This is a genomic window from Streptomyces kaniharaensis, from assembly GCF_009569385.1.
Taxonomy (GTDB): domain Bacteria; phylum Actinomycetota; class Actinomycetes; order Streptomycetales; family Streptomycetaceae; genus Kitasatospora; species Kitasatospora kaniharaensis.
In genome coordinates, this window is the sequence record NZ_WBOF01000007.1 from 1 (window position 1) to 84,721 (window position 84,721).

The window sequence follows — 84,721 nt, forward strand, 5'->3', positions numbered from 1 at the left end:
GCAGCAGCCGCGGACCCGCCGGCACCCTGTCGCACCCACCTGTCGCGCCCCCACCACACACACGGGTTGAGGGGTATCCGCCCACGTCACAACACGCGACAGCCCCCCACACGACAGCAGGACGCGACAGGCAACGCGACAGCACCCACCCACCACCAGCCGACCCCGCAACGGCCTCCCCAAACCACCACCAGAGCCACCAGAACAACCTCCAGGGCGGCCTGACGGCCACCCAGCCACCCAGCCAGGACGACGGCCGGCCAGGACGACCGGGTCAGCCTCGGGAGCTCATAGTGGCCAGTCGCTGGCCTCCTGCCGGGCGATGTCACACCCTGCGGCGTGCCCCCAGTTCCGCCCGCACTCGATGCAGCGCGGGAGCGGCCGGTCGTCGTCGGGGTCCAGGTACTCGTCCCACTCGTCCTCATCCATGCCACGGTCAACGACCAGAACGACGAGAGGTGCCCACCTGGTGCCGAACGGCGGCCCAGCGAGGCGGGCACAGGCACGGCCCAACCACCAGGGACGGCGGTGCAGACCCGAACGGCGGCCGCAACGAGCCGAGGCGGACGACGACCGCAACGGCCGCCCTACAGGCCCCACAGGCCCACAGAACGCCCAGCCACCAGGGAAAACAGCACCTCAATGACACAACCCCACAACCCCCACAGCCCCGAACGACGGCCGGGACGGCGGCGGCGCAGCAGGACCCGCCCCCGAGCGGCGGGCACAGCGCGAGGCCCAGCCCGGACGGGCGCGGCCCGGACGGCAGCTACCCGCCGGCGGGCACGGGCAGCCTGGCCCCACCAAACCGAACACCAACCCCCGCCACCACCCCCGCACCCCACAATTCCAACCCGAATTCAGGCAACCGCCGGAAAACCAATCAACAAAAACAGCTGTGCGGAATTCACGCCCGAATCACCGGCGAAACACCCACCAACCGGCCAAGCGGGCCGACAGCACCCCCGACAGCACCCCGACCCCACCCACCACCACACACAGTCACCAAGCCAGCCACCACCCACCACCCACCGACCGCCCCCAACAGGACCAACCAAAGGTCCAGACAACCCGGCCTGTAGGGCCATTCCACGCCCACCATGGCCAACAGGTCACACCCGGCGACCCCTCACCGGGTAGAGCTTCGCGTGCAGCACCCGGTCCTCCCACCACGGATCCTCCGGAGCGGACACCAGCGCGGCGACCTGCTCGCGCTTGGTCGGGGCGGGCAGCACCAGCGGGCCCAGGTTCTTCTCGGCGCGGTCCCGTGCGCACTGCGGGCACTCCAGCCGGTCGGGGCCGGCCTTCTCCCGCAGCTCCGACTTCGAGCCCTCCTTGCCACCGATCGAGCCCCGGCACGTCCAGCACGGACGCAACGCAGCGTTCGCTGCCCGGGCGGCTTCCAGCTGTTCTTCGGCCTCCCGTTCCAGGCGCTCCGTGTGTTCCTGGTGGCAGGGCCAGCAACGGCCACCCGGGCGCCGGGTCCACTGGCGGCTGCCATGCACCCAGGTGCTCTCCTCCTTGGGGACGTTGCCGCAGTCGGCGCAGGCGAGGGTCTGCATCAGCTCGCGGTGGTCCTGCTTGGCCTTCTTCTCCCGGGCGGCCTGGCGCTGGTCGTAGGCGGCGCGGTTGTTCGGGTTGTCCAGCGCGTCGATCAGACAGTGCCGTCCGTCGCGGCCGTAGCGCCACCAGATGGGTCCGAGTGGTCCGTGCTCGGCCAGGGCCTCCAGGGTGGTGGCGATGATGGGCACCGCGTCGTCGTACTCGCGCCAGCCGTCGTCGTTGTAGTCGCGGACCACCTTGCACCACCGGCCGAGCCAGCAGTCGGCGGACAGGTCCGCGACGGCCTGCTGCCGGTTGGCCAGGGCCACCGGTCCGGCGTCGGTGACGACCAGGGCGACCGGCGGGTACCCGGGCCGGGTGTGGCCGGGCCAGGTTCGGCGCCACCAGTGCACCGTGCGGTCGGCCGGCTCTTGGTCGGCGAGGGCCGGGTCGTTGTCGCGGACCTTGGTGCGGAACAGCTCGCGGTAGGCGGTGAACTTCGCGGCGACCCGCTCCGGCGCCATGGTGGAGCGGTCGACCTCGACCATCAGCACCGGCACCCCGATCTCCGGGGCCTGGAGCACCGCGTCTGGGCGCACCTTGCGCTTCCCGCCCGGCAGCGTGAACTCCACCTCGGTCGCCCAGTCGGTCACGGTGCCCACCCCACCCGGGGTGTCCGGGGCCGTGCCTCCGAGGACGAACGCGGCGATCGTCTCGTTGACCGCCATCGCGTGCTGGGCACCGGAACGCCCGGCACCCCGGGCCGTTCCGCCCATGTCGGAGCGGGGCAGGCCGAGCACCTGCCCGGCCGCCTCCAGTCCGGCCGTGCCCTCCAGCCGCCAGGTCTTGTGCCGCGCCCTGGTGTTGCCGTCGGAGGCGACCAGGCCGTGCAGGGCGAGATCGCGCAACGCCTGCCGGATCACGGTGTTCGACGCCGCCCCCGGGCGCAGCAGTCGCTGGAGCTGGCCGGCGGTGGCGACCTTGAGGACGCCGAGCGCGCCGAGGACGTCGGAGCGCATGGCGTTGGTCGAGCTGTTCGGGTTGGCGGCGCCGCGCCGGTACGCGGTCCGGCCCGGCCGGGACGGCTGCGGTGGTTCGACGGCGTCGGCCTGGTCGTCGTTGTCGTCGGGCAGGGCGGGGCTCTGACGGGTGCTCACGGGCGTCTCCCGGTGGTCGTGTCGGGCTGCTGCCTCTGAGGGATATCCGGCGTTCCTGACAGCCGCCAAGCCCATTCCGGGCCCGCGCGCCGCACCCTCTCCCAGCACCCCGATCCGGCCCCCACCGCCACCCCCCAGCAGCGAGCGGCCGGCACCAGCCGGACGCGAGAAGAAGAAAGGCCCACCGCAGGTGCAACAACCCGAACCGACCAACCGACAACGCCACAACCACAAACCAAAAACCAAAAGCAGAAAGACGGGAGAAGAGGGTTGTCAGAATGCGGCGGCGGCCCGGATTCGGGCACTGACCTGCCCGTTCTCCCGCATCCGGCGCGGGAGGGACGGTAGGGGCAGCGAAGGGGGAAACGGCAGGGGCAACGGAAGCAGTCCAGCAAACTCACCAGGGCCACCAAGGTATTGGTGAGTTTCCTTGATAGGCCACCAAGGAAACTCACCAGGGCACCTTGATGGCCATCCCAGCAGGTCAGAGACGTGCCGATCGAGGCAACGAGGGCTCCGAGGTAGGGACTGGTTGGCGGACGGGATTACGGACCGCATTTCGGACCGGTGAGAACGCGGGATACCTTGATAGCGGGAGTTATCAAATCGTTATGAACAACCAACCTTGATGGTAAGAAATCCGGTGAGTTTCATGGGGTTCCATTCTCCGAGCGCGGGAGATGCCCGCGCCTCGGAATGAGGGAGCACATTCGTGCACGGGGATCTGGAGACCGACCACGACGTCCTGGTGACGCTCCACCGCTTCACCCTGGCGACCGCCGAGCAGCTCCACCAGCTCCACGGCGGCACCGCCGGGATCAAGCAGACCCAGAAGCGCATGGCCCGGCTCCAGGCCGAGGGCCTAGCCGAGTTCGTGACCCTGCCGCAGGCCGGCCGGGCGAAGGCCTGGCACCTCACCGCGGCCGGCTCCGCCGTGACCGCCACCTTCCCCGAGGCCCTGCGCCCGGCCGCGCCGGTGCCGGGCTCGGAGAAGCCGGCGGTGCGGCACGGGCGCGAGCACCTGCTCGACGTCGGCCGGATCCACGCCGCCTTCGTCACCGACGCCCGGGAGCGCGGCGAGGCCTGCGGCCCGCTCGACCTCCTCCCCCACCCGGAGCTGCCCGCTGGCGGCGCCGAGGTGTACCGGCCCGCCGCACACCTCGCCTACACCGCAGGCCAAGGCGACGAGCGGCACCGGCTGCGGGCGTTCGTCGAACGCCACCGCCCCGGCGCCGGCGCCGAGGAGACCGCGGCGCAGCTGGCGGCCTGCGCCCGGGTGTGGGAGCAGGCCGGCCCGGACGACCGGGGCCGGGCGTGGGAGCGGCGCTGGCGCTCCTTCCCGCGGCTGCTGGTGGTCCTGGTCGGCACGGCGGCCGCCCGGGTGCGCGGCGCGGTGGCGGACCTGCGGCTGGCCGCCGAGGAGAACCCGGCCGTCGCCGAGATGCTGGCCGCCGTCCCGGCCGGCGCCGCCCGCCTCGAGGACCTGGTCCAGCGCGGACCGTCCGCACCGGTCTGGCACCCGCTCAGCAGCAGCGGGCGGGCGTGCGGGTGGACGGAGCTGTAGCCAGGTGGAGCCCTTCAGAGCCCACGGTCAGCTGGGGCAGATCTGGCGACTATGCACACCATCGTGCCAGTTCAGAGTGCACAGAGAGCAGCCCTGAGCGCGGACATCGAGTGGAACGTACGTAGGCGGATCTGAATCAATCCCGCCAACATATTGGCGCGGCCGGGCGTCTTCGCGAGAGGGTGGCCTGGCCGCAAGGAGGCACTCGGCGCCCGCCGATCCGAAGGTGGGACGACGTCCCTGGCGGCTCTTCAGATCTCTCTTCCCTCTTCGACAGGAGTTCCTTCCGCATGTCCAAGCCCAGTTCTGTCCGCCTGTCCTGTGTCAACCTCTGGGACCGCGCTCGCGGGATCCTGGCCGGTGCGCCGCGCCGCCTGGTGCTGGTGGTGGTCGTCCTGCTCGCCGCAGCCATCATCGTGGTCCTCGGCATCCCGGTCGAGCGCGTGGTGGCGGTTCTGGCCGTGCCGCCCGCCGCCGTGAAGCTGGTGGACCTCGCCGTCAGCCTGCTGTCGGGCCGTCGGCGCTCTCGTACGGCGGCACCGACGGTGGGCTGAGCACGGCCATGGGACGACCCGAGAAGCCCATCGCGGCCGACGCCTTCGTCGAGCTGCGCCGGCTGGCCCACCACCTTCGGAAGCTGCGCGCCGACGCCCGCCTGAGCTACCGCCAAATCGTCGAGCACCCGGATAGCAACGGCTACTCCGTGGCCACATTCCAACGAGCGGCCGCCGGGGTGACCGTCCCCACGAAGGAGGTCACCATCGCGTTCGCCAAGGCTTGCGGCCACGACGCCAACACAGCTCTGCGGCTGCGCCGCGAGGCCGCCCGCGCCACTGCCTGGGCCGCCGAGCGCAACCTTCCCCGACGCATCACCCCTGGCGCGATCTTCAGCCTCACCGACTTGCGCACCGCAATGCGCTACGTCCACCTGCAGGCTGGCCGCCCCTCCAGCCGTGTCCTGGAGGCCGACGCCCCACCAGGCCACCTCCCGCACACCACCCTCGACCGCCTCCTCGACCCTCGTAAGAGGCCCCGTCTGCCCAGCCGACAGCTCCTCGAAGCGTTCCTCGCCGCCTGCGCCGTACCCCCGCCGCGCAGGAAGGAGTGGATGGCCGCGTACCAACGACTGGCTGACCACCCCAGCCTCAGCGCCCGGGCCCTCGCGCGCATCGCTCGCACTCACGGCGACGGCACTCCCTACCGTCCGTCCTGGCAGTCGTCGCAGCTCCACGACAGGGTCGAGGAGGAAGCCCTGCGCAAGGAGAGGAATCAGCAGTTCCAGTCGTTTCGGAAGACCTGGAAGGCCCCCGACGACCTTGACTGGGCCAACGACTACGGCACCGGCGAGGACGAGTACATCCCCTAGGCCTCACCACCACGCCCAACCGCCAACTGGCCACAGGGGCACAGCCTGATCCGACCCCGGCGAGTCAGCCCGGATCGGCCTGGTCAGCTCCGCCAGGCAATTCGGGCACCGGCCAAACCGGGTCCGGCGTCCACGCGGGCCACGGCCCGGCGAACGGGCCAGCGCGGTCCTGGAGGAGGCCGAGGGCGCGCTCGCGGGCCTGCTCGACAGCTCGGTGATCCGCGTCGGTGATGAAGCCGAGGCGGCGGCCGTGCGCGTACTCGTCCTCGTCCTTCCACGTCGCCGCGGACAGGTCGGGCTCGACCACCAGGTCGACGAGCAGGTCCAAGGTGTCGATCCCGATCCGGGTCCGGACCGCCGGGCGCTCGAAGTTCACGTACAGGCGCAGCGGCTCGCCCGCCGGGGTCTGGAAGTGGTGCAGGGAGAACCACTGGCCCTCCTCGAAGCGGGAGCGTAGGACGGTGTGCTGCCAGGCCCACGGCTCCAGTTCCCAGGTGCCGGCCGCGAGGTTGGCCAGGCCGTTCTTGCGGGAGGTGTCGTCGCCGGTGCGCAGCGCCGTGGTCCAGGTGGTCGGGGCGAGTGCGCTGATCCCCGGCCAGTAGCCGAGTTCGAGCAGGGTGCCGGTGTCGGAGATCGCCCGGTGGGGCTGGGCGGACCACACCTTGCCGAGGTGGATGTCGCGGCGCACCACCGTGGCCCCGGGGGCGAACGGGGCGCCGGTGCCCGGCGCGACGGCGGTCACGGCCGGCACCAGGTCCGGCAGGCGGGCTCGTGCCAGGTGGTCTTCACGACCATCCCGCCCGGGGTGAGGTGCTCGCTCGACCAGGTCCGGCAACACCCGCCGCCGGGCCGGGCCGGGGCCGACGGCCTGGCAGCGCGGACCGGAGCAGCGGGCGCGGGGACGGTGGGCGCGGCCGGACGGCGCGGCCGGCGGGGGCGCTTGGTCGAGGGTGTCGTCATGCCGCAGGCTCTGCCCGCCCCGCCGTCCCGCCGAACCTGGCCGCCACCCGGACGGCCCAGCTGCGACTGTTCTTACCGGCTGCTGACCTGCGCCGACACCCGAAACTCACCGGTCGGCGCCCGGAACTCACCAGCGCCCCGGGGCGAAACTCACCACCGCCCGAGGCGAAACTCACCGGCCCCGGGGCGAAACTCCCCAGCGCAGGTCAGCAGGGGTGCCGAAACTCCCCGGCGCAGGTCAGCAGGGGCGCGCCGGGGTCAGGAGCGGCGCCACCAGGAGCCGCGCCGCTTCGCCTCGGCGGCCGCGGCTTGGGCGGCGGCCCGCTCGCGCTCGGCCTCCTCCCGGGCCTTCCGGTCGGCGGCGGCCTGGCGGCAGCCGGCGCACAGCCCGTCGTCGCCCCAGGCGGCCCGCTCGCGCTCGGCCCACCGCTCGTCCGAGAACGGCGCCTTGCATCGGGTGCAGGCCGGACGGCGGCGCGCGCGCTCCGCCTTCTGCCGTTCCTGCTCCCGTTCCTGGCGGGCCTGGTCGGCGGCGGCCTGCTCCGCGCGCAGCAGCTCGTCGCCGTCCGGGTTGTCGAGCGCGTTGGTGAGGGTGTACCAGCCGTCCCGGCCGAACCGATGCCACGGGGCGCCGGCGCCGAAGCGGCACAGCAGCGGCAGGGTGGTCGCCACGACCGGCAGCGCATGGTGGTAGTTGCGGGCGGTGATGTTGTCGCCGCGGTACGGCGGCGCGTACCAGGCGTCTTCGGAGGCGGCCTCCACGGCCTGGATGCGGCGCAGCAGCCGTAGGTGGTCGGCCTTCTCCTTCTCCTTCTTCTGCTCCGGAGTGAGCGGCTTGGTGCCGGGGCGGGTGCGCTTGCGGCCCGCCTCGAAGACCAGGGCGACGGGCGGCAGGCCCTCGCGGCCGGTCGGCGGGTAGACGGTGGGCCACAGCCGCAGGCCGTGCGTGCGGGTCCCGGCCCGGCGCAGCGAGGCCTCGAAGGCCGCCTTGGCCGCGGCCTTCGCCGGGAGCTCGCACCAGGCCCGGTACGAGGTGAGCTTCTCCACGAGCGTGCCGACGCCCTCGTTCTCGCGGTCGACCTCGACCAAGAGCACCGGCACCTTAGCGCCGGGGTCGCGCAGCACCAGGTCGGTGAACAGCGAGCGGCGGTGCGGGATCGCGTGCTCGACCTCGGTGGAGAACGCCTCCAGATACCCGATGCCCGCGCGGGCGAGAAGGCCGGCGGTGGCGACGACGTCCAGGGCGTGCTCGGAGAACGCCGTGCCCGGGCCGTCCCGCTCGGGGCGCAGCGCGGACAGCTTCGCCCCGGCCGGGAGCAGTCCGGCGGCCTCACGGCGGCCGGCCGCGGTCAGGCACCAGAGCTTGCGGTTGTCCGGCAGGCGCAGCTCCTCGCGCACCCTCCCCGCGGCCTGAAGGTCGCCCAGGGCGTCGCGGGTCGCCCGATCGTTGCGCTGCCTGGGCAGGACCAGATGCCACAGCTCCCGCCCGGTGGCGCGTTGGAACAGGGCGAGCGACACCATGACCCCCTTCCTGACCGGTTCCGTCGATCCGCTCTTCCACCGCACCTCAGCAGCAGGGGGAAGAGGGTTGTCGCCACGACCTCGACCCCTTGACCGGGGCCGCTGGCCTGCGGAAACGGGCCAGGCCACCGACAGGGGCGTGGAGGTGCCGGCGGAGGTGCCGACGGAGGCGGCGCCGGGCCCCTTGCCCCCGTCCGGCGAGGCCTTCGCCGCCCGGTCCACCTGGTGGTGGTCGGCGGCCTGGTCCCCGTCGTCCGGGTCGGGTGCGGCGGGCGAGGTGGTGGTCATCGGTGGCCTTCCGTCAGCAGGAGGCCGGTGCGGGCGCGGTAGCCGGCTCCGGCACCCGGGCGAGCACCCGGATGCCGCCGACCTTGCACGGCACCCCCTTGTCCGCGGTCTGACCGCACCCCTTGACCAACCCCCTTGACCCGCCCGGTTTGCCCCGGTCAAGGGCCTTGTCCTCCCGGTTTGTCCGTGCCCGGGATCACCCCACGGGGCGGGGGAGCACCCAGCCGGGCGGAATGCTGCCGAGGTCCCGTTCCAGGGCCAGGCGCAGCAGGGTGAGGGCGTCGTCGGGGTTGGTGGAGAGCAGGGGGAGGTTGTCGGCGGCGTCGGCGACGGGGTGGCCGTTGATGAGGACGATCCAGGAGCCGTCGTTGTCGTAGACCTCGGTCCAGCCGGCCAGGCGGCCCCGCTGCTCGAGGGCTTGGACGGTTGGGGCGGTCGGCCAGGTGAGGTGGACCAGGCCGTCGCCGAGGGCGTAGGAGCGCTCCGGTGTGCCCAGGCCCCGGTCGGTGGGATTCCTCCGGCCGGTGGCCGGGCCCAGGGTCAGGGTCGGCACCCGGGGTGTGCGCTCGCGCTCGGCGTGGGAGCGCAGCAGGGCGTCCAGGGCTTCGCCGGTGGTGCGGTGGGTGCGGGCCCCGCTGGCGCTGTCGGTCAGGATGCGGGCGGCCTGCTCGCCCTGGTGCTCGGCGGCGATGTGTCCGGCCGCTCCCCACGGGCCGTCCGGCAGCGGTGCGGTCCAGCCGACCGGCCGGCCCCGGTGGAGCAGCTGGTGGACGTCCTTGGCCTGCGGGTCGTCCCAGGAGGCCAGGAGCCAGTCCTCACCGAATGTCAGGTCCAGGTCGTCCAGGCGGTCCGGCTCGCCGAACCGGACGACCGGGTCGGTGCACGCGGCGCGGCGCAGCGCCTCGAAGTCCTCCGCCCGCTCGTTCGCCGGCATGGCCGGAGCGGGCACGGCCGCGCCGGTGCGGATTTCGGCCCGGGCCGCGATGACGGGTGCGCCGGAACCGGGCACGACGTCAACGTTTGCGGCCCGGGCCGTTTCTCCGGGCTTGGTGGCGGCCTCGGCCACGGGCGCATTTGCGGCCCGGGCCGCAGAAGCCAGGACCTGGGGGGAGACGCGGGCCAGGACATCCGAGCGCATCAGGTCCTCCTCGGCCCGGCGCAGCTCTCGCTCATCCCCGTCCAGGCCGGGCCAGCGGACCTCGTCCCGCGCGTCGGCCGCCGCCTCCCGCAGCCGGGCACCCAGCCGAAGGGACTGCTCGTAGAACTTCTCGTACGCGGCCACCGGGTCGGTGTCCACCGCCGCGAGGAACGCGTGAGCGGTGCTCTCCAGATCGGCGACGTGGCCCAGAATCACGGCCCGGGCGCCCTCCGGTGCGGATACCGACTGCCCCGGGACCACCCGGCCCGCCGCCTTGGCGGCGGCCTTGGCTGCGGCCTTGGCGCGAGCCATCTTCGACTTGCAGGAGCGGGAACAGTAGAGGGTGGGCCGGCCCCGGCCGGATTCGGCGACCGGCGCCGGCTCCCCGCAGCCTGGCCGTACGCACACCGGCGCAGCCGGCTTCTCCGGCAGCACGTCGAACAGCACGTCAGCAGCGGTGACCGAATTACGGCCCGGGTCGTCATTCACGGTCGGGATCGTAACCTTGACGGCCACCCACACCCAGCCGATTACAGCCCGCGAGCCGCAAAGCGCGGGCGCCCGGCAGACCGGCCGGAGCCGGGATTTCAGCGCGGGCCGACATTCCGTCGCGCCCAGACGGCTATGTGTGCTCGGGGACCAGGCGCAGCCCGGCGAGGACGTGGTCGCGCCAGGGGCCGGGACGGGTGCGCTCGTCGGCATCGAGGAGGGCTCCGTCGCTGACGGCGTGCCAGCCTCCGGCAGGACTCCGCTCGACCCATCCCACGATGTGGCCGTGGTCGAGGATCCAGTAGGCGCTGGTGTCTGCGGCACGGCCGGAAAGCTGCCATCCCAGGGCCAGGTCGAGGACGGGCTCGCAGCCGCCGAGGGTCAGGGTGAGCGGCGGAGTGAGCGCGGTCGGCCGGGCACGCTGGGCGGGGATGGCAGCTCTCCGGCCGGTGGTGAGAGCGGCCTGGTGCAGTAGGTCCCGGTGCAGGGCGGACAGCGCGGCGGTGAAGTGCTCGGCCGTGACCGCCGGGTCGAGGCCCGCGTCGAGGGCGTCGACGAACTGCACGGCGGTGCCGTGGACGGCGGCGGCCAGCCGCAGGATCTCCCCCAGCGGTCCATCCCGGTCGGCAGCAGGCTGCACCGCCACACGAGCGGCGGCGAGCTGCTGCTCGACGGCAGCGGCGCGACGGCTTCGGTACGCCTTCGACGAGCAGGAGCGCGAGCAGTAGTCCGGCCGCTGCCCCGCTCCTGGCTTCCGCAGCTTCGCCCCACACACCAGACACCAGCCCGCCGAATCAGGCAGGCCGACAGAATGTTCGCCACGGCGGTGTTCGGAGGCCGCTGCGGCGACCTGGGCCTGGTGCGCCTCGGCGCTGCGCTGGCGAGCTGTACGCGACTTGCAGGCCTGACTGCAGTACTCCCTCGGTCTTCCGCGCCCCTTCGTCGTGATTGTCGCCCCACACCCGCCACAGGCCGCGGACTCCGCCCGCCCTTCCCCATCCGTAGTCACCACGAAGCAGAGAGTATCCGGCTCAATAGTCGACGGTCCCGCGTTCTTCGGCTTGCCACCGAAGCAGCGGGACAACCCGCCGCTGCATCCGGTCCAGCAGCCCGCAGCGCTGCACCGCCGGCGCAGCAGCGGCCGGGCGGGCTGCTGCTGCGCCAGTGCTGCATGTTGTCCCGCTGCACGGTGCAGCAGCGCTGCATGTTGTCCCGTCACCGGCCGTAGCCGCTCGCCCCCTTGTCCTGCTACCCGGCGGCCCCTTGTCCCGGGTTGTCCCGCGCAACCGCCGGGTTGTCCCCGTGCGCATGCCCATCCAGCCCGCATGCGCATGCGCATGGTCCTGCGCAACCCCCGGCCACCGCCCTTGCGCATGCGCATCCCCGAGGCCCGGCCGGCCGGGCGGTCGAGGCCTGCGGCGGCCCGCCTGCAACCCCGGTCGCACCGCCTCCCACCTGCGGCGGGGAGTTTCCGTCGCACCCGCTGCACAGCAAACTCACCGACCATGCGCAGCCGCTGCGCGGGTGGCCGCATCGCGCATCGCAGCGTCGCAGCCCGGCGGTCGGTTGCGCAGCCGGCGTTTGCGCTGCCGGTCGCAGTCGCAGCGCCCCCGCTGCGCGGGCCGTCGCAGTCGCAGCCCGGCGGCTGCTCGGCCGGTCGCAGTCGCAGCAGCAGCGTGTAGCAAGGGTCGCCTTGCTACACGAAGAGCAGCAGCACGCCCGGGTGCAGCAAGGGCAGCCTTGCTGCACCCGTGACCGTCCGGACGCTGCGGGGTTGCACCGGTGTGACGACCTCCCCGCTGCCCCGGCTGCCGATCCCCTCCTCGCCCGACGCCGGGCCCAAGCCCGCGCCGCCCGGGGAGGAGCTGACCGAGGAGGAGCGCGCCGGGCTGCAGCTGGCCGCCGCCGCGGGTGAGCGGGCGGCGGCCTGGGTGCGGGAGCTGGCCCGCCGGCAGCCAGTCGAGGTGCACGGGCGGGTGCTGGAGCTGACCGCCGAGGCGATCGAGCAGACCTGCACCCGCGAGATCATCCCCGGTAACGACAACGACCTCACCGCCGAACTGCGCTACCGCCTGGACGGCAGCGTGCTGCTCGGCGCGACCAACCTGGAGACCGTCCCCGAGCTCACCCGCGGGGAGCGGATCGCCCTGGCCGCCGTCGCCGCCCTCGCCCTGGCCATGCCGGGCACCGCACTGACCCGGTACGAGCGCGAGCTGCCCCACCTCGCCCAGGTGATGGACGAAGCGGTCGCCGCCGGCCGCGCCGCCGCACCCGGCCGGTGAACCCCAGCAGCACCGGAGCGCGGCCCGGCCGGGCCCGCCGCGCGCTCGGCCCCGGCGCCGACCGGGTCCTGGCCGACACCGTCCGCGCGCCCCGCACCCCGCCCCCGTGGTCACCGGCCGCCGTCGACGCCACGCTGCGCACCCTGTTGGAGGAGTTCGAGCAGCGGGCCGAGCCGTGGCGGGACGCCTTCGAGGGCCTGGACGAGGACGTCCTCGCCGAGGCCGCCATCGAGGCGCGATCCTTCGGGGCCGACCCGGCCGGCGCCGTCGACGAGCTGGTGCGCGGCCTGCTCGGACAGCTCGACCACTGGCAGCACGCGATCGGCGACCTCGGCCGCCGGCTCACCGCAGCCGCGCAGGACCGGCCGCTGCCCGGGTGGGCCGCCGACGCCGGCCGCACCGAGGACGTCCGCTGGCGCCAGGCCCGCCAGGCGCTGATCGAGGCCGTCGCCCGCCACCACCACGGCACCCTTCCCACCGGACCGCCGGACGACCGGCCGTGGTGATCACCACCGCCCGCCAGGCGGGAGAATGAGCCGGGTGACCAGCACCCAGCCCCTGCCCCGCGGCATCAGCGCCCTGATCCCCGACGCCCGCGCCAAGGCCACGCCCGGCGAGAAAGCGGCCGCCCAGCTCCTGCACCTGCGCACCGCGACCGTCCCGGTGCCGGTCCTCGCCGCGGCCGCCGAGCTGATCGCCCCGCAGCTCGAAGACCCGGACCCGGCCACCCGCGACGCCGCTGGCGCCGTCCACGCCCGCCTGCTCGCCGCCATCGAGGACGCCGCACCCGACCGGTAGCCGCCACGATGTCCCAACCATGTCCCAGCACCCCCGCGAAGCACTCTCACCTGGCGAGACAGGGTAGGACAGTCCTAGGACCGTCCCAGCAAAACGCCCGAAACGGACACCCTGAGACGCGGGTAGGACAGGGCTGGGACAGCCCCGTCCCAGCCCGGCGAACAGTCGGCCAGCTCCTCGAGGATCGAACCGGCCAATCGCGCAACGGTCAGCCGACCGTGGGCTGACCGCAGTCGCGGGATCGCCGCACCGGACGGAGCCTGGATGCATGACCGACTACTCAGGCGGAGAACGGTCCGATCCTCACGACGAGCCGATCGGCCCGACTGTGACGGCCGTGCTGGAGGACTCCTATCCAGCGGTGTTAGCCCGCTTGGCGCAGGTCGAAGCCAAGGTGCCGCGTCACGCGGAAATCCACGGTCGGTCGGTGCTCGCGCTGACGCTCACCAACACCGGCACGGGGGTAGTACCGGCGGTGGTTGTGTGTATCGATCAACCGGTCATGAGGATCAGGAACGGCTCGGTACTGGGGAACCCCGAACCGAATGACGCCGTCGATGGGCTACTTGAACTCATCTACGCTGACATCGCCAGCACCACGGGCGTATGGGATCTGTCCGTGATCGCCGTACCCGCGCCGGTGCCGCAGGTCGCCCCCAGCGACGAGGCACGCTGCGGTGTAGGGCCAGGGACTTTCGGCGTACGCGTCCAAACCCTCCAGATCCCTCGGGCCCTCCTGACCGCCGGGCATGCGGCTCCTACCGTGGGCGCCTCCGCCTACGACACCAGCGCCCAGAAGCTGGGCAGCGTCGCCTCAACGAAGCACTACGGGATCACCCCCGCCGGCCAAGTAACCGCCGACGTCGCCTTGATCGAGCTAGACCCCATGACACCGGACACCTTGAGGGGGACACCCCACCCTTCCGTGCTCGGAACCGGTCATCGGTGGGACCAGGTCACCGCATACGGCGCGGTAACAACAGGGCAGTGGGCAGCCATCCTCACCGCGGGAAAACCCTTCGCAAACCCCCTCGGGCCAGGATATGGCGACTGGGACAACGCGATGATGACCGCATACGCCATCTCGGCGCCGGGCGACTCTGGGGCCCCTGTCTACAACAAGCAGGGCGAACTGATTGGCCACATCGTGGGCGGGAATCCGGGTATTTATAGCGTTATTCAAGACATCAACTACCAACTGCAGCAGGTGGGTGCAAGACTGCGGTGATGGGTTCCCGAGAGCAGATCGATGCCTTCGCCCGTGAGCGCATGAGCGTAGGTGCCCTGCTGACCTGGGACTTCGACGAGGACCTGGACGAAGTGACGTTCTTCGTACCACCCGAGGTAGACGAGTCCACCTACCCTCTAGAGATCGACGGCACCCGCGTCTTCATCCGCAAGATCCCCAGGCCCGTGGCCTACGACAGGCTGGACCCGAGATGATCACCGCAGCCGCCTCCACACCCGCCTCGGCCGTCGTCGTCGTCGTCGTGGTGTTCTGCCTGGTCGCGTCAGGCTCCTGTCTCCTGCTCGCCATCATCTGGGCCAACCGTGAGCAGAAACTCGCGCAGGCCGTGGAGACGGCGAAGGACCAGTTGAAGAACATGCAGACCCCAGCAGTGGGCGCGGACGGCCGTCCACTAACCCCGGTACAGGCGCAATCGGGACAAGCGATCGACTTCAGCAGCCTGGCCAAGCTGGCGGACGCGCTCGAAAAACTACCTGTATCCGGACGGCTCCTCATCGTGAGCCTCGGGTTCGCAACGATCGCCGCGGTCGCCGCAGGCACCGGCTCCATCGCGTCCGCCGTCTCCTGAGACCCTGGCAGGACGGACGACGCACCGTGAAGACATGCCCGGGCGAGTGCGCCAGTGCGCGTTCTGCTTCAAGCCGCTACGGATGACCGCCCGCCCGCAGCGACGCCCGGTTCTGCTGTCGTCCGCGCAAGGCGGCCAGCTGCCGCCGCAGGTCAGAAGCCTGCGGCGGGACGGCCAGGGCCGCTCAGATCTGCCGATCCGGGTCCGAGAATGTCAGGCCGCCGGCCGCGAGCGGGCGGCGGGCCGGGACAGGCACGGCCACGGTCTCGCCGGGCGGCCGGCGGAAGTCGGCGCCCTGCTCGACCGGCAGCCGGCGCACACCGGACTGGGCGGGTAGGGGCGCGTCGGCGGCGGGGTCGGAGAAGGCGGGCAGCGAGAGGCTGCGTCGGTCGGTCATGTTCACCAGTCTCGCAGCCCGGACGGTGCGGGGTGGGCCAAAGTGCTATCACCGGTGGTAGCGCTTTGGCCCCGTGGTAACAGCCCCCCAGACGGGCGCCGCTTACTCCTGGTCGGGCACGGCCTTAATTGTGCGCCGGCGTCGTGCGTCGACGTTGCCGACCTTTCGAGGGCCTTCGGCCCGGGCGTCGAGAGCGATCTCGGGGGCCTCCAGCGCCTCGGCGACAAGGCGGCGGATCTCGGGGTTGGAGGCGAAGAAGTAGCGCGGGTTGACCCGGTAGCTGCCGGGGTCCGGATGATCGACCAGGCGGAGCGTCTCCAACCGAGACAGCGCCTCGTACACGGTGGAGGTGGAGGTACCGCAGTCGTGGGCGATCTCCTCGACGTCGGCGGTGATCGGGTCGAGCACGGCGCCGTGGCTGGTGAGCCATTCAAGGACGCTGCGCTGGCTGGCGGAGAGGTTGAGCGTGTAGACGGGCGGCATGCCGAGGCTGTCCGGGTCGAATCCGCCATGGTGGCTGTGGGTGGCGGCGCTCATCGGGTGCCTCCGTTCGTCGTGCTCTTGGCGGTGCGGCGCGGTCCGGGCGCCTTGGCGGCGGCCTTCTCGGCGGCCTTCGTCGCCGCGGCGATCGCCTTGGCATCCGGCGTGATGGGCGGCGGATCCAGTCTCCTGCACGCCTGCACCTGGGCGTCGCCGCTGCCTTCCCAGAACCGGCGCGGGTTGAGCTGGTAGGTCTGGCTGCGCGGGCTCGTCTTGAGCAGGATGTTCAGCTTCACAAGGCGGGCAAGCGCAGTCTTGGCAGTCGTCTCCGTCGCGTGGATGTCCTGCGCGACGGCCACCGCGGTCACCTTCACCGCCGCCCCGGCGCCACCGTTGGAGCGCACCCAGTCGATCGTCGCCCACTCCGCCCCGGACAGCGCCAGCGAGTACAGCGGCGCATCGTCGGTGTAGGCGTTGAGGGTGTAGGAGCCGTCCATGGTGTGCGGCGTCCGCGCCTTCGGCGCGGGCAGTACCGCTCCCGTGTCCAGGTTCACCAGGGCGATGTTGCCCCTGCGAGCCATCGCAGCTCCTCACCATGCCGTTGCGGTCCGGCGACCGGTCCAACGACCGGTCCGCCATCAGGTTCCTAAGGGCTGCTTTTTCAGACGTTAGCTCCGAAAAACCCGACCTTAGCGGCAAGAACCTACAGGACATGGCGGAGAAAACGCAGTCTTCTTGCGATGTGTCGGACCGCATTCGCCCGCTGGCCCCTGTCGTAACGTCTGGTTTTCTGGCCCTAACGGCTGGAAAACCAGACGTTAGCAACGACAAAACCGCAGGTCAGGGCATGTGTCCTCTTCTGTAGTAAAAGGCGCGCCTCTGTACCTGGCTCCGCCCACGCATGCCACGGTCACCTGGCGCCGCTCGGGCCGTAGGCCCCAGCTCGGCACAGGTGAGCTGGCGGTGGTCTCCGGCGGGCTGGCTACCTGTGCCGCTACCTCCGCCCGTGCCAAGCACCGAGGCAGGCCTGCTGGCCTCGGTCGGCGGAGGTCACAACGCAGCTCGCGCTGCTGCTGTTGCCAGTACTTCGGTACTGGTCACAGGTGGCTCCGGTCCTCGTTTCGTTCGAGGGGGTGAGGGTGGGCAGCACGGTGTTCGTCAGGTGGGTGGTGACGTGGTCTACCGCTCGGAGGCGGGCAGGTCGTAGCAGGTGTCGGGCAGGCTGGGCGGCAGGTTGCCCCGACAGGGGACGGACACCAGCCACGTAATCCGGGGCAACTGCCCAGGGAGGGCCGTCAAGGCCCGAGCGGTAAACGCGCGAGCATGCGAGCGCGTTTAGGGCAGGCGGCAGCGCATGTCCAGCCCGCGCAGGGCTGGTGGGGGGTGTGGGGGGAGGAGCCCCCCACAAGTTCGGCGGGTCCAGCGCCGCCCGGGCGCTGGCCAGGGTGCGGTAGCGGAGCGCGCCGCGCCCAACCACCTGTCTGCTGCCGTCCGCAACGTCGTTGTGGTTGCAGCCCCGTCCCGGCGAGGCGGGAGGGCAACCGGGTCACCAACAACATGGGCAGAGCGAGGGGCTGGCTACTGGGTCGGCGGCTGGTTGAGCGCGTTGGTCATGTCGGCTGCCAGGGCTTGGGCGTCGTAGTGAGCGCCGGGGTGGGTGCGGTCGAACCACTGGATGAACTCGTGGACCGTGCCGATCCGGGCGACCCGTTCGTGGAGGGCCTTCTGGTCGTGGCCGGGGACGAACCAGCCGGTGGTGGTGGTTTCGCCGCAGCCGCACGCGCAGACCTTCACGTCGTGGGCGGAGTCGATGTAAGTGACGGGGTTGCGCACGGACGCCGGGATGGGAGAGGGCTTACCAACGTAGGCGTCGTGGACAGGGTGGCCAGCGGGAAGGACGGTGCCTTCCACAGCCCGCCGGCTGCCGGTGACCTGGACGAGCCGGTCGATCTCGACAGCCTGGCGGACGACGCCGTCGGCGGCGAGCAGCAGGTAGCGCTCCCGGTCGGCCTTGGCCCCGAGGACCCAGGCGCCGCGGCCGGCCTCGTAGGTCTGCTCGTCGCTCAGCCCCGGTTCCCAGCCGATGTGGCTGCGCCCAAGGGGGTCGTCGGTCTTCGCTGCGGCGCGGGGGCCCAGCTTGATGTGGATCATCCATCCTCCCAGTACCTGGCTCGGCTTAGCGACAAGGGTATTCGACGTTATGCTTCCCCTCAGAGGGCGGATAGTTGCTACTCCTTACCGCCTCATCTATCAACTATTAGGGGTGGAGTGGAGCGGTGGTGCGCGAGCAGCGGAAGGCTGTCCCGGCGGTCCTGTCAGAGGCCGAGATCAGCCGGGTCCTGAGCGGGGTGATCCTTCCGACCTGGGCCGGTGGTGCGGTGCCGCAGGAGGAGCCGGTGGTACTGCTGGTGGCCGGCCCACCCGGCAGCGGCAAGACCTCCCTTGGCGACCTGCTGATGCCGGTCCTCGGTCGGCGCGGCGGCGCGGTGCGCGTCGGCGCCGACCTCTACAAGAACGCGCACCAGCACTACGAGGCGCTGTTGGCGAAGGACGTGCGCACCGCAGGCATCGGCGTACGGTCGGACACCCGCCGCTGGCAGGCCGCCGTGGAGGAGCACGTGCGCGCCCACCGGTTGGACGCGGTGGTGGAGACCGCGCTCGCCGACGCGCACGAGGCCCGGGCCCAGGCGCTGGCCTACCGGGCGGCCGGGCACCGGATCGAGGTGATCGCCGTGGCATGCGCCCTGGCCTGGAGCCAGCTCGGTGTGCTGGAGCGCTACCTCGGCAACGCCGAGGGGGCCGGGCGGTGGGTGTCGTGGGCCAACCACGACGAGTGCGCCCGCCAGCTGGCCCGGACCCTGGACGTGCTGGAGGCCGAGCACCTGGTCGACCGCGTCACCGTCGTGCGGCGCGGCCTGGAGTTCCTGTACGGCAACGAGCTCGTCGACGGAACGTGGGCACGGCCGCGCGGCGCGGCCCGGGCGCTGGAGGCCGAGCGGGCCAGGTGGTGGGACGCGGTTGAGACCGCGTCCTTCCGCCGGACACTGGCCCACGCCGAGCGCGCCCTTGCGCGGGCGGAGACCCGGCTGCCGGCCGACCGGGTGCTGGCCGTGGCGCGCGACGCGGAGCGGGCCGCCGCGCTGGCCGAGCCGGTGCGGCGCACCGCCCAGCCGATCGCCGAGCCGCCCGGCGTCGACTACCACCGGCTGTCCGCCGACGAACACGAGTGGACCTTCCAGAACCTGATCGTCCCGGACCTCGGGGAGATCGTCCCGCAGGAGCGACCCTTCGTCGTGTACGTGATGGGAGCACCGGGTGCTGGCAAGACCCGGGCGACCGCGATGGTGCGCCGGGCCCTGCGGGAACGGCGGCCGGTGTGGATCTCCGGCGGAATGTTCAAGGCGGCCCACCCGGACTACTTCCGGCTGCTGCGCGAGCACCCGCGCACCGCCTCCGCCCGGATCCGCACGGACTACAAGGCATGGCAGGCGAGGGCCGAGGCGCTGGTGCGCGAACGGTGCGCAGACGCCGTGATCGAGATCTCCCCCGGCAGCACGAACGCCTTCCTGGACGACGCCGCCGCGTGGCGCCGAGCCGGGTACCGCGTCGAGTTGCTGGTGCTGGACGTCCGCGCGGCCGACAGCCTGCAGGGCACCGCCCTGCGCTACGCCGAGGTCAGCCGGGGCGGCACCCGGCCGGGCCGGTTCACCACCACCTCCGGACACGACCGGTGCCTCGCGGCGGTGCTGGAGTGCGTCCAGGCCGTCGAGGAGCAGCGCCTGGTGGACCACCTCAGCGTGGTGCGGCGCGACGGCACCGCCGTCTTCCGCAACACGCTCGGCGTCGACGGCCGGTGGACTGGTCCGGCCGGTGCCGCACTCGTCGCCCGGGCGGGGCAGGTGCGGCCCTACACGGAGCAGGAGGCCCGCCAGTTCCTCGCCCACCAGCGCGAGCTGCGTATGGCCCTGCCGCAGTACCGGCGGGACATCGACGCAATCACCCGCCTCGCCTGGCCGCTGCTGCCGCCCGCGCTTCAGCCCGGTCGGCTCGCCTTCATCCCGCCCGTGGCGCTCCCGGCGCCGTGCTCCTACGCGCCGGTGATCTCGCTGAGCTTGGCGTCGTAGAGGGCCTCGATCCGCTGCAGTTCCTCCCCGGTCATCTCCGGCAGGTCGCGCAGCGCCTTGGTGCTGGCGGCGCGCTCGGCCAGCAGCTGTTCGACGCGGTCGGGGTCGGGCGCTGGCCGTCGACGTTCGGTGTGGATCTGCTCGGTGTACCAGGCCGCGGCCTGCTCGATCTTCTCTCCGATCCGGTGGAGGGCGCCAGCGTCCCGGGCGTTGTCCGGGGTGCCGGGACCATCACCGCCAGCGGTGTGGTCGGGGAGTTCAGGGTCGTGCACGGGGAACCGCCTCGTTTCTCGAAAGTGCGCAGGCCAGGGTGTCCTGATAGCTCGGAGCCTAAGGTCCCAAACGGACCCGTCGGCCCCGGTCCCCCGAGGCTCGTGAAGGCGTAGGTTGATGCCTGGTCAGATCTGTGCGGAGGGGGAGACGTCGATGGCGGGGCGGGATCTGCGGGCGCTGTTCGGGTCGAACGACCGGAGTCTGGGGACCGAGGAGGCGTTCACCAACCGGGAAGGGCAGTGGGCGCAGGTCGCGGCCGCGCTCGCCGAGCACCTGGCCCACGTGGTCGCTGACGGCTTCGACGTCCAGGACTTGGAGACGGCGCGGCGCAATGTGCTCGTCTTCCACGGCATCGGCGGCGTCGGCAAGACCACCTTGTCGCGGAAGTTGGAGGCCGCGCTCACCGCATCCGAGCACCGGCCCACGCAGTGGGGCGAGCCCTCCTGGCCGCAGGCACCGCGGCTGCTGCCGGTGCGCATCGACCTCGCCCGCTCCGCCGGGACGGACTTCGAACGCCTCGTCCTCACCCTGCGCCTGGCGCTCGCCGGTTTGGACCGTGCCCTGCCGGCGTTCGACCTCGCGCTCGGCCGGTACTGGGAGCACAACCACCCCGGCGAGAGCCTGGAGGAGTACTTGCGCCGCGCCGGGCTGGTGAGCCGCTTCGCCAAGGCACTGCCCGGCCAGGTGCAGGCGGCGCTGTCCAAGGCCGCCGAGGAGCTCGCGCTGCCCGGCGCGGTCGGCTCCGCGGTCGGGCAGGTCGCTACGGCCGTCGTCCGGGCGGTGCGCGAGCGCCGTACCACCGCCCGGGCACTGGCCGGCTGTCCGCGGCTCGCGGACCTGCTGGAAGCGGAACCGGACCTCGAGGCGCTCTCCTTCTACCCGCATCTGCTCGCCTACGAGATCGACCGGCTGCCGGCGAAGAAGGCCGTCGTGCCGGTGGTGCTGCTGGACACCTTCGAGGACACCGGGGACCGCACCAACCGCGACCTGGAGCGCCTGATCCAGCGCGTGGTGTGGCTGATGCCGAACGCCCTGTTCATCGTCACCGGCCGAAGCCGCCTCCAGTGGGCCGACGACGCGCTGCAGGGCCAGCTCGACTACACCGGGCCCGCCGCCTGGCCGCAGCTGGCCTCCCACATCCCCGCCGCCCGCGAGGCCGTCCCCATTGCCCCGGCCGGCATGGAACCGGCGACCGACCGGCAGGTCCTGATCGGCGACTTCAGCCCCGAGGACTGCGACGACTACCTCGCCCGCCGCCTCACCGCAGACGGCCGGCCCCTCATCGGCGACGACCTGCGCCGAGTCATCACTGCCCGCTCCCACGGCCTGCCGCTGTACCTGGACCTCGCCGTGATGCGCTTCCTGGAGATCCGCCGCACCCGCGAACCCGAGGCGGCCGACTTCGACCACGACTTCCCCGCCCTCGTCTCCCGCACCCTGCAGGACCTCACCCCCGACGAGCGGCACGTCCTGCGCGCGGTGAGCCTGCTGGACGCCTTCGACATCCCGCTCGCTGCCAAGGCCTCGGGCATGACCCACCAGGCCGCCGCCCTGCGCCTGGTCGAGCGGCCCTTCGTCCGCGAGAACCAGCTCGCCCTGTGGCCCTACCACCTGCACGCCGTGGTGCGCTCGACCATCCGCCGGGCCGACGACCACACCGACGACCGTTGGTCCGACCAGGACTGGGCGAGCGCCGCCGTCCGGGCCTTCGACACGCTCGGCGACCAGTGGGCTGGCAGCACCAGCCGCAGCCGGATGCTGCTGGTCGCCTGCCTGCGCCAGGGCCTGACCCTCGCCCGCGACCACCGCCTCGACCTCGGCTGGCTCGGTGGCGCGGCCTGGGCGTACGTCTCCGACTCGGTGTGGGAGCCCCTCGCCCCGCCCGCGCCTGCCGGGCAGGCCTCCACGGACAGGCCGCCAGGTGCCACTGTCCTGCAGACCCCGGCCGACGCCCTGGTGGAGACCCTCAGCACGCTTGCCGCCCGCCAGCGCGAGCACCGCACCCGCACCGCCGACCGACTCACCCGCGTCATCGACAGCCGCCTGCTGCCCGAAGACCTCACCGACATGGCCCTCTACTACCGGGCCAAGGCCCACCGCGACCTCGGCCGCACCGGCGCGTCCCGCCAGGGCATGCAACAGGTCGCGTCCGGCACCACCCGCCTCGCCCCCGCCGCCCGGCGGGGCCTCGCCCACCTCGCCCGCCTCGACGGCGACTTCCCCACCGCCCACGCGGCCGCCCAGACCCTGGGCTGGGCCGGACGCCAGAACCGCGTCCTCGGCGACCTCGCCTGGGTCCACGCCCAGATGGACCAGGCCGCCACCGCCTACCAGGCCGCCCGCACCGACGCCGAACGGCACGGCGTCGCCGGCGAGACCGCCACCAGCCAGGCCCAGCTCGGCTTCGTCCGCGCCTTCACCGATCCCGACACCGCCGACGACGACCTCGACCTCGCCGCCCAGCTCCTCATCGGCCTCGACCTGCGCGCCACCGCCCTCACCACCCGCATCGCTGCGCTCGTCCGCGACGCTGGCAGCGGCGGCGACGACTTCCCCGACCGCGCGAACGTCCTTGACGCCGAAGTCAGGGCCTCCGGTGTACGCGCCGCCCGCACCACCCTCGCCCTCGCCGTGTGCTTCCACCACGCCGTCCTCAACAACGACGACGAACTGGACACCGCGATCCACGACCTGGACCAGCTCACCCGCGGCCGCGACTACGCCTACTACACCGACATCGCCCACTTCATGGCCGACCGCCCCCTCCAGCACCCCTCCCCCGCACACTGGCTCGACGGCAACCAGGCCGTCCGAGACCGGTGGCGCGCCCTCGTTACCGCCCGCCAGAATCGCCTGCGCCCCACCAGCCACAGCTAACCGATCCGAGCGAGGGACACATGACGCCACCCCGCACACGCAAGATCGCCTACACCGCGCCCGTCGGCTCGATCGACCTGCCGGCCTTCGACGACAACGGCACTCCGTACGAGGTCTGGCCCTGCCACGACTGCTACCCATGGCACTTCGAGGTCGTCCGCGACGGCTCCGAAATCATGGTCCGCGAATGGCACGCCGTGGACTGCACGCTCTTCCAGCAGCTTCTCGCCAGCGAATAACCCAGGCCACGGGGCGCAGCGGCATGGCGGACCGGGCGTGTCCCGATGGCTCGTCCGAAGCCGGTTGGTCCCTGTTCCTTGCAGTTCCTCGCTGTTGTTTGCCGTAGCTTGCCATTGCTTGCCGTATCCGCGACCATGGACGGGCAAGGTCCTATGCGTTCGATCGAGAGCGCCCACGGGATCTTGCACCTCGTAGGCCCCCGGTTCTCCCGGGGGTTTCTGCGTTTCCGGGGCGGTTCAGGAGCCGCCGAGGGCGTCTTTCCACACGATGCCTTCGTCTGCGGGGTCGCCGGCCCATCGTGGCGCGAGGCGGCGGTAGGAGCGCGACATTGCGCCGATGGGTGTCAGCTTCGGCCACAGGCCTGGGTCACCGCAGGCCAGGTGGTGGTAGGCGGCGTACGCGACCATGTCGGCGGCCTGGATGAGCTGGCTGTGGGCGCTGTCCTGCATGATCGGGTCTTCCAGGACCCGGCGGGACGCCAGCGGCAGTCCACGGTGCACGCCCCGGTAGGGGGCGGCGTTGCGTACTGCGTGCCGCCACGCCTCGCTCGCCTCCTGCGCGGAGAGCCCGTCCGTGTCGGCCGGGCCCGGATTGCCGTCCAGGACCACCATCACGTGGGTGTACCGGGCAGCCGCCCACTCCTCCAGGTGCTCGACGAAGCAGGTGTAGACGTCCGGGAGCACGCTGGTGCGGCACGCCACCGTGGTGACGGTCAGGTTCTCGCACCGTGCCAGGCGCTTGAGCAGCATCTCGTGCGCGGCGATCCGGCTCCGCTTGTGGAACCTGGCCTCTTGCTCCGGGGTCGAGCAGAACTGGCCCCGGCCCTTGACTAGCTTTACCGCGTGCAGCTCGGTGTTCTTGGGCACGCCCCACTCCGACTCGACCTCTCGGCGGCCTTCCAGCCAGCAGTGCAGCAGGTCTCCCCAGCTGGAGGCCGGCACCAGCAGTCCGGTCAGCGTGCGGATCCTGTCCGAGCCCGAATCATCGACGTAGCACAAGTACACCGTCGGACTATAAGGCCCGATCCTGTTGCCCTATCAAGTCGCTTCGACTGCTGACGGATCGCCTCGCGTGCTCGTCGGTGGCAGCCGGCCGGGACCGCGGGGACGGGGGGGAGAGAAACCCGGGGTCCCGGCCGTGGGAGGCACCGGCCATCGCGGGGGCATGGCCGGACTGATCAGCAGCCCGGCAAGGGGGGTGTGGTGGGGCTGCTGTGACCCGGAATGCTAGACCCGCGCGACGCTCGCGAACAGGTCTGTGACCTGCAAACTTTCGGCCGCGGACATGCCAGGAGGTCAGAAATTTCTTACCCGCGGCCAGAGCGCCTGACCGGATTCGGGACCAGGATGCCTCGGGCTACGGCCGCTACTGTCACACCGTCGGCTCGGTCTCGAGGTCTCGCGTGCACAGGTGGGCGGTCGGGCAGGCCGGGCATCCGCGGGCGTCGATGAGGTGGGCGACGGCGTCGAACAACTGCTGGGCACGCTCCTCAGTGCCGACACCGTCGAACGACGCGTACTCCTGAGCGGTACCGGTTGTGCCCTCGGCGAGGTGGGCGCGCAGGTAGCCCAGCGCGGCGAACTCATCCGGCGGCAGGCTCCCCGGTGCAACCGGGATACAGACCTTGGGCACCAGCGCACTGGCCAGGTCCCCACCGAACAGCCACGGGTCGCCCGGCTTGGTCGGCTTGCCGACGACCACCCGCAGCACGACCTCCTCCTGATTGCTGGGCTCTACCAGGACGCCGCCGGCGGCATGGAGCTCGTGGACAGTGCTGCGCACGTCCGTGGCCGCGCGTTGGTCGCCGATCATTGCGGCGAGTTCGGCGACTGGCAGGTGACCGACGCTGCCATCGGGGCGGCGCAGCTGGAGTACGCCTTGATCGACGGCGAGGTCGAGCCACAAGGCCTGGACGGGGATCTTCGTCCCGTACAGCGGGGCCAGGCGGCTCAGACGCCGGGTCATGGCGACGGTCTCCGGGCTGAGCCGCATGTCCTGCATGGCCCGGTCGTAGGCGTCGGGGGCCAGAGCCATCCACTGGTCGTAGCCCGGCGGCTGCAGCTGCTGCAGCGTGTACTCGACCGTCCCCCTGGACCGGCGCGGCTTGCCCGCCTTCTTGCGTCCCATCCCCGTCTCCTGACTCGCGATCACGCTGATCGGCCCATTGAACACCCGGGCTGCGGCGTTGCGGGCGCTCTCACGCAGCGCCCCGCACAGATGCCGACCGAGGCAACTGCTGGGCGGTGCGCAGCGGGATAGCTTGGCCGCGGGCGACGGCGAGGGCGGCGCGGTGGCTCTCGCGGAGCCTGCGGTCGCGAACGGACTCAGCCGCGACGGCATCGTCCTCGACCTGGTGCTGGTGGGCGCCTTCGGGTTCACGCAGCTTGTTGTAGTGCCGCTTCAGAATCTCCTCTCGCTGGGCGGCGGCCTCTTCGCGCTTGGCCAGGCGGGCCTGGGCCTGCTCGCGCAACTGCTGGCGCAGTTCCTGGTAGGCGGTGTGGTCGGCGAGTGGGGGCCGGGCCGGCCGCGCGGTGGGCCGGTTGTCGCGGCGCGCGGGCCGGTTGTCCTGGTCCTGGTCGTGCTGCACCACGGGGGCGGGGCCGACGCGGACGTCGATGGCCTGGACGGTGCCGGGGCGCAGTTGCTCGAGGTCGGTGAGGATGCGGCGGGTCTGGTAGCGGAGCTGGGCGGCCCAGGCCGGGGAGTCGGCGACCACGCGCAGGCGGCGGGTGGTCGGGTTGTAGCCGGCGAGGTGCCAGTGGGCGGCCGCCTCGGCGCCGACGATCGCGGGCCAGTGGTCGCGCAGGCCTCCGCCGGCGGTGCCGAGGGTCCAGCCGTGCGCGGCGACCAGGGCGAGGAACACGTCCGCGATCGGCTCGGGTTCGCGCGGGCCGCGCCGCACGACCGTGGCCTGCCGGGTGGTGCGCTGGACGGGGACGTTGCCGCTGGTGCGGGCGGCCTGGCGGGCGGCGCGCAGAGCGGTGCGGGCGAGGTCGGCCCCGGTGGCGGCGGTCATCAGCGGCTCCCGACGAGTTCGCGCTCACGGCGGCGGGCGGCCAGCTGCTCGCGGAAGGCCACGCCCTCGGAGTTGTCCACGGTCATCCAGGCCGGGACCGTGACCGGAGGCAGCTCGGCACCGTCGATCGCCCGAGGCACCTCGGACAGGGCGGACTGGTCCAGCAGCGGCGCGCACAGGCCGCACGGCAGCACGGTCCGCACGTGCCGGTCGCAGTACGCCAGTTGCTGCTCCTCGACCTGCTCGGTCTGGCCGTCGATGTCCGCCGGCACCAGGGCCGGGGCGGTGCGGGCCTCGGCCAGGACCTGGTCCCGCTCGGCCTGGCGGCGCTTCGCGTGCCGGTGCTGGGCGCCCTCGACGTGGTACGCGCAGGTCTGGCACTCGCCGCCGAGCTCCACGTCGGTGCCGGACTCGCAGGTGGGCAGGTGGCAGCCGCGCCGAACCAGGCCGCGGTTGCGGCCCGGGGCGGCGAGCCAGGCGTACGGGTCACGGATCTCGTCGCGCTCCAGGACGTACCGGCGCTCCAGGCGCTGGGCGACGCGCTCGACGTCGCCGCCGACCTCGCGGATCGCCTGGCCAACCGCCCGGGCCACCTCCCGCTGCTGCCAGTGGTTCATCCGGTCCACCAGGTCGGGCACCAGGCGCAGGACCTGGTGGACCTCGGCGCTGACCGTCATCGACGGTACGGCGGAGGCCTCGGTCTTCGAGTTCGTGGTCGCGCCGGGGGTCTTCGGCGGTTCCGGCGAAGCCGCGACCAGACGGGCCACGACGGCGGCCTGCTCGGCGACGGCGGACACCGGATCGACCAGCGCGGAGTCGCTCGCGTACACGCGGGTGTCGCGCGGTACGGACGTCGCGGCTACGCCGGAACCGCAACCACCAACGGCGCGCAGGGGCTTGTTCAGAGAAGCTTGATCAAGAGAGCTTGATTGTGGAGCCGAAACGAGGGGGGAGGGTGGAGCCAGATTGAGGGGGGAGGGTGGAGTCAGATTGAGGGGGGAGGGTGGAGTCGAAACGAGGGGGGTCTCCACCGCCTCCACCAGGGAGAAGAGGTCGAGCTGACCCGGGCAGCCGGACACCTCCTCGACGTCCTCGGCATTGGCCGGCTCCGCCTGCGGGCGGGCCTGCTGGGGCTGCGCGAACAGCGCCTCCTGCGTCACCACGCCGACCAGCGGGACCGGGTGCACGGTGTACTGGTACGCCCCGCCGACCTCCCCGTCCCGGGAGACCCAGCCCTCCGCCACCAGCTGCGCTGCGACCACGCGGGCGGTCTCGGCCCGCAGCCCGCACAGCACAGCCAGCTGCCGCGCCGAGGTCGTCGTCTCCAGGTGCTCCCGGTAGGACAGCGCGCAGTACACCTTGAACTTGGTGCCGGCCAGCAGGTTTCGTGCGACCGCCGAGATCCACACCGCCCGCACGTCCCGGCCAGCTTGCTTGACCCGCCGCGCGATGGTGCCGCCTGTGCGGTGCTCGCACTCCATCAGGACGCCCTCGACCTTGCGCAGCAGCGCGGCCACGGTCCGCTCGTGCAAGCTCAGCTGGTCGGCGATCGTCCCGTTCGAGGCCCAGCAGTACCCGGCCTTGCTCCGGCAGTAGTCGCCCACCACGGTCACGGCACGGATCTGGTCCCCGGTGAACCGGGCGAGCCAGGCGACCGGGAAGCGGGTGCCGAACGTGTCCTCCATAGCGTCGGCTCCGGTACGCGCGGGAGCCGAGGGGTCCGTCGACCCGCCGACCCGCTGGCCGGGAACCAGCGGAGCGGCCGGAATTACACCCGAGAGGCCGTCCACGGCACCCCCGACACCGTCACCCGAACGTGTGATGTCCGTCACAGGCCCAGGTCTGGCGGCGGCCGTTCCAACAACCGGTCCCTGAACCGGTCCCTGGACGAATGCCAAGGCAGCACGGGGGGAGGAGAGATCTCCCCCCTCCCCCCCGGCATCGTCCGAGCTCAAACCGGGGACACCACCCGCCGCGACGGGGACACGGCGGGACTGGAACGGGCTCCTGACCTGCTGCAAAATGACAAAGCTCCCTCAGCTACATGGGGACGCAAGGGCGGCCCCTTCGGGGGTGCCGACAAGAAGCACCCCTCGTGGGTGTGGACAAAGCCCCCTCCGGGGGGTGCCGAACTGCCTCCTCTCGCTCGCGTTCGTCTCGTGCGGGTCGTGGTGGTGCGGGTGCAGCCGAGGCCCCTGGAAAGGCCCCGACTGCGGAACTGCGAAGGCCCTGGGAAGGGCCCAAGCGACGGCCCCTTGCAGGGGGCCGGGTATTACAGGTGGCCCTTGGAAAGGGGCCAGTTGAGGTAGTGCCGCTGGTGGCCGGTTGGAAGCCGATCTCCAGCAAGCCCCGCTCGACGGTTTGGAAGCCCGAGAGCGAGGTGGAGCAGGAAGGCCGCGTTGACCCGGGTGGAAAGTCCGGAGAGCGGCCAGCGGAGTCAGACCTGGAAAGTGGGTCAGGCCCCGCAGACGAGGGCTAGGTCACGGAACACCCCCACCCAGGGGGCCGCCGTGGCCGGCCACACATACAGAGACGGCACCCCGCCGGAGCGAGACCCGGGACCTCCCGGTCGACTCCACGGCGGGGTGCCGCGCGTATGAGGGGGTGCCACTGCGGGTACCCTTCAACACGTCACCACCCCTTGCGTGGTCGACCGGGACGGACCGCCCCCGGCCAGGGGCGCCGACCCACTTGAACGCCGTCCGGACCCTCGGGTCCGGGCGGCGAAGTTCATTTTGGATCACTGACGATGACAGCCTACCCCTGTGGACAACGCGGAGAGTAGGCGCAAGATCCCCGTGTCGATCTGACGTCCTAACGATCGGACGGACCGACAAATCCCTTGTCACTCGGGCCCCCGCAGCAGTTCCAGGGCGCTCTCCATCGACAGGTCGTCGCTGTCCTTCGTGTCCGTCCAACGCCTGAGCGTGCTGGCCACCGTACGCAGGACCTCGTCCGGCAGCCTCGCCGTGCGCAGCGTGTCGGCAGCCTCCTCCATCTCCGGTGCCCACCGCCACGCCCGTGCTGCCGTCTTGGCGATGTAGTCGGTTTCGACCAGGTAGCTGCCGGCCCGCTTGCCAGCCACGTCCAGCAGCGCCTGGTCAACGCCGTGGTGACGCGCCAGGGCGTAGGAGAGCGCAGCGAGCACCCGGCTGGCCTTCTGGTACGCCGTGTAGGACACCTTCAACGCGGAGGCCTGACCGATCTCCTCGCCCAGAACCGGCGTCGACACCGCGGTCCCGGAGAACAACGCAGTCACCAGCTCGGTGGCACCGGAAGGGCCGGAGAGGAACAGTCGCGTCTGCTTTCCGCCGACCGGCGGGGAGCCGATCACCGAGCCGTCGACCACTGCTCGGGCGCTGCGGCCCACCAGGTCGGTAATGCGCTGCACCCGGTCCGGGCTGATCGCGTTGCCTTCCACGTAGACCCCGGTGAACCCATGCCCGGCGACCTCGTGGGCGACGTCCTCGGCCGCAGCCGGCGGACACAGGCTCAGCACGACCTCGGCCTGTTGGAACAGCTCGCCGAGCTCGGCCACCGGCTCCAGTCCGGCCTGCTCGGCACGCCGCCCAGTTGCGGCGCTCCGTCCGGCCGGGCACCACAGCACCCTGGTCCCGGCCGACATCGCGCAGGCCGCGACGGCCGCACCCATGCTCCCCGGGTGCAGCACTCCGAGAACCCGCTGATCAGGCGTCACCGGCCACCGCCCCGGACGAAAGCGAACGCCTCTGCGGCGGTGGGTGCGACGTGATCCGGCTTCACGCCGCCAGGCCAGGGGTGACCATGCGAGATCCACACGGTGCGCAGCCCGGCCTTCCGGCCGCCGGCGACGTCCAGGTCGGCGTTGTCGCCGATCATCCACCCGCCCTGGGAGAGGTCCCGGCCGACGCTGGCGGCCGCGGCCTCGAAGATCTGGCGGTCCGGCTTCCGGGCGCCGACTTCCTCGGAGATGCACACGGCGCCGACCGCGTCGGCGATGCCGGACGCCGTCAGCTTGGCGCGCTGGATCTTCCCGCCGCCGTTGGTGACGACGACGACCTGGTGGCCAGCCTCCCGAACGGCGGTCAGTGCCTCGATCACGCCGGGGAACGGCTTCACCGACGCGGCGAGCTCCGGCTCGTACCGCGCCCAGAGTGCGCCAGCCGACTCGGGGAGGCCAAGCTCCGCGCACAAGCCCTCGACCAGGTTCACGTCCGCTCGGATCCGCATGGCTTCGAGCATCCGCTGCTCAACGACAGGGTCCAGACCGTGTTCCGTGCAGTACCCGGCCACCCAGGCCGCCACCGCGGAGAGCCGGTCGATCAGCGTGTCGTCGAAGTCGACCATCACCAGGTCGCCGCGTGGTGCGGTGAGCGCCTGGCGGATCTGCGCGGCGGCAGCCTCGGGCCCAACCTCATCGGTGCGGATGGTCAGGTCGAAGCGGAAGCGCGGGTTGGCGTCGAGGTCGGCCCGGGTCGCATCCCACGCCGCCAGTCGCGCCGGAGTGTCCGCGTCGCCCCGGCCGATCGACCGCGCCTCGGTCACCTCCCGCGGGCACCACAGCAGAACGGTCAACCAGTCGCCTGCGTAGCCGGAGAGCACCGCCTGGACTCCGTCGACCTGGCCCAGGTGCATCACCGGGACCCCCGCCGCGAAGGCGTCGTCCAGGCCCGGCCGGTCCGTCACGTACGTGCTGTCGTACCTGGCGTTCTCGTACACCACTGCGCCCGCCCGTCGCAGTTCCTCCAACTGCTCCTGCGTGGCCATCCGGTAGCCAGCGGATCGGCCGGGCCCGGCCTTCAGCCGTGAGAACAACTGGAAGTTGGGGTCGAGGCGACTCAGGGCCTGGGTGATGGTGTCCTTTCCCGTGGCCGGCGGACCGTAGAGCAGCACTCCCCGCTGTGTCCTGGTCATGCGCGCACCTCGGCGAGCGCGAGGCGAGCTTGGTCCGCCAGGGAGATCGCCGCGCCCATGCGGTTGTCCACCACCAGGTGCGGGACCACAGGCCGGGTTTCGACATCGATGGTGGCGATGTACTCCCCCCAGTTGGCAAGCTTCCACGTGTCGCGGGCTGCGGAGCGAAAGGTGATGTAGTCGCGCATGCTCTCGGCATCGCACTGCACCCAGATCGGCGAGACGTCGACGCCCTGGGAGCGGCAGCGGTTGGCGAAGCGGGTCATCCAGCTCTCGTCCGTCATCTCAGCGATGAACGGGGCGGTCAGTACAGTGGAAATACCACAGGCGATGTTGGCGTAGGCGGCCTGCATCAGGCAGTCGTACTCCAGCGCCCGCACCCGCGTCCGGTACATCTCGGAGTGCCGGTCATTCGGATCCGAGCCGAGAGAGACCAGGAGCTGTTCGACCAGCGGCCTGGTGAGCGGGTCCTTGTCCAGGAGCGGCCACCCGGTCAGCTGCGTCAGAAACCTGGCGAATTCAGACTTCCCGGAGCCCGCGAACCCGCCGACCAGCACGATCGTGGGACGGTGCGGGTCTCCACCGGTGTGCCGTCGGCGCCACGCGTCCATGATCCGCTGCTGCAGCATCATGTTGTCGGATTCCGCGGTGCCCGGTGCGATGCGATGAAGCGCCCGCTCGACTGCCAGTACGTGAGCGCCGTTACGCGTTTCTGAAGTCGGCGTCAAAGCGAATGCCGCAGCATCCTCTCCAGGCAGAGGATTCCTGAAGCCGAGCTGGGGCTCGGTCGCGCGGTAGAGGGCGCAGTACGCGCGCCGATAGTCCGGGCCAGGGTAGATCTCACCCTGTTCATGCCCCCAGATCGTCTGGGCGTGAGCAGCGGGAACGCTCTTCAGCCCGGCCTGCTCAGCCACGATCCGCAGGCGCTCGCCGGCCTGCTCGAGTGTGAGGCCATGAGCTTCCCGTTGATCGCGCAGCTTGTCCGGCCGCCATCCGGGCCGAGCCCTCACCATGGCCTGTACCTCCGCTGTCTTCATACTCGGGAGCGTAGGACTCGAGTTCGGAAACTCATGTATACGCGGACATTGAAAACGTATTGATGGAGCTGGTTATGGATCTCACCACGGGGATGTGATGGTCACTCACCTGGGAGTCGGATTTGATCGAAGCATCAAGAACCGGCCCAAGGGAGTGCCTGTTGATCACGTTCTATGGAAGAGCGCCTGCTCGACTCGCTCAAGGCGGGCAGTCAGGTCGGCAACCTGTCGCTGCAGGTCCTGGACCTCGGAGGACGGTTGGCCTTCGTCAGGCGACTGCCGCACGAAGCTCCCCTTCCCCTGGTGCGAGTAGATCAGCTCAGCCGAGCGGAGCTCCGCGAGCGCCCGCTGCACCGTCCCGTGGGCAACCCCGTAGTGAGTAGCCAGCTCGCGGGTGCTGGGCAGCTTGTGGCCCGGCCGAAGTTTGCCTAGACGGATCTGATCGCGCACGTCCTCCACGATCCGCTGGTAGGGCTGGGCGAACTGATCAGTCATGAGCCACATCGTAGAGGCACCTCCCCGTCATAGATAGCTTCACCGACTTAGTTGACACAGTCGGAACTGTATCAGCTAAGCTGGCTAAGCCAACACGGAAGTGCTCGTGAAAACGGCAAGGCCCCGGTGCGCCTGGACAGCTTCCACCGGGGCCTCCACGGACCAGCTCGTCAAGGAGAGATCCGCAATGACCAGCATGACCGACTCGCACGAGGGCCAGAACACCGCCCCCACGATCAACCACCAGCTGATCACGGGCCTCGAGGGCCAGTACGAGGCCAAGGTCCTCGCGCTCGTGATCCGGGACCTGTCGACCGTCGCCCCGGCCGCCGGCGAGAGCGTCGTGATGAAGCTCGTCGCCGAGGTCTGGAAGCAGGCCGCGGACCACATCGAGAAGGCCGCCACGACCTGGACCCACATCAGCTGGTTCATCCAGGACGCCATCAGCCGCTTCGTCCAGCCGGCGGCCCAGCCGCAGACGGCGGGGTGCTGACCATGGCGCAGCAGACGCCGCCGCAGACGGCGGAGCAGGCCAAAGCCGTCGCGGAGCGCGCCGGAGCGTTTCACGCCGCGATCCACTCGGCCCGGACGCCGGACCAGATCCGAGAGGTCTGCGTCGCCGCGGCCGCCGACTTCACCGCCCGCCACGGCCAGCCGGCCGGGCCGGGGGTGTCGCAGTGAGGATCACCGACACGACCGCCGCCGCCCCGACGCCCATTCCGCCCATCGACTCCAAGCAGATCGCCGACGCCGCCAAGGCCGCCGGCCGCCTGCTCGCCGGCCTGCTCAGCCGCAAGGGGGGTGGAAAGTGACCAGCGAGCAGCTGCACTCCGCCGTTGCGAACCTCAGCAGTGAGATCGCCGCGCACACCACCACCCACGGCATGACCGGCCAGTTCCCGGCCGACGCCCAGATCCCCAGCCCGCAGCCGGTCCCGCAGCCGGCCGACGGCCGGGGCGCGGCGGGAGGTGCGTCCTGATGGCGGGACGAATCGCCGCGTTCTTCGGCCTCGGCTCCAGCAACTCGGGCTCCGGCACCTCCGGCGGTACGAGTGCTCGGAGCGGCAGGAGCTCGTCGAGGGGCTGGCGCCCGGCGGTGCCGCTGCCCGGCGGGCGCGAGGTCCACCCGGCGCCGGCGGCGACCGACCGGTCCGGCCGCCGGGTGTACTCGCCGGACCCGTACACCGGGCCGAACGCCTCCGCCACGCGCCGCAACTTCGGGCGTCCGGGGCCGTGGCCCGAGCCGCCCGCCGGTAGCCCCCGCGAGTAAGTCCGGACCGTCCTCCCCTTTCCCCTTCTCCTGCAGTTCGGCTCCCGCCGCCTGCCACCGGAACCGTCCTGGCATGCCCATGCCGTGACGGGGCCGGGAGTGGTGCGGCGGGCCCTCCCGGGCCCAGCACCTGACGCACGACCAGCAGCACCCGGAAGTCCGGCCCGAGGGGGCCAGGCCAAGGAAGTGCCCGTTGCTTCACAACTCCACAGCGCGACATCAGAGAACAACTCAGAGAACGGCCCCGAGGCCCGCGAGCGTGACGCCGCCCTGGGGTGCACCACCCGACTGCTTCCGCAGCACCTTCGGCACGGGGACACCGCCGCCCCGCTCAATCCAGGCGCGATCGACCCGGCACCCGGCCGGGCGGTGAGCGGCCGATCCGCCCTCCTTCGGCACGAGGGCCCGGCCGTCACGCACCCCGCACCACCGTGAACCCACTGCTCCACCCCGGCGCTCCGGACGGCCAGCCAGGCCGCGAGCGCCCCCGCGCCCCGGGCCCGGCCGGTGCCACCGCATCAACGGTGCGCACCGGCCGCCGGGCTTCCGGCCACCCGAACCAAATCTCCCGGCGCCGAACCGGCCCGGGAACCCCTCGACATCCGTCAGGAGAAGCTCATGGTCACCAACCACATCGGGCCCGACGCCGTCATCCACGGCACCGTCATCCAGACGTCGGGCGGCACCACCGTCCCCGGCGCCCGGCGCACCGTCGTCAACAGCATCTCCGGCGCCCGGATCGCTGGCCTGGTCATCCAAGCCGGCGCCGTGAACGGCCTGGACCTCGGCGACGAGGACACCGCTGAGAGCACCGCGCCCGGCACCGGCCAGGACCCGCAGACGCGCTGAACCGCCTCTCACCCCGGCCCGGCCGCCGACCCGCACCAGCGAGGCCGGCGGCCGGGCGGCACCCCGTCCCGCCCGCACCCGTAGCTGCCCTGGACCGCCGACACCGCGACCCGGCCCTCGCCGGACCGCCGGCCGCCCAGGGGAGCCACGGGCCCGCCCCGAACTCCACCACTTGTCGCTCCTCCGAAAGGCGCGCACATGACGTTCGACCAGGTCTTCTTCGCCTTCTTCGCCACCTGCACCGTCACGAGCCTGTGCTTGCTGCTGGCGCGGTACGCGGAAGCCCACCTCATCCCGCCCTACCTCGACCGACTGGAGGCCGACGATGCATGACCCCGCCCCGGACGGCGGACCGGAGGTGACGACGTGACCGTCACACCCGAGGTCCCGCCGCGCCCCGCGTACGACCCCGCCGTCCCGGAGCACACCGAGCCCGCGGACCTGGCCAAGCACCACCCCGGCTACGACGGGGACGGCCTGGCGGAGCTGGCGCAGGAACTGCGCCAATCCCGCCTGGACGCCGCGATCCCGCTCAAGGCCGACGACGCGGGCCACTTGATCGACTGGGCCCGCGTCAAGCGCGCCGCCTCCGCCATCAGGCGGGCGGCGCAGGCCTGGCCCAACCTCGCGGCTGCCGCCGTCGCGGCCGTCGGCCCGGCCTGGCTGTGGCGCGGCGTGGTGGAGGACTGCTCGCACTCCTTCCGCCCCGCCGCCGACGTCGCCGACCCGGGCCTCGGCCTCGGGCTGATGACGCTCGTCGGTGTCCTGGTCCTGCGCTCCCGGCTGCGCGGCGTCGTGCTGCGCACCGCGCTGCGGATGACGGCCTGGGCGGTGGTGTTCGGCACCCTCGCCTACGGACCGGCCCGCGCCTGGGCCGGTGCCCTCCTGGGCTCCGTCTTCACCGGGGCCCTCCGGTGAGCGGGGCCGACACCGCCGACAGGATCCCGCTGCTGCCCGAGCTCATCCTGCCGGTGACCGAGTTCGGCTACGCGTGGGCGGCGGCGCTGGCCGTCGCCTGCTTCGTGCTGGCCGTGGTGCTCGTGTGGGTGCCCGTCAAGCACGTGGTCCTGCGCGGACTCCGGGACCTCGTCGCCCAGACCGCTCTCATCTCCTTCTGCTGGGCGGCTCTGTCCATCGCATTCGCCTACGCCTGGGAGATCAGCCAGTGAAGCTCGACATCACGCACATCGTCACCCTCGCCGGATCCGGCTTCGGCTTCCTGCTGTGCGTCAGCACCCTCGGCTTCTACTTCTTCAAGAACGGCCGCAAGTTCAAGTTCGTCACCAAGAAGAAGTTCTGGATGCCGTACGTGCTGGGCCTCGGCGTGATGGTGCTGGCGTCCTCGTGCGCCGGCGGCCTGCTCGCCCTGGTCTCCGGATTCTTCACCGGCGCCGGCAACCAGGGCGGCACCCTGGTCAGCCGCGGCCTGGTCGGCGGCGACGGCGCCGCGCCGGTGGCCCAGCACACCCAGCTCACCTACTCCGGCTCCTGGATCGCCCTGGCGGTCCTGGTGTTCGCCGGGCTCTTCCTCTGGTTCGCCAAGAAGTGGGAGGAGCGCCTGCTCATGCTCTCCGGCGCTCTGACCGGCTCCACCTGGGGCCTGTCCATCTCCCTCGGCGGCCTGGCTGCCTGGTCGGGCATCCCGCTCGCCAACTGGCTCGGCCACCTGATCATCGGCTGACCCCGGCCCGTGATGGGCGCCCCGGACCCGCCCGCCCGCACCACGCGGCGCGGCGGCGCCGGGGCGTCCACCCTAGACCGGACCAACCCCGCCCAACCCCAACCCCTTGGAGCCTGGAGGCCCCGTTGCGTACCGAGACCGACCCCGGCACGGCACCCGCCGAGGCCGACCCGCCGCCGGCTTCCGGCCCCGACACGCCGCCGGAGGGCGACAACGCCGACGGCGAGAAGAAGCCGAACCGGATCACCGCCTTCGCGTCCGGCACCACCCGGCGCACCGGCGAGGGCGCCCGGCTGATCGGGCAGTGGCTGGCCCACTGGGCCTCCACCGCCGACCAGTCGAACGACGAGATCCGCCGCCGCCTGGTGGCCGCCCAGCTCGAGGCCTACACCGAGCGCCGCACCGAGGTGGAGGCCGCGTTCGGCAAGGAGACCAAGAAGGTCGTCCGCCTGGAGGAAGAGGCCGCGGACGGCGGCCTCACCCAGGCCCAGCGGGGCCAGCTCACGTTCAGCCGTGAGACGGCGCGCAGGCTGGAGAAGACTCTCAAGGAGATGCGCAAGGCCGACTTCCGTCCGGTGCAGCCGACCGAGCGTCAGATCGCCAGGGCCCGCTCGTTCGGCCGGCTGCGCCGGGGCGGGGCGCTGATCGGCGCGGCCGGCGGCGCGGCGGCCGGTGCGGTGAACGCCCCGCCGGCCGGGCTGCTCGCTCTGCTCGCCGCGACCGGCCTGGCCTGGTGGACCGCCGCGCACCCGCCGCGCCTGACCCACCGCCCGGTCCCCGCCGAGCTGTTGCTGGCCGAGCTCGACCCGCCGGCCAAGCCGGACACCGAGATCGCCGAGGACGGCACCGTCCTGGAGCAGGCCGTGGTCGAGGATCCGGCGCTGTTCTGCGCGGAGACCGACCGGCTCACCATGGCGATGCTCTCCGCCGGGGCGATCAGCGAAGGCCGTGTCCGGCTGGCGGCCCCGGACGCACTCACCCGCCTGGCCAACGGCTGGATGGCCAAGGTCGTCCTGCCTAAGGGCGACGGGGCGAACGTCGAGACCGTCCTGCCCAAGCTCGGCAAGATCGCGGGCGAGATGGACTCCGATCGAGACCGCTTCTTCATGGAGGCGATCCACGCCAGCGCCGGAGGCAACGCCAAGACGATCGCCGTCGCGATGTTCGACACCGACCCGTTCCTCAACGGCGTCCCCTCGCCGCTGGTCGGCGCGACCACCGTAGACGTGTGGAACCGGGGCATCCCGGTCGCCGTCGACGCCTTCGGCCAGATCGTCTACCTGGTGCTGCGCAACACCAGCCTGTCCCTGGGCGGGGCCTCCCGCTCCGGCAAGGGCGCGGCGCTGCGCGGCATCATCGGCGGCGCGCTGCTGGACATGAGGGTCAACGTCCGCCTGATCGACGGCAAGGCCCCCGGCCAGGACCGGTGGCGCAACCTCGCCGCCACGTTCATCGACGAGGAGGGCAACCGGGGCGCCGAACGGGCGCTGCACCTGCTGGAGGCCGAGGTACGGGAGATGTCCCGCCGAGCGGCGATCCTCAAGAAGTACGGCGTCGAGGACATCAACGACCCCAAGCTGATCGACGAACTCGGCGGCCTGGAGCTCGTGGTGATGGACGAGGTGCTGCCGTTCACGGAGAACAAGAAGTTCGGCAACCAGATCAAGCAGGGCCTGGCCGCGCTGAGCGCGCGGGGCCTGGCCTTCGGCATCATCCTGATCCTCGCCACCCAGGTCATCACCAAGGGCGAGAACGGCGTCATCCCGCGCCTGGTCTCCGGCAACATCAGCTGGAAGTGGGCCATGCGCACCACCGACACCACCGAGTCGAACATGGCTCTGGCCCCCGGCGCGGCCTCGTCCGGCTGGGACGCCTCCAAGCTCGACCCCGACATCAAGGGCATGGGCATCCTGTTCGCCGAAGCCGGCTACAAGCGGCTGCGCTCGCTGTGGATCGACGGCGACGACATGCTCAAGCTGATCGCCAACGTCACCACCGCCCGCGCGCGGGCCGGACGACTGCGCGGCCAGTGGGACGACCCGATCGAAGCCGCCCTGCACGCCAAGAAGTGCGGCACCCCGGCGCCGGAACTACCCACCCAGGACGGCACCACGGTGCCCGCGGTCGACCTCACCAAGCCCGGCCCCGCCGACACCGCCGAGGCGCTCACCGAGAACGACTGGCAGATCCTCACCGCTACTGCGGACACCTTCGGCGGGCAGCTCAACGTGCTGTGCCGCCAGGTCGCCGAAGCCCTCCAGGCCCAGGACGGAACACGCTGGGCCGACACCAGCGCCGCTACGGTGGGTGACACATTCCGGCGTGCGGGCGTGTTCCGCAAGACCGTCCGCGTGGCCGGCCAGCAGTCCTCCACGGGCGCCGCCCTGGATGACATCCGCGCCCTGATCAAGGAACGGACGGTCGGCCCCGGGCCGACTACCTGACCGACTACGGGGTAGCTACCGGCAACTTCTCCCGCCGGTAGTCACCCCGTAGTTCCCCCCGTAGTCGGCGCTGTAGTCGGTCGCTGACCTGCGATGTTGTCACGTAGTCGGCGAATGGGGCCAACACCTTGCCCCCCAGGCCTGAACCCGGTCCAGAGCCGCAACCGGCCCCCTGGGCCGCTGGCGCGACTACACCCCGTCTACACCGCCGCACCGGCCCGCCGCAGCCAATGCCCACAGCCGGCCGCCACGCTCCAAGCCCAAGTCGCGGACACCCCGCCGATCACGCGGCTACAGCCCTTCCCTATCCCAGCGAATGTGACACACAGTCACCCCTCTTGTAGAGGAGAACCCGCTCAGATGAGCCCGACCAGGACCACCAACCGGCGCTCGCGCAAGGCCTCCCCCGCCAAGCCGGCACCCCGCCGCCAGGCCCCGGCCGCCACCCCGGAGACGACCGCGCCGAGCCCTCCCGAGGCCTGCCAGACCGACCAGCCCGCCCTCCCCGAACCCGTCGCGGCCCGGCCCGCCGCCGACCCCGTCCTCGCCGACGCGGCGGACCGCGCCGCCGACGTCCTGGCACTCGCCGAGGACCAGGCGCTCGCCTTCCTCAAGCGCGCCACCGCCACCGCCGGCCGCGACCTGGCGACCGCCGAGCAGTGGGCGGCCGAGGCCGAGCAGCTGCGCGCGGACGCCGCCGCCGAGGCTGAGTCGGTCATGCAGCGTGCCGACCTGGCGGTCCGGCAGATCCTCGACATGGCCAACGACCAGGCCGACCTGATCCTCCAGTACGCCCGGGAACAGCGCGAGGAGGCCGACGCCGACGCCCACGCGGCCACCGACCGGCTGCTCGAGGAGGCCACCCAGCGGGCCGCGGAGCTGCAGGCCGAGGCCGAACAGCGCGCCGCCGCCGTCCGCGCCCAGGCCGAGCAGGACGCCGAACGGATCATCGCCGACGCCGAGGAGCAGGCCCGCCTGCTGGCGGCCGGCATCACCGCCGACGCCGAGGAGAAGGCCGACAAGCTGCTCGGCGAGGCCGAGCAGCGCGCCCAGACGATCCTCGCCGACGCGCAGGCGCAGACCACCACCCTGCTCGCCGACACCGAGCAGGCCGCGGCCGCCCTCACCCAGGCCGCCGAGGAGCAGGCCGAGGCGGTGCGCAGCGAGGCGGCCGAGCAGGCCCGCCAGTGCGGCGTCCAGGCCGAGGAACTGCTCGCCGACGCCGAGGAGAAGGCCGGCGCCCTCACCCGCGCAGCCGAGGAAGCGGCCGAGCAGGTCCGCGCCCAGGCGCAGCGCGACGTCACCGACCTGCGTGCTCAGGCGGAGCGGCACGCGGGGAAGATCCGCGAGGACGCCGCCCAGCAGGCCGACACCGTGCTCGCCAACGCCCGTACCCGGGCCGATGGGCTGCTCGCGCAGGCCCGCGAGCAGGCTGAGGAACTGCGGCGCAGCGCGCAGGCCGATGCCGACCGGGTGCGCGGCGAGGTCCGCCGCCTGCGGGAGGAAGCGGACCGGGAGGTCGACCAGGCCACCGACGCCGCGCGGGAGGTGCGGACCAGGGCGACGGCTGAGGCCGACCAGCAGCGCGCTCAGGCCGTCGCCGAGGCGGCGCGGCTGCGGGGCGAGGCCGAGCAGGAGGCCAGCCGGATCCGCCGGGAGGCGGAGAAGGCAGCGGCCGCGGACAAGGCCCAGGCAGCCAAGGCACTGGAGAAGGCGCAGCAGCTGGAGGCCGAGGCCGAGGACACGCAGGCGCTGGCCCTCCAGGAGCTCGCCTCGGCACGCGAGGTGCTGCGGCAGGCCACCAGCCGTACCGCCCGCAAGCTGGAGCGCCGCCGTCTCAAGCGGGAGGCCAAGACCGCCGAGCGGGCCGGGCGCATCACGCTCGCTGGCCGGATGAAGGCGTTCCTCAAGGCCAACGCACGCAGGTTGCTGGCCATCGTGCCGATCACCGCGCCGATGGCTGTCGCCTGGACCGGTCAGGCCGGCTTCGCCCACGACGTCCTCGGCTGGATCTTCCCCGCGACGATCCTGTTCGCCGCCGCATGGGAGCTGTCCACCGCGTTCGTCGCGTGGATGTACCACGAGGCCCGCCAGAGCGGCGACAGCGGCACCCTGTACCGGGTCGGGACGTGGGTGTTCGCGATCGGCGCGGCCGTCATGAACTACTGGCACGCCTCGGCCACCGTCATCGGCCAGCAGTGGGACCCGGTCGCGCGGAAGATGGTGGACCAGGTCACCTACTGGGAGCCCACGCCGAAGGCCGTGGCGTTCTCGGTGATGAGCATCACTGGCATGGTGCTGTGGGAGTTCTACGCCCGGCTGATCCACCGCAAGAAGCTCCGTGCGGACGGCAAGGTCGCCAAGTCGCGGCCGACCATCGGAGCGATCCGCTGGATCCGCTACCCGGCGCACTCCTTCACCGCGTGGTCGCTGGCGATCACGGACGAGTCGCTGTCGACGGTGGAGCTTGCCTGGACGGCGGCGGCGAACCACCGCGCGGTGGTTCGCCGAACTGGCTTCGGACCGGTTCGCCGGTTCGTCGCCGGGATGATCGGCGTCGGCGACTGGGTGCCGGTTCGCGGACTGCCCCGCATCCCAAACTCCAGCCTCGCCATCGCCCTCGACGGTTCGGCGAACCCGGCCGCCATCCCGCAGTTCGCGGTTCGCCTCACCCGCGCCAGTTCGCCGAACTACAACCCGAACCGCTCCGGCGGTTCGGCGAACCACGCCCTGCCCGCAGCACGAACCGGCGAACCGACCGCGCGCCGCGAACTGGAAGCCGCGGACCACAGCACAGCCAACCGCGAACGGGCCCCGGCGGACCCCGAACCGCGAACCGCCACTGAGCAGGCACAACCTGCCACCGTCCAGGCCGGTTCGAACCGGCGCAGCGCCGCGCAGCTCCTCGCGGAGCAGCAGGTTCAGCAGGTTCTCGAACTGATCGAGACCCACGGCTACGACACGGTCGACCTCGACTACGTCATGACGAACCTCGACATGAAGAAGACCACCGCGCACCACCGCCTCGCCGACGCCCGCAAGGAGTTCGCGAACCGCGTCACGGCCTGACCGTGAACCGCGAACTCGATCCGGCGAACCGCGAACCGGATCAGGCGAACCGCGAACCGGTTCACCACCCCGTACCGCGAACCACATGAGACGGCCCCGGGATGAACGAACCATCCCGGGGCCGGTTCGGGCACCACGTGCCCGGCGGGCCGGTCTCGTCCCCGGCCCGCCCCCCATCGTCCCGCACCGCGAACCACCCCTCCGAACCCGTTCCCGAAAGGAAGTACTGCCCTTGTTCGCCATAGAGCGTGACGCCCGGATCGCCGTCCTGCGCAAGACCCACTACGAGCGCAGCCAGACCCTGGTCAACGTCCCCGTCGGCACCCGCTCCCACGGCAGGCTCCTCGTCGAATGCGAGGACATCAGCGACGAGATCGACCGCCTCAAGCGCTGCATCAACATCCCTCGCTCCGTTGCCATGACCGTGCCCGTGCTGCTCGCCGTCCTGGTCCTCGCCCTCGTCAGCTGACCGGCCGACCGGCCTCGCCCCCGGCCCGCACCGCCCGCCCGGCACCCAGCCCGGCGGGCGGCGCGCCCCCGGGCACGGGGCCGGCCGCCCGGCCACCACCCGACCCCGCCACCACGAGGAGCCCCCGTGAACTTCACCTACGACCCCGGCACTGCCGTCGTCCTGGTCGGCCTGTCCGGCGCCGGCAAGTCCTTCTTCGCGCAGCGCCGGTGGCCCGCCACCTGGCGGCTCAACCTCGACACCTACCGCGCCATGGCCACCGACAGCGAGGCCGATCAGTCCGCCACCCCGGTCGCCGCCCAGATCCAGGACCTGCTCCTGGACGCCCGCCTCTCCCGCGGCCTCACCACGATCGTGGACTCGACCGGACTGCTCCCCCACGTGCGCGCCCACCTGCTCGCTCGCGCCCGCTACTGGCAGCGCCCTGCGGCCGCCGTGCTGTTTGACGTGTCCCTTGACCTGTGCAGGCGCCAGAACACGGGCCGCACCCGCGTCGTACCGGACCACGTCCTGGCCGAACAGCACCGCCACCTGCCTACCGCTGACCAACTCCTCGTCGAAGGCTTCCGCTTCGTAGACCGCATCACCACCGCCTCCCCCGCCTACCTCGAACCGGCCCACGCTCGCTGACCACCGGACCCCGGCCTCCCGGGCTGTCCTCCCACCTCACCCGACCACCCAGGTCAGCACGGTGGCCGGCCGTCACCCGGACCGGTCGAAAGTCACCAACTCCCGGACCGAGCCCCGCACCACTGCCGAAAATCACCCGCACCACTCACGAAGGGAACCTGATGCACCACTTCGTCACTCTGTCCGGCGTCGCCGCCGTCCTCCTGGCCGTGTGGGCCGTCCAGCTGACCGTGCTGGCCCTCCACCTCCGCTACGCCATCCACCACGGCGTCCGCACCAGCTTTACCAACAGCTCCGAAGAGGCCCTGCAGATCGCCTGCTTCGTCGCCACGCTGGTCAGTGCCATCGGTGGGGGAGTCGCCTTCGGCGCCGGCCTCCATGCCACCGCCTGGGGATGGGCCCAGGTGATCCTCGCCATCGGCACGTCGGTGTCCTACCAGCTCCTGGTCTACGCCACCGGCTGGGACATGAAGACCTGGTGGCACAAGCGGAAGACGGGCAAGGCCGGCGGCACCGAAGGAGTCGTCGAAACGGCCTGACGCCCCAGCCTGACGCCCTTCACCCGGGCCTCCTGCTCCACCCCGGAGCGGGAGGCCCTTTCCCTGCCCGCACTGAGCGAAGGCCGATCCCGGCGGCCCCGAGCACGAGGCCTCGCCCCACCGCCGCAGCCTGACCCGCGCACCGAGCGGACCGCCGTCGCCGGCCCCGGGCCCCGACCGCACCCAGCGGCCGGCACCGCCGGGACTGGCGCGGCTGCCCGGTCACCCGACCCGCAGACCCCATCCCAGTAAGGAGAGATCGCCGGTATGACCGACAACCTGCCCCGTCTCACCGCCGCCCCCGACCTCGCCCTGGTCACCGTGGACGGCGTCATCACCGAGATGAGCGGCTACAACCCCCGCCAGCTCGTCCTCACCGACGACACCGGCAGCATCGACATCACCGTCCCCGCCGGCTGCCTCGGCGGACCCGCCGTCAACGACGCCGCCAGGCTCGTCGGCACTTACGCCGTCGTCGCCGGCCGCCGGGAGGACACCGGCCACGTCCTGGCCGCCGTCGTCCAGCTCGCCGAGCGCACCGCCGCCCGAGACCTGCTCATCCCCGCCACGCTCTCCGGCCTGTCCGAGAACGTCGTCCAGCTGCTGGCCACCACCACCGCCATCACGCCCCGCGCCCTGCCGCCCGGGCCCCGCACCGCCAACTGATCCAACCGAATAGCCCCGCCGCCACCCGCCGCCCGACCACTGGGCCGCGGGTGGCGGCGCACCCAGCCCTTCCCACACCACTTCGAAAGACACCGACCCAACCGATGCAGATCAACGACACCCGGATCCTGGCCGCCGCCGACACCGTCGCCAAGCTGATCGTCGACCTGACCCCGGACCCCTTCGACAACCTGCTGCGCCGCGACGACGCCTACACCGTCCTCCTGGCGGCACTCGGCCACCTGGAGGCGTCCGGCCGTCGCCAGACCAGCGTTGGCGAGCTGTACGCGATGACGCGCCTGGTCCCCAGCGGGCAGGTCCTCGGCAGCCACGACCGCCTGATGGTCCTTCTGGAGCAGGCCGCCGACCACGGCCGCATCCGCCTCGACCACGGCCAGGTCCACATCGGCGACGCGCCGACCGGCGGCGGCCCCGGCCACGTCTGGATGCGCCAGCTCACCCAGGGCGGCGCCCACGTCGAGCTGATCGGCGCCGAGCCCTGGGCGGTCGGCACCCACTGCCACGACGAGACGAAGGCGTGGTGGTACTGCACCGGCTGCCGCCACGGCCTCGGACAGGCCGGCGCGATGTACGTCTACGCGGTTCGCCAGCAGGTCAGCGACCACGCCGACCAGTGCCCTTTCCTGCCCCCGCTGCCCGAGGTCTTCCCGGCGCCGGTGCGCGCGCTCGACTGACCCGGCAGCGGTCCCGGGCACCGGATCGCCGGTGCCCGGGACCCGTGCCGCCCGCTGACCGCCACCAACCACTCGAGGAGCCTGCCGCCTTGAACGAAGCCGCCCGCCACGGCCTCCAGGCCCGCGACCCGGACCCGGAGATCGACCGCGAGTTCCAGGCCCACGCCCTGGACGCCGCCCAGCTCGCCGACGCCGCCCGCCACTACGCCGCCCGCCTCATCTACGGCGTGCGGCCCGAGGACGCCGACCACCTGGCCGCGCTCGCCGCGCGCCTGTCCCGCCAGGCCCGCCGCATCGATGGCATGCGCGCCATCGCCCGCCGCCCCCAACAGCCCACCACCTGAACCCCAACCCGGAAGGACACACACGCCCATGGCCACCACCATCGCCGCCCACCAGCTCGCCGAGGCCCTCACCCAGGTCATGCCGCACATGGCCCACCCGACCAGCAGCACGCCGACCCTGGCCGGCGTCCACTTCGCCAACGACGGCGCCCACCTGCACACCGTCGCCACCGACCGCCACACCCTCGCCGTCGCCCGCCGCCGGCTGCACGACTGCGAGGACGAGTGGAACACCACCGTCGGCGCCGTGCACATCGCCTACCTGCACGCCTGGGCCGAAGCCCACCCCACCCACAGCGACACCGTCGACCTGGACCTCCAGGCCGGCCAGCTGACCGCGACCAGCACCGCCGGGCGCATCGCCGTGCCGACCATGGACGGCGTCCACGCCCCCTGGCGGGCCCTGCTCGCCAAGCACCTCGACCACCCCTGCGAGCCGGTCGACGTCTCCATGCTGGACACCCAGTACCTGGCCCGCTGGGCGCAGGCCGGCCGCCACCTGCAGATCACCCAGGCCTCGCCCGAGGCGCCGTACATCCTGGCCGGGCCCGACTTCATCGGCCTGCAGATGCCCGTACGCCCGATCCTCCAGGAGGCGCCGACCCGGGCCGGGCTCGCCGCCGACTGGGCCACCTCGATCGGCGGCGCGACCGGTACGGACGTCGACCTGCCGCTGCCGGCCGACGGCGACGCGGCCCCGGCCATGACCGAGGACCTCCTCAAGCAGGTCCTCATCTCCGCCCAGGACCTGTACGACGTCGTCGGCGGCGAGGACCGCGCCGCGATCGCCGCCCACGCCCGCGCCGGAGCGCACGCCTGGACGGCGCACCGCCTGCTCCAGGTCCTGCGGGTGATCGACCCGCGCACCACCGAACTCGCGCTCGCCGACATCAACGGCGAACTCGAGGCCGGTGACTTCCCGGAGCTCGCTTTCGACGACGCCGAGACCCTCGGCCACCAGCCGCAGGCGTGGGTCGACTCCTACCTCGCCGCCCGCGACGCCAAGCGCGACACCCCGACCCCGGCGACGGTCTGACCCCCGCTGGCCCCGGCCATCCCGGCCGGGGCCAGCGCTGTCACCCAACCGCCCGCACCGCTCCACCGCCGCGACTCGGACGACCGCCGCATCCCGACCACCATCCGCCCCTACACCAAGGAGACCCCGTTGACCGTCATCCCCCGCACCTCCGACTCCCCCGCCTCGCACGCCGTGGGCGTGGACTTCGACCTCACCGTCGTCGCGCACCGCGACGGCTGGCAGGACGGGCGCATCTACGGCGACCCGATCCCCGGCGCCCTCGAAGCCGTCCGGCGGCTGATGGCGTGCCGCTCCGTTTTTTGCGTCACAGCCCGCCACCGTCGTTACCACCCCGCCGTGGCCGCCTGGTTCGTCCGCCACGGCATCCCCGCGGTCGTCGACGAGGACCCCGACCGCGCCTACTGGCACGGCGACAAGCTGCTCGTCACCAACAAGAAGCTGGGCGCGGCCCTCTACATCGACGACCGCGCCCTCGCCTTCACCGGCGACTGGGCCGCCGCCCTCCCCGAGGCCATGCGCCGGATCGGCGAACGGCCCAGCCAGGCTCCGCAGTCTGCCGCGAGTCTGCCGGCGCTGACGATCCGCCAGCCGTGGCTGGCCGCAATCCTCGCCGGCGACAAGACGGTCGAGAACCGAAGCTGGCCGACCCGCCACCGAGGCCCGGTCGTCCTGCACGCCGCCCGCGCCCTCGCCCGCGACGGCCAGGCCGACCCGCTCGTCCGGGCCGTCCTCGCCCGCCCCGGTGCCCCTGCGCTGACGACCGGCGCCCTCGTCGCCACCGCCAACGTCACCGACTGCCACCGCGACACCGGATGCTGCCGCCCCTGGGGCCTTCCCGGCCTGTGGCACTGGCAGCTGGACGACGTCCAGGCCCTCCCCGACCCCATCCCCGCCACCGGCCGCCTCGGCCTCTGGCGCCTCGACCCCGGCCAGCACACCCTGCTCCACCGCCACCAGGGCGCCGCAAGCCCCGCCCGCTGAGCGGACCGCTGGCGACAAGAGGCAACAGGAAACATCACAAATCCCCTTACACCACCTCAATTCGCAAGGGAGCATGGAGGCACGAGGAAGCGCAGAACGCGCTCCCGTACTCCCTGCAAGTCCGATCAGCCATCCAGCACGCTCTTTGACTGAGGAGTCATCACCATGGGTTTCTTCCGCCGCAGCTCCAACTCGTCCGGCTCGTCTGACTCGACTGCGGTCTACCAGGCCGAGGTGGACGTCACCACCGCGTCCGGGGAGTCTGTCACCTACAGGGGGTCCGGTCTCGGCCCGGCCAAGGCCTCTGGCGCGCACCTGCTGGACACCGTGGAAGCCGCCGCCCGCGACGCCGAGCCGGGCGGCACGGTCACCGGCTCGCGAGTCCGCAGGGCCCGGTAGCAGGCCAGAGGCATCCTGGCGCCCACACGGCGCCCAACACACAGACGGCGGGCCGTCCCCAGTGCAGATGGGGGCGGCCCGCCGCCGTCATCATCCCACCACCCGTAGCCCCGCCCCCATTCACGAACGAGGAGAACCCGCCCATGCACCCGATACGCCTGATCTCGTTCGGCTACCTGCACCTCAAGGGCGGTCCGCCGCCGACCGCCGACCGCGTCGAGGACGTCCGCGACCGACTCCGTGACCCGGCCGCCGCCCGCGACATTCTCGACCTCGACGGTCTCGACCCCCGCGTCCAGCGAATCGTCCTCAACACCCCCGGGGCCCGTGAGCTGATCGACAACCTCGCCGACTACGCGGGCCTTCCGGCCGGCCCCCGGCGCATCGCCATCGGATGTGCCGGGGGCCGGCACAGGGCATCTGGTCTTACCGAAATCCTCGCCCGCGAACTCCGCGACCGCGGCCACCAGGTCGAGGTCGAACACCTCCACGTCCATCTGCCCCGCGTCCTGAAGAACAGCGATCGGTGACCGCTCTCGGCCCAGGCCGCTGGCGCGCTCCCTTCGCTGACGTCCTGGCACCGACGATCCGCACCCGCCGCCCGCCCAGCCCATCACCGCAACAACGAGAGGGAAGACCGTGATCCTGACCATCGCCATCCAGAACCTGCAACGCGGCGGCCTGCTCGACGCAGACGGCGGCCACGAGGACCGATGGCCTCTCCTGGCCAAGCGGCTCGCCGCCGTCGAACCGGACCTGGTGCTGCTGCAGGAAGCCGAAGGCTGGGAGACCGCCGGCCACCGCCAGCTCGTCCGTGCCGAGCGCGACCTCGGCATGGACGGCCTCATCGCCCCGTCCCGCTCCGGCCGCGGCACCGCGTTGCTCTACAGGCGCGAGACCCTCGGCCGACGCATCGCCTGGAACACCGACTACACGGCCGACGAGATGCACCACGGCTTCGGCGTCGCCGGCTTCGACATCGGCCTGCCCGCCCCGCTCGCCGTAGCCAGCATCCACCTCACCCCGTACAGCGCGGACAAGGCCGTCACCGAGGCGGACTTCGCCGCCAGCCGCGCCTACCGGCACGGCCCCTACTGCATCCTCGGCGGCGACATCAACTACCCGCCCGCCGCCGGACCCGACCCGGCCTGGGACCGCATGCGCCCCTACAACCGCGGCACCCGCACCCTGCTCACCGACCCGGCACTCGGTCGGCAGAGCGGCCCGGTCCCGGACCGGCGCGTCGCCTGGAAACTTGCCGCCAACGGTCTCAACGACGCGGCCTGGCACCTGTACCAACAGACCGGTAACGAAGCCCTGCTGCACCGCACCGGCGCCGACGACCGGATCGACCAGCTCTGGGTCTCCGCCCCGCTCGCCCCGGCCATCGTCTCGTACGCCCTGCTCGACACCCCGGCCGATGCGAGCGACCACCACGGCCTGGTCGTCGTCCTCGATACCGACCTCATCGACACCAGCCAGCCGTGGGCGTACCGATAACCGGCCACTCCGCCACCATGCGCGCCGTCCACCCCACCGCCGCCCTGCCGGAGCACCAGCTCGATCAGGACCCGCGACTTCCTGACCTATCGCCGCCTAGGCGCTGACGCTGCCCACCATGACGCCCCGCTGACCGAGCCACCCAGGCCAGGACGGCGGGACGCCACGGTGCGCGGCGCGGCCACCCGGCCGGCACCCCAACCAGAGGCACCCCTCATACACACCGCCCGCACTGCCCGCTTCGCCGCCGCTTGCGCCCTGCTGCGCGTCGGGGCGGATGTCGGTGATCACTGGATTAACGCTGCAAAGGTCGTTCCTCGGCGTCTCACTTTCGAGGGGCAGTCGTCAACCATTGTCGGTGCGAGGAGCCGGACGCCAGGCCCGTCCACCAAGGACGCCGCGAGCAGCCGGACGCCACGCAGAAGGTCGGCCTGTCTGCGTGGCATCGGTGCCACGCAGACAGGCCGACCTTCTGCGTTTCCCGATGGATTGACGCCCGCCGCTGGAGTCAGCCGACGATCTCCGCGTCCACTGGAGCAGCCGCCACTGCCGCCGCAGCCGTCTTCTTGGCAGCCGCCAAGCGCTTACCGAGACGCTGTAGCTCGATGTCCAGGTCTTCCAGGTGTCGATGGGCTGCGGCGGGGTCGGCCTCCACCGCGGACTTCAACGCGCGAGGGGCAAGCAGTGAGGCCACCCGGTCCCGCAGCACGGCTGCCGAGCGACTCAAGTCGCGCAGCTGCGCCACACCCGGCTGCTCCTCGGCTCCGAGGTCAGAAATTTCTGACCTCTGCTCGCTGGGGACGGGGTCAGAAATTTCTGACCCCGCCTTTTGCTCGGGGATGGCCGGCGTCGTTAGCTCGGCGGCGAGCTCGACCAGCCTGGCTGCGGTGGGGCGCTTCTTGCCTTGCTCGGTCGCTTCGGTCACGCCGAGCTCGACGACCGTGCGGGCGGTCTTCAGGTCATGGGAGGCGATGACCGCCGCCACTGCCTTGCGGGCTGAGGCGCGGCTCAGGTACTGGGTGAGTTCGGGCCCCAGCTCTGCGACAGCCCGTGCCCGAGCCGCGTCCTGCATCAGCTCGAAGATGTATTTCTCGTCCACGTCCAGGACCCCGGACGCCCACACGGCGAAATTCGTATGGCCGGCGACCACATGCAGCTCTCGCTGCTGCGCGGTCTCCAACAGGACGCCCTTGTTGAGCACCACGAAGTCCTCGGCCCGCCGCCCGAGGCCGTCGATCTCGATCAGCCGCTCGGTGACATAGGCGAGCTGCTCCTCGGGGGTGCCCGTGATGTCCTCGGCGGTGAGCACCCGGCCGCCCGCGAAGACGCTCGGCGCGCCCTGAGTATCCACAATCGCCGGCAGCGCGGAAGTGGCAGCCTTCTGTGCTGCGGCCTGCTGCAGCTCGGCGGGCACCGCCGGATCGACCGCGGAGTCCGGCGACTTCTTCAGCCGGCTGGTCCCGGCCTGGATCAGCTTGTTGGCCATTACAGGGACACTCCTGCCGCAGTGAGGATTCGGTCGTAGGCATCCGTGAGCGCCTGGGCCTCCTTGCCGGTGGCCGCGGTGATCGGCACGCAGGCAAACCGCGTCTGCTGGCGCAGCGAGTGCCGGGGAATCGCAAGATCGTCGAGGTACAACTCCCCGTAGGTCTCCGCCAGGTAGCCCCCTATGGCGTCCTTCAGGGTGCTGCGCCCGCCGGGGACGATGGAGGGGACGATGCCCACCACCCGCAGGTCCGGGTTCATGCCGAGGTCCTTGACCAGCTTGATGGTCGCGAGGGCCTCCTTGGCGCCGATGCGCCCGTCCTCGTCGAGGGTCGCCGGGATGATCACGTCGGTCGCTGCGACGAGGGCCGACGTGACCAGCTTGCCGCCAGCGCGCGGCGGCAAATCAAGGATGCCGACCGAACCAGGCTTTATGGCGCCTTTCAGAGCAAGCCGCAGGCGGAACTCCAGCCCGACCGCGACATTGTCGGTCTCTCGGTTGGCAAGGGCCCGTTCCGCTGCGATCACCTGGACTCCTGGCCACGCGTCGGACGCCGGGGCGAAGGCTTCGGCGGCCAGCCCGGTCTCGCCCTGGGGGTCGAGGGCGAGCAGGTCGTTCATGGTGAAGGCCGGGGCCTGGTCTTCGGAGATGCCGAGTTCGGCGGTGAACGTGCCGCGAGGGTCGAGATCTCCGGCTACGACGTCCAGACGTCGCTTGCGGGCAGCGGCTGTCAGGCCGGCCGCCAGGGCGCTTTTGCCGACGCCGCCCTTCTCGCTGTAGACCGCGATCACTCTGCTCATGCCCGGCCCCTCTGACCGTTGAATGCCCAATACACGGAAGGCAGGCTATCTGGGGCGCAGTGGCGCGAAGAACACCGCGGGCGTGTCATCACATTTCCGCCCACCGCTAAAGCGGCGACCGGGCCCCGGCACCAGGCTTTCCACGGCGCCGACCTCGGTGAGGGAGCGGGTGGTCTTTACGCCGTAAAGATCGCCCGCCGTGCCACGCGAGGCCGGGAAGTCGCTGTCACAGATCATGGGTTTCGGCGCCGTCCAGGGGCCCGGCTCCACCAGGGTCGGAGCCATGACGGGCTTCGAGGAGCGGTCTCTCTACTGGCGCCCCGGCGAGGCGGTGTCGGCCCTGTTCGAGCGACTGTGGCCCTACGGGAACTGACCGTAGCCCAGGACTCACCCGGACAGCGTGATCATGTCGCCCGCTGGGCATGGAACCCGCACAGCGAAGGGCCGCCTCCCCCTGCTTCGAACGGGGGGAAACGGCCCTTCGCTGATCAGACGCCGAAGTTCCGGGCGAACGCTACGAGACCGGCGAAGGCCTCCGGTGTGACGAGCAGGGCCGGCCCGGCGGGGTCCTTCGAGTCGCGGATGGCCACCGCTTCGAAGCGGGTGGCAGTCAGGTCGGCGACCTCGACGCAGTTGTTGCCGGATCCACCGCTGTAGGACGACTTGAACCAGTCGGCCACGCCGGCGAGTTCGGGAGCAGTGATGTGGTGGGTCATGAGGTGATCTCTCGGGTGAGTTGTTGCAGGAACTCCGGTGTCGCCTCGGAGGGGAGGGCCGAGCGGGACAGCGCCTCGAACATCCGAGTGAACCGGCCGACTTCGCGGGACTTGTCTGTGAGGGACATACCGGCCCCTGTGTCGAGCTGGACCGTCATGGGCAGCTTGTCGCCGAGGTCCAGGAGCGTGAAATCGGAGAGCGACAGGTAGCCGCGAACTGACTGGGGCAGGATCTGCACGGTCACGTGGTCGAGCTTCGCAATCCGGGTGATCTCCTCGTACTGCTCGCGCATGATGTCCACGTCCCCGGCCACGTACCGTAGCGCCGGCTCGTACAGGATCGCCCACAGCTTGACAGGATCGTCGGAGGTCACCACCCGGTCCTTGCGCTTCATCCGCAGGGCCACGCTCTTCTGGATGAACTCCGTCGTGGATTCCTCGATCGGCTTGGCGATCTCGTGTTGCGCCTTTGCGTACCGCTCGGTCTGCAGCAGTCCGAGTACGCACGTGGGGTGGTAGGCGCGTATGGCCTGAGCCGCGGACTCGACGCCGAGGAAGCGCGGCATCGAGGGCGACATCGTCGCCACCGTGTACGGCGTCCACCAGTCCTGGCGCGAGGCGGTCCGCTGGAGCTCCACCAGGCGTTCGGTTTCGTCCTCGTCGTCAACGCCGTACCGGGTGAGGAGCTTGCGCAGGTCCCCGGCGTTGCGGAGGTCCTGGAAGCCGGTCTCGACGCGCTGGAGTTTCGTCTCGCTGAACGACAGCCCCTTGACGGCGTCCTCGAGCGTGATGCCGGCCTGCTGACGCAGCTCCCGAAGCTCGTGCCCGAGTTCGATCCGCCGTGCTGTCGGCCTCGGCCGTGCTGCCACGTGCTCACCTCCGGAGTGCATGCGTCTACCGTCCGTACCGATCCGCGCAGTGTTGCACGTCACATGCACGCCGTGCCAGGCCATGCGTTTGCGATGGCATGTGCCACTTCTCCTTCGTCGGGGGATTCAGCGCCGATGCCGTTGCAGATTCAGCGTAGACGCGCCACCGTGGTGGCACGCCCTGGTTGACGGGGCATCAGAGACGGTCAGTCGAGGCCCGCGAGACGCCGACGACCGCCACCTCCACCATCGGACTGCGGAGGTCTTCGTGCGTCGATCTGCTGATGACCAGCTTCGCCGCCGGGTGTCGGTCGACATCGCGGCGGGCCCTGCCAGGCCGGCTGGCACGTGCGGACCTGGACGAGCTCCTGAAGCGGGTGTATCCCGCCGGCGCCCCTCGGGGCGCGTGGTGTCGACAGCCGGACGGCACCGAGGTCTTCGTCGAAGGCTTCGAACGCGCCTTGCGCCGCGCCACGGTCCTGCGGCGGCTGGAAGATGGACGGTGGCTCAGGAAGTACCGGGGGCCGGCGTGACGACCACCGAACTCGCTCCCACCGGGCCGGCTCCCCGGCCCCGCCCGGCCACGGCATCCCTGCACTACCGCCCAGAGTCGGCACGGGCCGCCCGCCTGCTCGTCCGGGGCAAGCTCACGGAATGGGGCCTGACCGAGCTGGTCGACCCGGCCGAGCTGATCGTCACGGAGCTGGTCTCCAATGCCTGCAAGACCGGCTGCCTGACGTTCATGCAGGTGGCCGTCCGACGCCCCGCCCCGGGATTCGTCCGAGTCTGCGTGCGGGACGGCTCCCTGGAGCTGCCGGTGCTGCTGGAGGCCGGCGACGACGAGGAGTGCCACCGCGGGCTCGCCCTGGTCCACGAACTGACCAGCGGCCGGTGGGGGACCACCCTCGAGCCCCGGGGCAAGAGCGTGCACGCCGACCTCCCGATCCCCTGACCGCACGTCATCCCGTCAACCGGCCGAAGTCGGCCACGACACAAGCCATCGCTGTCCGTTACTGCGTGACTACGATTCATCGCTTCGGCTCACCCATCAAGGAGTACCGCGTGGAAGGAACCACCACCGCCATGAGCCCGCCCGAAACGCTGAGGCCCGCGAGCGTGCGGGACAGCTGGCAGGCGCTCGCTGACGGCCTGCACGTGCAGCGGGTGCACCTGCACCAGGACCAGTGGCGCCGGGCTGCGACGCTTCCGCCCGATCAGCTCGGGCTGCCCGCCGAGTTGGACCCGATCGACCTGGTGTCGAAGCCGGTGCTCGTGGTGCCGTGCGACGACGACCTGATCGGCGCCGCCGGCCTCACGCCGTGGATCGAGGTGCCGTACCGGCTCGGCCACGACCGCACCGCGAGCGGCCCGCTCACCCTCGCGGTGGACGAGGTGGCCCGGATGCTGGCCAAGGATCTGGACGGCGGCCTTGAGGCGGCCGTGCACGGCGCGACCCGTTCCAGTGCCTGGTGGGTGGGGGTGTTCGCCGTCATCCACCACGAGAGCGGCCGAAGCGCTTCCCTGGAGATGCTCCAGTCCGCCGCGCGGGCCGTCGCACTCGGCACGGGGATGCGCGTCCTTCGCGCGGCGCTTCGGACCCGGGGCGAGGACAGCGCGGTTCTGCGGGCCGCGTACTGCCGGGCCGTCGCCGAGACCGTCGTGCTGGAGGCATCGCTGCCGCAGCTGCTCGGCGAGATCGGCGGAATGCGGCTCACCGACCTGGTCACCACCTCGGTGCCGTGGCGCGGGCAGTTCACCAAGTACCAGTCGGGCACCGGAGCGGGGCAGGTGGAGTAGGGATGGACCAGTTTCCGTTCGTCGTGATCGAGGGCCTGGACGGCAGCGGCAAGACCACGTTGCGCAAAGGGCTGTTCAGGCTGTTCGACAACCTCTACGGGGTGACGCCGCTGTCGGTGCTCACCACGAACTTCCTCGCCCCCGAGGTGGCCGCGGACCTGGTGGACGGCAAGTACGCGCCCACCGAGGCCAACCGCGGGCGCTACTTGCAGGCCCTGCGCGCCGACAAACAGGCCACCATCGAGCGCCTGATCGCGCCGGCGCTGTCGCAGCGGCCGGTGATCGCGGACCGGTGGCTGCTGTCGGAGCTTGCCTTTTTCCAGGTCAAGCATGGCCAGACGCCGCAGGCCACCTACGGCGGGCTCGCCGACGCGATCGACCTGGTGCCGGATCTGACGCTCATCCTGGACGCGCCCACCAGCACCACGATGCAGCGAGCCGCCTCTCGCAGCGCGGGGGACTCGGTGCGCGACGACTGGGACGTGGACCACGTGCAGACGATCGTGCGGGTCACCTACCGGGCGATCACCGCCAGCCCGGCCGCGTTCCCGAAGATCGGGCCGACCGTGACGATCGACGCCAACCAGCTCCGGGCCGACGTGCTCGCGAACGCCTGGACCGCGCTGCTGGAACGCGGCCTGACCCCCGACCTGGAAGGAAGCCTCCAGTGAGCGCCGCCATGTCCGAGATATCCGCGGCCGGCCGCCTGCGGGCCGCCCTGCGTGACGCCGCCGCCTCCCGGCGGCCCGTGCAGGCGATCGGCGCGGTCAACGCCATGGCCGCGCGGGTCGCCGTCGAGGCCGGGTTCGACGCGCTGTGGGTGTCAGGCCTGGAGGTGTCGGCCGCCTACGGGCTGGCGGATGAGAACCTGCTCGGCTCCCGGGACCTGGCCGACGTCGTCACCTCGCTCCGTCGCGTCACCGACCTGCCGGTGATCGTCGACGTGGACAATGCCGCCGGCACCGGGGCGTCGGCGGCGCGATTCGGGTTCGACCTCCAGGCAGCCGGAGCGGCGGCCGTCTGCCTGGAGGACAGCCGTTACCCCAAGTGCAACTCGTTCTCCGAACACCGCGCCCAGGCGATGGCGGAGACGGAGGCGGTGTGCGGGCAGATCAAGGAACTCAAGGCTGCCGCCCCCGGCCTGCTGCTGATCGCCCGCACGGAAACGTTGATCTGCGGCGGCAGCATGGACGACGCGCTGGCCCGCGCCGCCTCCTACGAGGCGGCCGGAGCGGACGCCGTGCTCGTGCACTCCAAGGACACCGCCGGCAATCAGGCGCTGGAGGTGGGCCGCCGCTGGTCCGGCGTGCCGCTGGTCACCGTCCCCACCGCCTTCCCGCACCTGGACCGCCGGCTCCTCGGGGAGGCCGGGTTCGTCCTGGCGATCTACGCCAACCAGCTGACGCGCGCCGCACTGGCCGCGATGCACCGAGCCGCTGTCGGCTTCCGTGCCACGGGCGTCTTCGAGGCCTGCCAGCTCGCCGACGTCCAGGACCTCATGCGCGTCGGCGACCCCGACGCCCGCGCCTGCCTGTGACACCCCTGCTCCGACAACCAGTACGGAGGCACCCTTGAGCGATCTGCCCAGCATCAGCGTGTCGGTGAAGGCCGCGATCATCCACCAGGACCGGATCCTGCTCCTGTCCTACGACGACAGCGCGGACGGCGGCTGCTTCCACTACAACCTTCCCGGCGGTAAGGCGATCGAGGGCGAGCCGCTGCGCGAAGCGGTCGTGCGCAAGGTCCACCAGGAGACCGGCCTCGCGGTGCGGGCTGTGCGGGAGATGTTCGTCGTGGAGTACGTCCCCGGCCAGTTCGGCAAGGACCTCGGCCCGCAGCACAAGACCCAGCACAACTTCCTCGCCGAGATCACGGACGGCCGCACCACGCCCCGGTTCTCCGACCCGCGCGATCCCATCCAGGTCGGCTTCGCATGGCTGCCGCTGGCCGAGCTCACCACGGTGACCCTGATCCCGCAGGTCGCCCCCGCGATCTTCGCCGCTCTCACGGACACCCGTGACGTCCTCGTGGACCGCGCCCAGACGGAGACGACGCGATGAGGGCGCCCACGATCCTCGTCGCCAAGGGGGCGGGCGATGCGAACGCCCTGGTCCGCTCCCTGAGCCGGTACGACGTCTACGAGTTCACCAGCCTCGACGAGCTCGGCGGCGCCGTGCGCCGCGCGGAGCTGATCGTCATCCGCTCCGGCGTGCGGCTCGACGCGGACCGGCTGGCCGCCATGCCGAAGCTGCGGCACGTCATCCGGGCCGGCTCCGGGCTCGACGGCATCGACACCGCCGTCCTGGCCGCGCGGGGGATCGGCCTGCACCGATACCCCGAGGCGTCGGCTCCGGCCGTCGCCGAGTGGTGCCTTGCGGCGCTGCTGGCCCTGGCCCGGCGCATCCCGCTCGGCGCCAATGGCCTGGCCCACGGCGACCATCTCAAGACGGCCTGCCTGGGGACGCCGGTGGTGTCGATGCGCGTGGCCGTCTGGGGCGCCGGGCCCATCGGCCGAGCCGCGGCCGCCGTGACCGAGCGATTCGGCGCGGAGGTCGCCTTCGCCGCCCGGCCCAGCATCACCGACGGGCTGCGGCAGCTGCCCGCGGCCGAGCTACCCGGCTGGGCAGACGCCCACATCGTCGCGCTGCCCGCCACCGCGGAGAACACCGGGGCGTTCGGCACGGACTTCCTCCGCTCGGCGGCCGGGCGCCGGCCCCTGCTTGTCGTCGCTGGGCGCCTGGCCACCATCGACACGGGCGCGTGCCTGGAGGCCCTGGCCGACGGCGGCCTGACCGGCCTGGCCGTCGATCCGATCGAGGCGAGCGACGCGCACCTGTTCAAGTCCGGCCCCGCCCCGCAGAACCTGCTCGCCACCCCGCACATCGGAGCCCAGCGCGCAGACGTCCGCGTTCTCCTGGACGCCTGGGTCACCCAGACCGCCAGCGCCGTCCTGGGCGGGGAGGCGGCCCGGTGAACACGTGGGTGGAACACAGGCGTGCGGTGGCCCGCACGGTCACCGGGCAGCTCGCCCAGGAGTACCCCGGCTCGCCAGTGTGGATGACGGGGCCCGTGGCCTGCGGGATCGCCCACGCCCGCAGCGACGTCGATCTGCGGGTGCTGATCACCGAAGGACCGGTGCCGGTGCTGCAGTCCCGTATCGTCGACGGCGTCCGCGTCGACCTGGAGGCCCAGGCCGCCTCCGAGGCTGACGAACTGCGCGGCTACCTGAGGCAGTTCCACATCCTGGGCGACGACGTCGACCTGTTTCGTACAGTGAGGCGCCGCCTTCCGGCGCTGACCGTGCTGCGGACCGCCCTCGCGATGCACGACGGACAGCAGCCGGTGCTCGACCAGGCCGAGCGGGACGTCTACCGCCGGTGGGCGCTGGCCGACCGCGTCCAGCACGCGATCAGCCTGGTCGAGGACCTCGACGGCCTGTTCCAGGCCGGACTGAGTGACGCCGTGGACCTGGTCACCGGGCAACTGCACCTCGCCGTTCAGCAGGCGGAGAACGTCGCCGCCGGCCACCCGCTCCTCGGCGACAAGTGGACCCCCGTCCTCGCCGGGGCCCCGACGCCAGCCGCGGCGTCCGTGCACCAGGCCCTGCGCCAGGCCCGCGCCCGGCTGCTGGCCGCGCTGCTGACGGTGTGGCCCGAGACCGCCGCCCCGGACGGCCAGGTGCCGGACGACTGGCTTGAGGCCGGGTGGCTGCCCCAGCGCTACAGCGACGGCTGGCGACTGAAGTTCGCCGACGCCACCATCCGCCTCACGCCCGGCCAGCTGGCCGCGTGGCACCAGGCGCTTCGCTTCTGACCGGGCCCGCGCCCGTTCCTCTCCCCTGGGAGGCACCCGATGCACCCCACCGAGCTGATCGGCCACCTGTACCGGTCGCTGGACGCGTCCGACGAAGACGCCGTCTCGGTCATCCTCAAGGTCCGCGGCGAGACCTGCGACATCGACTGCCTGCACTGCTACGAGAAGCGCAAGGAAGGCCCCGGCGGCGCGCGGATCAGCGACGACCAGGTCCAGCTCCTCCCGAACCTCTTCGCAGGCCGTCCGCTCGCCATCGAACTGCACGGCGGCGAACCGCTAACCGCCGGGAAGGACCACATCGCCCAACTGCTGCGGACCCTCGCCGGCATGCCGCAGGTCAAGCGCCTGTCCCTGCAGACCAACGGCGTCCAGCTCGACGCCGAGTGGCTCGACCTGTTCGACGCCCACTACCCCGGCCTGGAGCTGGGGATCTCCCTGGACGGCGACCCGGAAGGCAACCGGTGGCGCGTCGGCTACGACGGCGACCCCACCTACCCGCGCGTGGTCAGGGCCCTGGAACTGCTGGCCGAACGCGGCCGGACCTGCGGCATCATCACCACCGTCACCCCCGCCGTCCTCGGCCGCCCCGCCGAAGTCCTCGACCACCTGGCCGCGTTCACCGCCGTCACCTCGGTCAGCGTCGTGCCGTGCTTCGACACCGCCGTCACCCGGCCCACCACGTACACCGGCAGCCGCCGCCCGCCCAGCCGGGCCCTGCAGCAAGCCGCCCTCGACCGGCCCGGCGGCCCGGCCTGGGCGATCACCCCCGACCAGTACACCGACTTCGTACTCGGCCTCACCCAGCACTGGATCACCACCGGCCTGTTCCGCCGCCTCAAGCTCTCCCCGGCCGTGCCCACCATCCGCCGGCTGCGAGGCCTGGGGGTGTCGTTCTGCCACTTCTCCGACATGAAGTGCGACCACGTGTTCACCCTCTACCCGGACGGCCGGCTCGGCAGCTGTGACGAACTCCCCTGGCCCCAGGCCCAGCTCACACACCTGACGCCCACCACCGGCCCGGCCGACATCACCACGGCCCAGCGCGACTCCAACCTCCTGCGCCAGGGCAAGGGCCTCATGACCGCCTGCGTGACCTGCGACTACCGCAGCACCTGCGGCGGCGGCTGCATCGCCACCCGCTGGCGCATGAACCTCGCCGGCCAGCACGACGCCTACTGCGACCACCGCATACGCCTGATCGACGGAACCGCGGCCCTCCTCGCCGACCCCGCCCACCCGGACGGCGCTTGGTGCCGTACGGCCCGCTGGCGCCCCACGCCCGTCAACCGGATGCGCGACGTCCACGCCTTCCTGGCCACCTGGGACGACCCCCAGGCCGCCCGCCACCTGGCCCAGCTGGTCACCAGCGCCTTCGGCAACATCAACACCACCGGCCTGCCCGGCCCCACCGCCCAGAGCGCCGACGACCTCGACCCCGCCCACCCGCAGTGGAACGACGCGATCGAGCCCGGCATCAAACCGCTCGTCGACCACCTCACCGGCCGCTGGCACCTCGTCACCTACGACAGCTGCGAAGGCCACCACTACGACGGCACCCGCAGAAGCCAGACCCGCGAGGTCGGCCTCCTCCCACGCGACGGCGCCGAGTACGCCGCCACCGCCGCCGCCCTGTGCCGGGCCGCCACCCGATGCGCTCCCGCCCTGCCGCCCGCCGTACGCCTCCTGGTCGCCCGCAACAACCTGACCTGCGAGACCACCGGCCGCACCCACCCGGTCCTCGACCTGCGTCTGCTGCCCACCTCCGAGATGCCCGGCGCCGCTTACTTCGCCGCCCTGGACGACGCCACCGCCCAGCTCCTGGCCGCCCTCGACGCCGAAACCCCCGTCGACCAGCGCCCGTGCGCCTGCCCCCTCCCGGTCGCGTGACCCCCACGCCACGGGGGCGCGCACCCCCGACCAGCCCGTACGGCCCCAGCCCAACCCCAAGAAGCCCACGCAGAGAAGGAACCGGCGATGAAGAACGACACCTGGGCCAAGGACTTCCTCGACGCCGTCGAGGAGCTCCGCGACGACGACGGGTCCGTCCGCTTCACCATGCACTCCTCCCGGGAGGGCGCCGACGACTGGCCGACCGAGCCGACCGTCCACGCCTGATCCGACGCGCTAGACCCAGCCGGGGCCAGGGCCGAGGGCCCTGGCCCCACCCCTTCCACGCCAAGGAGACCGCGATGGACCTCAGCACCGTCTTCCGCATGCCCGCGATCCACGACCTCCACCAGGCCAAGACCCGGCGCATCCACCACGCCCTCGTACGCGGCGCCGGCCGCGACATCCCCATCCCTGAGCCCACCGCCGCGGCCTACGCGCTCGCGCACCACGTCCTCGAAGGCGCCGAACACGCCGCCCACACCAACGACCCCGACACCTTCGCCTGGTACACCGAGCACCCCGACGCCGGCGCCGCCGACCTCGCCCCGGCCGGTCCACTCACCGTCGCCCCCGACGAGGCGAACCTGATCACCTCGTCCATCTCCGACACCCCGTACTACGTGCTCGGCCCCACCACCCAGGCCGCCGCGGAGCACCTGCACAAGCTCACCTTGGAGTCGGCCAGCCTCGCCGCCGAGCACGGCTTCGGCGAACTCGTCGACGCCCACGCCCCCCTCGTGTGCCTGCTCACCGGCAAGCCGCTCGGCAGCCCCCTGCGCTCCTGGACCATCAGCCGCATGCCCGGCACCGTCTTCCTCGACTACGTCCCGGACAACCCCGTCATGGTCGCCCGCGACCTCGTCCACGAGGCCGGCCACAACTGGCTCAACGACGCCCTCACCGCCACCGGCTGCGAGATCGACAACACCCAGACCTTCTACTCCCCCTGGAAGAAGACCCACCGGCCCGCCTACGGATTCCTCCACGGCTGCTGGTCGTTCTCCCTGGTCGCCCTCTACGTCGCCGCCGTCCTGCCCACCACCGGCGACGAGACCCACACCTTCCTCACCGCCTACCTCGACCGCCAGCGCACCCAGCTCCGCATCGTCACCGGCGACCACGAGACCGCCCTGCAGACCATCACCGACGCCACCCTCCGCGCCAGGCTGCGGACCGTCTACCGGCACGCCCTCGCGCTGTGACAGGACGGCTCCAGCCGCTGCTGCGCTCCGGTGATCAACCTTGGTCGCCGGGGCGCAGTTGTTCCGGGACTTCGCCGTAGCCGGGCAGGTGGACTGTCGGCGGGTGCGGCGGAGGCGGAGGGGCATTGGCCGGCCAGGGCGCCGCAGGGGCGGCGGCTGCCGGTGGAGCGAGAAGGTAGTCGTCGGGCTCCGGGGCGGGGCGCTGGACCGGCACGCGCCCGGAATCTTCCGCAAGGGCCGATTCTGCAGGTGCGGTCAGCGGGGCCATGGACGACGCCTCGCGGTTCTCCTGCTCGGCGTCGGGGAGCGGCGTACCGGCCTGCAGTTCCATGGCCGGGGTGCGAGCGGCGAGGTCCATGCCGGTGGACGAGGCGGGCTCTGCGGAGGCGGGCGGGGCAACGGGGAACTGCTGGCTCGTCGCGACGCCGTCGTTTGGCAGCGGAGCGGGTCGGGACTGGCGAACCAGGTGCGGGCGAACTGGTGCAGTCGTGTGGGCTGTCCCAGGGCGGCGGTTGGGCGCAGAGGTGCGGCGCAGGGGAGGAGGAACGGTTCGGGTGCCGGGTGGGAGTGGCCGGGGGCAGGAGATGCCTCGGGGCGCGCCAGTGTCTGGGTCAATCTCCCAGTGGGCGAGTTGCCAGTGGGCCTCCAGCCAGAGGCGGACCTCGTTCGCCTCCGGCCAGAGCTTCCAGGTGCCGATCGCCAGGATGTGCCGGTCGGGGCGCAGTTGGTCGAGCAGGGCGGGGTGCTGGGTGCGCAGGCGGACACTGAACCGCTGGCCGCCGTTGTGCGGGCGTTGCCCGGTTGCGAGGGTGGCGTACGCCTTGCCGTTCTTGCTGTCGATGCGTGCGACGGTGCCGTAGAAGGCGACGGGATGCCGTGGGGGCCGGCCGCCCGCGAGGACATGGTGAAGGTCGGCAGCGGTGGCGGGGTGATAGCAGAACCGGTGCCAGGGGATCGGCTTGGTGGTGTCGCCGTAGATGACGGAGAACATCTCGACGGCTTCGACGTTGAAGCCGTGCAGCTGCAGGAAGTGCACGATCTTCGCCGCGGAGTTAAGCGCCGGCGGGATCAGGGGCCGCGTGGTGGTGAAGGTGAGCGATCGGGTGCCCGCAGCAGCCTCGCCGTCGGCCGGCTGCGGCGCCTTCACCATAGAAAAGCCGAGGTCGCCGGGCACGACCAGGCGCAGCCGGCTGCCGTCCTCAGCCTGGGCAAGGCCCTGGGAGCCGCGGGCAATGGCCTTGACCACCTCGGTGGGGTTGTACCCGCAGTCGGCCGCGTGGTGCTGCTTGGGGTAGAGGGCGAAGTGGGCGCCGACCTTGGTGGGGTTGGGCCCGTCCTCGCCCTTGAAGTAGGCGGGCACCAGCTTCACGTTGGCCTCGCAGTAGCGACACAGCAGGGGTTTCGCTTCCGGGGGCAGCGGGTCGGTCCGGGAAGCCCGGATCTTCGCCCCCTGCTGGGTGCGTGCCTGGAGCATCGTGTATACGGTCTTGGCCACGCTCCCGCCCCCTTCGGATCCTGTGTGTGTCCGATCATGCCCAATTCGGAGGGAGTTCCGGCTGCGAACCGGCAATCGGACCGCTGGCCCGGCCCGTCTGCCGGTGCGACGGCTGCTGGCTCTGACGGGCGATGGCTGCGCATCAAGGTCGACGACCGGGCTGCCGCTCTCCCTTGTCTGGTGACCGCCCCCGGTGACGATCAGGCAGTCACCAGCCGACCCGTCCGGCCCGCAGGCCCATCAGCTCGCGGATGCCACCCTCAACATGTACCGCCTCGTCCGGGCGAGCGTCGGTACCGTCCAGCTCCTGCGCGGCCTGCGCCCCGACGCCGCTCCAGCTGTCCCGGCCTGCCCGGCCGAGCCCGGTGGCCGCGAGCTCGATGGGGTAGCAGGAGCCGAGCGACGGATGCGCTGCTGAGAGGCGGGTCAGTTGTCTTTGCCCTGCTGCTGCTCCCGTTGCCGACGCCGGGCCTCCATGTCCTGTAGCTGGCTCTTGAAACGCGCGGCCGACTCTCGTGCGATCTCGCTCTGCGGTGGAACGGCACCGGAGAACACTCGGCGTTCCAGGTCCCGGCCGAGTTGCTGGCTGAGACCGCCGAGGGGACCGGTGGCGCTCATCTCGTGGAGTTTGAGCAGGTCCATGACGGTGCGCAGTTCACCCATCCGCATGGGCACCTGGACCGTCTCGTCGTCGGCCGACAGTTGGTTCAGGGCCCGGTTCAGGTAGAACCAGTCGCGGCTGTGGGCGAGGTGGGACAGCCACGGTCGGCTCCCGCGTCCGATGTGGTCGGGCAGGTGAGGGGAGAGGCGGTTGATGAGCTCCGCCACGTTCTGCCCGGCTTCCCGGTAGAAGGGGCGCTCCCCGCTGCCGGCGGTGCTGCTGTCCAGCAGGAGTGCCGAGACGAACGCCACCACGCGGGCAGGGGCGGGCACTAGGCCGTCGCTCAGCCAGCGCGCGCCGACGACCGACTCCGAGGGCAGCGTGTCGTCGCTGTCCACGAAGTAGTACCAGCCGGACTGCCCGTCCCAGCCCAGAGCCGGCTGTTGCTGGCATCCCACCCGCCGCGCGAATTCGCGGCCGAGGTACAGGACGGCCTTGGCCTCCTCGAAGACCTCGATCAGCGAGGTCTCGTCGTCCGGATCCTCATCCTCGGTGAACCGGTGTCCCTCCACCTCGGCGATCTCGACGGACACCTCGTCGCGGATGAGTGCCTGCGCGACTGCGGCCGCGTAGTAGCCCAGGGTCCGCTGGAGCGACTGCTCCTCCACCTCGTCCACCGCGTGGTCCATCCTGCTCCTCCCCTTCTCGGGCGCCTTTCCTGTCGCCCCGTCAGTCTGCCCGAGCGGGTGACGGGGGCGGCCCCGGAACGCCGGCACCCGTCCAAGCCCGTGCCCGAGACCACGTCGCCGGGAACACCAGCTGCGCCAACGCCCCGCCGGATCCCGCACGCTGCAGCGGCGGCGCTCTCCTCACCCGCGATTGGCCGGCCTCTTGCGGTGAGCGTCTCCTCCAGCGGGCAAGGCCGTGCTGGTGCTCCTGCGGGCTGGGGCCTTCTTGCCGGCCTGCTGGGTGGTGCCGGTGGTCTTCACCGCGCCGCTGGTCTTCGGATGCTGCTCCCTGGCGTCAGCGAGGGCGCGCTCCAGGACGGCCATGAGGTCCATGACGGTTCCGCCGGGCGGAAGGACGCGCGACTCGGAGGCGTGCGGGGGCTCAAGACCGGCGAGGCGGGCTTCGACGACCTGCTCGAGGGCGTGCGCGTACTCGTCGTGTTCGGCCTCGATGTGGAAGTCCGAGGTGATGGCGTCCATCAGGGTCCTGGCGAGCTGCACCTCCTTGGGGCGCAGCTGGATCCCCTCGGGGGCGATGCCCGCGGCGGAGCGGATCTCGTCCGGCCAGAGCAGGGTCTGCAGCACGATAACGTCCTGGCGTACCCGCAGGACGGCCAGGCACTCGCGAGTCCTGATCGCGACGCGGGCGACGGCGACCTGGTCGGCCTCCAGCATCGCCTGGCGCAGCAGCGCGTACGGGCGGGCGCCGGCCGGGCTGGACGGTCCCAGGTAGTAGGCCTTGTCGTAGTTGACCGGGTCCACCCGGTCGGCGCCGAGGAAGCCCAGGACCCTGATCTCCTTCGTGGTCGTGAGCGGCAGGTCGGCGAGGTCGTCCTGAGTCAGGACGACCATGCGTCCGTCCGGGGCCTCGTAGCCGTGGGCGACGTCCTCGAACGGGACCTCCGTTCCGTCCAGCTCGCAGACACGCTTCTGCCGGATCCGGCCGCCGTCTTGGGCGTGTACGAGGTGCAGGGGCACGACGTGCCGTTCGGTCGCGGCGTACAGGCTCACCGGGATCGACACCAGGCTGAACGAGATCGTCATCTTGGCGATCGCCTTCGGCATCGCCGCCTCCAGGTCCGGTTCTGCTGCACCCCCTCTACTCCATCCTGGCCCGCGGCACCCCGGCTGGGGCGAGATGGCTGTGACCTGGGGTGATCCGGCCCAACGACTTGAATCGAAAATTCGTTCGACCTACCTTGATGTCGTGACCGCCGATGTTCCGTTCTCCCTCGCCGTCCGTCCCGGGGCGCTGCCGGGTGATGCCGAACGGGCACCCAGGGAGCTGATGACGCTGCCCGGGTACTACCGGGACACGCGGCGCTGGCGCCTGGTGGAGATCCGTGTGGGCGGTGGCTGGCGGCCGGCGATGCTGACCGTGTGGCGGCGCCCGCCGGGCAGTGCGGTGTGGGTGGTCCACGTGGCCTGGGGCGGCGGCGACTCTTGGGGCTGGTTCTGCTTCGACGAGAGCAGCGTCAGGCCGCTGCCCGAGCCCCAGGACGATCCCCCGGCCGGTGCGCCGTTCTTCGGGCGGTGGCAGGACGCCGTCGTCGTGCCCACCGAACTCGCCGGGCAGCCCGCGGGGGACGGGACGGACAACTGCTGGCGCCTGGCCTGGGTCCGCACGGGCGGGCGGTGGCGCTCGGCCGTGGTGACCGCCCGGCGCCGTCCCGGGCCCGGGCTGCCGTGGATCGCGCACGCGAGGTGGGGTGAGGACAAGGAGGCGGCCTGGCTGGTCGCCGACCCCGTCACTGTGCGCCCGGTCGCCGCGCTGCCGAACGCGGCCCCCGGACCAGATACCTCCGCAAGCGCGGGCGGCTCGTCCGGGACGGCGGAGGCTGCCGGCACCGGGGAAGAGCGGTGAGCGCGCGGATCGCCCCCGTGCCGGACGGGGCGGCGCCCGACCGCGGCGAGCGGCTGGCGGTTCTGCTGGATGAGACCAGCCTCACCGCCCGCCTCGCCCGTGTCGAAGCCGCTTCCCGGCCGGTCCTGCCCGCGCTGGAACCGTTGTTGCCGGACGGTCGGCTGCCGAAGGGCGTCGTCGTCGAGGTCATGGACGCGAACCTGTTGCTCGCGGTGGCGGCGGGGCCGGCCGCCGCATCGGACATTCTCTGGACCGCGATCATCGGCTGGCCCGACGCCGGCCTCGCAGCCGCTCGCGCCTACGGCCTGCCCTGGGAGCGCACTTTGCTGGCGGACACCCCAGGCGACCATTGGGCCGAGATCGCGTCCGTCCTCGCGGACGCCTGCGACACGATCATCCTGCTCCCCGCCGGATCACCGGCCCCGCGCCAGCTCGCCCGTCTCGAACAACGCCTTCGCATCACCGGCGCCACCCTTCTGACCCCGCTGCCCTGGCCCGGCACTGCCGAGCTGCGCCTGACCGTGAGCGGCTCCGCTTGGAGCGGGCTCGGCGACGGGTACGGCGCTCTTGAGTCCCGGACGGTTGCCGCCCGCTGCGTCGGCCGGGGCCGTGCCGCCCGGCCACGCGAGGCGCTCCTGCGGCTGCCCGACGAGTGCGGTGGCGTGAGCGCCGCAGTCCCGGTGCCGGCTGTGGCGCGTCCCGGCGGTGTGGAAGCCGTTGCCGCGGTGGTCGCTGCGGGCTGACGGAGTGTTGGCCTGGCCGGATGGGCTGTCAGCCCGTACACGGAGCGGGTGGGCGGGTTCGGACAGGAGATCCGCATACGGAAACAGTGACGCTGGTCACATTTATTACCGACGGTGACCCGTCAGGTACTCGAAAGTAACTGGCGTGGGGCCGAGTTGGAGCGGGTGTACCGGGCTCGCGACATGTGCCGCTGTCACGCTGCGTTGCCGTTAGCGATCTTTCCGTGAAATCCCTCTAGGCCATATGCGTGAACCGGGGTGCTCGTTTGCAAGTCTGAAGGTGGGCCACAAGGTGGCTTCGGCGTGCAGAACCTGACGCCGTACCTGACCGAAAGAGTGAGATGGACACCCTCTGCGAAACGGCTGCAGCCCTCCAGCCGGTCCGCACCAACGCCCGCCCGCAGCTGGTGCTCAGCTCGGTGGCGGCCGCCGCGCACTCGAGTTCGGGAGCGCCCCGGTGAACGACGACACCTTCGCGAGCAGTGAGAGCGGTTCCGCCGTGCACGAGCCCGTCGACCTCTCGCTGGACTTCGAGGCCTACTTCCTGGCCAAGCAGCGGACGTTCCGTCGCTACGCCGCCGAGATGATCGGGGACACGTCGGTCGGCGACGAGGTCGCGCACGAGGTGTTCACCTACCTCGCCCACAACTGGGCCCAGGCCCTCGCCGCCCCGGACTTCGAACAGCACACCTGGGGGATCCTCGCCGGCGCCGTCATGTACCGGGTCCACTGGCTCCAGCGGGAGAAGGACCTGGCCGCCCGTCTCCGGGCAGCGCGCCAGAAGCTGAAGCAGATGCACGAGACCCTCTCCCGGATCGAGGGCGGCGCCGGCCTCTACACCGCCCTCGCCGAACTGCCGACCCGCCAGTGCGAAGCGTTCGTTCTGCACACCAGCATGGGCTACACCGCCGAGTACAGCGCCGAGATCCTGGGCATCCACCCCCGGACCGTCGACTACCACCACCGCCGCGCGATCGCGGCCCTCGAACGACTGCTCACCGCCCGACATGTCCTGCGCCGCACCGCCGTCGTACCCGGGCCCCGCCGCGAAGGAGCCGACCGATGAAGCCCGAGAAGAACCTCGACAACCTCCTCGACACCCCCAGCGGCGGCGAGCCCGACGACTTCGACGTGCCCGCCGCACTGCGCCGCATCTCGGCCGACGTCGCACGGATCCGCCGAGGCCAGCAGCCTCCCCCCGGCTGGTGGGCCGAGCAGGACCGCGCGCGGACCTGCCTGGAGACGGTGGTCTCGGCGGAGATCAACACCAGCCGCCTCGCCCGGATCATCGACCTCGCCGACCTCCTCGACGGCCACCGAGACCCGAGCGACCAGCGTGTGGAGGACCTGGTCCAGGAGATCGAGGGATTCCGGCTCTTCGGCTGCCTGCTCCACTACACCGGGCACCCCGTCAGCGCCGAGTTCTGGTGGAAGATCGGGGCCGGAGCCGGCGACCACACCTCGGCCTGGTGCCTGTACCTGCACCACCTCGGTCGCGGGGAGATCCGCGAGGCCCGGCTGTGGTTCGAGCAGGCCGTGAGCGTCGACGGGGACCTGGGGCCCGGCGTGCCCCGGCCCACCGTGCCGGAGATGCCCGACTACTTCCGCGCTGCTCCGATCGCCATGGACACCCGCGTGGCCGAGCCCTCCGCACCCTCCGACGTCCTGGCCGACGAGGTCGACCGCCTGGTGATGCACACCGGCGACGACACCGACGGCCTCGTCCCCTACCCCGACCGCCGCCTGGCCGCCCGCGTGGAGGAATTCGCGGGTCTGCGCTGACCCGGTCGGCCCGCCAGCACCGGGCGGTCACACACCGGCTCCATCTGCGGTTCCCGGGACCGGGAACCGCCTTCTTCCCCAGCCCGACGAGAGGCCCCCGATGTCAACCGTGCTCCAGCACGCCGCCCTCATCACCGCGGCCAGCACCGCCTGGTACGCCGTCGCCGTCACGACCGCCGCGGTGACCGCCGTCGCCGCGCGCAGCGACGCCCGCCGCCACGACGCCCGGGAGGTCCTCAAGGTCCTGGTCCGCCGCAACCACTGACCCACCGTACGCTCGGCCCCGGCCACCGATGCGGGCCGGGGCCGAACAACGCCGCGGCACGGGCGGTGCGCGGGCAGACGGGCGAGTCCGTCGGCCAGCGCCTGATGGGCATCGTCACCGTCGACGAGGACACTGGCGCCTCGATCGGCCCGGCCCGCTCCGTCATCCGCAGCCTCGCCCACGTCCTCGACATCCTGCCGACGTTCGCCGCTACGCCCGTCCCGTTACCTACCCGCGCCGTCAGACCTGGGCGGACACCATCAGCCGGACCGTTGTGGTGGAGAGGTCGCTGATCAACGCGATCGCCGAGCAGCCTGCCAAGCAGGTGCTCTGCGGCTCGAGGCCGGGTCGAGGCCGGGTCGAGGTCAGTCTGCCGGCCGGCGCGGCCCGGAGGGGGTGCACCTCATCGGTACGGCCCGACCCGGCCGTGTCCGACGCAGGGGAAGGTCGTTGAACGCTGCGGCATTTGAGGTGGTCGCCGAAAGCGGCGACGGCCGACGGAGCCGTCGCCGACTACGGCGACAGAGGGCATAGACCGCCGCCGTCGATGTGCGGTGTGGGAGGGGAACGACGACGTGTTGAGTGAGCGCGAGAGCGTGACCGGGGCGGAACCTGGAAAGGAGGCGACGCCTGCCCGCGCGGCCGCCTTGGCGCTAATCGCCGCGCACCGGCTGCTGGGCCGGGAGGCCCAAGCGCTGGCCGACGGCGAGAAAAGCACCCCCTCGTCGAAGGACCGGGCGGCCACGCTGCGAAGGAAGCAGGCCCTGCTGGGGGACACCTGCCGGTACTTGTCCGGAGCGGTCAGCTTTCTCGCCTCGGTCGTCGGGTTGCAGGAGCTGGGCGTCGACGGGCAGAGCCCGCAGGATGCGGCCGGTGAGCCATACACCGCGCTGCCTGCCCTTGAGGATCTAGACAGCGACCTGTTCTCCACGGTCTTCGAGGAACTACACAAGGCCATCGGCGCACTGCGCAAGGTCTACGTCCCCACGTGCAAGCACCCCGATCTCGCGTTTCCCGAGGATCGGGCGGCGATGGCCGAGGTGGTCGCACACCTGCGGACCGGCTTCGCGCTGCTGGAGGCCGCGCACGGTGACGAGGACGCGGAGGAGGAGAGCACCGGCACTGAGGCCCTGCTGGACGAGCTGGAGCAGATCTGCGCGCCGTTGCCCTCTCAACACGGGGAGATGAGCGACGAAGCCGTCATCGCTCGGGTGCTCAACGACCCGCGGCTGGCCGCGAAGACCGCCAAGGCGTTGCGCTTGCGGAGGCAGGGAGCAGCGCCGGCGTAGCCGCGGCTCCCGGTTCGTGCCCGCGGTGTCGGTGGCGGCTGGGATGCTGGGCGGCATGGACGACGATGCGCTGATGCGAGGTCGGGTCTACGGAGCCGACCACGACGATCCCGACCCGGGGCCGCGTCCTGGGCATCAGTACCGCGAACTCGTGGGCGGCCCGCTCGACGGTCTCCTCCTCGACGTCACCGGCTGGGATGCTGAGCAGCTCGCCGACGGCGCCGCGCTGGCCACGGAGATCGGCCGGTACGGTGCCGGCGGTCGCGCCCACTACGAGCCGCGCCTGGCGGATCCGTCCCGCTGGGACTGGTCGGGCGACACTCCCTGACCCTGTCGGGACCAACCCCGGCGGCAGTGCGGCGCGGGCCCGCACAGACTGGAAGAAGGCCGGTTCGCGCCCGGACCCCCGAGCGGGCGGCGGACCGGCCGTGCCGCTTCCCCCGGCCGTCCGGCTGGCATGTTCGCGGCCGAAAGTCTGCAGGTCAAAGCCCTGTTCAGCGGATGATCGGTGGGTCTAGCATTCCCGGCACGGCGGCCCCACCACAGCACCACCGGGCCGCCGGCCAGAGCAGCCGCGCCGCGGCTCGGCGCTGCTTGCCTCCCACCGGCCGGGCCCGTGGAACGTACCCCCCGCCGTTCCCGGGCCCGGCCGGGCTGCGTCTCCCCGCGAATCAGGTCGTCGGATCAGCGACGGTGTCCGGGCGGGCGGCCTGCTTGAGCTTCATCTCGGCTTCGTGCCGGTTCCCTACCGTGGCCCAGTGCGGGTGGGCGTACAGCTCGGCGCCGACCGCGGCGAACGCGGTCCGCTTCTCCTCGGTCGGATCGGCGGCCCAGTCGGCCTCGGCGGTGTACCAGCGGCGCTGGAGTTCGAGCAGGTCAGCGGGGAAATCAGCTTCGGTCACCGGTTCATCGTAGGTCGCACACCCGTACGGTCGGTGCGCGCCGTCCCGGACGGGACAGCTGGCGGTCGAGGCTCACTGGAACGGCCCCCAGCCCGAAGCGCGCGCGGCCGTCGCGGTTGTTGCCGCCGTCGTTGGCCTTCGGCTGGCGAGGAGTCATCTTCTTCACCCTCTTTCCGGGGTTGGTAAGCCGACCGCAGCCTCACCCGGCGCCGACAGCGGAGGGCGGACCACACCTTCGGGCATGCTTGTACGACTTACTAAAAAGGCGTGGACAGTGTCGGAGGGGAGGCGTAGAGTCGCCCTAGCGTTTCAAGTTAGGTGAATAGGCGTGGAGGTCTGGGTGTGTTCGTGACGACCGGTCAAGCCGGGACGGCGCTGGGGTGCTCGATCCCGACGGTGAAGAAGCTGATGGCCACCGGCGTGGTCCCGGGCGTGCGCGACGTCGGTCGGCAGGTGTTCCCGCTGGCCGCGCTCCAGCAGTTGCAGGCCCGGCCTGCCGCCGACCTGACCGTGCTTGGCACGGCCGAGGTCGCGGTGCTGCGCTCGGACGCCCCGTCCCGGGTGGACGAGTCGGACCGCGACTGGATCGGCTTCGGTACCGCGCTGGACCAGGCGCAGCTGCTGGCCTCGCTGTCCGGCTGGTGGCGGTGCGACCCGGCCCGCGTCGCGGTCGGCGGGGTACTGCCGGTGACGGTCGCCGGGTTCGTGGTCGCGGTGCTGACCGGCCTCACCGAGTGGGAGTCCGACGGCACGGTCGGCACCACCGGCCGGTTCCGCTTCCCGAAGGCGCGCATGGCCGGCTACCTGACTGACCTCACCGCCCCCGCCAACGCCGCCGACCCGGCCGACCCGGAAGACGCCCGCCTGGCGGGCCTGCTGCTCGGCACCCGCCTGGCGTCCGTGTCCGGCGGCCCGATCGCCTACGTCACCACCAACCCGACCACCGACACCACCACCGACGAGGGGGAGTAAGCCTGATGGACCGCAAGACGTACACCGCGAAGGTCGCCGAGCTGCGCCCGCTGCGCGAGGAGATCGGCAAGGCCGAGAAGACGGTCGCGGCCGCGCAGGCCGCGCTCGACAAGCTCAACCAGCAGCGCGCCCGCCGGATCACCGAACTCGCGGGGTACGAGGGCGCGAAGGCCGACGCCATCGCGAAGGCCTCGGGTCTGTCGGTCGGCGACGTCGTGCGGATCGCCCCCCTGCTGGACCCGACCCCGGCCGCCGTCCGCGCCGCCAAGAACGACGACCAGGCCGCCGCCGCCGCTGCGCCCGCCCCGGCCCCGGAGGCCGAGCCGGTCGCCGAGCCCGCCACCGCGGTCGCCCCGGTGCTGGCCCGCCCGGCTCCCGTACTCGAGCAGCCGGCCCCGGCCGCCCCGGTCACCGAGGTGCCGACCGAAGTCGAGGACCAGGCCGTCGCCGAGCAGCCCGCCCCCGCCGCTGCGCCGGTCGTCCCGGCCGCTTCGGTCGCTCCGGTCGCTGCCTCGCCGCGTCCGGTGGTCGAGGCCGGTCCGCGCGAGCTGCCCACCCTCCCGGAGGGCCCGGCCGGTGCCCGGTACGAGGCCGTCACCACGGGCTTGGTCTCCAAGCGCCCGAACTTCACCCAGCAGGCGCGCAGCACGGTGTTCCTGGACGCGGCGGCCGGTGTGCTGGCCGTGCGCGACCAGACGGTGCGGCTCGACCTCGGCGCCCGCACTCCCGGGGAGATCCTGGACGCGGTCCTGGCCACCGCGCCCGGCACCGAGCGGATCTACATCACCGCCGGCGCCCCCTGGCACGACGGCGCCGAGCGCTACTCCACGCTCAAGGACGCCGTCGCGGCCTGGCTCAACACCCCGAGCGAGCGGTGGACCACCGCCGTCGGGAGCGGCCGGGACAAGCTCGCCGGGCACTTCGTCCACCAGCGCCAGCCCGTCGGCCGCTACGCCCCCGCGAGCGCGCCGGACAGCGGCACCACCGAGATCCGCTCCATGGGGGAGTGGTTCGACCCGGACGGCGCCGACGTCGTCACCTGCCGCCAGGCGTTCACGCTGCTGTGGCAGGCGCTGCGCCGGCACTGGGACGACGCGGTCCTGATGGGCTCGCCGTCGCAGACCGGCCGGGACCTGTGGTCGCGCACCATCCCCACCACCGGCAAGTGGGCCGGCGGCTACCCGGTCCTCAGCGAGGAGCTGCGGGGTCTGCTCCACGCGACCGGCGGCCAGGGCCGTACCGAGCTGCTCCTGCCCCCGCGCGTCCCGGAGCAACTGCCCGCCCTGGTGGAGTACGACCGCACCTTCGCCTACGCCAAGCACTTGTGGAAGTCTCCGGTCGGCACTCCGCGCCGGATCACCGCGGCCGCGTTCGCGGCGATGACCGAGGCGGAGCAGGTCAAGGCGCTGATGTCCTGCTCGCACTGGAACATCAGGGTGACGGTCCCGGCCGGCTGGAACCACGTCGGCCTGCTGCCGGCCCCCGTCACCGGTGACCGCGCCTGGATCTACCCCTCGGAGCCCGGCGCCACCTTCACCACCTGGGCGGGCGGCGCCGAGGTCCACCTCGCCTTCGCCAACCACCTGATGCCGTGGCGGATCGAGATCCTCGGCGGCCTCCTGTGGGAGGACGGCAAGCCCTTGGACGAGTGGGGCAAGCGCCTCAAGGCCGCCTGGGCGGACCTGACCAACCTCTCCAAGCTGCACGGCGACGAGCGCCAGCGCACCGCCGCCTACCTCGCCAGCCGTGCCGTCCGGTCGGTGCTGCTGTTCGGCCTGGGCGGCTTCGCCCAGCGCCCGCGCCTGGTCTCCGGCACCACCCCGGTCGGCGAGACCCTCCCCGCCGGGGTCGAGATCCTCGGCCTGGACGGCGCGGTGGTCACCTGGCAGCGGCAGGCCGGCTTCTCCCGCGACCCGTACGCCCACCCCGAGTGGGCCGCCTACGTCTGGTCCGGCGCCCGGGCGGCACTGCTGGACATGAAGTACCGGCAGGGCAAGGAGATCATCGGCCACGCCGGGGCCCTCCACGCCAAGCCCGGCACGGTCGTGTACTTCGGCACGGACGGCATCGCCCTGACCGAGCGCCAGCCCTGGCCCTACCGGGGCGAGCCCGGCGACTACCTCCTCAAGGGCCACCTGACCGGCCCGGTGGAGCACCCGACCAGCCAGGAGCAGTACCTCAAGCTGCGCGGCCTGGGCCGCGCCGAACTCGCCGAGAAGGGAGCTGACCAGTGAGCCCGGCCGACCCGAACAACCCGAACGAGGCCGCGCGCCTGACCCAGGAGCTCATCGACCAGGGCTACACCAAGCGCCAGGTCGCCAAGATGCTCGGCCGCGACGCCTCGCTCGTCTCCCAGTTCTTCACCAAGGGCAAGGGAAAGGCGTTCGTCGGCGCGCTGCGCCAGGTGGTGCGGGCGGTGCGCGGCGGCGAGCGCGACACCGAGGCGCTGTCCGGGATCGCCGAGGCGAACACCAAGCGGCGCACCACCAAGACCGGGCAGAAGGCCCGGGTCCGGGGCAAGGACACCGTCGGTGAGGCGGGCGGCTCGATGGCCGGCCGGGCCGGGAAGCAGGCCATCAAGTCCGGCGCCGCCCACCTCGCGCCCGTGGTCCACGAGACCGGCCAGGCCGGCGGCCGCCTCGCCTTCACCGTCCGGATGAAGGCCAACCAGTACACGATGTCAGCCGGGTCGGCGGACGACTCGCCAGGCCTGCGCCGAGGGTTCATCCCCCGAGCCGACGGCACCGAGGAGCGCACCTACGGCTCCAGCTCGACCGGCGGGTTCGACGCCGCCGAGTGGAGCCAGCGCGTCGCCGATCACCACGGCGACGTCACCGAGGCGATGCGGGCCTGGCTGGTGGAGACCGGCCGCGCCGTCGAGGACGCTGACATCGCCTACCTCGAGGTCCGCGGCTGGATCCCCGAGTAGGACCGACGCGGCCTCTCCCCATCCATGACCTGGCCCCGGGGAGAGGCCGCCCGCCCCGACCCTTCCACAGCCCCGCCAGCACCGGCCCAGCCGTCTCAGCATCCGAAGGAGAAGCACCGCCGTGGAGACCACCACCGCCACCGCCGAGCAGGACGTGCCGGTCGGGCTGCGAGCCCAGGCCGTACCGCCGCTCCCGGCGCAGCCGTCCGGCACCGCCGTGAACCCGCTGCCGCTGCACTGGTTCCAGAAGGACGCCGTCGCGGCCGCGGTGCGCGAGGTGAAGGACGGCGGCCGGGCGACGGTCGTCGCGGCGACCGGCTCCGGCAAGACCCTCATCGCGGCCGGCTGCGCCCGGCGTCTGGCGGCGCGGGGGCGGGTGCTGGTGCTGGTGCCGACGATCGAGCTGTTGGAGCAGACCGCCGAGGCGTGGTCGCTGCGGGGCGGTCGCCGTGGGCTGGCGGTGGCGGCGTGTTCGCGGGAGGAGGCGCTGGAGAGCGCGGAGGCCGGCGGCCGCGTGCACGCCCAGGTGTCGACGCAGGCGGCCCGGATCACCGACCTGGTCAACGGCGCCCCCGACAACCAGCCGGTCACCGTGTACGCCACCTATGCCTCGCTGGAGCGGATCGTCCAGGCTCACCGCGACTTCGGCCTGTCGGCCTGGGACCTGGTGGTCATCGACGAGGCGCACCGCACGGCCGGTTCGGAGGGGAAGGCGTGGGCCGCGATCCACGACGACGCCCAGGTTCCGGCGAAGCGCCGGCTGTACTTCACCGCGACCCCGCGGATCGCCGACGACCGGCGCGCGAAGGACGGCTTGGCCGACCTCGCCGACGCCGACAGCGAGGGCGCGGAGAAGCTGCCCGCGCTCTGCTCCATGGACTCGGAGGAGATCTACGGCAAGACCTGTTTCACCTGGACCCTCGGGCAGGGGATCGAGCACGGCTACCTCGCCGACTACCGCGTCCTAGTGCCCGTCGTCACGGACGAGGACCTGCGCGAGCTGCTCAAACTCCCCGCCGTCGCCGACCTGCGCTCCCAGCGCAGCAACGAGGAACTGCTGCGCCTCGCGTTGCAGATCGCGGTGCTGCGCGCGGTCGCCGACCTCGGCCTGCGCCGCGTGATCACGTTCCACTCCCGGGTCAGTGCGGCGCGGGAGTTCGCCGGCAGCCTGCTGGAGGCCTCGGAGCTGCTGGAGGACGCGGAGCGCCCGGAGCGGATCTGGGCCAAGGCGGTGGCCGGCACCGACCGCCTCAAGGACCGCCGGGCCGCGTTCGCGGACTTCAAGGCCCACACCGGCGAGGACGGCGAGGAGTGCGGCATCCTCTGCAACAGCCGACTCCTGACCGAGGGCATCGACGTCGCCGCCGTGGACGCCATCTGCTTCGCGGACCCCAAGTCGAGCGTCATCGACATCGTCCAGGCCGTCGGCCGCGCGCTGCGCCAGTCCTACCGCGAGGGCAAGGTCTCCTGGGTCATCATCCCGGTGTACCTGCCCACCCCGGAGGTCGGCGACGACACCGCCACCGCGCACCCGGCCGAGGTCCACGACGCCGGCGAGGCCGTGAAGGCCGAGGCCGACGCCGAGATCGAGGCCAGCTCGTTCCGCACCATCTGGCGGGTCCTGCGCGCCCTGGCGGCCCACGACGCCCGGGTCGTCGGCCGGATCACCGAGTTGCGCGCCTCCCGCTCGCAGGGCACCGCGCACACCACCGCGGCCAAGCCGGCCGAGGGCGAGGCCACCGAGGCCGGTGAGGGCAAGCAACAGCCGGTCCCGGCCGAGTCGCCGATCGAGTGGCTGCGGATCAACGCAAAGCAGCACGCGGCGCAGATTCTGCAGACCGTGAAGCTGCGGGCGTTCAACCCGCGGGCGGTCGAGTGGCAGCGGATGCACGCCGTTGCCGCGGTGTTCCATCTCCAGCACGGCCACCTCGACCCCACCGACAAGACCAAGCAGGCCGAGCTGATCTCCTGGCTCACCCGCCAGCGCCACCTCCACGGACAGGGCCTGCTCGATGCCGCCCGGGTCAATGAGCTGGACGCGCTCGGCATGATCTGGTCGAAGAACGCCAACGCCTGGGAACGCGGAGCCGCCTACGCCGCGGCCTTCCACCACCAGCACGGCCACCTGGCGATCCCGGCGACCGCGAAGCTTGACGACTACGCGGTGGGCGCGTGGATGCGCCGCCAGCGCAAGGCCGACAACCTCACCGACGACCAGGTGGCCAAGCTTGACGCGCTGGACGAGCTGTGGCGCCTGGAGCCGGACTGGAACAGGTCGTACCGCCGCCTGCTCGCCTACCGCGCCGCCGGCGGAACCCTCGACGGCCCCGCCAACCGCACCGGCGGCGAGGCGGACCCGGCCTTCCGCCCCGGCACCTGGCTGCGCAAGCAGGCGACGGCTCGTGCCGCCGGGAAGCTGTCCGACCAGCAGACCGCGCTCTTGGACGCGCTCACCCGGCACGCCGAGACCGTCACCGGCTGACCCACTGACCCCCCCCGCACCGATTCCTACCGCCCCGGCCCACTCTGTTCGCCGTATAACTCGAGACCCGTGCTGACATGCTGATCCTGGACACGGAAATGCCGCCGACCAGGAGCGCCGGCGGTTTCCGCAGCACCGTTAAGCGGCAAGGTTGATTCGGAGGTAGGGGCCGTAACCAACCACGCGGCGCAGGTAGAGACCGCGCAGAGCCTGGACCGCTGAGCCGTCCGCGTGCTCGTCCAGGGCAGGGACCTCGCCGACGAGCCGGTAGGTGAGGCCGATATGCGCTTCGAGATCGTTGAGGTCGGCGTGCAGGACCTGTTCGAGGGCAAGGGCGAGGTCGGGCGAGTGGCTTTTGCCTTCGGCATACGGTGTGTCGTAGTTGGCCAGGAAGGTGCTCAGCGCGTTGCGGTAGCTGCCGTGGTCGACGTTCATCGCCCCGGTCAGCTCGATGGACAGGGCCGGCGGGGCCATGGTGGGGCGCACCGAGGCCTGGTAGGCATCGGCGGACATCGCAGCGGCCAGGTGCATCGCGGCAGTGAGGGCCCGGACGTGCTCTACCGCTTGGCGGAGCTGAGCGACCGTCCCGGAGCGGTTCTGGCGGTTCAGCAGAGTGTCGGCGGCGGCAAGGGCGGCGGCCGCGGACCGGTTTGCCAGGGCGTACACGCGATGGCCGAGCCGCCACCGCGCCTGCGGGGTATGTGCGGGCAGGGCCTGGTCTTCCCCGACGTCCTCTCGGATCACCAGCGGCGCGTGCGGCACCTCGGCCCTGCAGGTCGTGAGGAAGCGGGCGGCGAACTCGGTCAGCCAGGCTGCATCGTCGGGCGTCAGAGGCGCGTGGAGAAGATCCGCGGCAAGCGCTCGCAGGGTCGGGGCCGCGCTGGCCACGGCCAGCTTGGCGGACAGCTGCGGGGCACGGGCTACCCCGAAGTACGCATCGTAGATCTGCACGTCGTCGGACAGGCCGCTGGAGTCGGCTGCCGCGGCGGCTTGGCCGGCGAGCTCGCTGCTGCCGTCCACGAGTTGGCCCAGGAGGTCGTACGCCGCGCGCAGAGCTGCCCTCGCGTCGTCCCGAACGGTACCGCCACGCAGAGCCGCAGCAGCCTCCCGGAAGGCGGACGCGGCACAGTCGGCAAGCTCCGCCAGATGCCCGTCCAGCAGTGAACTCTGGTCGATCGGGGCCGAGGAGATGACGAGGATCGGCTCATCCGCTTGCGCCTCCGGGCGGTCCTCCGATCCGAAGTCCGCCCACCATGCGCCGGACTCGTCGCGATAGGCCCGGGCGAAGACGAGCCCGCCGACGGCCCGGCCGTCCGGGGTGGGCTCGCCCGTGGATCGCCGCCACCGGTATCCCTTGTGGAGGCACTCGAAGTGGCCATCCGGGCTGATCTTGCCGTGCACGGCGAGGTCGTGCCCGCGGTGCGGGCACTGCCGCGCCATTGCCCGCGGGTGGGAGCTGTCCGCGTCCACCAGCACGATGTCCGGGTGTTCCGTTGCGGTGAAGGGACGTCCGGCCTGCGGCTGAGCGGCGTAGCCGAGCCGTACCTTCTTCGACCTACCTGCGGAGTCGCTCGTGGTGTCGGTCATGTCCGCCTCCCTGCGTGGCGGTAGCTCGGCTCATCGGCCGGGCGGTGATCGTTCTTCACAAGTCTCTCACATTGAAACCGGCGAGTCTAGGCCAATCGGGTAATCCGGACATTCTTGGATATTGGTAACTTTGGGAACGTGAAACCCGTGGGTTCGTGTCCGCTGGTGCACACGGGGGGCCCGGAGGAAGCTTGAGCCCTGGGGGACTGGCAGATGAGAGGAGAGGGTCTCCCGTGCGATTCTTCGCTGCAGAAGACAGGCGCGTGGCGCTCCACATGAAGCTCGCCGAGCAGGTCGAACCCGATCTGCTCGCGGCGGTGATCTGCGCCGGCGATAGCCCGATGTCCCGGCTGCGATATGTCACCGAGAGCGGACTGTCCGCGCCCACTGTGGGTCGGGCGGCCCGCGCCCTGATCAAGGATGGACTCCTCGCAGAAGGCGAGCAGTTCCCGATTGACCGCCGGGGTCGGCCTGAGATCACCTTGAAGGTCGACCCGAAGCACGTACATCTCGGGCTCGTTGTGGAAGACGAGGCCGAGCCAACGGGGAGAAGCGCTGGGGTCAGGGTCGTCGCGATGCCCGTCACCCTTGATGGGAAGCCGTTCGAAGGGATGCCGCCCATCGCGGTGCCCATCGCGGAGAGGAAGATTCCTGACCTAATCACGTCTGTGGTCGACGCTGTTCGCCAGCTGCGCCAGAAGGTCGAAGAGAGAGGAGCCCGCGTCGAGGGCGTAGGGCTGTCGCTCGGAGGACACATCTCGGCGGATAATTGGGTGCAGTACTCGTCGAACATCGGGAGCGAGCAAGACCAGCCTTCCCCGTTGGGAAGCCACCTAGAAGAGGCCATCCACCTTCCGGTCATGCTTGAGAACGACGCCAATGCGCTTGCCCGGCGACACCTGTGGTTCACGCAGGAGCCGAGTTCGGCCTACGCGATCGTCCTGCTCAAGTCGGACGGCATCGGCTGTGGAATCGTCGCGGATGGGTCCGTCTTTACGGGCGCTCGCGGCATGGCCGGGGAGTTTGGCCATCTGCCTATGGACCCAGATGGTCCTACGTGCCGCTGCGAGAACCATGGCTGCCTGGAGGCAATCGCGACTCCTCGTGCCATCTCTCGGTCCCTGAAGTTCGAAGGCTTCGAACAGGTGAGCAAGGCTGTAGCGGCCAACGATGAGGACGCGGCGCGGGTCCTTGGTGAAGCTGGGAGCTGTCTGGGGCGAGCACTCGCAACGCTGATCAACATCATTGATCCTGGGAGGATTTTCCTCTTGGGAGTTGATGAGTTGACCGACCGTGAGGCGAACTCAACGGCGGCGGTCTACCTGGACGCCATGGCGGAGGCCGTACAGAAGCACGTGTTCCGCAGTGCCCGGGATCGCTACGACCTCGAGCACATCTGGGCGAACCTCATTGTGTCGGGCCTTCCTACTGAGACCGAGACCACGGTCGCAGCCGCTGCCCAGTGCATTCAGGAAGTCGTCAAATCCCGTTCCGGCAGCAACGGCTGAATCGAGTCCCGCCCAGACATCGACGGCCTGGAGGCACTCGCACGGCGCGTCACCGAGCTCGCCCGGCCTGTCGTGCGTTGCAGGTTCTGACGGACCGCCGCGGCCCAGGCCCTGCTACCGCTGAACGCGGCTTGGCCGGAGGTCACCGGCTGGGCCGCGTTGCTGTGTCGACAGGCGCGCGGCTGTCCACAGCCGCCCCGGGCCAGGGTGGCGCCATGACGACGAAGAAGACCTCCGTGCCCTGCCACGCCCACGCCGCCGGCAGCTGGGGCTGCCCGGTGGCGGAGCTGTGCACCGTCCAGACCCGGCTTCTGGCGTTGCTGGAGCGGTACGCCGACGGCCCGCTGAGCATGGACTACCGGTTCAGCCCGGACGAGACCACCCAGCGGGCAATCCGCCTGCTCGCGGCCCTCCTGAACGTGCCTCCCAGAGCCGTACGCCGCCACGCCCGCAGCTCCCGCTGGCCCGCCGGCCGCAAGCTGCGCCAGGCGGTGCACCACCAGACGGAGGAGGAGTTCTGCCCCGCGCGCCTGGCCGAGCGGGCAGCGAAGCAGGCCCGTGCGGAAGCAGCGGATGCCCGGCGTCGGGCCGCGCGTGCGAGCCACGGAGGCGAGTAGCGGCGAACAGCTCCGCGAGGACTCCTGCACAGGCCGATCCAGCGCGAAATGGCGGTCTGCGAGCCGCTGTCCACCCGGGGACGATCAGCTGCGGGCCGCTGACTTCCCTACGTCGTCGGTGGCGGGGGCGGTGCGGACGCTCTGCGGCTCGATTCGTTGGGCGCTGTCCCAGAGCTTCTCGTACTTCTGCCGGTAGGCGTGGGCGATGTCCTCGGGCGGGCTGATGACGGCCGTGAGGTGTTTGCCGACGCCGTTCACGGAGGACCCGAGAAGTTGAACTCGCTGGTCGGCGCCGATGATGCAGCGGTCGTGCAAAGAGCTGTCGCCGGAGGCCCGGACCTCGATGTCCGATGCGTTCGGGACGGAAGCCAGCGCGACCGCGATGGCGGCGTGCTCCTTCTCCGCAGTCTTGGCATTCGGCTTGCTGGCGGTGATCAGGATGCGCGCGAGCGTCGTTGTGGCAATGAGGGCAAGGGACTCGGCCTTGAAGTAGGGGTCGACCAACAAGCCGGCTCCAGCCAAGGCCAGGCGCCGCGTCAGTGTCACGTAGACCAGCGAGTCCTTCGGGTCTAGGGCGACGTCGGTGATGTCCGAGTCGGTGCCCGCGTCGGCCTCCGTGTCGCATGCGGCGAGCACCTGGCGGCCCAGGGAGGTAAGCGTCACCTCCGAGTCCTTCACCGTGGCCCAGCCGACCTTCTTCAGATAGTCCAAGGTGGGGCCGGGGCGTCGCATTGGCCCGCTTCCGAACAAGTCGGGGAGCAGCTCGAAGGTCGACCACGCGGTGTCCCGTGGGGGTGTCGTACGTGCGAACGCCTCGACCTCCGCCTCGGTCAGGATGCGTCCTCGCCGGGCGAGGGCGTCGATGTACCAGAGCGTTCGGACGACGTGGTCCGGGACATGGCCCATACCCGGATTGTCCCCCGCTCGCATTGGCCCGCTCTACCCGGCGAAGGGTCGCGGGGTGTGACCTGTTGGTTGGTGTGGGCGTGTTTTGGCCTCGCACGGCGGGTTGTCTGGACCTTTGGTTGTGCCTGTTGGGGCTCCGGTGGGGTTGGTGCCGTCCGGGATTTGGTGACTGTGTGTGGTGGTTGGTGGTTGGTGGTTGGTGGGGGATGTGGGGTGGCCGGGGCCGCTCGGGGGTGGTTCGGCGGTGCGGGTATTTTTTCGGGCTGTGAATTTCGCCGGTAATTCGGTCGGGTTGTTTTGGTGGATTGGCCGCTGGGTGGTGGTGTGAATTCGGGTGGAATTGCTGGGTGGGGGTGGTGGCGGGGGTTGGTGTTTGGTTTCGTCCGGGCCGGGCCCGTCGTCCCGGGTGGCCGTGCCCGCCTCGCTGCGCCGCCGTCCCGGGCCTGCTGCTGAGCCTGCTCGGCCGCCGTCGTCCGGGGTCCGCCGTCCAGGCCGCGCCCCGTCCGGGTGCGTGCTGCCGCCGTCCCGCCGTGCTGGCCGCCGTGCTGCGCCGCCGTCCGGGCCTCGCTGTGCCGCCGTCCGGGGCCGTCCGGGGCTGTCCGTCGTCCCGCTGCGCCGCTGTCCCGGTTGGACGGCTGGGTGGCCGTCAGGCCGCCCCGGGGGCTGTTCTGGTGGTGGTCCGGGAGACCGTCCTGGCGCTGTCCTGGTGGTGGGTGGGGGTTGTCGCGCTTGCTGTCGCGCCCCCCTGTCGCGTGGGGTGCTGTCGCGTGTTGTGACGTGGGCGGATGCCCCTGTTTCCCTGTGTGTGGTGGGGGCGCGACAGGTGGGTGCGACAGGTGCCGGGGTGGGGCCGCGGCTGCTGCTCGGGTGGTGGTTGCTGCCGGTGCCGGCGACTGCCAGGTGCCGGTTGTCCTGGCCGCCGTCCGGGGTCGCCGACGCCGTCCCGGGTCCGCCGTCCGGGGTGGCCGGGACGGCGGCCGCTGTCGGGGCCGGCCTGGTCCTGGTGGTGGTGTTCCGTGGCCGGGTGGCCGGGTGGCCGGGTGGCTGGCGGGCTGGTGGTGGGTGCGGGGTGCAACGCGGTGTTGCGCGGGGGTGCAACACGGGGCCGTGTTGCGGGTCTGACCAGGCGTTATGTGGTCGGGAGCGGGGGCGGGTGGGCGTGTTGCACCCCGTGTTGCGCCGGGCTGCGCCGGTTGGCCGGCCTCGGCGGCTCCCCGCCTCCCGGTGCTGCGCCCCGCCCCTGGCCGCCGTCCTGGTCGGCCGCCAGGCCGTCCCGCCGCGCCCGTCTTGGCCGTCCGGCCGCTGTGCCCGTGCCCGTCCTGGCCGCCCGGTGCCGCGCCCCGCTGCGCCCCGTCCTGGTCCGGTGTTCGGTTTGGTGTCGCCACTCCGGGAATTGTCCGGGTGACGCTGGGCGGGATTTCCTGAGCGGTCGGGAAGGGCGGTCGCCGTGTCGGCCTGGGAGGGCCGTAGGCCCCTTTCCGAGGTGCCCGAATTCGATTCCCCACCGCTGCGCCCCGAAATGGTTCCGGATTTCCCCCAGAAAGGGAGCGGAAGGGAATTCGGATTCCCGCGGGGAGTGCGATCGGATAGAGCCGTGGTGGATGGTCGCCGCGAGGTTGCCTGTTCTCCTCCGACACCCATCAGGGAACCGGTAGGATAGGGCTGTACGGAAGTCAGGGAAACGCCGCCGGATTCGCTGCGGATTCCGGTCGGGAGTCTGCGGTTGAGGGCCCGTCAGCCACCGCTATGCGGGGCGCCCGTGAGGGCCCGCCACCCGGGGCCGGGGAGGCCGAGCCGGACCGGCGGCCCGGAGGTTGCTCCCGAGGGCCGCAGGCCCCGCCCCAGGGGCGCCGGATGGGCCGCCAGCCCAGCAACCAGACGGCGGACCGGCCATCGGCCGGGACCGGGGGAGGGGGCCCGGGGGTGGGGTTGTGACTGATACCCGAAGTCCGCGACACATCGTCAACGCCGAGGGCCGCAGGCCCCGGCCGGCACCCCCGGCCCGATCGGAGGGATGGCCTACTACCCGAATTTCGCGTCACATCGTCAACGCTCACCCCCGGGCGCAGCCCGGAAACCCTGCCAGCAAACCGGCCCGTAGGGCCGTGAAAACACCGGCCCAACAAGCCGGGATGCCGACCGATTGACGG

At 71.7% G+C, this 84,721-nt stretch carries 92 protein-coding genes; 62 read left to right on the forward strand and 30 right to left on the reverse strand.

Going from position 1 to position 84,721, the window contains the following annotated elements:
- Nucleotides 1–288 precede the first annotated feature (288 nt).
- Together F7Q99_RS38135 and F7Q99_RS38140 are read right to left on the reverse strand one after the other, a co-directional pair.
- Nucleotides 289–429, reverse strand: a complete 141-nt coding sequence (locus F7Q99_RS38135; protein WP_153471551.1) for a hypothetical protein — start codon at nucleotides 427–429, stop codon at nucleotides 289–291.
- A 683-nt stretch (nucleotides 430–1,112) separates the two neighbouring features.
- The gene (locus F7Q99_RS38140; RefSeq protein WP_195911421.1) at nucleotides 1,113–2,699 is read right to left on the reverse strand and encodes a replication-relaxation family protein; all 1,587 of its coding nucleotides are present in this window, start codon (nucleotides 2,697–2,699) and stop codon (nucleotides 1,113–1,115) included.
- A 712-nt stretch (nucleotides 2,700–3,411) separates the two neighbouring features.
- Between F7Q99_RS38140 and F7Q99_RS38145 the strand changes: the two genes are divergently transcribed.
- The 3 genes from F7Q99_RS38145 (at nucleotide 3,412) to F7Q99_RS38155 (ending at nucleotide 5,629) form a co-directional block, all read left to right on the forward strand.
- Entirely contained in the window at nucleotides 3,412–4,263 is an 852-nt protein-coding gene (locus tag F7Q99_RS38145) for a replication-relaxation family protein (RefSeq protein ID WP_153471557.1), read from the forward strand.
- 290 nt (nucleotides 4,264–4,553) lie between these two features.
- Complete coding sequence (locus F7Q99_RS38150; protein ID WP_153471560.1) at nucleotides 4,554–4,817, forward strand: hypothetical protein; 264 nt, start codon at nucleotides 4,554–4,556, stop codon at nucleotides 4,815–4,817.
- A gap of 8 nt (nucleotides 4,818–4,825) precedes the next feature.
- Nucleotides 4,826–5,629: a helix-turn-helix domain-containing protein gene (locus F7Q99_RS38155; protein WP_153471563.1), complete on the forward strand. Its 804-nt coding sequence runs from the start codon at nucleotides 4,826–4,828 to the stop codon at nucleotides 5,627–5,629.
- A 64-nt stretch (nucleotides 5,630–5,693) separates the two neighbouring features.
- On the opposite strand, the gene F7Q99_RS38160 is transcribed toward F7Q99_RS38155, so the two are convergent.
- The 5 genes from F7Q99_RS38160 to F7Q99_RS38175 all read right to left on the reverse strand — a co-directional run bounded on the left by F7Q99_RS38160 (nucleotide 5,694) and on the right by F7Q99_RS38175 (nucleotide 10,800).
- A complete protein-coding gene (locus F7Q99_RS38160) occupies nucleotides 5,694–6,371 on the reverse strand; it encodes a DUF402 domain-containing protein (protein WP_326847569.1) in 678 nt (225 codons plus the stop codon).
- On the reverse strand, nucleotides 6,368–6,589 hold the full coding sequence (locus tag F7Q99_RS40675; protein ID WP_195911427.1) for a hypothetical protein: 222 nt from the start codon (nucleotides 6,587–6,589) through the stop codon (nucleotides 6,368–6,370). The genes F7Q99_RS38160 and F7Q99_RS40675 overlap by 4 nt, the downstream gene beginning before the upstream one ends.
- Before the next feature lie 258 nt (nucleotides 6,590–6,847).
- Nucleotides 6,848–8,398 carry a replication-relaxation family protein gene (locus F7Q99_RS40680; protein WP_195911422.1) on the reverse strand — a complete coding sequence of 517 codons (1,551 nt, stop codon included), beginning with the start codon at nucleotides 8,396–8,398 and terminating at the stop codon, nucleotides 6,848–6,850.
- Between the two features lie 196 nt (nucleotides 8,399–8,594).
- Nucleotides 8,595–10,025: a hypothetical protein gene (locus F7Q99_RS38170; RefSeq protein ID WP_153471566.1), complete on the reverse strand. Its 1,431-nt coding sequence runs from the start codon at nucleotides 10,023–10,025 to the stop codon at nucleotides 8,595–8,597.
- Nucleotides 10,026–10,158: 133 nt separating this feature from the next.
- The gene (locus tag F7Q99_RS38175) at nucleotides 10,159–10,800 is read right to left on the reverse strand and encodes a hypothetical protein (protein ID WP_153471569.1); all 642 of its coding nucleotides are present in this window, start codon (nucleotides 10,798–10,800) and stop codon (nucleotides 10,159–10,161) included.
- A 1,009-nt stretch (nucleotides 10,801–11,809) separates the two neighbouring features.
- On the opposite strand from F7Q99_RS38175, the gene F7Q99_RS38180 reads away from it, so the two are divergent.
- From F7Q99_RS38180 to F7Q99_RS38205, 6 genes are all read left to right on the forward strand, one after another.
- Nucleotides 11,810–12,307, forward strand: coding sequence for a hypothetical protein (locus F7Q99_RS38180; protein WP_153471572.1), 498 nt, complete (start codon nucleotides 11,810–11,812; stop codon nucleotides 12,305–12,307).
- Nucleotides 12,304–12,813, forward strand: a complete 510-nt coding sequence (locus F7Q99_RS38185) for a hypothetical protein (protein WP_153471575.1) — start codon at nucleotides 12,304–12,306, stop codon at nucleotides 12,811–12,813. The genes F7Q99_RS38180 and F7Q99_RS38185 overlap by 4 nt, the downstream gene beginning before the upstream one ends.
- A 34-nt stretch (nucleotides 12,814–12,847) precedes the next feature.
- Nucleotides 12,848–13,105 (forward strand): hypothetical protein, encoded by a 258-nt coding sequence (locus F7Q99_RS38190; protein ID WP_153471578.1) that lies wholly within the window; start codon nucleotides 12,848–12,850, stop codon nucleotides 13,103–13,105.
- Nucleotides 13,106–13,373: 268 nt separating this feature from the next.
- Nucleotides 13,374–14,333 carry a trypsin-like peptidase domain-containing protein gene (locus F7Q99_RS38195; protein WP_153471581.1) on the forward strand — a complete coding sequence of 320 codons (960 nt, stop codon included), beginning with the start codon at nucleotides 13,374–13,376 and terminating at the stop codon, nucleotides 14,331–14,333.
- Between the two features lie 41 nt (nucleotides 14,334–14,374).
- Complete coding sequence (locus F7Q99_RS38200; protein WP_153471584.1) at nucleotides 14,375–14,548, forward strand: hypothetical protein; 174 nt, start codon at nucleotides 14,375–14,377, stop codon at nucleotides 14,546–14,548.
- A complete protein-coding gene (locus F7Q99_RS38205) occupies nucleotides 14,545–14,922 on the forward strand; it encodes a hypothetical protein (protein WP_153471587.1) in 378 nt (125 codons plus the stop codon). Before F7Q99_RS38200 ends, F7Q99_RS38205 begins: the two co-directional genes overlap by 4 nt.
- Nucleotides 14,923–15,106: 184 nt before the next feature.
- Here F7Q99_RS38205 and F7Q99_RS38210 read toward each other — a convergent pair whose 3' ends face one another.
- The 4 genes from F7Q99_RS38210 to F7Q99_RS38225 all read right to left on the reverse strand — a co-directional run bounded on the left by F7Q99_RS38210 (nucleotide 15,107) and on the right by F7Q99_RS38225 (nucleotide 17,950).
- Nucleotides 15,107–15,319, reverse strand: a complete 213-nt coding sequence (locus tag F7Q99_RS38210; protein ID WP_153471590.1) for a hypothetical protein — start codon at nucleotides 15,317–15,319, stop codon at nucleotides 15,107–15,109.
- A 102-nt stretch (nucleotides 15,320–15,421) separates the two neighbouring features.
- Entirely contained in the window at nucleotides 15,422–15,856 is a 435-nt protein-coding gene (locus F7Q99_RS38215; protein ID WP_153471593.1) for a helix-turn-helix domain-containing protein, read from the reverse strand.
- Nucleotides 15,853–16,380, reverse strand: a complete 528-nt coding sequence (locus F7Q99_RS38220; protein ID WP_195911423.1) for a MarR family transcriptional regulator — start codon at nucleotides 16,378–16,380, stop codon at nucleotides 15,853–15,855. Before F7Q99_RS38220 ends, F7Q99_RS38215 begins: the two co-directional genes overlap by 4 nt.
- Before the next feature lie 997 nt (nucleotides 16,381–17,377).
- Nucleotides 17,378–17,950, reverse strand: coding sequence for a hypothetical protein (locus tag F7Q99_RS38225; protein ID WP_195911424.1), 573 nt, complete (start codon nucleotides 17,948–17,950; stop codon nucleotides 17,378–17,380).
- A gap of 128 nt (nucleotides 17,951–18,078) precedes the next feature.
- On the opposite strand from F7Q99_RS38225, the gene F7Q99_RS38230 reads away from it, so the two are divergent.
- Nucleotides 18,079–19,923, forward strand: a complete 1,845-nt coding sequence (locus tag F7Q99_RS38230) for a zeta toxin family protein (protein WP_326847570.1) — start codon at nucleotides 18,079–18,081, stop codon at nucleotides 19,921–19,923.
- Here F7Q99_RS38230 and F7Q99_RS38235 read toward each other — a convergent pair.
- A complete protein-coding gene (locus F7Q99_RS38235; RefSeq protein WP_153471597.1) occupies nucleotides 19,887–20,195 on the reverse strand; it encodes a hypothetical protein in 309 nt (102 codons plus the stop codon). The two genes, F7Q99_RS38230 and F7Q99_RS38235, sit on opposite strands and share 37 nt — an antisense overlap.
- A gap of 154 nt (nucleotides 20,196–20,349) precedes the next feature.
- Between F7Q99_RS38235 and F7Q99_RS38240 the strand changes: the two genes are divergently transcribed.
- Together F7Q99_RS38240 and F7Q99_RS38245 are read left to right on the forward strand one after the other, a co-directional pair.
- Nucleotides 20,350–23,073: an ATP/GTP-binding protein gene (locus tag F7Q99_RS38240; RefSeq protein ID WP_153471600.1), complete on the forward strand. Its 2,724-nt coding sequence runs from the start codon at nucleotides 20,350–20,352 to the stop codon at nucleotides 23,071–23,073.
- A 20-nt stretch (nucleotides 23,074–23,093) separates the two neighbouring features.
- Nucleotides 23,094–23,312, forward strand: coding sequence for a hypothetical protein (locus F7Q99_RS38245; RefSeq protein ID WP_153471603.1), 219 nt, complete (start codon nucleotides 23,094–23,096; stop codon nucleotides 23,310–23,312).
- 237 nt (nucleotides 23,313–23,549) lie between these two features.
- Here F7Q99_RS38245 and F7Q99_RS38250 read toward each other — a convergent pair whose 3' ends face one another.
- The 8 genes from F7Q99_RS38250 to F7Q99_RS38285 form a co-directional block, all read right to left on the reverse strand.
- The gene (locus F7Q99_RS38250) at nucleotides 23,550–24,317 is read right to left on the reverse strand and encodes a DUF3800 domain-containing protein (RefSeq protein ID WP_326847571.1); all 768 of its coding nucleotides are present in this window, start codon (nucleotides 24,315–24,317) and stop codon (nucleotides 23,550–23,552) included.
- Between the two features lie 367 nt (nucleotides 24,318–24,684).
- On the reverse strand, nucleotides 24,685–25,440 hold the full coding sequence (locus tag F7Q99_RS38255; RefSeq protein ID WP_153471606.1) for a hypothetical protein: 756 nt from the start codon (nucleotides 25,438–25,440) through the stop codon (nucleotides 24,685–24,687).
- Between the two features lie 70 nt (nucleotides 25,441–25,510).
- Nucleotides 25,511–26,329 (reverse strand): DciA family protein, encoded by an 819-nt coding sequence (locus tag F7Q99_RS38260; RefSeq protein WP_153471609.1) that lies wholly within the window; start codon nucleotides 26,327–26,329, stop codon nucleotides 25,511–25,513.
- Nucleotides 26,329–28,014: a helix-turn-helix domain-containing protein gene (locus tag F7Q99_RS38265; protein WP_153471612.1), complete on the reverse strand. Its 1,686-nt coding sequence runs from the start codon at nucleotides 28,012–28,014 to the stop codon at nucleotides 26,329–26,331. Before F7Q99_RS38265 ends, F7Q99_RS38260 begins: the two co-directional genes overlap by 1 nt.
- Nucleotides 28,015–29,174: 1,160 nt before the next feature.
- Nucleotides 29,175–29,981: an NAD(P)-dependent oxidoreductase gene (locus F7Q99_RS38270; protein WP_153471615.1), complete on the reverse strand. Its 807-nt coding sequence runs from the start codon at nucleotides 29,979–29,981 to the stop codon at nucleotides 29,175–29,177.
- A 41-nt stretch (nucleotides 29,982–30,022) separates the two neighbouring features.
- On the reverse strand, nucleotides 30,023–31,222 hold the full coding sequence (locus F7Q99_RS38275; RefSeq protein ID WP_153471618.1) for an HAD-IA family hydrolase: 1,200 nt from the start codon (nucleotides 31,220–31,222) through the stop codon (nucleotides 30,023–30,025).
- Nucleotides 31,219–32,259, reverse strand: coding sequence for an AAA family ATPase (locus tag F7Q99_RS38280; RefSeq protein WP_230211333.1), 1,041 nt, complete (start codon nucleotides 32,257–32,259; stop codon nucleotides 31,219–31,221). Before F7Q99_RS38280 ends, F7Q99_RS38275 begins: the two co-directional genes overlap by 4 nt.
- Before the next feature lie 165 nt (nucleotides 32,260–32,424).
- Nucleotides 32,425–32,754, reverse strand: a complete 330-nt coding sequence (locus F7Q99_RS38285) for a GntR family transcriptional regulator (RefSeq protein ID WP_195911425.1) — start codon at nucleotides 32,752–32,754, stop codon at nucleotides 32,425–32,427.
- A 187-nt stretch (nucleotides 32,755–32,941) separates the two neighbouring features.
- Here F7Q99_RS38285 and F7Q99_RS38290 point away from each other — a divergent pair, with 187 nt between their 5' ends.
- The 23 genes from F7Q99_RS38290 (at nucleotide 32,942) to F7Q99_RS38390 (ending at nucleotide 49,328) form a co-directional block, all read left to right on the forward strand.
- Nucleotides 32,942–33,247 carry a hypothetical protein gene (locus F7Q99_RS38290; RefSeq protein WP_153471624.1) on the forward strand — a complete coding sequence of 102 codons (306 nt, stop codon included), beginning with the start codon at nucleotides 32,942–32,944 and terminating at the stop codon, nucleotides 33,245–33,247.
- A gap of 2 nt (nucleotides 33,248–33,249) precedes the next feature.
- Nucleotides 33,250–33,435 carry a hypothetical protein gene (locus tag F7Q99_RS38295; RefSeq protein ID WP_153471627.1) on the forward strand — a complete coding sequence of 62 codons (186 nt, stop codon included), beginning with the start codon at nucleotides 33,250–33,252 and terminating at the stop codon, nucleotides 33,433–33,435.
- Complete coding sequence (locus tag F7Q99_RS42940) at nucleotides 33,432–33,566, forward strand: hypothetical protein (RefSeq protein ID WP_268267728.1); 135 nt, start codon at nucleotides 33,432–33,434, stop codon at nucleotides 33,564–33,566. Before F7Q99_RS38295 ends, F7Q99_RS42940 begins: the two co-directional genes overlap by 4 nt.
- Nucleotides 33,563–33,733, forward strand: coding sequence for a hypothetical protein (locus F7Q99_RS38300; RefSeq protein ID WP_153471630.1), 171 nt, complete (start codon nucleotides 33,563–33,565; stop codon nucleotides 33,731–33,733). Before F7Q99_RS42940 ends, F7Q99_RS38300 begins: the two co-directional genes overlap by 4 nt.
- Complete coding sequence (locus F7Q99_RS38305) at nucleotides 33,733–34,023, forward strand: hypothetical protein (RefSeq protein WP_153471633.1); 291 nt, start codon at nucleotides 33,733–33,735, stop codon at nucleotides 34,021–34,023. The genes F7Q99_RS38300 and F7Q99_RS38305 overlap by 1 nt, the downstream gene beginning before the upstream one ends.
- A gap of 618 nt (nucleotides 34,024–34,641) precedes the next feature.
- Complete coding sequence (locus F7Q99_RS38310) at nucleotides 34,642–34,872, forward strand: hypothetical protein (protein ID WP_153471636.1); 231 nt, start codon at nucleotides 34,642–34,644, stop codon at nucleotides 34,870–34,872.
- Nucleotides 34,873–35,070: 198 nt separating this feature from the next.
- Nucleotides 35,071–35,205 (forward strand): hypothetical protein, encoded by a 135-nt coding sequence (locus F7Q99_RS42945; RefSeq protein WP_268267729.1) that lies wholly within the window; start codon nucleotides 35,071–35,073, stop codon nucleotides 35,203–35,205.
- Between the two features lie 33 nt (nucleotides 35,206–35,238).
- Nucleotides 35,239–35,790, forward strand: coding sequence for a hypothetical protein (locus F7Q99_RS38315; protein ID WP_153471638.1), 552 nt, complete (start codon nucleotides 35,239–35,241; stop codon nucleotides 35,788–35,790).
- Entirely contained in the window at nucleotides 35,787–36,041 is a 255-nt protein-coding gene (locus F7Q99_RS38320) for a hypothetical protein (protein ID WP_153471640.1), read from the forward strand. The genes F7Q99_RS38315 and F7Q99_RS38320 overlap by 4 nt, the downstream gene beginning before the upstream one ends.
- The gene (locus F7Q99_RS38325) at nucleotides 36,038–36,553 is read left to right on the forward strand and encodes a hypothetical protein (protein ID WP_153471642.1); all 516 of its coding nucleotides are present in this window, start codon (nucleotides 36,038–36,040) and stop codon (nucleotides 36,551–36,553) included. The genes F7Q99_RS38320 and F7Q99_RS38325 overlap by 4 nt, the downstream gene beginning before the upstream one ends.
- Before the next feature lie 125 nt (nucleotides 36,554–36,678).
- Nucleotides 36,679–38,997 carry an FtsK/SpoIIIE domain-containing protein gene (locus tag F7Q99_RS38330; RefSeq protein ID WP_153471644.1) on the forward strand — a complete coding sequence of 773 codons (2,319 nt, stop codon included), beginning with the start codon at nucleotides 36,679–36,681 and terminating at the stop codon, nucleotides 38,995–38,997.
- A gap of 360 nt (nucleotides 38,998–39,357) precedes the next feature.
- Entirely contained in the window at nucleotides 39,358–42,066 is a 2,709-nt protein-coding gene (locus F7Q99_RS38335; RefSeq protein ID WP_153471646.1) for a hypothetical protein, read from the forward strand.
- A 232-nt stretch (nucleotides 42,067–42,298) separates the two neighbouring features.
- On the forward strand, nucleotides 42,299–42,535 hold the full coding sequence (locus tag F7Q99_RS38340) for a hypothetical protein (protein ID WP_153471648.1): 237 nt from the start codon (nucleotides 42,299–42,301) through the stop codon (nucleotides 42,533–42,535).
- Between the two features lie 126 nt (nucleotides 42,536–42,661).
- Complete coding sequence (locus tag F7Q99_RS38345) at nucleotides 42,662–43,165, forward strand: AAA family ATPase (RefSeq protein WP_153471651.1); 504 nt, start codon at nucleotides 42,662–42,664, stop codon at nucleotides 43,163–43,165.
- A 161-nt stretch (nucleotides 43,166–43,326) separates the two neighbouring features.
- Nucleotides 43,327–43,704: a hypothetical protein gene (locus F7Q99_RS38350; RefSeq protein WP_153471654.1), complete on the forward strand. Its 378-nt coding sequence runs from the start codon at nucleotides 43,327–43,329 to the stop codon at nucleotides 43,702–43,704.
- Between the two features lie 267 nt (nucleotides 43,705–43,971).
- Nucleotides 43,972–44,370 carry a hypothetical protein gene (locus F7Q99_RS38355; RefSeq protein WP_153471657.1) on the forward strand — a complete coding sequence of 133 codons (399 nt, stop codon included), beginning with the start codon at nucleotides 43,972–43,974 and terminating at the stop codon, nucleotides 44,368–44,370.
- Nucleotides 44,371–44,474: 104 nt separating this feature from the next.
- Nucleotides 44,475–45,065 (forward strand): hypothetical protein, encoded by a 591-nt coding sequence (locus F7Q99_RS38360; protein WP_153471660.1) that lies wholly within the window; start codon nucleotides 44,475–44,477, stop codon nucleotides 45,063–45,065.
- Nucleotides 45,066–45,154: 89 nt separating this feature from the next.
- Nucleotides 45,155–45,409 (forward strand): hypothetical protein, encoded by a 255-nt coding sequence (locus F7Q99_RS38365; RefSeq protein WP_153471663.1) that lies wholly within the window; start codon nucleotides 45,155–45,157, stop codon nucleotides 45,407–45,409.
- A gap of 28 nt (nucleotides 45,410–45,437) precedes the next feature.
- Complete coding sequence (locus F7Q99_RS38370; protein ID WP_195911426.1) at nucleotides 45,438–46,445, forward strand: beta clamp domain-containing protein; 1,008 nt, start codon at nucleotides 45,438–45,440, stop codon at nucleotides 46,443–46,445.
- Nucleotides 46,446–46,574: 129 nt separating this feature from the next.
- Nucleotides 46,575–47,429, forward strand: coding sequence for an ASCH domain-containing protein (locus F7Q99_RS38375; RefSeq protein WP_153471669.1), 855 nt, complete (start codon nucleotides 46,575–46,577; stop codon nucleotides 47,427–47,429).
- Nucleotides 47,430–47,594: 165 nt separating this feature from the next.
- A complete protein-coding gene (locus F7Q99_RS38380; protein ID WP_153471672.1) occupies nucleotides 47,595–47,828 on the forward strand; it encodes a hypothetical protein in 234 nt (77 codons plus the stop codon).
- Nucleotides 47,829–47,971: 143 nt separating this feature from the next.
- Entirely contained in the window at nucleotides 47,972–48,358 is a 387-nt protein-coding gene (locus tag F7Q99_RS38385; RefSeq protein ID WP_153471675.1) for a RapZ C-terminal domain-containing protein, read from the forward strand.
- Between the two features lie 109 nt (nucleotides 48,359–48,467).
- A complete protein-coding gene (locus F7Q99_RS38390) occupies nucleotides 48,468–49,328 on the forward strand; it encodes an endonuclease/exonuclease/phosphatase family protein (protein ID WP_153471678.1) in 861 nt (286 codons plus the stop codon).
- 508 nt (nucleotides 49,329–49,836) lie between these two features.
- Here the strand turns inward: F7Q99_RS38390 and F7Q99_RS38395 are convergent.
- Entirely contained in the window at nucleotides 49,837–50,814 is a 978-nt protein-coding gene (locus tag F7Q99_RS38395) for a hypothetical protein (RefSeq protein WP_153471681.1), read from the reverse strand.
- Nucleotides 50,814–51,614: a ParA family protein gene (locus tag F7Q99_RS38400; RefSeq protein WP_153471684.1), complete on the reverse strand. Its 801-nt coding sequence runs from the start codon at nucleotides 51,612–51,614 to the stop codon at nucleotides 50,814–50,816. Before F7Q99_RS38400 ends, F7Q99_RS38395 begins: the two co-directional genes overlap by 1 nt.
- A 199-nt stretch (nucleotides 51,615–51,813) precedes the next feature.
- On the opposite strand from F7Q99_RS38400, the gene F7Q99_RS38405 reads away from it, so the two are divergent.
- Nucleotides 51,814–51,987, forward strand: a complete 174-nt coding sequence (locus tag F7Q99_RS38405; protein ID WP_153471686.1) for a hypothetical protein — start codon at nucleotides 51,814–51,816, stop codon at nucleotides 51,985–51,987.
- Between the two features lie 115 nt (nucleotides 51,988–52,102).
- Here F7Q99_RS38405 and F7Q99_RS38410 read toward each other — a convergent pair whose 3' ends face one another.
- Nucleotides 52,103–52,330 (reverse strand): DUF397 domain-containing protein, encoded by a 228-nt coding sequence (locus tag F7Q99_RS38410; RefSeq protein WP_153471689.1) that lies wholly within the window; start codon nucleotides 52,328–52,330, stop codon nucleotides 52,103–52,105.
- Nucleotides 52,327–53,199: a helix-turn-helix domain-containing protein gene (locus F7Q99_RS38415; RefSeq protein ID WP_326847572.1), complete on the reverse strand. Its 873-nt coding sequence runs from the start codon at nucleotides 53,197–53,199 to the stop codon at nucleotides 52,327–52,329. The genes F7Q99_RS38410 and F7Q99_RS38415 overlap by 4 nt, the downstream gene beginning before the upstream one ends.
- Nucleotides 53,200–53,483: 284 nt before the next feature.
- Here F7Q99_RS38415 and F7Q99_RS38420 point away from each other — a divergent pair, with 284 nt between their 5' ends.
- The 11 genes from F7Q99_RS38420 (at nucleotide 53,484) to F7Q99_RS38470 (ending at nucleotide 61,901) form a co-directional block, all read left to right on the forward strand.
- Nucleotides 53,484–53,732, forward strand: coding sequence for a hypothetical protein (locus F7Q99_RS38420; protein ID WP_153471695.1), 249 nt, complete (start codon nucleotides 53,484–53,486; stop codon nucleotides 53,730–53,732).
- Complete coding sequence (locus F7Q99_RS38425) at nucleotides 53,729–54,151, forward strand: ATP-binding protein (protein ID WP_153471698.1); 423 nt, start codon at nucleotides 53,729–53,731, stop codon at nucleotides 54,149–54,151. Before F7Q99_RS38420 ends, F7Q99_RS38425 begins: the two co-directional genes overlap by 4 nt.
- 110 nt (nucleotides 54,152–54,261) lie before the next feature.
- On the forward strand, nucleotides 54,262–54,996 hold the full coding sequence (locus F7Q99_RS42295; protein ID WP_230211334.1) for a hypothetical protein: 735 nt from the start codon (nucleotides 54,262–54,264) through the stop codon (nucleotides 54,994–54,996).
- Nucleotides 54,997–54,998: 2 nt separating this feature from the next.
- Nucleotides 54,999–55,667, forward strand: coding sequence for a dTMP kinase (locus F7Q99_RS38435; RefSeq protein ID WP_153471701.1), 669 nt, complete (start codon nucleotides 54,999–55,001; stop codon nucleotides 55,665–55,667).
- Between the two features lie 8 nt (nucleotides 55,668–55,675).
- Complete coding sequence (locus tag F7Q99_RS38440) at nucleotides 55,676–56,533, forward strand: isocitrate lyase/phosphoenolpyruvate mutase family protein (RefSeq protein ID WP_153471704.1); 858 nt, start codon at nucleotides 55,676–55,678, stop codon at nucleotides 56,531–56,533.
- 34 nt (nucleotides 56,534–56,567) lie between these two features.
- Nucleotides 56,568–57,056, forward strand: coding sequence for an NUDIX domain-containing protein (locus tag F7Q99_RS38445; RefSeq protein WP_153471707.1), 489 nt, complete (start codon nucleotides 56,568–56,570; stop codon nucleotides 57,054–57,056).
- Complete coding sequence (locus F7Q99_RS38450) at nucleotides 57,053–57,970, forward strand: NAD(P)-dependent oxidoreductase (RefSeq protein ID WP_153471710.1); 918 nt, start codon at nucleotides 57,053–57,055, stop codon at nucleotides 57,968–57,970. Before F7Q99_RS38445 ends, F7Q99_RS38450 begins: the two co-directional genes overlap by 4 nt.
- The gene (locus tag F7Q99_RS38455; RefSeq protein WP_153471713.1) at nucleotides 57,967–58,809 is read left to right on the forward strand and encodes a hypothetical protein; all 843 of its coding nucleotides are present in this window, start codon (nucleotides 57,967–57,969) and stop codon (nucleotides 58,807–58,809) included. The genes F7Q99_RS38450 and F7Q99_RS38455 overlap by 4 nt, the downstream gene beginning before the upstream one ends.
- Nucleotides 58,810–58,848: 39 nt before the next feature.
- Nucleotides 58,849–60,696 (forward strand): radical SAM/SPASM domain-containing protein, encoded by a 1,848-nt coding sequence (locus tag F7Q99_RS38460; protein ID WP_153471716.1) that lies wholly within the window; start codon nucleotides 58,849–58,851, stop codon nucleotides 60,694–60,696.
- 87 nt (nucleotides 60,697–60,783) lie between these two features.
- Nucleotides 60,784–60,924, forward strand: a complete 141-nt coding sequence (locus F7Q99_RS38465) for a hypothetical protein (RefSeq protein WP_153471719.1) — start codon at nucleotides 60,784–60,786, stop codon at nucleotides 60,922–60,924.
- Nucleotides 60,925–60,998: 74 nt separating this feature from the next.
- Nucleotides 60,999–61,901 (forward strand): aKG-HExxH-type peptide beta-hydroxylase, encoded by a 903-nt coding sequence (locus F7Q99_RS38470; RefSeq protein ID WP_153471722.1) that lies wholly within the window; start codon nucleotides 60,999–61,001, stop codon nucleotides 61,899–61,901.
- Between the two features lie 34 nt (nucleotides 61,902–61,935).
- On the opposite strand, the gene F7Q99_RS38475 is transcribed toward F7Q99_RS38470, so the two are convergent.
- Nucleotides 61,936–63,396: a hypothetical protein gene (locus F7Q99_RS38475; protein ID WP_153471725.1), complete on the reverse strand. Its 1,461-nt coding sequence runs from the start codon at nucleotides 63,394–63,396 to the stop codon at nucleotides 61,936–61,938.
- 193 nt (nucleotides 63,397–63,589) lie between these two features.
- Here F7Q99_RS38475 and F7Q99_RS38480 point away from each other — a divergent pair, with 193 nt between their 5' ends.
- The gene (locus F7Q99_RS38480) at nucleotides 63,590–63,814 is read left to right on the forward strand and encodes a hypothetical protein (RefSeq protein WP_153471728.1); all 225 of its coding nucleotides are present in this window, start codon (nucleotides 63,590–63,592) and stop codon (nucleotides 63,812–63,814) included.
- An 8-nt stretch (nucleotides 63,815–63,822) separates the two neighbouring features.
- Here the strand turns inward: F7Q99_RS38480 and F7Q99_RS38485 are convergent, their stop codons facing one another.
- Entirely contained in the window at nucleotides 63,823–64,686 is an 864-nt protein-coding gene (locus F7Q99_RS38485; RefSeq protein ID WP_153471731.1) for a DUF6292 family protein, read from the reverse strand.
- Between the two features lie 180 nt (nucleotides 64,687–64,866).
- A complete protein-coding gene (gene ku, locus F7Q99_RS38490; protein ID WP_153471734.1) occupies nucleotides 64,867–65,790 on the reverse strand; it encodes a non-homologous end joining protein Ku in 924 nt (307 codons plus the stop codon).
- Nucleotides 65,791–65,932: 142 nt separating this feature from the next.
- Here ku and F7Q99_RS38495 point away from each other — a divergent pair, with 142 nt between their 5' ends.
- From F7Q99_RS38495 to F7Q99_RS38530, 8 genes are all read left to right on the forward strand, one after another.
- Nucleotides 65,933–66,589, forward strand: coding sequence for a hypothetical protein (locus tag F7Q99_RS38495; RefSeq protein ID WP_153471737.1), 657 nt, complete (start codon nucleotides 65,933–65,935; stop codon nucleotides 66,587–66,589).
- Nucleotides 66,586–67,332, forward strand: a complete 747-nt coding sequence (locus F7Q99_RS38500; RefSeq protein ID WP_153471740.1) for a hypothetical protein — start codon at nucleotides 66,586–66,588, stop codon at nucleotides 67,330–67,332. The genes F7Q99_RS38495 and F7Q99_RS38500 overlap by 4 nt, the downstream gene beginning before the upstream one ends.
- Nucleotides 67,333–67,789: 457 nt before the next feature.
- Entirely contained in the window at nucleotides 67,790–68,398 is a 609-nt protein-coding gene (locus tag F7Q99_RS43550) for an RNA polymerase sigma factor (RefSeq protein WP_153471743.1), read from the forward strand.
- The gene (locus tag F7Q99_RS38510; RefSeq protein ID WP_153471746.1) at nucleotides 68,395–69,114 is read left to right on the forward strand and encodes a hypothetical protein; all 720 of its coding nucleotides are present in this window, start codon (nucleotides 68,395–68,397) and stop codon (nucleotides 69,112–69,114) included. The genes F7Q99_RS43550 and F7Q99_RS38510 overlap by 4 nt, the downstream gene beginning before the upstream one ends.
- Before the next feature lie 100 nt (nucleotides 69,115–69,214).
- The gene (locus tag F7Q99_RS38515) at nucleotides 69,215–69,379 is read left to right on the forward strand and encodes a hypothetical protein (RefSeq protein WP_153471749.1); all 165 of its coding nucleotides are present in this window, start codon (nucleotides 69,215–69,217) and stop codon (nucleotides 69,377–69,379) included.
- Between the two features lie 65 nt (nucleotides 69,380–69,444).
- Entirely contained in the window at nucleotides 69,445–69,672 is a 228-nt protein-coding gene (locus F7Q99_RS38520) for an RDD family protein (protein ID WP_153471752.1), read from the forward strand.
- Nucleotides 69,673–69,957: 285 nt separating this feature from the next.
- Nucleotides 69,958–70,668 carry a hypothetical protein gene (locus F7Q99_RS38525; protein ID WP_153471755.1) on the forward strand — a complete coding sequence of 237 codons (711 nt, stop codon included), beginning with the start codon at nucleotides 69,958–69,960 and terminating at the stop codon, nucleotides 70,666–70,668.
- A 55-nt stretch (nucleotides 70,669–70,723) separates the two neighbouring features.
- Nucleotides 70,724–70,996 (forward strand): hypothetical protein, encoded by a 273-nt coding sequence (locus F7Q99_RS38530; RefSeq protein ID WP_153471757.1) that lies wholly within the window; start codon nucleotides 70,724–70,726, stop codon nucleotides 70,994–70,996.
- 343 nt (nucleotides 70,997–71,339) lie between these two features.
- Here the strand turns inward: F7Q99_RS38530 and F7Q99_RS38535 are convergent, their stop codons facing one another.
- A complete protein-coding gene (locus tag F7Q99_RS38535) occupies nucleotides 71,340–71,570 on the reverse strand; it encodes a hypothetical protein (protein WP_153471760.1) in 231 nt (76 codons plus the stop codon).
- 348 nt (nucleotides 71,571–71,918) lie between these two features.
- On the opposite strand from F7Q99_RS38535, the gene F7Q99_RS42305 reads away from it, so the two are divergent.
- The 4 genes from F7Q99_RS42305 (at nucleotide 71,919) to F7Q99_RS38555 (ending at nucleotide 77,953) form a co-directional block, all read left to right on the forward strand.
- Entirely contained in the window at nucleotides 71,919–72,542 is a 624-nt protein-coding gene (locus F7Q99_RS42305; protein ID WP_326847573.1) for a DNA-binding protein, read from the forward strand.
- Between the two features lie 5 nt (nucleotides 72,543–72,547).
- Entirely contained in the window at nucleotides 72,548–74,776 is a 2,229-nt protein-coding gene (locus F7Q99_RS38545; RefSeq protein WP_153471763.1) for a hypothetical protein, read from the forward strand.
- On the forward strand, nucleotides 74,773–75,471 hold the full coding sequence (locus tag F7Q99_RS38550) for a helix-turn-helix domain containing protein (protein ID WP_326847574.1): 699 nt from the start codon (nucleotides 74,773–74,775) through the stop codon (nucleotides 75,469–75,471). Before F7Q99_RS38545 ends, F7Q99_RS38550 begins: the two co-directional genes overlap by 4 nt.
- A gap of 121 nt (nucleotides 75,472–75,592) precedes the next feature.
- Nucleotides 75,593–77,953: a DEAD/DEAH box helicase gene (locus F7Q99_RS38555; RefSeq protein WP_153471766.1), complete on the forward strand. Its 2,361-nt coding sequence runs from the start codon at nucleotides 75,593–75,595 to the stop codon at nucleotides 77,951–77,953.
- Between the two features lie 138 nt (nucleotides 77,954–78,091).
- Here the strand turns inward: F7Q99_RS38555 and F7Q99_RS38560 are convergent, their stop codons facing one another.
- The gene (locus F7Q99_RS38560) at nucleotides 78,092–79,540 is read right to left on the reverse strand and encodes a Rieske 2Fe-2S domain-containing protein (RefSeq protein ID WP_153471769.1); all 1,449 of its coding nucleotides are present in this window, start codon (nucleotides 79,538–79,540) and stop codon (nucleotides 78,092–78,094) included.
- 233 nt (nucleotides 79,541–79,773) lie between these two features.
- Between F7Q99_RS38560 and F7Q99_RS38565 the strand changes: the two genes are divergently transcribed.
- Nucleotides 79,774–81,048, forward strand: coding sequence for an ROK family protein (locus F7Q99_RS38565; protein WP_153471772.1), 1,275 nt, complete (start codon nucleotides 79,774–79,776; stop codon nucleotides 81,046–81,048).
- Nucleotides 81,049–81,263: 215 nt separating this feature from the next.
- Nucleotides 81,264–81,665 (forward strand): hypothetical protein, encoded by a 402-nt coding sequence (locus F7Q99_RS38570; RefSeq protein WP_153471775.1) that lies wholly within the window; start codon nucleotides 81,264–81,266, stop codon nucleotides 81,663–81,665.
- 84 nt (nucleotides 81,666–81,749) lie between these two features.
- On the opposite strand, the gene F7Q99_RS38575 is transcribed toward F7Q99_RS38570, so the two are convergent.
- The gene (locus F7Q99_RS38575; RefSeq protein WP_153471778.1) at nucleotides 81,750–82,595 is read right to left on the reverse strand and encodes a hypothetical protein; all 846 of its coding nucleotides are present in this window, start codon (nucleotides 82,593–82,595) and stop codon (nucleotides 81,750–81,752) included.
- Between the last annotated feature and the right edge of the window lie 2,126 nt (nucleotides 82,596–84,721).

Bases quoted from the DNA above. Each gene is read 5' to 3' on its own strand.
- F7Q99_RS38205 (WP_153471587.1), top strand. From the start codon at position 14,545: ATGATCACCGCAGCCGCCTCCACACCCGCCTCGGCCGTCGTCGTCGTC.
- F7Q99_RS38270 (WP_153471615.1), bottom strand. From the start codon at position 29,981: ATGGGTGCGGCCGTCGCGGCCTGCGCGATGTCGGCCGGGACCAGGGTG.
- F7Q99_RS38530 (WP_153471757.1), top strand. From the start codon at position 70,724: ATGGACGACGATGCGCTGATGCGAGGTCGGGTCTACGGAGCCGACCAC.
- F7Q99_RS38195 (WP_153471581.1), top strand. From the start codon at position 13,374: ATGACCGACTACTCAGGCGGAGAACGGTCCGATCCTCACGACGAGCCG.
- F7Q99_RS38395 (WP_153471681.1), bottom strand. From the start codon at position 50,814: ATGGCCAACAAGCTGATCCAGGCCGGGACCAGCCGGCTGAAGAAGTCG.
- F7Q99_RS38515 (WP_153471749.1), top strand. From the start codon at position 69,215: ATGTCAACCGTGCTCCAGCACGCCGCCCTCATCACCGCGGCCAGCACC.
- F7Q99_RS38485 (WP_153471731.1), bottom strand. From the start codon at position 64,686: ATGGACCACGCGGTGGACGAGGTGGAGGAGCAGTCGCTCCAGCGGACC.
- ku (WP_153471734.1), bottom strand. From the start codon at position 65,790: ATGCCGAAGGCGATCGCCAAGATGACGATCTCGTTCAGCCTGGTGTCG.
- F7Q99_RS38240 (WP_153471600.1), top strand. From the start codon at position 20,350: ATGGCGGGGCGGGATCTGCGGGCGCTGTTCGGGTCGAACGACCGGAGT.
- F7Q99_RS38350 (WP_153471654.1), top strand. From the start codon at position 43,327: ATGCACCACTTCGTCACTCTGTCCGGCGTCGCCGCCGTCCTCCTGGCC.
- F7Q99_RS38385 (WP_153471675.1), top strand. From the start codon at position 47,972: ATGCACCCGATACGCCTGATCTCGTTCGGCTACCTGCACCTCAAGGGC.
- F7Q99_RS38260 (WP_153471609.1), bottom strand. From the start codon at position 26,329: ATGACCGCCGCCACCGGGGCCGACCTCGCCCGCACCGCTCTGCGCGCC.
- F7Q99_RS38400 (WP_153471684.1), bottom strand. From the start codon at position 51,614: ATGAGCAGAGTGATCGCGGTCTACAGCGAGAAGGGCGGCGTCGGCAAA.
- F7Q99_RS38200 (WP_153471584.1), top strand. From the start codon at position 14,375: ATGAGCGTAGGTGCCCTGCTGACCTGGGACTTCGACGAGGACCTGGAC.
- F7Q99_RS38295 (WP_153471627.1), top strand. From the start codon at position 33,250: ATGGCGCAGCAGACGCCGCCGCAGACGGCGGAGCAGGCCAAAGCCGTC.
- F7Q99_RS38570 (WP_153471775.1), top strand. From the start codon at position 81,264: ATGACGACGAAGAAGACCTCCGTGCCCTGCCACGCCCACGCCGCCGGC.
- F7Q99_RS38290 (WP_153471624.1), top strand. From the start codon at position 32,942: ATGACCAGCATGACCGACTCGCACGAGGGCCAGAACACCGCCCCCACG.
- F7Q99_RS38420 (WP_153471695.1), top strand. From the start codon at position 53,484: ATGACCAGCTTCGCCGCCGGGTGTCGGTCGACATCGCGGCGGGCCCTG.
- F7Q99_RS38370 (WP_195911426.1), top strand. From the start codon at position 45,438: ATGGCCACCACCATCGCCGCCCACCAGCTCGCCGAGGCCCTCACCCAG.
- F7Q99_RS38440 (WP_153471704.1), top strand. From the start codon at position 55,676: ATGTCCGAGATATCCGCGGCCGGCCGCCTGCGGGCCGCCCTGCGTGAC.
- F7Q99_RS38435 (WP_153471701.1), top strand. From the start codon at position 54,999: ATGGACCAGTTTCCGTTCGTCGTGATCGAGGGCCTGGACGGCAGCGGC.
- F7Q99_RS38335 (WP_153471646.1), top strand. From the start codon at position 39,358: ATGAGCCCGACCAGGACCACCAACCGGCGCTCGCGCAAGGCCTCCCCC.
- F7Q99_RS38215 (WP_153471593.1), bottom strand. From the start codon at position 15,856: ATGAGCGCCGCCACCCACAGCCACCATGGCGGATTCGACCCGGACAGC.
- F7Q99_RS38470 (WP_153471722.1), top strand. From the start codon at position 60,999: ATGGACCTCAGCACCGTCTTCCGCATGCCCGCGATCCACGACCTCCAC.
- F7Q99_RS38155 (WP_153471563.1), top strand. From the start codon at position 4,826: ATGGGACGACCCGAGAAGCCCATCGCGGCCGACGCCTTCGTCGAGCTG.
- F7Q99_RS38360 (WP_153471660.1), top strand. From the start codon at position 44,475: ATGCAGATCAACGACACCCGGATCCTGGCCGCCGCCGACACCGTCGCC.
- F7Q99_RS42945 (WP_268267729.1), top strand. From the start codon at position 35,071: ATGACGTTCGACCAGGTCTTCTTCGCCTTCTTCGCCACCTGCACCGTC.
- F7Q99_RS40675 (WP_195911427.1), bottom strand. From the start codon at position 6,589: ATGACGACACCCTCGACCAAGCGCCCCCGCCGGCCGCGCCGTCCGGCC.
- F7Q99_RS38150 (WP_153471560.1), top strand. From the start codon at position 4,554: ATGTCCAAGCCCAGTTCTGTCCGCCTGTCCTGTGTCAACCTCTGGGAC.
- F7Q99_RS38275 (WP_153471618.1), bottom strand. From the start codon at position 31,222: ATGACCAGGACACAGCGGGGAGTGCTGCTCTACGGTCCGCCGGCCACG.
- F7Q99_RS38575 (WP_153471778.1), bottom strand. From the start codon at position 82,595: ATGCGAGCGGGGGACAATCCGGGTATGGGCCATGTCCCGGACCACGTC.
- F7Q99_RS38280 (WP_230211333.1), bottom strand. From the start codon at position 32,259: ATGAAGACAGCGGAGGTACAGGCCATGGTGAGGGCTCGGCCCGGATGG.
- F7Q99_RS38135 (WP_153471551.1), bottom strand. From the start codon at position 429: ATGGATGAGGACGAGTGGGACGAGTACCTGGACCCCGACGACGACCGG.
- F7Q99_RS38410 (WP_153471689.1), bottom strand. From the start codon at position 52,330: ATGACCCACCACATCACTGCTCCCGAACTCGCCGGCGTGGCCGACTGG.
- F7Q99_RS38220 (WP_195911423.1), bottom strand. From the start codon at position 16,380: ATGGCTCGCAGGGGCAACATCGCCCTGGTGAACCTGGACACGGGAGCG.
- F7Q99_RS38255 (WP_153471606.1), bottom strand. From the start codon at position 25,440: ATGGGACGCAAGAAGGCGGGCAAGCCGCGCCGGTCCAGGGGGACGGTC.
- F7Q99_RS38560 (WP_153471769.1), bottom strand. From the start codon at position 79,540: ATGACCGACACCACGAGCGACTCCGCAGGTAGGTCGAAGAAGGTACGG.
- F7Q99_RS38245 (WP_153471603.1), top strand. From the start codon at position 23,094: ATGACGCCACCCCGCACACGCAAGATCGCCTACACCGCGCCCGTCGGC.
- F7Q99_RS38225 (WP_195911424.1), bottom strand. From the start codon at position 17,950: ATGATCCACATCAAGCTGGGCCCCCGCGCCGCAGCGAAGACCGACGAC.
- F7Q99_RS38310 (WP_153471636.1), top strand. From the start codon at position 34,642: ATGGTCACCAACCACATCGGGCCCGACGCCGTCATCCACGGCACCGTC.
- F7Q99_RS40680 (WP_195911422.1), bottom strand. From the start codon at position 8,398: ATGACCACCACCTCGCCCGCCGCACCCGACCCGGACGACGGGGACCAG.
- F7Q99_RS38450 (WP_153471710.1), top strand. From the start codon at position 57,053: ATGAGGGCGCCCACGATCCTCGTCGCCAAGGGGGCGGGCGATGCGAAC.
- F7Q99_RS38510 (WP_153471746.1), top strand. From the start codon at position 68,395: ATGAAGCCCGAGAAGAACCTCGACAACCTCCTCGACACCCCCAGCGGC.
- F7Q99_RS38210 (WP_153471590.1), bottom strand. From the start codon at position 15,319: ATGACCGACCGACGCAGCCTCTCGCTGCCCGCCTTCTCCGACCCCGCC.
- F7Q99_RS38380 (WP_153471672.1), top strand. From the start codon at position 47,595: ATGGGTTTCTTCCGCCGCAGCTCCAACTCGTCCGGCTCGTCTGACTCG.
- F7Q99_RS38265 (WP_153471612.1), bottom strand. From the start codon at position 28,014: ATGGAGGACACGTTCGGCACCCGCTTCCCGGTCGCCTGGCTCGCCCGG.
- F7Q99_RS38305 (WP_153471633.1), top strand. From the start codon at position 33,733: ATGGCGGGACGAATCGCCGCGTTCTTCGGCCTCGGCTCCAGCAACTCG.
- F7Q99_RS38465 (WP_153471719.1), top strand. From the start codon at position 60,784: ATGAAGAACGACACCTGGGCCAAGGACTTCCTCGACGCCGTCGAGGAG.
- F7Q99_RS38460 (WP_153471716.1), top strand. From the start codon at position 58,849: ATGCACCCCACCGAGCTGATCGGCCACCTGTACCGGTCGCTGGACGCG.
- F7Q99_RS38355 (WP_153471657.1), top strand. From the start codon at position 43,972: ATGACCGACAACCTGCCCCGTCTCACCGCCGCCCCCGACCTCGCCCTG.
- F7Q99_RS38285 (WP_195911425.1), bottom strand. From the start codon at position 32,754: ATGACTGATCAGTTCGCCCAGCCCTACCAGCGGATCGTGGAGGACGTG.
- F7Q99_RS38545 (WP_153471763.1), top strand. From the start codon at position 72,548: ATGGACCGCAAGACGTACACCGCGAAGGTCGCCGAGCTGCGCCCGCTG.